We start from the raw sequence: 115343 nt of genomic DNA on the forward strand, positions 1-115343 counted from the left end.
ATTAGGTCACTCTAACGAACGAGCCAGGCTTTCGTTTTAACACCTTTAAATTGATAGCCTTGCTTTGGTTCAAATCCTTCTACCCCTGTTAATCCTTCAAGAAAATCTAAGTGCCACCATCGTCGTCTAAATTCTCCGTCTGTAATCGCTAAATGTCCCGCTTTTTTCTGTTCTTCTACAATGCCTTTTATCTCTTCATCTTCGATCGTTCGAAGTTCGTCATCAGAAATAATGCCATCTGCGTTGTCTTGGCGTGCTTTTTTCAAGCGGTCAGGGCGTAAAAAACTGCCTACATGATCATAACGAAACGGTCCTGTCATAGCTGCTTGTTGTGCGAAAGATTCTTTTGTCATAGTTTAAGTCCACCTTTTTGTCATTTTTAAAATCTTGCTTTCAACAGAGAAAAACAGCCAACAGGGAAGAAGAAAATAATGAGCTTCATAACAGCCACTTTATATTCTGCCAACTAAAAAACCTCTTTCCCGAAGAAAAGAGGTTAACGTTTTAAAAACTTCTCTTATCTTCCAGGATAATTATCCTGCTGGAATTAGCACCTTCCACTTAAATGTGGGGTTGCTGAAGCATCTTCGGGCCAGTCCCTCTGCTTCTCTACATAAGCAATTATTTTAATTTTTTTAAGTTTACCAGACTTAGACAGTTTATGACAAGTATGAATTTTCTAAAAGATCAATTGAGCCGATCAAGTAAAAGTATATCAAATACTCAATTATCCTCTCTGTCAGTAAGGTTATCATCCCCTACACTGCCAGAGAGGGTAATCAACAGAACGCGGTAGGGAAAAACACATCTCCCTATTCACTGTGTCCATTTTCTTGACATAATATCACCTCAAGCTTTACGGGCTCATGGAGGGGGTTATTGTAATTTCTGGCTCTATACTGAATGTTGTGGTGGTGCTTATCATACCAATGGGTGTGAGCCTAGATGGTGATCTGGGATAAAGTTCGTAAATTTGTAACAGTTTTCACATGACATTCTTGGTGAAAGTTAGGTATAATTAAATTGTAAGAAAATTTTGATTAAGAGGTGAAAGGAAATGAGAAAGCGTTTTCACAAGAGCTTCGAAGAGTTAGTTAAAGAAAATAAGCAGGAAATTATGGAAGACCAAAAAGCCATCCTCCAAATCGAGAAAAAAATCGATGAGCGTTATGAAGAGAAGTTGCTCCAAAAGGCTTGAATCACCCTTCAACTTCAAAACTGAGAGATCCTCTCTATAAGAGAATTTTTTGAGACCAACAAAGTGGTCCGTGCGAGAATGATACCCTTATACAAAAAGCTGACCTTCCCGATTAAAAGGATCAGCTTTTTTACGTTGCGCCAGCATCATGACACTTCGCTGTTTACGTATATTTTTTTAACAGACTATGAAACTTGAGGGCATGGGTTAGTTCGCCGTGAACTTTTAACTTGCCATTCATATAAGCCATTGCTGGATTTAGACTGTCAGTGGCGAGCTTTTGAAAGTTAGCCTCGCTTAATTCTAGCGTTAATTTAGGTTCCCACTGCCTATTTGTAGCGTACTCAGCTGTTTGATTGTCTATTTTCAGCTGATAGAGCTGCTCTTCTTCTCCTGTTAACCGAAATTCATAGGTATAGGTAAGTCCTTCTAAATGCTCTGGTTCCTCGTTCATTCTCCTTACAATCGTAGCCAATATTGTATCTACTGACAAAGTCCTCTCCTCCTTCATTGATTGATTATTCATTCATTTTATTATATATGAACCAATGTCATAATACACCTATAAAATGAACTCTCAATCAGTTGGTGTTTTCGCTCTTCTCCGCTGATTGATCGTTGAGTGAATCAGGATATGGTCGTCCGTTATCTCTCTCCTCTCTATTTTTGGGCGGGGAGTTTTACAGACGTTTATCTGTGATAAATGATTAATACGTTGATCTTCCATTTTTAAAAACGGACCCTTTCGCCTCATTAGACTTCAGACATCCCTGCCACTCTCAAAGTCACCGTCCTTCACTGCAACTTCCTTATTTAAAAAGGACATGTGTTATAGACTGTTTATCATGAATGGACTATTCGTACTTAAAATTAAAAACTATCTATCCCCCTACACAGGAGAAGATAGTTCCTCAGTTACATGCTCTTGCTTATCCTCTAAAGCATTCATAATTTGTGTCCGACTCAAATCAGCCAACTGTTGCGCATCAACTGTTTCGTCAGTTTGATGACAACGTATAGGCTCAGTCACGGTTACGACTACGTTTCCGGGAGTCATTAAATTATTATTGGCTTCCATTAACTTATAAGACCCATTAATTGTGACGGGCAGAATTGTAACACCTGATTTTGTCGCCAGTTTGAAGCTGCCTTTTTTAAAAGGGGCTACAGGACCTCCCTTACTACGTGTACCCTCTGGAAAAATCACAAGGTTTTGTCCATATTGAAACGACTCTGCACCTTGTTTGATCGCCTTCACTGCCTGTCGTCTATCCTTGCGATCCATAAAAACACAGCCCATGAATATCATCCATGAACGAATCAATGGGATTTTCTTTACTTCAACTTTAGAAATAAACCCCATATTAATTCCTAAATAACCTAACAAAACGGGAATATCAAAATTTCCTTGATGATTGCTAACGATAAGAAGTGGTTCGTTCTTTGGAATCCGTTCTGCCCCAATAACACTTACTTTTCCACCGGCCAACTTGATTAACCTGCGAGCCCAATTGCCGCTAATCGTTCGTATAAACGTATCCAATTCTTCTTTTTTGCCTTGTTTTTTAAGCATGTGTGCTTTAATTAGCAACGGTGAAACCGCCACTAAGTAGCCAAAAAAATACATATACCATATAAGTGTACGTAACATCTGCAACAGTCCTACCTCTCTATCACTCTACTCTATTATTATAGCAGAATGTGAGGTATTTCGTCTGATAGAATGTGACCATTTTTCTGTTAATGAAGCATGATGTTCAGTTTACCTAATGAGAAAACATCGGTTTATTGTTTCATAGAGGGAGGGGAGTACAATACTGTCCATGAGTAACAGCATGACGCACTCAAATCCATTCTCATAGAAAAAAAGCCCTCCTCATAGGACAGCCTCTCTTCGTTCTACTTATTTTTTACGAGCTGCGGTTCAGCGGGAAACCATCCTCTTGTATTGTTAGCAATCCGTACTAAAAACAGCATAAGTGGCACTTCCACTAGCACCCCCACGACTGTGACGAGTGCGGCACCTGAATTCAATCCGAACAACGCGATCGCTACTGCCACTGCTAGCTCGAAAAAGTTACTCGTCCCGATCATAGCCGCTGGTGCCGCAACACTATGTTCAATGCGCCACGTTTTTGCCCATAAGTAGGCGATAACAAAAATAAATAATGTCTGTATAATTAGAGGCACAGCAATTAATAAGATATGAAGCGGATTATTAATAATCACTTCTCCTTGGAATGAAAATAAAATGATTAACGTTAATAATAAGCCGACTATCGTAAATTTCCCTGCGGCTTTTAAATAGACGTTTTCAAACCAAGCTAAACCTTTGCGTCTAATAAGTACTACCCGTGATACGTATCCTGCCGCTAACGGAATAATAATAAATAAGACAATCGATAAGAAAATCGTATCAAACGGAATGACCACATTATTAATACGAAGTAGGAGCATGACGATCGGTCCGTAAGCAAAGATCATGATGAGGTCATTCACTGATACCTGAACGAGTGTATAACTAGCATTCCCCTTCGTCAAATAGCTCCATACGAATACCATGGCCGTACACGGTGCCGCTCCTAATAACACAGCCCCGGCAATATATTCTGTCGCAAGCGCCTCTGGAATGAACGGGGCAAATACAACTCGGAAAAAGAGCCAAGCGAAGAAAAACATCGTAAACGGTTTGATCAGCCAGTTAACAACTAACGTGACGATAAGTCCTTTTGGTTTACGTCCTGCATTGGCAATACTAGAAAAATCGATTTGCGCCATCATTGGATAGATCATCAGCCAAATTAAAATGGCCACTGGAATGGACACTTGCGCATATTCGAAACGACTAAGCGTATCAGGTATTACCGGAAGGAATTGTCCAACGGCTACGCCCGCCATAATACAAATGATCACCCAGACAGATAAATACCTTTCAAAAAAGCTAATACCTTTCCCTGCTGCATCTTCCACATCTTTACTCATGTTAATTCCCTCCCCTTATAGCTTCTATTGACGGCACACTTAATAAGCCATCCTATACAAGCCTCTAGTCGTTAATACATTTCCCAACGCCAACTTGCTTAAAAGAAAATTGACGCTTATTGTTAAATAGAGCTTCAAGCCTTCTATCTATTTATAAAGTAATAACGATGTTTAACATGATTCCGTGATCCCTGTGAGAACAAGTTCTTCCCCTCCATCTCCCTGTTGCACATCGATCGTTGCTTTTTTCACATCATAATAAATGGCTTTTTCAAAGGCCACTTGAATGGAGTTTATCTCTTCCACAATATCAGCTTCCTCAGGCTTATCAAGCGTTATTCCGATAGCTGGACCACAGCACCCTTCCCCAGTGTCAGTCACCCTAATAGTGTCAGCATGATTTTCCTCTAAGACTTTCATTAAATAATCTTTCGCCTCATTTGTTATAATCACAGTAGTACCTCCTTTTTCACATATAACAATTACATTATATAATCATATACTTATATATTCAATCTCCTATACTAAAAGGAGTGTTAAGATCGTATAACATTGTTTAACTATGTTTTATGATTTGCGGACGGGCATCAAGGGAATACCATTAAAAACACTGCTGTTCGTGAAACGGTATGACGAGGAGGAAAAACGATGCAACGTTATTATGTCATTGTGAGTGGGCATGTTCAAGGAGTTGGCTTTCGCTTCAATACGCAAATGAAAGCCTCAGAATTTGGTGTAAGCGGTTGGGTAAGAAATAATATGGATGGGTCTGTGGAGTTAGAAGTCCAAGGTGAACCGGAGACAGTAGAAGCTTTTTTAGCCTCTTTAAAAAACATAAAATTTCCAGCTAAAGTGAGAAGTTTGAATAAAAAAGAAATTGAAGTAGTTGAAGGCGAAAAAGCCTTTTCAATTCGTTAGTTATTAAAAGGCTTGATTAACAGTCAACTTTACCGGGAAAGGGGCTCCCTCAAAAGCCCCTTATTACAGATCGTAAATTGGCCACATCCATTTCCCCTTCATATTTCCGCAGGCAGACTTCATCTAATAGTCGTTATGAACATCGTGGCTAAACGTTTGAAAAACCGTATGTCGCTGTTCAGGATAAAGAGTTTTACCTGCAATACGATTGATAATTGTCACATTACGTTCAACGGCTAACGCTAAATTTGTAGCCCCTGCCCCATGGCTGTGTTCCAAGTTCGTTAATGTAAAAATATGATGGGATCTTTCTTCTTTAAATTGAAGTTTATAGTCTCGACTAACGGTGAAATGAGCATCATCTTCCCATTCAATTAAGTCTGAGAATTTATGTAACCAATTAGGGATATGCGGCTGATAACCTGTAGCCAATACTACTTTATCCACTGTGATTGTAAAAGACATATCCTCCTGAAGCTGATAGCAAGATACGTGATAACCGTCTTTACCTTTTTCAATACTTTTCAGTTCTACATTGGCCTGGATTAATACAGGCAGTTCCCTTATTTGAGTGGTGTGATGGTAGAGAAGGTCATAAATTTTATGCAACGTTTTCTCTTCTATCCCATTCCGTAGCTGTGTTAAATGAGGTAATTCTCTTTGTCTCGTCTCATAAGATAACTTATGGAAATAGTCAATATAGTCAGGAGAAAAGACTTCCTGTCCTAATTTCCCCGCTTCCAGCTGAAAGAATCCTGGTGATCGGGTCAACCAATATAACATCGGTTTACGTTGTGTTTGTCTCTGTAGCTGATCGAGAAATACTTCTGCGGCACTTTGTCCAGAGCCTGCAATTAATACTTTATCGGCTTCAGTAAAAGTATCAACACAATACTGATAAGCGCTCGTATGAAGAACATCTTCTTGTGGAAAACCTTCAAATTCAGCTGGTATGGAAGGGCTACTTCCAGTCCCGATCACAAGATGTTTTGCTAAGTACGTTTCTAATACTTTTGTCTGTTGATCTTCCACTGTCACTTCATAGTAAGAAGAAGTCGTCACATGATCTGTAACATCGACTACCCGTTTATTAAATCGGCAATTATCCAGTTGGCCTGCAACCCATTGTGCATAGTCGTTGTATTCTCTTCTAGGAATATCAAACCGATTAAAAAAATAAAAGGTGTAAAGCCGATTATGTTTATGTAAATAATTAATAAAGCTGTACTTACTAGTTGGATCAGCAAATGTCACTAAATCTGCTAAAAATGGCACCTGCAAATCTGCCCCTTCAATTAACATACCTGGATGCCAATTAAATGACGAGCTTTCTTCAAAGAAAATGCCTTCTATTTCTTCCTTATTATCTAATAAAGCAGCCATACCTAAATTGAACGGACCGATACCTACCCCTATCATGTCATATACTTTCTTATTTTCCATGCAGTCATTCCTCACTTTTCTTTCCTATATAGAGTTACCTCTCCTCTCTATTTTGAGCAGAGAGGTTGACGAACGCTTCTCTGTGATAAATTGTATTATGTCTATTCCCTGAAGTTCTCATAAATAATCTTCTATATGGCTTTAAAAGATCCATGATAAAACTTATGGGATGTGGCCTCTCCTTTATCAAATGATCAATACACTCGAATGCGTTTTCATATTTAAATATCACCCTTAATGTATCGAGTATTATTACAAATTAATAAAATGTTCGTCATTAACAACGAAGAATTGAAACGCAAGATGGCGACTCCTTTGGAAGGAAGCGACGTCTGAAAAGCCATTCTGACTGAGCTTTGCAAAGGCAGAATGAGTTGAAGACGAGCCCCCGGAAAACGTCCCTCTGTAGTAACAATGAGTCATAACGTTCTAAATAACGATACAACCATGATTTATGAAATCGATTGACTTTCCTATGCACAAAAAAACCCGCATTTTATAAAATACGAGTTTTGCTCAATGCACATTTAAACAAGACAAAAACCAACGGATGACAGGTGCCCCATCCATCATCCGCTGGAAATGACCGTATGTTGAATGACGTTTAACACGCTACCATCAGCTACTCCTCAATAGAAGGTGAATCGTCATAATTTTATATTTTTTTGCTGTAGCAACAGTCTCACTCGCAAGCCGGGTTACGAGGTATTTTAGTAATAGAAATGTCATTGTACATACGTGTACTACGCTTAATGATACATACAAAGTTAACTGTCCAAATGTACGAAGGTATTTCTTGCCCCTCTCCCTCAAACATCATCGCTTCGAACTCATCCCCTACGAGAGCTTCAAAAGTCTCCTGTGTGTAATTTTCTGTGTCTGTTGAAAATGGTATCCACTCACATTCTAGCTTTCGAGTTAATGTCGTCATATCTATCACAACCCCTTTCGTTAAATTTATTTTAACACGTATTCAAAGAAAAAGTTTGTGAAACATTGAACATATTTTGTCTGTTTTTAAACCGCTTACGTTTTCTAAAAGGACGTACTACTCTCACGACAACATTTAGAAGAAAATTGTGACTGATTTTCTCCAACAAAAATTTAGTGTAGCCTCAACAACTATTTGTAGGGATTAAACGTCTCTTTTCATGGCGCTATATAATATGTGATTAACTACCTTTCCTTAACCCGATTATGTGTCACAGTAATCGAGGTGGTCTATTCCACACAATTCCAACACCCCATTTTAATTTATGGCATACTAAGAGCAGACGTCTTGTTTTCTTGTGCCGAGTATTTCCGATATGATGATAGGTGAGGTGATAACACGATGAGTGACATTTATGCCGTATGGCTGAGAAATGATTTAAGGTTTCATGACAACCGTGCTATTCATCAAGCACTTCGCGCTGCATGTGAGACAAATGGCCGTGTCGTTCTATTTTTTCATCTTCACCCAAACTTCGTAACGACCATTGACTTACATCATGATTATTTTTTTCAGTCGGTTCACCATTTTCAGAAAAGGTGTCAACAGCTTAACTTACATCTTCCCATCTTTTTTGGTGATCCTCACGAAGCATTTTCAAAACTGCTCGCATCCTTTAACACGTTAAAAGCTGTTTTCTATCAAAAAGATTATACAAGGTTCGGTAAAGAGAGAGATAAAGAGATCACATCATTTCTGCATAATAAAGGGATTGCCACGTATGGATTTAGTGGTAGCCATATTGTTGAACCAGACGAGCTTACAAAGGCGGATGGCACGCCTTATCACGTTTTCACTCCTTATTTTCGTAAATGGCAGCAACATCTAAAACCTAAAACGGTATCCATTAATCTTGAGGAACTTAAAAACCGCTATGTGTGTCATGATTCCCACAACATTCAAGACGATACACCTTTTTTTAATCACCATGTTTTAGCTCACTGTCACCAGCATTGGACTGACATAGGTGAAGAAAAGGCAACTGAACTACTAGAACAATTTATCGAAGAACGGCTCACAACTTATGCTGAATTGCGAGATCAACCTGCACAATCCGGGACGAGCAATCTTTCCCCCTTTATTAAAACTGGGGCACTATCACCAGCAACCATTTTCCACAGTGTGACGGCCCATATCGATACTGCGGGAAAAGGGGCGGAAACATTTATAAAAGAGCTTGCTTGGCGGGATTTTTATGCAATGATCTATCATGTCTATCCTGAAACAGATACGCAGGAGTATCAACTAAAATATAGAGACTTACCGTGGCGAAGGGACGAGGATGAGCTCTGGCAACGCTGGATCACTGGTACAACAGGTTTCCCAATTGTTGATGCAGGTATGAGACAATTAAACGAAACAGGCTGGATGCATAATCGATTAAGAATGGTCACAGCGTCTTTTTTAACAAAGGATTACTTAATTGATTGGCGTTTAGGCGAAGCTTATTTTGCGAAGAAACTCATTGACTATGATATAGCCTCAAATGTGGGAGGCTGGCAATGGGCCGCTTCTGTTGGCACTGACGCAGTCCCTTACTTTAGAGTGTTTAACCCAACCCGCCAATCTGAGCACTTCGATCCTAAGGGCCTCTTCATTAAACAATATGTACCAGAACTTGCCCAAGTACCGGTAAAGTATATTCATCATCCAGCCACAATGCCACACGCTACTCAACAGGCAAGCACATGTCTTATTGGTCACGATTATCCAGAGCCTTCAGTGGATCATGCCTTACAACGAAAAAAAACCATCGCTATATTTAAGGAGGAGAACTTATCATGATTCGAAAACTTAAACCATCTGAACTAGAAGACAGCATCCGCTTGTCTGAGTTTGCCTTTCAATACGAAATGACTGAAGAGGAACGGCGTGAGCGCCTTTCTTCTCTGGACCCTGATGTCACATGGGTTATGGAAGAGAATGGGGTGATTATGTCTAAAGCGTCTGTCTTACCCTTTCACGTCTACATCGACGGAAAATCTTTTAAAATGGGAGGAGTTGCAGGCGTAGCCACATGGCCTGAGTATCGTCGAAGTGGTCTCGTGTCCCAACTACTCAAACACGCATTAAAGGATATGAAAGAGAACGGTCAATCATTATCGTTCCTTCACCCTTTTTCCATCCCTTTTTACAGGAAATTTGGCTGGGAGCTGTTCAGCGACGAAGCAAAACTAACGCTGTCAAAGGAGCAGTTACCAGGACGCCTTCCGCACAATGGACATGTAAAGCGTATCGAACCAGACTACACAGCTATTGATGACGTTTACCAACAGTGGGCAAAACGTTATAGTGGTACGCTTGTCCGGGATGAAAAATGGTGGAAAGACTCTCTCTTCAAACGCAAAAAGGGGATGCTTGCCGCTTATTATCATGGTGATCAATGTACCGGCTATATGATATACACGGTAAAAGAGATGAAGATGACAATACATGAGCTTATTTGGATCACTCCCGATGCCCGAAACGGGTTGATGAGCTTTATATCTAATCATGATTCCATGATTGAAACAGTCTCAATCACAACGGCGCCGCACGAACGTTTACCATTCCTCCTGCCTGATCCAAAAGTAAAACACGAGGTCACCTCTTACTTTATGGCAAGGATTGTCGACGTCCATTCTTTTTTGAAAGAGTACCCGTTTAAATGGGACTCTGACGCTGGGCCACTTATATTTCATGTAACAGATGAGACATGCGAGTGGAACAACGGCACATACATTATAAAATTTAGTGAAACAAAGGAAAACGAGATTGAATTTTTCCCGTTCTCAGAGAAAACGAAAGAAGGGGTGAGCTGCCAGCATGCCCCTAAAAAAGGGATTCACTTAGATGTGAGAATGCTAACAGCGATTTTATTAGGGAGCCAATCACCACATACTCTGGCAGAGGAAGCATTGATCGAAAGTGATGAGAAAACGTTAGCGGCACTCATCACATGTCTTCCTCCACTGAAACCATTTTTATATGATTTTTTCTAAGTCAATCTATAACTGAAATTGTACTTTGGATTAATAGCAATTTGTCTTGGATATGTTACAGACGGACCCTTTCACCTAAAGTCTAAAGATATCAACTCGTCACGGCCGTGTCTTAGCGGTCCGCCGGCGCCGGGTAGCTGCACAACTAAGACCTTGAATGGCATTTAGCCAATCAAGGTCTTTTTACAAGCTATTTCTTTAATTTCACTACAAAATCCATCAAGTAACCTTGTTCAATAGGAAACTTGTATTTTAAAGTTAAATCATGACTATTTAATACTATAACATTATCCATTTCATCACCGAGCTCAATAATATATAGTTCTTCCTCATCACTATTTTGGTACAAAACATTGTAAGTTTTGCCCTCTTCAGTGAAGCTGTCCTTTAATAACGTAAACTCCGGGTGATCATTTAAAGTAAGGATTCCAAATATCGTACCACTTTCACCTATAACACTATACAGAGCCTTATTTTCATTCAGCATTAAATAGGCATTAGATTCTTCATAAAAGTAATAGTCTTGAAAACTTAGTTCCTCAAAAGGTTTAAATGTCTGGATATTGAAATCTTCATCTAAAGTATACATCTGTCCACTGCTACCTATAATATATGCAAAATCCGTGTTTGCATAAACAGGGAACAGTTCCTCTTTCGTCTCATTAAAGGTTAAATAGTCTATGTTCCCCTCTTCCAAACTACTGATACCGATATTGGGTGCTACATATTCGTCCTCTTCATTATAATAACCACTAGTACCAAAGATGATTCTCTCTTTAAATTGTAATATCGGTGCCCATCTTGGAACAAAACCTAATTCAGTTTCAAAAGATTGTTCAGTTGTTACATTTGTTATAGAAACACTGAAATTACCGTTTTCATCTAAATTCTGGTCGCCCGTTTTATGTGAAACTAGATTTTGTAATAGGACATCCTCACCAAAATGTTTAATATGATCTACACCTACAGGGACATCAAAGTAATCTAATTCAATTTTTTTAAAATGATTATTCCTTATATCATAAGTAAAAAAGTAGTTATCAATGGTTGCTTCTCCAAAAAAAGATAGATATAATTCATTTAAATTATTTGGTTTTTGATGCGTAACGACCCTTCTAAAATCCTCATCTGTAATTTCATATTCTACTAGCGTTTCGCCTTTGTTATTTACCTCTTTTACTAAGGTAACATTCTGTGAAACCCTTATATCTGCTGGATAATACAATAAATAACTTTCTTCAGAATGAGTTCGGCTAGGCTGAAAATTTTCTATCCCTTCAATATGAACCCTATCAGGTTTTGATGACATATTTCTACAAGAAATCATGCTTATCATTACAACAGCTATAATAAATATTAATATAGATATTTTTTTAGTCATTGTTTCCCTATATCCTTCTTATATTTTTCCTGGTGTTGAAGTACCCGATTTTTTAACTAATCTAGTATTAGCATCAGCTGCTATGTCTGCCGGCAAAATCATAATAATGTTTTTGAAGAACTATCAAAATGACGCTCCTTGATAAACTCTTTTAATAATTTTAAACATATCTTCTGCTACTCCATTATCGTAAAGACTTCCTATCATACTTAGCGAACGGTGGATGTTAAATGTCGCTAATGCCTCGTCAATGTACTTGTTCTTAAACTGACTTTCATTGCAAAGTTAAGCCCCTAATTCAAAGGCAGCTGCGGTTTTCCCCGCAGCTGCCTCTTCACCTTATTCCCACATTTTTCTCAATGCGCTCATGGATGTTTGCGATTGTCCGTAACGAACAGGCAGATCAAAGGCCGTCGTTTGTTTAAAGATACTTTTCTCATGGGTAAACGTATCAAAACTATTTTTTCCATGGTAAGCTCCCATTCCACTTTCCCCTACTCCACCAAATGGCAAATACGGTGTGGCTAAGTGCATTATCGTGTCATTGATACATCCTCCCCCAAACGATAAGTTACTTAAAACCATGCGCTCGCTTTCCTTATCTTCAGTAAATAAATACAGAGCTAATGGATTAGGACGTTTTCTTACCGTCTCAATGATTTCATAATCATATTTATAAAACAAAACAGGTAAAATAGGGCCGAAAATCTCTTCTGCCATAACAGCATCGTTCATTGATACATCCATCATAATCGTCGGCTCTACAAATCGTTGATCTCGATCGTAAGCTCCTCCATAGAACACTTTATCGGTATTTTTAAGAAGCCCTGCAAGGCGATCGACGTGTCGCTCGTTAATAATACGGGGATAAGGCTTACGTCGCCTTGCATCCTCATCAAACCATTTCTTCGTATAATGAACGAGAAGTTTAAGGAATTTACGTCTCCGCGATTCATGGACTAATACATAATCAGGGGCTACACATGTTTGACCGGCATTAATGAATTTCCCCCAGACAATTCGTTTAGCAGCTAATTTCAAGTCAGCATCTTCCATCACGATCGCAGGACTTTTCCCGCCAAGCTCCAAGGTTACTGGGGTTAAATGTTTGGCTGCTGCCTCCATCACCTTTTTCCCTACCGATGTGCTCCCTGTAAAGAAAATGTAATCAAACTTTTCATTTAAAAGTGCTTGTGATACCTCAACGTCTCCTTCAACGACTGCCACATACTCTTCTGGGAAAGTGGCCACTATGAGATCTCTAATCACAGTACTCGTATTAGGGGTTAATTCGGAAGGCTTTAGGATAGCCGTATTACCAGCCCCTATCGCCCCAATTAAAGGGCCGAGACATAACTGAAAAGGATAATTCCATGGAGAGATAATTAATGTCACACCATATGGTTCCTTATATATGTAACTTTTTCCTCCCATATGGCTAATCGGGGTCTTAACTTTTCTAGGTTCAGCCCAATAATCCACATTTTTCATCATATCTTTTAGTTCACTATAAAGAAATCCTATCTCAGTGAAAAATACTTCTTGCTGACCTTTATTTAAATCTTTTTTAAGAGCGTCCATAATATCTTGTTCACGCTTCTTTATTGCTTCTTTTAGTTTTGTCAACTGGGCTTTACGAAAAGAAAGACCTTTCGTTTCTCCAGAATAAAAGTATTGTTTTTGTTTCTGAATGAGTGACTGAATGGCTTCTCTCATTATAATATCCCCCCTGTAATATTATATCTATGTTCCATTGTATAATGTTTTCCCTTAAATATCAGTCGCTAAGCATCGTCAAGATGTTACAACAGGACCGCCGTTTAATCGAGCGGTCCTTTTTCTGGTCCATATTTCAGCGCATCATAAAACGCTTTCCCATCACTCGGCTTCCCTTCCCCATATTCAACAGGAAGTAAGGCGAAGCACACATAGTACAAGGAGAAATAAACAAATTGGTAAAAAAATAAATGTGGGGGTAAAACCTCAATATGAATAAGCCCGTTAACTAGTAACACTGTTAGGATATTAAATAATGATCCGCTGAGATACACAATCGCGTGAGTCCAACGGTTATTGACATTTAATTCTTCCAACTGAGTCCACGAATCAAGGAAATACACTCTTCGAATTTCAAAATCTCCGTTTTTATACAGTAGTTTCCCTCTACCGATGATAAACTTCATTTTCCCGCCAAAAAAGTAGGTCATGAGAAAATGCCCGGCCTCGTGAACAAAAGCCACGATAGGAAGTATAATCAGTAATGAAATAACAAGCGTTGGGATATCATCCCATCCAAACATACACATCCCTCCAAGCAAGTTGTCATATGTGACTTGTACCACCGTCACATATGAATCAAACCCCTTAGAAGGTGTTTGATGTGTTTAACCATTACTTAACTGAACGGCAAAGCTACGTTGAATTTTTAGTAAGCGGAAGGCAAGACACGCCGCACATACGGCTAAACCTAAGATTAATCCAACCCAGTAGCCATAAGGTCCGAGAGCGGTATAATTAGCAAGCACCACACCTGTTGGTAAACCAACACCCCAGAAAGCAACAAGGGCCAGTATGAATGGGACATTAACATCTTTGTAGCCACGCAAAATACCTTGTATAGGGGTATTAATTGCATCAGACAGCTGAAAGAAAATCGAGTAAATCAAAAATTGTTGAATGTAAAATGCCACTTCAGAATCCACCGTATAAAGCAGTGAGACTGGTTCACGAAGAACATAAATAATGACACACGCCACTAAGCCCATCGCTACAGACAAACCCATCCCGATCTTCGTATATGATTTAGCATCAACTAGCCTTTTCCCACCAATTTCATACCCGACCGCAATCGTCAATGTAAACGCCATACTCATAGGCAGCATATAAAGCAAACTTGCAAAGTTAATTGCGGCTTGATGGGCGGCAATGATGACAGTGCTAAATTGGCTCATAAGAAGCGTGACTGCGGAAAAAATGCTCGTTTCAAAAAAAATCGTCAGCCCGATTGGCGTGCCAAGCAATAGCAATTCCTTCCAAACAGTAAAATCCAGGCGGTAAAAAGTAGAGAAAATCTTATAGGCTTTAAATGGTCGAACGGTATGAACAAAGTAAATCGTCACGATAAGGATAAACCAATACGTAGCTGCTGACGCATAACCTGCCCCAATGCCCCCTAATTCTGGAAACCCTGCTTTACCGAAAATAAGTAAATAATTAAACAAAAAATTGACAGGGAGCGCTAGTAAAGTAATGATCATCGTGACACGCGTCTGTCCTAGAGAATCTATAAACCCTCGGATCGCATTGTACATAAATAGCGGCACCATACCGACGGCCAGACCAATTAAATAATGTTTAGCAATGTAAGCCACTTCCTCTTCTAATGCCATAAAATTTAGGACTGGCTCAACGGCAATCAGTCCCACTAAAAAAACGAGAAGTGAGATGGCAAGAGATAAATAAATACTTTGAATTACATAAAAGGATACGCCTTCTTTTTTTTCCGCACCCATTAACTGAGAAATAATCGGTGGTAAAGCGAGTAAAATTCCTGATACACCTGTCAGTATTGGAACCCAAAGGCTTGAGCCGATAGCGACACCAGCTAAATCCTCTGCCCCTGCTCGTCCTGACATCGTCGTATCGATAAAATTCATAGCATATAACCCTACTTGTGTCACAAGGATCGGCCCCATGACTAAAAGTAAGAGCTTAATTTTTTCATTCAGTGTATGTGTTTTGTACATTCTCGTTCTCCCCCATGTTTCGTTACGACAATCATCACCTGCTTTTAGCAAGTGGCTAACGTTCCTGTCTTTAATCAACTATGTATTTTAACATATTTTACTGATTAAGTACGCTCTTCTTTCTTTTTGTGAAAAACATTATTTTTGGCGGCGTTACGACCGGATTATTTACAACCATTCAACCATAAAATGACTTGCTCCATCATTTTTTCAATGGTAAACTACACAATGAACTAACTATCGTTCGTTAGTTTTAGTTTATCACGTTTTAAGGAGGTTGGCGATGAAAACGTCAGAACAGCTTTTGCACGTAGCCCTTCAGCATTTTGCTGAACATGGTTACGAAGGAGCAAGCTTAGCACGCATGGCTGACGAGGTGGGGATTAAAAAAGCATCTATTTATAATCACTATCAAAATAAAGATGCGCTGTTTTTTTCTGCCGTAGAGTATGTTTATGAGGCTTATTTAAACTACTTAAAACGTTCATTAGAGACCAATAAATCCTTACCTACAGAAGATCGGCTATACATGATTTTAGAGGATCTTTCACATTATTTAAGTACTGAAACTGAAGGAAAGTTTTATTTCCATTTCATTCTTTTTCCACCCCCAGCTCTTGAGAAAAATGTGCATGCGCAATTTCTACAATTTGAAAAAGAGTGCGATAAGTTGCTTGCCCCCCTTTTTCAAACATTACACAATAAGCACGCGCACCAAACTACTGTACGCGAAAGGCTCGATGCTTTTTATTGCCTTCTCGATGGGTTGGCTACACAAATGTCTTATTATGATAAGGAGACTTGCGATCGAAAAAGGCAGTCATCTTGGAAACACTTCATCGCTGGCTTTATGTAATCGATGAGAAGGGAGTCACCTCATGATAGAACTACTTTGGCAATATATACTCATTTTCATTATGGCCGCCACGCCATGGCTCGAGATACTCATCGTCATTCCAATCGGGATCGGCATGGGACTTCATCCGATAATGGTTGGCATCGTGTCTTATATAGGGAACTTTCTTCCGATTATTTTAATCGTATATACGTTAAGCTTTATTAAAAGAACACGTATTTATCAACAGTGGCAGCTAAAACGCCATAATAAAAAACAACTTAAGATGCAAATGGAAGAGCACTCTGTGAAGAAGCAAGAGGAAAATCGCGTAAAAGAAGAAAAAAGAGCACGTCGACAACAACGGGCTAAAACGATTTTCTATTCGTATGGGCTACCTGGCCTTGCGTTTTTAGGACCATTAGTGACAGGCATTCACTTAGCTACGATTATTGCGCTTACGTTAAAAGCAAACAAAAGGCATACGACCGTATGGATGGGAGTTGGCTTAGGCGTGTGGACGATCTGCATAACAGTGGCTAGTTACTATAGTATCGATTGGATCGTTAACATCGTTTCATAGACATTAGAGGTAAAGATAAAGTAACAGATCTAAAGGGTAGGTGACGACCACCTATTCTTTTTTGGAGTGGTAAGCTTACTACAGCTTTTGAGCTATGACTGTTACCATTCATCATCTCCAACTGTTTCTAGAAACCAGCCTTCATGAAAAGCCCCCCGCCTTTCTGATTTATCTGAGCGAATACTTTCTAATTCGACTTTTGAGTACCCGTGCCGTTCAGCGAGACAATAAATGATTTCTAATAAATCCGCTAACTCTTCAATCGCTTGTTCTGGGTTTTGTGCTTCGAGATATTCTTTCATTTCCTCTTTCAGCTTTTCTTTCGCTTCTTTAATAAAATCCTCTCCAGAAATTCGCCGATACATGACTTTTTGGCCATTCATTTCAATAATTTCTGGAATTTTATCTCTCACCAATTTATGATAAGACGGCATGAGTATCCCCCCTGTTTCTCAATTTAATAAATTCTTCCCCTTCATACTAGCATCCATTTAATAGACAAAATACACTTGCGAAAAACAAATAATATATGAACGTGTACTCCAGACTGCCGCTTTTCCGAGGATGCTTCTTTCACTATTGTCTTACTGTTACTACATTCGACGCTTCGTGAGTGATTCCTTTTTAAATATTTCGACATCTTGATGCATAAGAATAGAGACTTGATTTGCGTCCTTAGTATGACCTTTAATGAAAGGTTAATGGAATTAGTCATCAAAGACACGTTACACCTTGATAGATGTAAACTAACCTAGAATCAATGATTTTTAACGTATGATGTAATGGTTTTGGCATGAATTTGAGCGACTAATTTTTTTATACACATCTAAATACAATGTTTTAATATGCTATCCAAATAATTGATTTTTTTACAAAAACATTGCCCATATGACATTTTTAGTGTATTCTTTTCCATGAATTTATTAGTGAAATTGGACAGGTTACCACACAACTTATCCATTAAAGGGCTTTTTCTTTGCAAAATATGTCTTTATTAAAGATTATGAACCTGCTAGAAATTGATAATTTGATTAAAATTCATGAAAAAGCTGTTCAAACCATTAATCATAAGGTAGAACTTTGGTGCTAAGGTTGATACGAATATTCGGAAATACCAGTAAAAATACATTGTATGAAGAGATTGTATGGGAGTCCAAGTAATTAACTATAATATTCTGAGAACGTTTATGTATTCATTTACAATATTCTAAAAAGTTGGTGTCCATATGATACTTTTTGATGATACCCTACATATGCATGTAGGGTATTACGAAGGTGGTAACGATATAGAAGGTATTTTTTTAAAAGTTTATGAGAAAGATATTTGGTGTTTATTTTACAATGATGATATGTATAAGACAAAAATTTCAAACAAAAGTATTTATCCATTTATAGATCCTTTTGGGCATCTTGTGGGAATCTATACTATCTCCGAAACAGAATTAACACTAGAAAAGGGAAATTACTACTTCAAAAAATTTCTGGATTCCTTATAATTATAGAAGAGGCTGGGATAAAAACCAGCCTCTATTTTATACCAATTTTAAGGGCGTACCTATCAAGGTGAACGTGTCTCATTTCTTATTTTTAGTGAGCATTTTTCGCCACGACGTTGCTAAATAGGGGTCTTCTGATACTTGTTCAATAACCATCTTATCTTTGCAGCGCTTATAGTAAACATCATTTACCATGGCAATAGAAAAGGTCGTATGTCTTTCTTGAAAAATAAGTGGTTCTTTTACTGACACTGTCCCTTCCTTGAGAACCCGTAAATAATAACCTGAAAAACCCGTTTCTATGACGCGCTTTGGTAGATCTGGTACTTCAAATTTCTTAGCAAGCTTATGACACGGCATACGCGGTTGAGACACTTGAACGACAGCCTCACCCCACTTAAACGTATCCCCTATGTGAATCTCTTGTTCAGTTCCTCCAGCAATAGTAAGGTTTTCTCCAAATGCCCCATAAGAGATCGTGTTGTCAAGGTGTTTCTCCCAATAAGGGTAATGGTCGTAAGAATACACACAAACAGCTTTATCAGGCCCTCCATGATGAACTAAATCTGCTTGTCCGTCTCCTGTTAATTGTTCTTGAGATAGATAAATCTCCTCGTCCACTGGCCGTTTGACAATTCCTGAGATCACTGTTTGACCTAAACCAGTGAGCGTCTGTGGTTTCCCGATGTTTAACGCCATAATGCTTAGTCCTTCTTTTACCATCGTTACCGCCTCCTTTATAGGATATGAATTAGTCAAAAGCCCTTCTAGCCAATGCCGCGGTTGTTAAATCATCTGAAGGTGGATTATGCAACCCTGCCCTCACATCACGGTAATACCGTTCAAAATGATGTGCTTTATGCAAGCTATAGCCACCTGCAATTCGCATGCTTAGATCAACTACTTTAACTGCCGCATTCGTACATATCGTTTTCACAGCGGCCAATTCCTCTCCAAGGCCCGGTCGATACTCGGGCATGTTATCCCATACTTCTGCAATATGGTACATAAAATGTCGTGCACTCATAAGTTCCAGATCCATTTCTGCAACTTTACGGCGAACTTCTGGTACTTCACTAATAGGATGCGACAAGCTATTTGGCTGATAAGATTTAGCGAAAGCCACCGCTTCATCCCTCGCTGCTTGGGCAATTCCTAAATAGCATGCTGGAATATGAAGTAGCCATCCTTGAGGACTTTTTCCATGTCCAGCATCTTTCACAGCTACGAGTGCCTGATGATTCACTAATACATTCTTTAAGTGCAAATCATCACTACGGGTACTCCTCATGCCTAATGTCTCCCATGTTTCTTCAATCTCTACTCCAGCTGTTTGCGCCGGTATTAAAAATTCACCGACTCTATCCTCACCTTTCATTGCCGCTGTTACGATAAAATAATCTAACGCTGGTGCGAGAGAGGTATATGTTTTAGAGCCGTTTATTCGCCAGCCCTCTGCTGATTTGGTAGCAGTTGTTTCAGGCATCCCGCCTCGTGCTGGACTTCCGGTCGCCTTCTCTGACGCTGCTGCATTTATCAAGATATGATCGTCTACAGCTTCACGACAAATAGCTTCAAACATTGCTTCTTCCCATTTTCTCGTCTGCCTTAACTGCATGATTAACCCGTTATGCCAACCTAAAGAGAGAGCCGTTGGTCCATCCCCTTTAGCTATTGTTTCTTGTACAATTAACAATTCATAAAGCGAGGCTTCCTTTCCACCCCACTTAGCTGGAACAGTTAACGTCGTTAATTCTGCTTTCTTAAGCTCGGCCATATTCTCAAACGGAAAACAAGCCTCTCGATCATTTTTAATCGCTCTTTCCTTAAATGGCTCACTCACTCGTGACGCCAATTGATAAAACGTACGCTGTCTTTCTCTTTTCAACAATTTTTCAGTCGTTTTAGTTATCATGTTCCAACCTCTCCTTGTTCTTCCACTATAAATAAACGTTTATAAAACGAACCTTCAATCAGTGGGAGTTTTCGTTCTTCTCCCACTGATTGGTAGTTGAGTGAATCAGGACATTAGCGTCCGTTATCTGTGATAAAAGTATAAACAAAAAAACTCTTTGGCGAAACATTACTGCCTAACAATTATATGACAATCTTCACAGTTGTTTGCTATATTTCCCGGGAAATCTCCTCGAATTCCACACATTTTCAACATTTATCTTACTAAAGACCCCTATAAAACGACCATGTATGAAGAATGATTATGTAGTAACACCAAACGTGATACTGGAGGAATGTAGGATGTTTTCAACTATACAAATCGGCATTGATTTAGGAACTGCCAATTTACTTGTTTATACAAAAAATAAAGGGATGATCATTAACGAACCGTCCGTGGTAGCTATCGACACACATACGAATGCAGTGCTTGCTGTAGGAGAAGAAGCGAAACGTATGGTAGGTAAAACACCGGAAAATATCGTGGCTATTCGTCCGTTAAAAGATGGCGTCATTGCTGACTATCAAGTGACCACAGATATGCTTAAGCATATTATGAAAAAAGTATCTAAAAAGCTGGGAACCCCTCTACGAAAACCTAACGTGGTCGTTTGTACGCCTTCAGGCTCCACGTCCGTTGAAAGGAGAGCGATTTCTGACGCTGTTAAACAGTGCGGTGCTAAAGACGTTCAATTAATTGAAGAACCTGTTGCCGCTGCAATAGGTGCTGATCTCCCTGTTGAAGAGCCGATTGCAAACGTGATCGTTGATATAGGCGGTGGCACGACTGAAGTTGCTATCATTTCCTTCGGCGGTGTGGTCTCCTGTCATTCCATTAGAACAGGAGGCGATCAGCTTGATGAGGATATCGTGCAATTCGTCCGAAAAAAATACAATTTGATGATCGGTCCTAGAACGGCAGAGAATATCAAAATGGAAATTGGATTTGCCCTTGTTGAGCATGAGGAGCTTACGATGGCTATTCGAGGACGAGACCTTGTAAGCGGCCTCCCAAAAACAATTGATATCTCCTCATACGAAATACAAGAAGCAATTAAAGAATCACTTTTATCCGTTCTAGAAGCGATTAGAGCGACGTTAGAGGACTGCCCTCCTGAGTTAAGTGGTGATATCGTCGACCGTGGCGTTATTTTAACAGGGGGCGGCGCGTTATTAAATGGTATGGAAGATTGGTTATCTAATGAAATTGTTGTCCCTGTGCATATCGCACCAAGTCCATTAGAATCTGTCGCCATCGGGACAGGGCGTTCTTTAGTCATGATGCAACGCATTCAAACATTAAAACAGCGTTAAAATATTCTTATATGACTTCCTCTAAATCGGTGAGGTCGATTAGGTTAACTCATAAGCGTCAAGTCACGGTTGCACCTTTTTTAACGGCGTAACCGTGAGCCCTTTTTATATCCTTCATAAACTCTTAAAATTGTCTAACAACTAATACAGAGCTTTCTCATAAGAGGTTATTTATGAGAAAGCCCTGTCCACTTTTATCAATTAATTATCATTAATCCATTCTAGCTCGCCTGATTCTAAATGAAATAACATACCTACTACTGGAATTCCCCGCCCTACTTTTTTGTATACAGGATGGTTTTTCAAATCAATGATTTGCTGTTTAACGTTATGTCTTTCAAGATCCTCTAGTGTTGGAGATAAGTTCGTTTTATCAAAGCTATCAATACTTTCTTTGACGTGATCGAGCCAGTTATTCATCGCTTCGTGACGCACTCCTGTGCTTGCAGCGAGGATGCCACCACAGTTTGTATGACCAATAATTAGTATGTACTTTACTTTCAAAACATCAAGAGCAAAATGAAGGCTGGCGCGTAAACCGTCATCTTCTTCCACAACTTGATTAGCAATATTTCGATGGGTAAACATCGTTCCTAATGGCATACCTGTAATGGTGGATGGACATGTTCGAGAATCACAGCAAGACAGAACGAAAAAAGAAGGTTCCTGCCCTTCCCCAAGCTTTTTAAAAAAACCGGGGTCTTCCTGTTTCATTTTAGTCATAAATTGTTGATGGGATGCTTCAATGTGTTGAATATCCATGTTACTCACCTCGTTACTCAAATGATATGAAAACAATCAGCAAAGCGAACAATAGCCTCCTGCTTCATGCAACACTCATTCTGCTGTTCGTTTTAATTAGTCTCTCACAAGACACTCACTTGAGCAAGATAAATGTTCGTAACTTTTTCGCTACATTAAAGATAACTTTAAATGCATTTTCAACATTAATTGATCTGATGAATCACGCTACCACTGTCGTTAATATTTCAGTGAGGTGAACCAACACGATCGTTTGTTCAATGCCAAAAGATAGAGATAGTCCTTCAACTCCTTAAATTCCTTCCGTTATCGCTTCAATCAGACATTAACCGTTGAATAAAAAAGCCCCTAATTATGAGAAAAGGGCTTTTTAAAATTACTATCTTAGCATTCTTGAATGTAATATATAGTTTTCCAAAAAAGGTGCTATCAAATAAGTTCCTTCTTAATATTAAAAATTATTTCAGCACTAAGAAGATAAGGAAAAACTATCTATTTTGATTGACAATTTCTGTTTCTGACATATTTTCATCTTTCCATCCAACAGTCAGTTGACTTCCATTTTTCATATCAACTATTACAGAATAATTAAAAGGAAATGCTCCTGCTTTCATTTTCGAGACTTGTATATTTTCAATATCTTCACAATTTACGGACTCATCCTGTGCAATTGTCAATGTTGCAGAAGCTAAAAGATTTTCTCTAATATTTTGATCACCATTTTTTACATTTGACACAATCTGAAAACCTATCGAAACTAGCAGTATAATTGTAAGAAATCCCCAACTAATTAATATTATTTTGTTTCGTACATTTTTCTTAGTATCTGTCATTTGAATTACCCCACTATTTTAAACATAAATCTTGAGATATTATGTACACAAAGTCAAATTCAATTTAAGCATTTTCATGTTGAAAGTTGAATTTTGAAAATCAAACATTTATTTGTCAATTGTGGGGATAACATAGTTTAAACTATTCTTCTTGATAATTTAAGTAACATTTCCAAGTAAATTTGATATTTAATAGTTATTACGACTGAAATTCAAATGAAGTTTTAAATTCACAAACCAATTGGCTAAAAACCATTAATGATCTTAAAATCATACAAAAACTGTTCATTTACCTTTAAGTTCTTCGTATCAATGTCTATTTCTGATTGCAGCGCCATGTCCAGTAAATTAACGCTTTGTATCGTTGAATCGTCCCCATTTTTGAAAATATATAACGTCTCGTCATCCCATGCTGGAAATATATCATTATATTCATGATAATCAGGTACGGTGGACAACGTTTCAATGAGGTTACCTTCTAGGTTAAATTGATATAACATCCCTGTTCCATCATAAAAATAAATAAAATCATCTGTCATGTGAATACCACTATGGCCTTTGCTTGGTAAATGTTCAGCTATGTCATCATTATTTTTCACTTCTAAAAAAGGTGTCTCTGATTGTTCCATTGTATTTAAATCAACTTTCCCGAGAGCATAATCATAATCTATGTTAACGATATAATAGAGCTGATTGTCTTTAGCTAACATGTCCGTCATAATTAAATAATTGTCTACATCGTCTGCTAGTACAAGAAGCGGCTTATCCTCAATTGTCTGATCTAAGGCTATTTGGCGCAAAATAATCTCATTGTTTTCTTCATCATCCTCTTCAATAACAAAAAGGGACTTCCCATCAGAACCAGCAGTACTAATAAAATAACGCAACTCTGCAAACTGCATGACGCCATCATGCTCCCAATAGAGATGGGAGCCATATGTCGCCTGATCAATATAACCATGATTGTAGAGTTCCACACGTTTCCCATCGATCACAGATAAAAAGATAGTTGTGTGCTCTGTGTCTGCTCGTTTTTCTTTTACAATCTCATCGTTATGAATGAAGTAAGTATCCTTGTTGTCATTAAGGATAAACATTTCATCCTGTTGATAAATCTGACCTAAATCCATTCCGTCCGTTTTTACTAGTTTTTGTACTTCATTCTCGTCATTAATAACGTATAAACTCCCTCTCGTTACGAAATTAGTCGCGGAGGTAGAATAATATAAAAACCCTTTAGCATTCGCCACATCTACTGAGTCATTTCGTCCAATGAATAGGCTAAAAACAACCGCTACAACAATAAAAACTGCCATGAAAAAGATGAGAAGAATATGCTTTTTCTTCATTTATCATGTTCCTCTCTTTATTATTTAATAGTTTTATAAGTCACTGTGTGAGGACTATCTCTTATATCTTTAGGATAACGCCTTTCACTCCATTAGTTTCAATGTCTATTTCTACTGTCATCCTCTCCTCTTGGGTACTATAATTCCTCTTTCATTATACGCCTTTTTTACTAATCATTATAAATATTTGTTAATTTTTTGTGAACATTATAATGATTTCCTTTATAGGTAACACCACACTAATAACTACTAAATTTCAATAATGTAAAATTATACTAATCTTTTTTGTCTCTCTTCTGCTTTCAAGGGGATCAACGTTCATACAAATGCTTAGAGTTGTTGGATCATAGATATAACGAAATCTTTATTTTCGGAATAGCGTGTAATGGTCGGGGGCGATATTTCATGCACAAAATAACTTGGAATAAATAGATTGATTTTTTGGGGCTTTAGCTTCCGTAATTCTTTTTATATTCGTATTTAATAATACAATTATAAAAGGTAACTAGACTTTCTTGATGTTGTAACGTTACTAATACTTTTACCTATATTACTCTTTTTTTAGCTATACCAATGACTCTCAAGAAACGATATGCCAATAAAAATTATTATTATTGAATTAACAATAGGGAATTAGAACGCAATATTAGAGAAGAAATTCCCCCCTTGAATTGTTAATGTTTTAACTGAAAGAGGGGATATTTATGGGAAAACGTTCTATTGGTTTATATGAAGGTATTGCATTGTATATTGCTGCAATACTTGGATCGGGTGTTCTTTTTATTTCATCGGTTACAGCTTCTATTGCAGGCCCTGCATCCATATTGTCTTGGATGATTGTAATTCTTGCTAACCTTCCACTCGCCTACACATTTGCTTGTCTAGCACGTGAATACCCAGATGCAGGTGGGGCAGCAAATTTTGTACGGAAATCATTTGGGTTTCATTGCGGAAATATTGTAGGTTGGTTTTACTTTGTCACTGCTGCAGTTGGACAAACGATTGTATCCTTAACAGGGGCATTTTACATTAGTCAAGCATTTGGATTTTCTGACTTGGCAAGGACTTTTATTGCGTTCATCATTCTAGTTATTGCAGGTATCGTCAATTATAATGGGATTAAGGTTAGTGGCAAAGTTGCGTTAATCATAAGTGGTTGTTTACTATTAATGCTTACACTTACCATTATAATTTCAATACCGAGCATCAATTCGGGAAATTTTACACCCTTTGCCTCTAATGGGTGGTACGCAATTGGAACAGCAATAACAGTAATATTTTGGGCCTTTTTTGGCTGGGAAGCTATATGTAATCTTGCTAATCACTTTAAAGATCCAGATAAAAACATTGTTAGTAGTACTTTTATTAGCGTAATAATTATAGGGGTATTATTTTTAGCATTAAGTTTTGTAACAATCGGCACCGGGACATATGGGAGTATAGAGAGTAATCTTTCACCAATCGGTGTTATAATGGGAGAAACACTAGGGATTGGTGCACAAATTGTAACCGCCATATTGGCATTTTTCATATGTATAGGCACCTCAAATGCATTTGTAGCAAGCCTGACGCAACTCGGATACTCCTTGAGTAGAGACGGGGCGTTTCCAAAGCTATTATCATATATGCATCCAACTAAACAAATCCCAAGATGTATGGTTATTTTTGTCATTAGTTTCGCAGGTATCGGAGTTATTATTACAGAATACTTTACAATGACCTTTAATGATATTTTATTTATTCCGACTTCATTAGGAGTGTTAGTATATATTTTTTCTATGGCTGCTGGTGTTAGACTTTTTAAGAATAAAACCTTACCCTGGTGGTCCTCTCTATTATCTTTAATCTTTTGTATCCTTGTATTACCGTTTTTTCAATTATACATTTTTGTCCCTGTTATCATTATCGCTTTATATGTTAGCTATATGACATTTCAAAAAAGGGTTCTCCTTTTGAAGAAAGCAAGCTAGTCAATGAAAATTTGAGTTGACGTAATGGTATATTGGGGAGAGGTAAAGTCTACCTGGTATTAGCTAAGAGAAACTTTATCAATTGGAGAGAGTTTAATCCATGAAATCAAATAAACTATTTTCACTCAAGGTAAAATGGAAAGCTATAGTTAATTGCGACAAAAGATATGATGGTAAGTTTTTTTATGCCGTAAAGACAACTGGTATTTTTTGTCGACCATCTTGTAAATCTAAAACCCCTAACTATGAAAATGTATGTTTTTTTAAAAATGCTACGGAAGCAATACAACAAGGATTTCGACCATGCAAAAGGTGTCGACCTGAACTTTTTATTGACATATATGATCCTCAACAAGAAATAGTGGCGAAAACAAAATTTTTTTTAGAAAAGAACTATGAAGAAAGAATCACCTTAAACAACCTTGCTGTCAAAATTGGGATAAGCCCCTATCATTTAAGTCGAATCTTCCAAGAAAATTTAGGCAGCACACCACACAAATACCTTGAAAATATAAGAATTCATAAAGCCAAGAGTTTGTTAATGAACACAGATCATAACATCATGGAAATATGCTTTCAGGTAGGGTACCAGAATCTTTCTAGTTTCTACAAACACTTTAAAAAAATATGTGGCTGCTCACCTCACCAATTTAGAATTAACAATAAGAAAATAAATTAAGAATACCTTCTAAAGATTGGGTTTCTCCACAAATCACGTCTCACTCATTAGAATTTCTAAAATATTTAGACAGGTTAAAAATCATTTTTTCATAAGAATTATCATGGCTCACTTTAATAAGCCTTTCTATTTTTTAAATAATATTTCGTGATAACATTGTTTCTGTTAAGGAGGGAAAGTCTTATGGGTGATATAAAACTATTTAGGTTAAATGGGGATAGTGTTGATGAATTAGAAGGCCAATCCGTAGCAGTTGAAAAATCGTTACAACATATTCTTGAAAGGCATTTAGAAACGTTTTTAGGGATACGTTTTTTAGCTTCTGAATATCGTACAGGTAAACGTCACGCAGGACGTATTGATACGTTAGGGATTGATGAAAACAACTCCCCTGTCATTATTGAATATAAGCGATCTATAAACGAAAATGTCATTAATCAAGGCTTATTTTACCTCGATTGGCTGCTAGACCATAAAGCAGAATATGAACTAATGGTTATGCGTAGATACGGGCAACCTGTTTCAGATGCGATTGATTGGAGTAGCCCACGTTTATTATGTATTGCAGGTGGCTTCACTAAGTATGATGAACACGCCGTTCAACAAATAAACCGTCATATAGAGCTTTATCAGTACAAACATTACAGTGACGGACTCCTATTACTAGATTTGGTTAATGCTACAACAGCGCAGACTGAAGATGTGATAAATGCTTCAACAACCACTAAACATGTTAATGTTAAAACGGTGTCTGATTATTTAGAGCAAGCTAATGTAGCATTGACAGATAAATTTGAGATGTTAAAAGCTTATATGATAGCTTTAGGTGATGATGTTCAAGTAAAAATATTAAAACATTACATAGCATTTAAACGTATTAAAAACTTTGCCTGTGTTGAAATACATCCGCAGACAGCGAAGATACTGCTTTATTTAAAAGTTAAGCCCGATAGTATCACGTTGGAACAAGGCTTTACCCGTGATGTCACACATATTGGGCATTATGGTACAGGTGATTTAGAAGTCACCATTTCTAACAGTGACGATATTGAAAAGGCCAAACGGTTGATTAACATGGCTTATGACGTTAGTTAATTGTAGAAACGGGCAAGCCATTACGCAAGCCCGTTTTCCTCATTTTTAGTGCAGAACCTTCACACAAATCCATACTATTATCGGAGTAAAAAGCATGCATACAAACATGTTAAAAACGCCTTACGTCAGCACGTAAAGCGTTGGTATCATTATATCACTGGATAGGTGCGAGCCAACACGCCTATGAAAAAGATTTTAAGCTTCCGGCTACTTCCCCATATTTAAAATGCCATTTTATGTGTGAATAGGTGCTTACACACTTACCTGACCAATTTCACTGATGAAAATCCTTCATCCTCTCCCTCTAATCATTTTCACAATAAACACAATTAAAGCCACGACCAAGATAAGATGAATTAATCCACCTACTAAATCAAGGAAAAGTCCTACGAGCCAAAATAGAATTAAAATGCTGATGATTGTCCAAAGCATTGATAATACCTCCTTAGAAATAACGTATTATTTTCGTTCTTTGTAGCAATAACCGTCTTTATCAATGTTTAAACTAAGTCAAAAGCCTTATCGGTACGTCTGCCAACTTATAGACTGGTGGCATCCGTCATAAAGGTGAACGGTCTGCCTATGCTTATCTCAACCGGTGTCTGCAAATAAACATCGCCATCTGTATCTACTTTTTCTGTTTCAGTTGTTTTAAGGGTGATGGTTTTAGCTGTCTTGGCAATAACAGTCGTTTCATCTGGTAAGGCATCAAAAGCTTTACGCTGAATCCATTCTTTAAAGACAGCTAATCCACCTTCTTTCACTAAAAACACATTTAAATGCCCATCTTGGACGGATAAGTTATGAAAAGGAAGTTCGTATGTCCCGATAAAGCGGCCGTTCACTACAGTGATTAGTACTGCTTCCCCGTTCATCGTTTCGCCATCAATGACTATCTCGTAGTGAAATGACCGAGAATCACTGGCTGTTTTAACAGCGCTGATTAAATAACTGAGTGGTCCTGTCAATGCTTTCGTCTCTTCGTTAATATTTTCGGATGTATCAACGATCAAGCCTGTTCCTGCAAAATTAGTAAACGTGCGATCATTGACACGGCCTGTATCAATTTTTTGTTTCTGCCCATTAATCGCTACAATTGCAGCTTCAGCAACTGTTAAAGGGAGGTTTAATGCTCTGGCAAAATCATTACATGTGCCTGTTGGAATGATCGCTATTAGAGGTGGAGCAGTTAATTCATTTAATCCATTCACACATTCGTGCACCGTGCCATCTCCCCCCATAATGATCAACAGTTCTATCTCGCTATCGAGCTTTCGGCACATCTCCTCTAAGTCCCCTTTTTTCTTACCTTTTCTAATCGTCAGGTCATCTACCTTTTCTGTCAAAATGCCTGCTACTATTCCTATGTTTTTTTGAACATCACCTTGACCTGCTTTATCATTACAAAGGAGCAACGCTTTTTTAAGCATGCTTATGCCTCCATTCCCTTACTCTCGTTATAACGCCTATACCCGTTAATGCACGTGATGAAGCCTTTTAGCATGACTATCGTCTCTCAAAGGTATAACACTTTTATTTTTAGTGAAACATCATGCTAAAATAGCTATATACAAAAAAGTATGATTTAAATCCTTTACATATTATGTGTTCACCATTCTTATCTGCTATGATAATACTTATTGCAGGAGATAGAGTGGCTATACTGGATTGGTATGTGTGACTAACGATTCTTTTCAGAAGACGTTTACCATCCTATTGCATGCTTAATATAACTCATAAACCACACAATATAATGATGTTAAATCGGAGGGCTGACCATGACTAAAAGGCATGCCTGGATATTTGCCAGATTGCTTATGACAGTATTAATTAGTTTATTTTTCTTTTGGCTCCTTGGTTGGCTTTTTAAGATATCGTACCCGTTTTGGATTGCAGCCACTCTCGTATGGATGTTCTATCCTTTAATCCGTCTGCTACGGGATAAAATAAAGCTTCCCAATACCTTATCTGTTATTATTGCTTTATTACTAGGGTTAAGTACCTTAATAGGGGCGATTACCGGCGTTGTCTTTTTAATTATTTTCGGGGTCCGACGCATTTCAGACTTTGTTCCTGAATGGATTCAGACCACCTCTTTACAAATGCAAGAGTTTTTTAATACGACCATTTTGCCGCTGTGGCAATCTGTAAGTGGAGCGCTGTCTTCTTTAACACCTGAGCAACAAGCCACTTTGCAAGACGGGATTGCGACATTTGGCAATCGGCTAGCGGAAACGCTGACCGCTCTTGGACAAGCACTTGCTGATGCGTTAACCCAATTTATTATGGTGGTACCATCTTTTCTTCTAGCTTTCTTAATTGTATTTATTGCTTTTTATTTCATCGGAAAAGACTGGGAAAAACTTTTTAAACAAATTTACTGTTCCACACCAGCTCCCTTAATAAAAAAAGCAAAAGCTTTTAAAACGATGTTTCAATATAGGGTGCTCGGCTTTATACAAGCCCAATTTATTCTCATGTTTATTGCTTCTATCGTTGTTTTAATTGGCTTATCTATATTGCGAGTGGAACATGCTTTAACCATCGCTATGATTGTGGGCATCGCTGAAATCCTTCCCTATCTCGGATCAGGGACCATTTTAATCCCTTGGTTTCTGTATATGTTTTTCACAGGGAATATTAGTATGGGGATTGGACTCGCTATCGTTTACGGGGTGACAGTGGGGATTAGACAATCGATTGAGCCTAAGGTTTTATCTTCAAGTATGAACTTAAACGCTTTGGCCGTCCTTGTTGCCTTGTTTGCTGGCTTTCAAATCTTCGGTGTCGTCGGTGTCTTTTTAGGTCCCCTTATTCTTGTGATCATCGTCATTTTAAAAGATATTGGTGTGCTAGAAGATACCATACTGTTTATTCGGAATGGGTTTAAAGATGATTAATGATAGACCAAATTGAATAGCTTCCTCCTACATACGCTCTTACTGGTGCTGTTAGGCATATTGACAAACGATTTTCACAATTAAGCTTGTAGTGAGAATCGTTTTCATTTATAATTGTAGTTGAGAATGATTATCATTTTTATTTAAAGGAGGAAAAATGAATGTCTGCCCTGCTTCTCATTGGCGGTGATAACCTTGGCTCAATTCCCGGCAAATTAAAAAATATCGGCTTTAACGAAGTCATCCATGTAGATGGGAGAAAAGTAAAAATGGTCAAAAATGAGATTCCAGAGCGCGTTGATCTCATTCTTATTCTCACTGATTTCGTTAACCATAACCTGTCAAATAAAATTAAAAACAAGGCTGGAAAAAAAGATATTCCCATTTGTTATTCTAAGCGGTCTTGGTCTTGTATTTATAAATCACTTACTACATGTGATAACATTTGTGAGCAATGCCCATTTTTAAAGAAATGCTAGTGGCCTTACATGCATTGATAAAACACATAGACTTACTATCCATAACATGTATTTAATCGAGGAGGGAATTTAATGCCTACTACAACGTTGGCTCGGAATTTGCTCATTCAACCGGAAAATGACATTACTAGCTTCCATGACCTTGTGCAACGGATGATGACAAAAATTCTAATAGAACGCACCCCTTCGAAGCAGCAAATGATGACGGTCATGCATGAGGAGTGTCATCATTATTTTTCAACCGTTTTTACATCTTTTGATGACTATATTTTGAAACTCTCTAAAGCTATGGACCATTTACTTAAGCTTTCGTCATACCTTAAACAGTTGAACTTTAAAAATGTTATCCCGTTAACATATAGTTATGTTTTTGAAGTGACTGATTCGAGGGAAGGATGGTGCTTTGTAAGTCATGAGACGTTACATATGTCCTGTCTTTATAATGAACTAACCCAGCATCTAAGAGAAGAAAAAAGCCATAATTTAAATGCAATATGGATTTATCATCTCGAATCAGGAGATATTGATTTAATTACTAAATGATTTAATCTTCAAACAGTGACCTTTCGCTAATGATTAAAAAAAGCCCCTCGCAAAGTGAGGGGCACACTTATTCGCTGGATCCCAGCCTTCAATTTTGTTGTCAAAGTGTGCTTTATCGCACGTAACACTTTTACCTAAATGATTCTACTAAACACTTCTTTACGTTAGCCCTAATCTTACCCTTCATAGGAGCAGTCAAATCATGATTCATTACGTTATCCAAGTTCTGCCTATCTCCACAACATCTGTCCATGGCTATATCTTTAATCCAAAACAGTGATATTTTTTCTCTCCTGTGGAGCTGAGGACCTTTCTGCTTCTGCAATTCGAAATTCCTCAATAAATGTATATAAAATGCGTAGCTCTGTCTCTGATAGATCGTCAATTAAATGAAGGATATCTCGTTTCGTGACATTCATACATGTCCCCTCCTTCTAACCTACCCTTACTACTAAAGTAATACCCTCTTCTGAGTCTTTTCAATCATCATTCCCATAAAGCGAACCTGCAATCAGTGGAAGTTTTCGTTCTTTTCCCACTGATAAGGAACACAAGCTAACGTCTTCGCGTCCTGCGAAAACGCTTGTGTGACCAACATCCTGTTGGCCCCAGTGAATCAGGACATTAGCGTCCCTTAGCTCCCGCTTAAATAGATTATCTCTGCTCTCTATTTTGAGCCAGGAGGTTTACGGACGCTTATCTGTGATAAAAACCTTTCCACTTAATAAACAAATACAAGGCCATTGCCCCTAAAATAATGGCACTTATTAAAGCGGTATAAGCTAAAACAGTGTATTCGTGCCATCTTTCCACGGCAATACCAATAAAGGCCCACGTGAACACGAGTGGATAGACAGCATCTTTCAACGCAGTTGTTAAATAACCAGCTATTATTAGAGCTATGATCAGCCCTAATATCGTCCACATTTCTGCACTTAACCAAAGCCCATCTTCAAATCCTAATGAATTAAAGACAACACCAATATTGACGATAAAAGCAACGGAAATCCATCCCATATAAACTGAAAAAGGCAGCCGCATCCAAATCGTTACGTTCGAGTGTGCCCCATCGATCCGATAATAAATCATAATTAAATTAATTAGTAAACCTGTCATGATCACCATTGACAACATAAAATAGCCATAATGAAAGGCTAAAAGCCAGCTGCCATTTAATAAACCGTTAATGAAAAACGCCAATCCTATTCTCTCATATGCGGCGTAATCAACATCTTGAATAGAAATAAATTGTCTTATGACCCAAATGGCAAGCAGGGCGTATATCACGCTCCAAATACTAAAGACATAACCGGCTGGTGTAAATAACACATTTAACCGATCTGCTAGTTCCCCAGTTGTAATATTATTAAATGGTAAAGTATTAGATAAAGCATTTATAATGATGACAACGATTAATGTCACTAAGTTTATCCATTTAAGCTTCTGCAATTTTCTCTGAGTCATCGATTGGGCTCCTTTCTCGTCTTTAATAAAATTTACCCACTAAGAGCCCATCCTAATCCGATTGCAAAAAACAAGATAACTATATACCTTCAGCACCTGAGACTTTTCATCATATAAGAGACTTTTTAGGTTAGGGAGTACTCGTGCCTGCATACATAATTAGCCGTTTCTTTATTCATACTCATCTTTCACTCATAACGTGAAGCAATTAACTTATACAACATCCACCTGTAAAAACAACTCCTGTAGTGATCTATCGCTAAGAACGTCCCTTTTCAAATGGGGCTCAATGGTGCATAACCCCTGGTCCATCAATAAATTCAGACATTTCTGATCCCTCGGAGTCGTCATTTCCTTGACGCTTTTTTTTAACACGATTGTGTGATAGAGATTGATTAACATTGTTCATGTAGAAAAGTCACTTGTAACATTCTTACAGATGAAAATGTATCACTTATTTCGTCACACTATTTATGCTTATTCGCTTCAATTTCTTCAACGATTAAGGAAAGTTCTGTCCAACGTTCCATTGCCTGCTCTAATTGCGCTTCTACCTCTAATTGTTCATTATATAAATCACGCGCTTTATCAACGTTACTTCCCGATGCTTCAATCTCAGATGCTATTTGTTCAAGTCTTTCTTCTAAATTACTGATTTTGCCTTCAATCGTTTGCCATTCCTGTTGCTCTTTATAAGATAGTTTTTTTGGTTTGTTAGTTGCTTCTTTTTTCGCAGCAACTGATAACGGTGCCGTGTCTTTTGCCTGCTTAACAGCGGCTGTCTTCTCACTTAACCACTCGCTATATGTCCCATAATAAGTGTCTATGACAGCATTCCCTTTAAAAACGAGGAGTTTATCAACCACACGATCAAGAAAATATCGGTCATGGGAAACAGTAATCACGACACCTGGAAATTGGTCAAGATAATCTTCCAGCACGGATAATGTCTGTGTGTCCAAGTCATTTGTAGGCTCATCTAAAAACAGGACGTTCGGTTCTTCCATGAGGATTTTTAACAAATAAAGCCGGCGTCTTTCTCCACCTGAAAGGCGTCTAATGTACGTAAATTGCATCGCCCGTGAGAATAAAAATCGTTCTAGCATTTGCTCAGCAGTAATGGCAACCCCATCAATCGTATATACCACTTCGGCTGTTTCTTTAATATAATCAATCATACGCATATTTTCATCCATTTCTTCGTGCTCTTGCGTATAGTAACCGATTTTAACCGTTTCTCCTGTGGTAATACTCCCTTTATCAGGCTTTTTTCGCCCAGCCATCATGTTGAGTAATGTTGATTTTCCAATACCATTCGGTCCGATAATGCCTAGTCGTTCACCTCGCACGACAAGATAAGATAAGCCGTTAATTAACATTTTATTGTCTATAGATGTCGCCACGTCTTTTAATTCAATGACTTGTTTACCTAGCCGTGTGGATCCAATAGCAAAATCAAGGTCTCCTTGCTTCGCTAGTGGGGTGTCCTGTTGAATGCCTTCGATTCGTTGTTTTCTTGCCTTTTGTTTCGTTGTTCGTGCTTTCGCTCCTCGTTGTAGCCATGCTAGTTCACGACGAAGGAGGTTTTGTCGTTTTACCTCCTGCTGCTCTTCATTTAATTCTCTTTCTGCTTTCTTTTCTAAAAACAATTCGTAGTTTCCGTCATACTGAAATAAGCGGCCTCGATCAAGCTCAAAAATTCTCTTTGTGACCCGATTTAAGAAATATCGATCGTGAGTAATCAGCATTATCGCGCCTTGATAGTTCGCCAAAAAGCCTTCCAGCCATTCAATTGTGACATTGTCTAGATGGTTCGTTGGTTCATCCAATAATAATAAGTCAACCGGTTGAATTAACGCTTTAGCAATCGCTACCCGCTTTTTTTGCCCGCCCGATAAATGAGCTACCTTTTTCGTAAATGTATGAACACCTAATTTTGTAAGGACTGTTTTCGCAAGGGTGTTTGCCTCCCACGCATCCAGTTCATCCATTTTCTCCTGACATGCGGCTAATTTTTTCTGTGCACCACTGTTTGCTGGATCTGTCTCTAGCGCCATCAACGCTTCTTCATACGCTCTCATTGCCTTCATGACCGGGGCATCCCCGTAATACACTTGCTCAAGCACAGTCAATTCCTCTTGTAAGGCTGGTTCTTGAGGTAAATACTCCATTGTGAAATTGTTAGCATGAATTAATTCTCCTGCTTCTCGCCCGTCTAGGCCTGCCAGTACTTTAAGAAGCGACGATTTTCCAGTCCCATTTACCCCGATAAGGCCAATTCGATCTTTTGGCTCCACGACAAAAGACAAGTGATTAAATAATATTTTCTCACCGTATGTTTTATGTAAATTTTCTACACGCAATAAGCTCATTTTCTCATCATCCTTCTTAATAAAAACATTCTTTGTTTATTGTAGCTGAAAATTTTCGTTAAAGACAGATTCGAAACAAATTTCATCTGCGAAACACACCTATAAAACGAACCTTCAATCAGTGAGAGTTTTCGTGCTTCTCCCACTGATGAGTAGTTGACTTAGCTCCCGCCTTAATAGATTTCGCTTTCTTCTCTATTTTGTGGTTGGCGTTTTATGGACGCTTATCTGTTGACTCATACATGGCTCTCGCGCTACAAATGGGTACTTTCATCAAGCACTTCTCTTCTGTTCAATGATCCATCATTGAGTTTTCAGACACCGCTGATCCTCTAGATCTCACCGTCTCACTTCAGTCCTATCGTTTAATTTTAATTGCTCGATTTTTTGGGTTAAAAAATAAATTGTGACATTCACTCATTTAACCGCTGATTCCTATGTTAAGATTAAAATGGTCACAAATATGAAACATTCTCTTATCCCGTACGTAAGAACACATAAGTTATTATTTTTTATATGCTATATTTATGAGGTGAAAAGGTATGTTACAAATGCTAATGATGAGTGTCTTATTATCCATTTTATTTTTGCCGTTCCAACCGATTTGCTGGCGAATGGCTATCTTCCGACGCTGGATCCCTATCCGGTTATTTTTAGGTATCGTGTATGGCGGTTTCTTATTTTATATCGGCTTACTCGACCAGAGTGTTGCTGCTATTATCACAGCTTATTTGCCGATCCTCGGCCTCAGTCTCATGCTCGATAACACACTTATATTTATGTTCGTCAAAACATTTAGGAAAAAACAAGCGACGATGGGGGCAGCAACAGGCCTACTTATCATTGTCGGGTTCGGCTTGTTTTGGCTATTACAGCCATTCTTTCTTGCAGATGCAAAATTTAATATGGCTAACGGTGAAGAAGTGACGGTAGAAGAATTAAATCCAGTAAACGAAGAATATATTCCCGTTGTTTCCCGCAGTTATGCAGAGTATCGCTCAGATGTTTTAATGGGGCAGCTAGATAATCCCGCCTTTTATAACCTTGGTGACACGCGGATTCAGCGGGTGAATGATGCGCTTTATTGGATTACACCTATAGAGTATGATGGCTTTTTCCGCTGGTATCGTAGCAGCCATGCTCCAGGGTACATTATGGTCAGTGCCGAAAACCCGCGTGAAGAACCAGAAATGGTCTTAACTGAGATGACCTATGTCCCTTCAGCGTTTTTCCATGAAAATCTAGAACGACATGTTCGTTCTCAATACCCTGATGTGCTTATGTTAGACACGACGTTTGAAATTGACGGTGAAGGTAATCCTTATTACATTGTCAGCTACGGACATTATACGGAATTCCGCCGTGTAGCCGATGTTGATGGCGTCATCATTGTGGATCCTGCTACTGGCGAAACAGAACAATATGAAAAAGAAGCAGTCCCTGAGTGGGTAAATCGTATCTATCCCCCAAGTATTGCAGAAGAGCGTAATGAGTGGTTTGGTATTTACAAGCAAGGCATGATCAATCGCTTTTTTGGCCGTGAAGGATTAACAGAGCCTACAGCATGGGGAGCAGTGGATTCTGTGACAGGGGTTGTAGATGCAGACCTAAAACTAAACTGGTTCACTGATCATATGCGGCTGCAAAACGAAGATCAGGAAGCATCACGCTCTATGGTCGGCTTCACGATGTTCGATGCCCGCACTGGAGAGCTTCAGTATTTCCGAGATGCTAGCGGCTCACTCAATGGCCGAACTGCCATGGATTTAGCTGAACGAACGTTTCGCCGTGATGATTACGTAGCAGGGACACCCTCTTTATATAATATATATGGTCAATATACATGGATTGTCCCTCTCATGGACAAAAATGACGTCTTGCGACAAATCATGCTCGTAAGCGCACGGGATGAGAACATCTACGGCTATGGTGAAACAAAGCGAGAAGCTTTCGGAGCTTATCAGTTAGAAATATCTTCCCAAAGTGATGAGAAGGTCGTACCAGGTGAATACACAGATATGGTTGAAATAACCGCAGAAATTGACCGTATTTATAAATGGGATAAAGAAGACAATGTCACGATCAGATTTCTTCTAGAAGGGGAAGATCGAATCTTCACGGTTAATGCTTCGTCTTACCCGAGAGCCCTTTTCCTTGAACCCGGTGATGAAGTGACCATCTCATTTATGGATACTGGTGAAGAAGTGCAAGCGATTGAAGATTTGGAACAATAGAGAATGGCTTAACTGACTTAAGAAAAGGGCTTATCTAAAGCTCTTTTCTTTTTATAAAACCTTCAATCAGGACTGAGCATCCGTTATCACCCGCCTAAATAGAGTTACCTCTTCTCTCTATTTTGAGCCGACAGTTTGACGGACGATTAGCTGTGATAAACGAAGCTCTATTTATTAAACGAATGTTAGAACACAAAAATAATAATTGACGGTACAACATATTAGTATAATCAATAGGGAGCTGAATTAGATGAAAACTTATATTTGTCCAATTTGCGGATACGATGGGTTAGATGCCCCACCATATGAGATCCATAGCCATTCAGCCTCTTATGATATTTGCCCTTGTTGTTATTTTGAATATGGATATAGTGAAGATCATGAAGTAGATTTAGGCTATATTGTTACACCTGTTGACATGAGGGAGGCAGCTTTTCAATTATACCGAAAACAGTGGATTGAAAAAGGTGCGGTAGTCGGTTCTCCAGAAAACTACCCAAAAGAATTTCAAGAAGATGGAAAGGTAAAACAAGAGGCAGTCCTGAAACAATTAAATCGCTTGAACCTATCATTAGATAACTTCACATTTCTTGAGGAGTATGATATATAAAATATGTCTATGAAACTCACTAGTCACGCATAAATAATGTCATCATTTTCAGTTTAATCATTCTAGTTGTTCAGAGCTGAAAAAAGGTGATAACTGGTTAAAGGTGGATTTGGAAGGGTTATCGCCTGACTTATCCATTATAAAGGACCTTTTTCTTTGCATAACTTTAATGGACTTTAAAACGAGATAACATGAGTGACAAAAAAGACGTGTGACATCCTGGCTTGTCATTAATAAAAAACCTCGTTTACGTACCTTTTTTATAAACTAAATCACCTCCTCTTTACTTGTGGATAAGAAGTCTTGTCAAAATGAGGTCATTAGCGAAAGTAAAATAAGCGGATATTTTCCGGTTAGATGCAGAAAAGACCTCATATTGGGGTATATAGGGGGAAATTTTCCGATTATGCAAAGCAAAACAAGCCAATTTCAGATTTTCCGAGTCAATAGGCGGAATTTCTCCGTCTATTTAAGCTATTTCCATTGCCAATGACTATTTAAGAGTATTTTCTCCGCCTATTTCTCAGATCGGGTTCTTAACCTGATCCCCCAACCGATAAAAGCGCATTCTCACGATCCCATATGGGGAATCAACATATTATTTTCGACTAGCTGAGAAAACACCTTTTTCACTGTCTAGTTCATCCCTCAGGCCTATCACTTGCTGAACTTCTCTTTAATTTGGTCATGTGAAAAGCGGATCACGGTCCCCCGTCAATCACCAACTATTTTTGACGATTCCAGACGATAGACATAAAACGAACCTTTAAAAGTGGGAGTTTTCGTTCTTCTTCCACTGATTGATAGTTGAGTCAATCAGGATATGAGCGTCCGTTATCCCCGCATATATAGTTAATCTCTCCTCCCTATTTTGAGCCGAGAGTTTTACGGTCGGTTATCTGTGATAAATAAACTCCCCTAAAGCTAGAGAAAGAATCTCGATGTGCCGTAGGGGAGTCTTGATAAGTGAGGACGTCGGATAAAAAGCTCATCCGTTGCTAAACGTTTGTTTCATAGAAAGCTCGTTTATTGGGAAACCTTCCATTCTTCTCTTACTTTCTTCGTAGCTGTCACCATATTTTTCAACGCTGCAATTGTTTGCTCTTCTGTTCGCGTTTTCAATCCACAATCTGGGTTCACCCAAAAGGCTTGTGCTGGTAAAACATTCAATGCTTGTTTAATCACATTTAACATCTTCTCAACATTTGGAATTTGAGGACTATGAATATCGTAAACACCTAAACCGATCCCTTTATCATAGACATTCGTTTTAAATGTCTCAATGAGTTCACCGTGACTGCGGGACGTCTCTATAGAAATAACATCAGCGTCTAATGCTTTAATGGAATCAATGATGTCATGAAACTCACAGTAGCACATATGAGTATGAATTTGTGTCGTTGGTTTTACTTGAGCAGTTGCCAATCTAAACGCTTCAACTGCCCAATCTAAGTATGCTTGTTGCTCATGTTTCTTTAATGGCAATCCTTCTCTCAACGCCGGTTCATCCATTTGAATCATCTCGATCCCTGCTTGTTCAAGGGCCTTCACCTCTTCTACTAAAGCTTTTGCGATTTGCCTTGTGACGTCTCGATTAGGTATATCATTGCGAACGAATGACCAGTTTAAAATGGTGACAGGTCCTGTGAGCATTCCTTTTACCGGCTTTTTCGTCAATGATTGAGCAAATTTCGTCTCTTTCACCGTCATTGGTTTTTCAAAGCTCACATTCCCATAAACCACCGGAGGTTTTACACAACGGGAGCCGTATGATTGCACCCAGCCATTTTGTGTTACGGCAAAGCCATTCAGCTTTTCACCGAAATACTCGACCATATCATTCCGTTCGAATTCACCGTGTACAAACACGTCTAGTCCCACTTCTTCTTGGATCGTAATCCACTTTTCAATTTTCCCCTTAACGAAAGTGTCATATGTGTCATCATCAAGCTCTCCCCGACGCCATTCAGTACGTGTTCGCTTCACATCACGTGTCTGGGGGAAACTCCCAATCGTTGTCGTTGGTAAAAACGGAAGGTGCCATTTCTTTTCTTGTAATTCTTTTCTCTCTTCATACGTATGCGTTCGTTCAGTAGGCAAGTCCGAGTCAGTTGAAATGTCTGTTAGTTTTCTAAATGGGGCATGCTTAAACGTGTCAACTGACTGTTGATACTCTTCAAACGTTTGTTTCGCCGCTTCATCTGTTGGATGATTGCTTATCGTTTTTAACAAGTGTAATTCATACAATTTTTCCTCGGCATACGACAAACCGTTAAGGAGTTCTTGATCTAATTTCGTTTCATATTTTAATGTAACTGGCACATGTAATAAACTCGACGATGGCTGAACAAGTAAGTGTTCAGAGGGAACAACTTCTTGTAGCTCTGTTAAGAGAGACAACGCATCACGTACATCTGTTTTCCAAATATTACGGCCATCAATGATACCAGCGCCTAATAATTTGCCTTCTGGAAACCCATGAGCTTTAATTGCTTGTAAATTCACACCTTTATCATGAATAAAATCTAGTCCAATCCCTTTAACAGGAAGTGAGACAATTTGCTCAAAATGATCAATTGAACCGAAATACGTTTGGAGCAACAAGCTAACTTCTGGAAGTTTCTCAGCTAATTCACGGTAAATTCCTTTCAGCTGCTCAATATCTCCTTCTGATAATGTGGTAACAAGTGATGGCTCATCTAATTGGATAAGTGAAGCGCCAGCTTGATACAGTTCTGATATGACTTGTTCATACAACGGAACTAATTTTTCTGCCAACTGTGGAAATTCATTGTTTGTATAACCCTTTGATAACTTCAAAAATGTAAATGGTCCTATAAGCACAGGCTTGGCTTCAATTCCTAACTCTTTCTTCGCTTCTTCATATGCTTGAAGGGTATAGTTGGTCGTTACTTTAGGTACCCAGCCTCGATGAAATTCCGGCACAATGTAGTGATAATTTGTATCAAACCATTTCGTCATTTCGCATGCTTCCCCATCATCACTACCTCTTGCCATAGCAAAATAAGTATCTAAAGGGTCTGCTGGTGATTTTGCAAACCGCTCTGGAATGACGTTAAACATGAGTGCCGTATCCAGCACATGATCATAAAAGCTAAAATCTCCAACTGGTATATAATCAACATATGCATCACGTTGCTTTTGTAAATGAGATAAACGAATCTGTTTCATTTCCTCGTAAAATCGTTCCTTTGAGCGTTCCCCTTTCCAATAAGCTTCAAGCGTCCGCTTCCATTCTCGTTGTTCCCCTATACGTGGATATCCTAATTGACTTGTTTTTAGTGCCATCTTCATTTCCTCCTTTAAAAGTGAGTTGTTCCTTCCTAAATTAAAAAGGATATTTTTACCATTGAAAAGGTTAAAAATATCCTATTACATGTCTTAGATATTTAACACCTCCCTATTTCCCCGTAGGATAACAGTGTTGTGATAATAGGCAGGTCTCCTGACTCGTCTCTCATCATGAATATGGTCTTCCCAGAATAAGATATTGACTTCCAGTGACTTGGTCATATTCACTCTTGACTTACAGTGGCGGGACCGTTCTGGATTTACACCAGATTCCCTTTTAATCATTCAGCGTATTAAACGCTAAATGAACCTATCTCACGACTATGAAGTTTTTATAAGAAAACAGGCTTAGGACGTCCTCAATAAACGAGAGGTCAGAAGCTAGTTTCTAATCGTACCATTACATTGAGGAACGTTATACCATCGTAAAAAACCCCTTCTCTCACTAATAATTTAGATGAGAAAAGGGGTTGATAGCAGTATTAAATGCAGATCACGTCTCTCTCATCTTTGAAATGCTAAGCATTCCTCTGAAATTGGCACCGTGTACGAACGTACTGGTTGCCGAGGTCTCATAGGGTCAGTCCCTCCACCTCTCTGGATAAGAATCATATGAAGTTTGGTAAGTTATTAACGAGTGTAACATACTCAGATAATAAATCAACAAATAATTAAAATTAATTTTAAAATTCCAATTTTTTTGGCTAATTAGTAAATCACAAAGAGGAGATTGATCACATCGCTGAAACATCGAGACCCCCTAAAACATTTTAAAGATCAAAAAAAGAGTGTGTTAAAAGGACAATCGCCCCTTTAACACACTCTAATAAACACCTTCAAATAAGATGTTACTTTTTCTTTTTGAAAGACAAAGATTTTACTTTTGCATCAGAACCACCAGATCCGCCAGATCCACCAGTTCCACGGCCTTTTCCACCACGGCGTCCACGGTCATTTCTCTGACGTGACCCACCTCGATAACCACCCTGGCTTTTATTTCCGCCTTGTGGTCCTGAGTTACGACGTTTAGAACGAACAGGTGCTTCACCAGTAATATGAACAGGCGTTTGATCCGGTTCCTTCGTCATCGTTTTTAATGCCGCAGCTACGAGTGTTTCAGGGTCATGTTCTTCTAAAAGTGATTTTGCTGCTCCGAGAAGATGTTCAAAATCTCCTTTTCGAAGTGAATTCTGCAAATGATTGACAGATCTATCTTGGCGACCTGCTAATGCTTCCTCATATGTCGGTACCCCTTGTTGCTTCATCGGTTTTTTCGTTGTTTTTTCAATGACTTTTAAGTGATCTCGCTCTTTCGGTGTGACAAAACTAAATGCTATACCACTCTTACCTGCACGTCCTGTACGACCGATACGATGGACATAGCTTTCAGAGTCTTGTGGTAAATCAAAGTTAAACACGTGTGAGACGTTATTCACATCGAGCCCTCTTGCAGCTACATCTGTCGCAACAAGAATTTCGATAGCGCCTCGTTTAAACTTACGGATGACCGCATCACGACGCTCTTGCTTCATATCACCATGGAGGCCTTCAGCCGCAAAACCACGAATCCCTAGTGACTCAGCGACTTCGTCAACTCGTCGCTTCGTACGTCCGAAGACGATTGCCAATTCAGGCGGATCAATATCCAGTAAATGACAGAGCGCATCGAATTTTTGTTTTTCGTTAACCACAACGTAGCGTTGCTCAATATTCTCAACAGTTACTTCTTTTGATTTAACCGTTACGTTAACAGGATCGGTCATAAATGATGCTATGACATTTTTCAGCCTTGCAGGCATCGTTGCTGAAAATAGCATCGTCCGTCTATCTTCAGGGACTTCTTTTAAAATCGTCTCGATATCTTCAATGAATCCCATACTCAGCATTTCATCCGCTTCATCAAGGACAACCGTATTGATATACTCTGGACGAATCGTCTTACGGCGCATATGATCCATAAAACGTCCTGGTGTCCCTACAATGATTTCAGGGCGTTTTTTAAGTCCTCGGATTTGTTTGGAAATCTCCTGACCGCCATAAATAGCAAGAGAACTTACACCTTTCTCGCGACCGAGCTTGTTCAATTCCTCTGATACTTGAATAGCCAATTCTCTCGTCGGAGCTAATACAAGACCTTGTGGATGACGTTGCTGTGGTATGACCGATTCCAGTAAAGGAATCCCAAAAGCTACTGTTTTTCCTGTTCCTGTTTGAGCTTGTCCGATGACATCGCGGCCATCCTTTGCAGCTGGAATAACTTTTTCCTGAATAGGGGTTGCATCAGTAAACCCCATTTTTTCAATGGATTTCAAAATCGTTTCTTCAATGTTTAAATCTTTAAAACGTGCCAAATGCTTTTATCTCCTTTTAATTCATACTTTACCGTCAGAGCGATTGTATTTATTTTAACCTTAAAAATGCAGCTCATACGTTTTTTAAACGGACAAGCTGCATGCGTTATCCTATTTTAACCTACTGAGAAAAGGATGAATCCTTCTGAAATTTTTTCAACTTGTTAAGTTTACCATATATCAACTAAAATAACCATCCCTTTTTAAGATAAACCTAGCAATTCTTCAATATCTTCTTTACCTAGTGATGACATCATTGTTTCTCCAGGCTGAATGACGCGATCAAGTAGATGCCGCTTTTTTTCTTGTAATTGATGAATTTTTTCTTCAATCGTCCCTGTCGTAACCATTTTGGTCACATGTACGACACGCTTTTGTCCAAATCGGTAAACACGATCTGCTGCCTGTTCCTCTACAGCAGGGTTCCACCAAGAGTCAAAAAGAATGACCGTGTCCCCTCCTGTCAAGTTAAGCCCTGTGCCACCAGCTTTTAATGACACGAGAAATAAATCTTTTTCTCCTCGATTAAACCTCTCTGCTAGCTCAACTCGTTCATTAGAAGGCGTTGATCCATCTAAGTAATGATAGTCCCAACCACTTTTATTTAGATGCTTTTTCATAATAGCAAGCATTTGGGTAAACTGGCTAAAAAGCACGATACGTTTCCCGGCATCTCTTGCTTCTTCCAAGTATTCAAGGAGCCGGTCCAGCTTTCCAGATCCGCCGGTATAATCATCTAAAAACATCCCTGGATGACAGCAAATTTGTCTCAGCCGTGTCAAACCTGCCAACAACTTCATCCGATTTTCTTGAAAGGTATTGGTTTGAAAGACTTCACTTGCTTCAGATTTCAATAAATGTAGCTGACCTAGATAGACCGTCTTTTGCTGCTCAGATAAATGGGTATATTCAATGGACTCAATTTTATCAGGAAGCTCTTGGAGAACATCGTTTTTCATCCGCCTTAAAACAAACGGTTTTATTCTACGAGCAATACGATCTTCTTCATAATTTTTAAACGTTTGCTTATTTTTGAAAATCCCCGGTTGCACGATAGAAAAAATGGAATAAAGCTCATCCAGTGAATTTTCAATCGGTGTCCCGCTTAATGCAAAGCTGTTAGTTGATGTAATCATTCGAACAGCCTTCGATGTCAACGTTCCTTGATTTTTCACATACTGGGCTTCATCTAATACGAGCGTTGAAAAATGGTGAGCGTCATAATAATGGATATCTCTACGAATTAAAGGATAAGACGTAATCCAAATGTCCACACCAGCAGCTGACTTTAAAGCGTCCTCCCTTTCATGTTGAGAGCCTGATATCACCACCGTGGATAGTTCAGGAGCAAACTTCTCCAGCTCTTTCTGCCAATTATATACCACGCTAGACGGACAAATTATCATCGCTGGTGCCGATTCTTTATCAGCATTTTTCACTGAGCTTAAGTAAGCAATTGTTTGAAGTGTTTTACCCAGGCCCATGTCATCGGCAAGTATCCCACCAAAACCATAGTGTGCAAGAGACATTAGCCATTGATAGCCGCGTTTTTGATAATCACGTAACACGTTGTCGAGATGCTCAGGAACAGGAAAATCTAATTCCTCAGGTTCAGTCAAACGTTCTACTAGCTTTTTAAAAGCCCGATCCTTTTTTATTTGCACCTCTGTCTCTTCAGATAACTGAAACGCGCGATAAAGCGGCAAAGAGGTATGAGGTGAAACATCTTTCGCCGACATATCTAAGTCTTCAATGACACGCTTCATGTGTTTAAAGGCGTCAGAGTCTAAATGAAGGTAAGCACCTGACTCTAACTGATAGTATTTTTTTTGGTCTAGAAGGCTTTTTAATACACCATTCAGCTCCTCATCACTTATCCCATCAACTTCAAAAGAAACATCGAGAAGGCTTAATGATTCATTCGTTTCCACTTTGATCGACGGTGCCTCTACTGGCTGATGGACGATATTTTTGACGCTAGCAGATATATATAAGTGAAAGGATTTAGAAAGTTGTGGGACATCTTCAGCTACAAATGCAAGAATTTCAGCTTGGTCATCTAAAAACAAGTCACTTCCGTTAAATTTAAAAGGGATGTTTTCAATAATTGATAAGAGAAAATATTCCTGTTCCACATCACGAACGATGACATGTGAGCTATCGGTTGCTTCACGATGAAAAGGAGATAATTTCGTTTCACCATATTGGAAAAACACTTCTGCAGTGAGACGTTCATCAACATAATCCACATATAATAGCGGTTGTAAGGGTGCCATTTTAATATTTTCGTTTAGGGATTTCGTTAAAGAAACATGCCCCAATTCTTTAAGCCTCGGCAAAACAAGGGAGGCGAATGTTTCAAGCTGACTTTCGTCTAAAAACAACTCTGCTGGCGCCTCTGTGACCAGTTGAAAAAATAACGTATCAAAGGCTTCGAGGGCATCCCCCTTCAAGTGATGAAAGGTCCCATCTATATAGAGAAAACCATATTTTTTCCCGAAATAATGGGCGTAATTAGACCCTTCCCATGACAGGCGGTACGCTCCTGTCCACTCATCGTTGGCTTCTGTCAAATGAAATGCCAGTTCAGGCTTTTCATTAGTGACCTTTATGTCATGATGCACCTCAAGCCCATCATCTAACACAACTTGACGGGTCTGAAGCAAGGTAAGAATCTCCCCCGCATAAGTAGGCGGTATCACAAATTCTCGCTTTTTCTCAGCCATAGACTTGAAGTAACCGTAACTAGCCGTCTCTTTTTCATCTTCACGTAACTGCGTAATTTTCGCCATTACGCTAAAAATACTCATATCTTCTTTCGAAAAAAAGTAATCTGCTGGGTGATATGTAAACAATTTAGAGAACTTAACTGCTTCATTTTCCTCAGCTGCTTTTAATAATTCAGGAATATCCTTTACCACATACAAACGTTTAGGTCCGATTTTCAATTCCAGCGACATCATGCCTAAAAAGCGGGGGGAATAAGCCGACTGAAGGTGCAAAGTATACTCCACATTAAGTGGTTCCCGTTCTTGAAACGCTTCTTGTTTTTTCATGTAAATTTGCTCAAAAGAATCCATTAAGCGTTTCGCACGTCGCTGACTTGCTGATGGCATATGGGGCTTATCGGCAGGCTTCATCAACGAGCTAGAAGTTAGCTTCGTTCTCTCCAATTCTTGACACTCGTTTTTTATCTTCAGCATGACAGCCACAAGATGCTTGCACATTCCTTCATACTCATGAAAGGCAGCACACGTACAGCCCATGCTTTCCACTTCAAACGTTTTGAGGTCATACTCTACGGCAACATGATAACTATCACCAAACGAGGAGGCAGCCACTTCTCCTTCATAAACCCCTGTGGTTGCATTTTTCATAAGCTCGATAATTTTATTTTCCGAAAAATACGTCAACCCTTTTTCAAATGTGGTAGGCAGTGCACATTCATGACGTATATCGTCATGAGATAATGTTTCCAGGTTCATTTTTTTCACCTGCTTTTAAATTATTTATAAAATGACTGTACTAAGAATTATCTGTTTTATGAGAGCATTTGAAGACTCATCACATAAGTATCGTATGTTTAACTGAAAGCTAAACACTCATTTTTTCATTTTACCAAATAACCAATGCTAAATCGAAAATCATTCGGTTCAATTTTTATGACAACTCACGATTGTCCTATTTTAAAATATAGATCAAAAGACCTTATTAACCAATACATACCGTTAACAACCATAAGTCAGCTTTACGAGTATGGTAAACTAAAATTGACTTCATACTTTGGACCAACGTTATCGTACAAAACACACCTCTAAAAAAACACCTATAGTGATCATTCTCTACAGGCAGACATCCCGCATAGGATGTCCAGAGTTGGCTGGGCCTCTGGGAGTCATCCCCTTTCCATACAGTGCTTTTAAAAAGGATATGTGATACTATTTATTTTTCATTATGCGATTGTTACGTCGAAAATTAATTGTTACTACTTATGGAACTTTTTAACGATGTGGACGTAACTATTTAACACATGATATATTTTTACTTCTTTGGAGGAATGACAATGAAATCTTACGTAACATTATCTTTAATCGGAACTAGCTTACTCCTATTCGCCGGGTGCAGTGATTCAACTGCTTCTATAGAATTTGAGGATGCCGCATTGGAAGAAGCCGTATTAGAAGCAGTGGATAGTGAAGAAGAAACTGTAACGACAGAAGAAGCTGCTAGTGTAAAAATCCTTGATGCGAGTGACGCAGGGATTGAAAAGATTGCTGGTATTGAGCAGTTAGAAAATTTAACTGATTTAAACCTTGCTGGGAATGCTATTTCTGATTTTTCTCCGCTGGACGAGTTAGAACATCTAGAAGTGCTTCACGCAGGTGACGTATTTATTACAGAAACGATGGATGACAGTCAATGGGAATTGTTAGAACAACTCGAGGAAGACGGCATGGAGGTGAACGCGAGAGTGCGCCTCTCGGTGGAAGATCCCGAGGATGAACCGTCAAAGGGGATCTTTTTAACTGTTTCGGAAGGAAATCAAATAGTTTATTTACTTGGATCAATCCATGTAGGTGATGAAAATCTATACCCTCTACATAACGAAATTGAAGAAGCATTTGACGAAGCTGATCACTTAGCAGTAGAAATTGATATGGCGGACATTGATGAAATGGAAATCACGAGCTATATGATGCAAGAAGGTATGTATACAGATGGCACTGCATTATCCGACGTGTTAGATGAAGATGTGTACGAAGAAGCCGTCTCACACCTTTCAGAATTTGGGATGACAAGTAGCCTAGTTGATTCTTACAAACCATGGTTTGTCTCAATGCTCCTTACAGATGTCGCGTTAATGGAAACAGACTTCAGTGGTGAGCATGGCATTGATAATTATTTTATGGAGCGTGCGCATAATGATGGTCTCCCTGTGATTAGCCTTGAATCAATTGAAAGTCAGCTAGAGACTATTAGCGGTGCCCCAGAAGAGGAACAGATTGAAAGCCTTGAAGCCACTGTTGAAGGTTACGACGTGTATGAGGAAGATACTCGACAATTAATTAATCTTTGGCGCAGCGGGAACAGTGAGCTGTTAACATACTTACGAGAGATGGATAATGAAACTGATCAGCTTGCTCTTGATGAAAGAGATGTGGCAATGACTGATCAAATTGAAGAATTTCTTCAAGGAGATAATGGAGATACCTATTTTGTTGTCGTAGGGGCCATGCATCTCGTAGGTGATAATAGCATTGCAGGCCTTTTAGAACAGCGTGGCTATGATGTTGAGACGCCAGAGGGATTTTAAAAGTGGCCTGACCCTATATCAATGTTAGTGATTTAATCAAAACCACCCGTGTTGGTGGTTTTGATTTTCTATTTAAGACCCATGCCTCTTTGACAGGGGCAGTTCATTATTTCTCGAGCTTATTATTAACTAATGATATCTCCCTAGCATTGCATAAAAATGTCATCATTTTCTGTTTAGAGCCAAAGGCCCGATTAAAGGTGGATTTTGCCGGGTTACCATCTGACTTATCCATTATAAATTTTCTTTGTACAACATAACTTTAATGAACAAAAAAGACACGTGACATCCTAATAGGGAAGGGGTGTCCTTAATAAAAACCTCGTTTTACGCCCCTTTTTTATCACAGATAACCGTCTAACAATCAATAGGATAAGAGCGAAAACGCCCACTGAATTGAAGGTTCGTTTTATAAACTTGTTCCCCTCTTTATTTAGATTAAGAAGCTTGTCAATAATCGAGTCATTAGTGAGAGTAAAATAAGCGGATATTTTCCGGTTAAATGCAGAAGAGAGCTCATCTTTAGGAATATAGGGGAAAATTTTCCGATTATGCAAAGCAAAACGAGCCATTTTCTGATTTTCCGAGGCAATAGGCGGAATATCTCCATCTATTTAAGCTATTGTCAATGCTAAATGACTCATTAAGAGAAATTTCTCCTTCTATTTCTCAGATCGGACTCTTAACCTGATACCTCAGCCGATACGAGTGAATCGGCACGATCCCAGATACGGAAATCAGCCTCTTTTAAAGCACTTTTTTCACCGTTTTGTCACTTAGCTTTAAATGCTTCTGGCGTTCTATAAGGGATATGATTTCTCCTTTTCGAATGGCTAGCCGCTGCACTTCCTTTTCTACTAAAGATAGACTGGTGTGGTCACATTCATCTCCCAACCATCAAGCAATCGGCCAATCACTTGCTGAATTTCTCTTAAACTTTGTCCTATAAAAAGCGGATCACGATCCATCCGTCAATCACAAACTGGCCGTTACAGACTGTCAGGAACCCCCCATCTTATATATAGTCTTTAAAGGAACTAGATGTATTTTTAAAGTGAATATGTATGATTTAAAGTGGCTATGTTGAAAGCGTAGGTCAATTAGTTGTTAATATATAGAACAAAAGACTAGCACATAACGGCTAGTCTCGACATTTTTTTCGGGCGGAGTGAACTCGTTTCAGTAAGCTGAAACATCGAGGACTCAGATTGTGTCTCGACGCCACCTGTTTGAACGCTCCCACTTACGCTACCGTTGTAGTGGCGGTCTATAACCCTTAAAACGAGGATTAAAGTCATATAGATCATTAGAAGCCACTTTACCCGTTCGCTTTTATGCTATTATTTAAAATAGCTGTTAATTAGGGTCGATCTATTTCAAAAATAGCTCCGAGAGAGGCGTATTGCTTACCTCCTAAACGTGAAACAGGCTTTAGTTTAGCTGTGTCTACCGTGTTATCATCAGTAAGAATCTCATCATCCACATCATAACCAACAATCTCTCCAATGATCACATCCGTTACTGCCTCTTGCCCTTCGAAAGTAAGGTGTTTCTCTAAACGGCATTCGAGCCGAATCCGACTTTCTTTTAGCGACGGCACAGCTACACGACGGCTGTTTACCTCCGTTAAACCTGTCTTTAATACTTCGCTCTCATTTGCCGGTAGGTTAGCCGCTGTTTCATTGGCAACACCTACATTGTCTTCATCAATCACATGAACGACAAATTCACCTGTTTCAGTAATATTCCTCGCTGTATCTTTTAATTTTCCTTCTCTTCTTCCAATAGACACTGACAGTAATGGCGGATCTGCTGAGATCATGTTAAAATAACTAAACGGAGCTGCATTTAAAACACGCTGTGACGATTGCGACGTAATCCATGCGATCGGGCGTGGTGTAACAGCAGATGTCAAGAAATGATAATTCTCTTTCTTGGACCACTGAGCGGGATCAATATAAGCCATAAGCTGTTATTCTCCTTTAATGGCGTGATCATACCATGCTTTTGCTTCTGTTATCTCATCTCTCGTGAGCTGGTGCCCTTGATTTGCCCAATATAAATTAACAGAGGCACCTGCCTTTTCAAGGTTGTCGTAAAGCTCCTTCGTTTCTTCCGGTGGACAAATAGGATCATTCGCCCCTGCCCCAATAAAAACAGGTAGTTTCGTCATGCTAGGTAAGTCAATCCCCCGTCTCGGCACCATTGGATGCAAAAGAACAGCGCCCTGAAGCGGTTTGTCATAATGATAGAGTAAACTTCCGGCAATGTTAGCCCCGTTTGAATAGCCAACAGCAATCATTTGTTTTTTGTCGACGTTATAATCCGTCGCTGCTTTATCGATAAAGTCATACAATTCCTTCGTCCTGAAAACTAAATCCTCTTCATCAAACACACCTTCACGTAATCTGCGAAAAAAGCGATTCATCCCATTCTCGTCAACATTACCTCGAACACTCAACACAGACGCATCCGGATCAATCATATCAGCTATCGGAACTAAATCGTGCTCATCTCCACCAGTCCCATGTAATAAAAGTAACGTTCGCTCACTCGTCCCTTTATTGAAAATATGCTTCATTTTTAAACACGCTCCCTTTAATATGCTTTCAAAATTTTATTATGACCTACTGATAGCTTTCTATTTCACCAAACCTATAAGCCACTCTAACTAACTATAATAAAGTAATTTACTTCATTATAGTAGTTTCCCTATCACTTATCAAATGAATCACTTTTTTTTCTAACATATGGGATCGTATTTTCAAAGTATAAAAACCCGATAATTTCATGTACACTATTAAAAGACATGATCACTTTAATAGACAATCATTTAATGGCAAATAGTATTTAATCACCTATTTGTCTTACTCATAATGTCAGGAAAATGACTTGTTTTGGAGGAATGACAATGCTGCTAGAAGCACAACAGCGTTTAAAAGAACATTTCGGCTACGATCATTTTAGATCGGGCCAAAAACACATACTTGAAAATATTTTTGCCGGCAACAACACGATGGGAGTCATGCCTACCGGAGGCGGAAAATCAATCTGTTATCAAATACCTTCACTTCTGTTTAAAGGAGTCACACTCGTCATTTCACCCCTCATCTCACTAATGAAAGATCAGGTAGACGAGCTCCAGGAGGTCGGAATTGAAGCGACCTATATTAATAGTTCTTTGCAATACGAAGACGTTAACGAGCGAATTAACGGGATACGCCAAGGGAAATACAAGCTTGTGTATATCGCCCCTGAACGATTAGAGTCAGGCCAATTTTTAGCTATGCTGCGCACATTACCTGTCTCCTTATTAGCGATTGATGAAGCCCACTGCTTATCACAATGGGGTCATGATTTTAGACCGAGCTATCTAAAAATCCCTGAACTAATTCATCAATTAAACGGTACACCAACTGTACTCGCATTGACAGCAACCGCTACGCCTGAAGTCACAAAGGACATTTCAACTTCACTTCATGTGGCTGATCATCATGTCGTCCAGACCGGATTTGCTAGAGAAAATTTATCCTTCCATGTCATTAAAGGCATAGACAAAGATAGCTATATTAAAGACTATATCCAACAAAACAAAACGAGTGCAGGTATTATTTACGCTGCCACCCGTAAAGAAGTTGACAAGCTTCATCAACAGCTCAGCCGCGCAGGTGTTGCTGTCGGAAAATATCACGGTGGGATGTCTGCCGAAGAACGCCAGCACATGCAAGAAGCATTCGTTTATGACAACACCCGGGTGATGGTTGCGACGAATGCCTTTGGAATGGGAATTAACAAATCCAATGTTCGTTTCGTCATACACGCACAAATGCCAAGGAACATTGAAAGCTACTATCAAGAGGCAGGACGCGCTGGTCGAGATGGGGAACCAAGTGAGTGTCTCCTTTTGTTCAGTCCGCAGGATATTCGTATTCAACAATTTCTCATTGATCAATCTTTAATGGAAGACGAACGGAAGGAACAGGAATACGGAAAGCTACAAGCAATGGTTAATTATTGCCACACGGAAAATTGTTTACAATCATATATCCTTCATTATTTTGGTGATAGCGATGCCGCTCCTTGTGGTCAATGCTCCGAATGTGTGGATAACCGTGAAACCGTCGATGTAACGCGAGAGGCTCAAATGGTGTTTTCTTGCATCAAGCGTATGAATGAACGATTTGGTAAAACGATGGTTGCCCAAGTTCTCGTAGGATCAGCTAACAAAAAAGTAAAAGACTTCTCGCTACACACATTATCAACATACGGGCTCATGAAGGACCGGACACAAAAAGATGTGAGCCAATTCATTGATTATTTAACAGCGTCTCAGTTTTTAAAAATGAGTGGTGGCGCTTATCCTGTTCTTCAATTGACTGAGCATGCCGTTCCAGTGTTAAAAGGAGAAACACCTGTGACTAAAAAAGAAATACGGCAGCCTGTGTCAGTGGATACGAAAACACATCCGCTCTTCCATACATTGCGCGAACTGCGGCTTGCACTGGCAAAAGAGCACAATGTTGCACCGTATATGATTTTCTCCGATAAAACGCTCAACGATATGTGCGCTCAGCTCCCTGAAACTGCAGCCCAACTGCTTGACGTTAAAGGCGTTGGGAAGATGAAAGTAGACAGTTACGGTGAGCCTTTTCTTCAAGCTATTCAAGACTATGTGGCAGCCCACCCTGACGAAAAAGAAAACACTTTTAGTGGAAGTGGGGACGGGGTTGGTACGATTAAAGATAAGACACCGAGTTTTGAAAAAACAATCAGCCTTTTTAAAAACGGTCATACAGTTGAGGAGATTGCCGAATTACGTCATATAAAAGAAACAACTGCAAAAAGTCACCTTTTACAAGCTGCTGAAGAAGGCTACGATGTAGATTTTTCTTCTCTCGTAGAAACGGAACATCTCCAATTGATCGAAGAGGCTGTAGATCGCATCGGCCTTGAAGATGGCCTAAAGCCTCTAAAAGAAGCTCTTCCAGAAGAAATCGATTATTTTACATTAAAAGTATATATTCAAGAGTATCTCATCCACTCTTAAGATAGAAGCATAGATTATGTCATTATCAAATCCAATCGGCGACTAAGTTAATGCCGATTGGATTTTTGTATAAACAGCTATTTTAGACAGCCATCTTCCTGAAAAAGCGGCTCTTGATAGTGAAAATTAGGTGATACAAGCTCGTCTTTGTAGTCTTGATGAAAAATATGGGTCGTAGCTGGAGATAGAGGTGGTATGAGCCAGCTCCATGTTCCTGTAAGGGGTCTACCGCTCGCTTTCTCACGCTTTTCAAATTGCTTGAACTGCTCAGCAGCCGTGTGATGATCGACGATACTGACACCTTTTTTTTGAAAGGAATGCAGCACGGCACGATTTAACTCTACTAATGCTTTGTCTTTCCATAACGATGAAGCCTTTGTCATATCAAACTCTAATTTCTCAGCCACGATAGGTAATAAATTATATCTTTGTTCATCAGCAAAGTTCCTCGCGCCGATTTCAGTCCCCATATACCAGCCGTTGAATGGCACTGTTGGATATTCGATCCCACCAATTTCAACCATCATGTCAGTAATAGCTGGCACGGCGTACCATTCTAACTGTAAGTCATTTAATTTATCTGTATCCGGGTGACTAATCGGCACTCGAAGTACCTCGTCCTCAGACAAATCACGCCATCTCACACTGCCATCACCCAATTTAATCACCAGTGGCAGAACATCAAAAGCTGATCCCTCTCCACGCCATCCTAGTGATTCGCATAAAGCTGTGAATGACTGCGACGCTGGATCACCTATTATATGTGGTCCGGCCTCATAACCTGCATAACGAACAAGCTGATGGTTGAGTATTCTCACAGGCTCTTCACCGTGTTTTCTTGGTGCAAAAAAGGTCATCATTGGTTTGATTTTACCACCGTTAGTTGCTAAGTGTAGATGTGTCGTTAATTCGTTAAAAACCGCTTCTTCGTCAGTACACAAACGGGCATCACGTACAGTAAGTGTATGCCAAAACAGACGACCGATACACTTATTAGCGTTTCGCCACGCCATTTTAGCCCCATGCTCTAGCTCTGTAAACGTATGTTCATAAAAATTCGTCTCTTGAATGTCTTGTTTTATCGTCATAAGACGCTCTTCTATTTTGTCCTCCATTCCTAACTCTTGATAGCATGTCCGAACAAACGCTTCCGCTTTTTTGAATAAATTTGTCATGATTGCCCTCACTTTTGTTATACTTTCTCAATTTTTTTGTTCCTCTAATTATTATTATGATAGTATAGAGATGATAGAAAAAACAATAGTTTAACCACTAGGGGTGCCTTCGGGCTGAGATAAGCGATTGCTTAATCCCTTTGAACCTGATCTGGAACAGCATGCCAGCGTAGGAAAGTGGAACGACTCTTTTCACCTTTCGTTCTGCGCGAACGGTTTTTTATGTTTCATTTTACTTCTAAAAGATGTAAAATAAGGAAAGGGGTTAGAAGATGTTACCTGTTAATGAATTACGAAACATTATTCAAGAAAAATCTCCGCTTATCCACAACATTACAAATGTGGTGGTAACAAATTTCACAGCAAATGGCCTTTATGCCCTCGGTGCCAGTCCTGTTATGGCATATGCTGAAGAAGAAGTAGCCGATATGGCCAGTGTGTCACAAGCGTTAGTCATTAATATTGGCACGTTAACTAAACCGGTTGTTAATGCCATGCTACTTGCTGGTAAAGCAGCAAATAAAGCGGGCGTTCCTATTATCCTTGATCCAGTAGGTGCTGGGGCGACACCTTATCGAACAGAAACGGTCCAACGATTATTAAACGAGCTTGATATTACGCTTATACGGGGTAATGCTAGCGAAATTGCTAACCTTTCAGACGAGAATGTCAAAATGAAAGGCGTCGATTCTACTGCTGAAGTAACTGATGCGGCTGAGATTGCAAAAAATGTTGCATTAAAATGGAAAACCGTGACGGCACTTACCGGAAAAACAGATGTCATTACCGATGGTCACATAACGTACACCGTTGAAAATGGTCATGCTCTTCAATCCAAAATTACGGGAGCTGGTTGTTTATTAAGTGCTGTCACAGGTGCTTTTATCGCTGTCCATGATAATGTCGTCGAAGCTGCCGCCGCTGCCATTGGCTTTTATGGGGTAGCCGCTGAACATGCTGCAACACGTCGTGACAATATGGGGCCTGGCCATTTTCAAATGCACTTTCTCGACGCCCTTTATGACTTAAAACCAGAAGATATTGAGCAACTCATCTCGATTCATTCTTAGGAGGACAACATAATGTTACCTAAAGCTCTTACGATTGCCGGCTCTGATAGCGGAGGCGGAGCGGGTATTCAAGCGGACCTTAAAACCTTTCAGGAACTTGACGTGTTTGGTATGAGTGCGATTACTGCCATTACCGCACAAAACAGTCAAGGTGTCAGCGGGGTGTATCCTGTCCCACCCGAAGGTATCTCGCAACAGATTACAGCTGTGGCGGATGATATTGGTGCTGATGCGGTTAAAACCGGCATGTTATTTGACGAACCGACGATTAAAATCGTTGCTGAAAAAGCCGCTAATTATAATTGGACAAATTTAGTTATTGATCCTGTCATGGTATCTACATCAGGAGCGAAACTTCTCCAAGACGATGCCATTGAGGCACTTAAAACACAACTATTTCCGTTAGCAACAATTATTACGCCAAACATTCCTGAAGCTTCAGAAATTACTGGTCGCTCCTTAACCACTTTGGAACAACGAAAAGAAGCAGCCAGAATGATGTACGAGATGGGAGCTCGTGCCGTATTAATTAAAGGCGGTCATCATCTTGATGAAACTAAAATTGTTGACCTCTTGTATGATGGAACGACTTATGTTTACTTATCAGTTCCACGACTCAACACCCGTCATACCCACGGGACTGGCTGTACATATGCCGCCGCAATTACAGCTCATTTAGCTAAAGGTCTCCCTTTAATAGACGCTGTTAAAGAAGCGAAGACATTTATCCATGTAGCGATTAAACATGGTTTTGCTGTTGGCAAAGGGCCTGGCCCGACGAATCACGCTGCCCCACGTTTCTACAATGAACCATTACATGAATTGGAGGTGATCACTGAATGAGCGTGTACACACAAGATGACGTCAATTCTCGCTTACGTCTTTATTTCATTTGCGGTAGCACGAATGTGAATCGTCCACTTCCAACAATTTTACGAGAAGCGATTTCAGGTGGTATTACAATGTTTCAATTTCGCGAAAAAGGTACAAACAGTCTGACTGGGGACAAAAAACTGGCATTAGCCTGTGAATTACAAGCGATTTGCCAAGAACATCACATCCCCTTTATTATTAATGACGATGTAGCATTGGCTATTAAGCTTAATGCAGATGGCATCCATGTGGGACAAGGTGATGAAAGCGCCGCTTCCGTTCGAGAGAAAATTGGGAGAGACAAGATTCTTGGTGTATCTGCCAACACGTTAGCCGATGCAAAACAAGCCATAAAAGACGGGGCAACCTATATTGGGACTGGTCCTATGTATGAGACCTCTTCAAAAGATGATGCAGATGACGTATGTGGACCTGAGAGAATTAAAGAATTCCGGCAAAGAGGGTTGACTATTCCTATCGTTGCCATAGGTGGCATCACAGCTGATAACACTCCTCCTATACTAGCAGCAGGTGCCAACGGCGTGTCTGTCATTTCGGCCATAGCCGGGGCATCCTCACCAGCTGAAGCTGCCGCTAGATTCAACAAAGCAATTGTTAACAAATTTTAATACTACCAAAAGTTTCGTGTGAAAACATATCATTAAACAACGTTAGGAGGGGATTTTATTGGATATTGGCAAAAGAATTAGGTTTTATCGGCAATTAAAGGGACTTACACAGACAGATTTGTGTAAAGGCATCGTCTCACCTTCTCATTATAGTAATATAGAAAGTGGACGATATGACGCCTCCTACGATATACTAAGGTTGCTAGCGTTGCGTTTAAAAGTTCCTACCGATTACTTCACCCATCATGATCATTACTCTATGCGAGTGGAAAAATTATTAGGTGCTTACCAACTTTCGTTAGAGAGCTCTTTAGCTGATGCAGAAGCTTTTCACACTAAACATGAACAAGATTTTGCATTTATTCCGTCGTTAGAGCAAGAATTACAATACCTTTTAATCCAATGTAACCACGCTTTAAGAAGATTTGATCTAGAAGAAGCAGATAGCATTTACAAACATATTTCTTTTTACATGGAAGATTTTGATGAAAAGAATCTATCAAAATCAACGCGTTTTCATTACCATTTTATTAATGGGCTTAAGTATTATTTAAGCGGGGACTACTCTAAAAGCTATTATTATTATTTAAATGCTTTAAAACATGTTTCTCGTGATATGGATACAGCTAAAACGAAATTCAACTGTGCTCAACTTTTTTATGTAATGAATGATTATTATCGTGCTTTATTTTATATCAATGAAGCGAAGGAAATTTTTGAGAATGTCAATCAGATTTCTAAAACAATCGATTGCCACACGGTAAAAGGACAGATTTTGATAGAATTGAAAGAATATGATCAAGCACATCATGCGCTAAATAAAGGATTGTCGATTGCCCGTGATCACAATTATGTGAGAGAAGAAGCGGATTTACTACATACACTCGGCATGCTTCAGGTGGATGAAAAAGATTATCTTTCTAGTATTGCATCTTTTAAACAAAGTCTTGCTATAAGAGAACGAGAGATTAAGAAGAACAATGGCAATTTCGTGCCTAACCATAGCTACTATTCATATCACTGGTTAGTTCAAACACATTTATTAGCGGGGAAATATCATGAGATGCGCGAATATTTAAATAAAGCTGATGACTACTGCTTCTCTGAACACCATTATTACCAATTACTCGTTTATGAAGCAAAGTTAGACTACGCACTCGGTAATGAAAAAGCTTATGAAGAAAAAACTGACAAAGCTTTAAGTTACCTTTACAATAATAAACTTTGGCGATTTGTTGAAGATGCCGTTACTGACTTTAGTCAGTATTATTCTAAAAAAAGGCAGTATAAAAAAGCAAATGAATATTTGCGCATGGAAGTCGATGTTTACAAAAAATCTTATGTGAGGAGAGATTAACATGAAAAAGAAATTAGCTGTATTATTAACTGTTGTGGTTCTTGTTGGAGGTGCCCTTTCTCTAACGGCACAAACTGAACAATTTGATTCCACACATACAAGACAAGCTCCAATCGTAGCTTAATAGAAAAAGGCACCCGACATCCGGGTGCTTTTTCTATTTGTGTTACTTGCTTCAGCGCCCAGTGAAGTATCTTCTTTAGCCGATACTTCAGTCAGTGCGTTTAAATCTCTATCCTAATTTGTTAATGGTTTAATTAGCTCGCTAATTTACCACAGATAACAACCGTCCGTAAAGCTCCCGGCTCATAATAGAGTGGAGAGCTAACTCTATTTAGCCGGGAGAGAAAGGTGCTAATGACCTGATTAACTCGGGCCAACAGGATGTTGGTCACACAAGCGTTTTCGCAGGACGCGAAGACGTTAGCTTGTGTTCCTTATCAGTGGAAGAAGAACGAAAATTCCCACTGATTGAAGGTTCGTATTATTTGAAAAAACGGCCTTTTCTTATACTCATCATCACTTTTCGACTGCAATGTTTAAGTGGGTACCTAATGTGCAATCAAAGTAGCCCATGTCTGTCAATTTCAATTGAGGAATAACAGGTAGACACATGAATGATAAGGCAGAGAACGGATTAAAATTCCCTATAAAGCCTAGCTCTACTAAAGCTTCATCTACGCCTTTCATTTTGGCTAATGTCTCTTCTATCGCACTTGCCGACATAAGACCTGCAATTGTTAATGGTAATGAAGCAATCGGTTCCCCGTGCTTGACAATGACCATACCGCCCTTCATTTTTTCAACTTCGTTAATCGCTTTTAACATATCTTTGTCATCGGCTCCCGCTACGACAAGGTTATGTGAATCGTGAGCAACTGTTAAGGCTATGGCACCTTCTTTAAGCCCTAACCCCTGAATAAAGCCCAACCCAATATTCCCTGTTTGATGATGGCGTTCAATAACTGCCAATTTTAGCAGACCATCCGCAGGCGAGCTAATAAAGCTCCCATTATACTGAGGCGGCTCCACAATTATTTTTTCCGTTACGAGGCTGTTTGGCTGTAGTTTAATGGCATATGCCTGACCTAAACTGGATGCAGGAATCGCTAGTTTTTCTAAGGTAACCTCGGGCGTGTTAACAGTATGAGTTAAATTTTCTGGCAGATGACGTTCCTCCACATCCTCCGGTAATGTCTTACCATCTTCAGCTACCAATTCTCCATTTTTGAAGACATGTGAAATTGTGAATGAGTCTAGATCATTAACTAATAAGAGATCAGCTAAATAACCTGGTGCTACTGCCCCCTTCGTTTTTAAACCGTAACATTCTGCAGCGTTTAACGTAGCAAGCTGGATAGCGAGAAGTGGATCGAGACCATGTTTTACTGCTAAACGGATATTCGCATCAATGCTCCCTTCTGCCATCAACTCATCAAGGTGCTTGTCATCGGTGCAAAATAAGAAACGGCGAGCGTTAGTAACGTTCACTTGCGGTATAAGCGCTTGTAAATCCTTTGCAGCAGATCCTTCTCTTATAAGGACATAAAGGCCTTTTTTTATCCGCTCAGCTGCTTCCTCAGCTGTCGTACATTCATGATCCGTTGTAATTCTAGCTGTCCCATATACATTCATAGCTTCAGCATCGAGTCCTGCTCCATGTCCATCAATAAGCTTTTCCTTACTTAGGGCGTCATGAAGCTTTGCCATCATGTCTGGGACTCCAGCGGCTGTCGAGGGATAATCCATGACTTCCGCTAATCCTAACACACGCTCATGATCATAAAATGGGGCTAAATCTTCTGCTGTAAGTGTGGCTCCTGAATGTTCAAACGGTGTTGCTGGCACACATGAAGGTAACATAAACAAAACGTCTAAAGGCACCCCTTCTGAGTCTTCAAGCATAAATTGTATACCATCAGTTCCTGTAACATTTGCAATCTCATGGGGATCAGTAATGACCGTTGTCACACCATGTGGGATCACAATATCGGAAAATTTATGGGGAGGAACCATAGAAGATTCAATGTGGACATGCCCATCTATTAATCCAGGTACAACATACTTTCCTTTTGCATCAATTTCTTTTTTTCCTTCATAGTTCCCTATTCCGACAATCATCCCGTTGTATATGGCTACGTCGCCTTCTTCAATTTCCAATGTGAAAACATTAACGATTTTACCATTTTTTATAACTAAGTCTGCTGGTGCTACTTTATTTGCTACGTGTATGCGATTAATTAAGTCTTTTTTTTCTGCCATTTCTAACGCCCCTTTTTAATGAAACGTCTCTGGCCTGTTGCCAAAGACGTTCGTCATCATCAATCTTCAACGTATATTCATGCCTTCACCGGAGATGACTCTCTTGAATGACATATTTTCTGAGTATCATGTCGCAAGCTTTGTAAGTAAAGCTATGGTTGTATAAATTGATTAGTACTATTATAACGAAATAGTCGTCAGACATCTACGTCCACTGTTAAAATTGTCAAGTTATTTCACAGTGATCATTACCCCACTCTTTTCAGCCCATTTATGTGAAGATCGGCATTACATTTTAAGCTAAACATGTCCCGTGGTCTTCTTATTCAATAAATGTTCCTTGTTTCAGTCTCCTTCACAAATGCAGCGTTTCTACGAGCCTTTAATTAATAACAGAAGGAAACACTATACGCTCAAGATATGATCACTTGCAGCTGATCATCAACAAAAACAGCGTGTGAAGAAGGAATCTACCATATTCAACACGTTAACAACTTCCATAGTCGCTTATAAACTTGGATGGCGCATTTTCAAGGAGTAGCAACTAATAAATACTTGGATAACTACCTAAATTGAGTTCGTTGACTTGAATTGAGCAAACAAATAGCATTTGAGGAACGAATCAAACAAATGCTTGTCTCTGCTTGCCGAAAATCAAATCACTTACAATAGACATGTTAAGGCGTTCTAAAAGGTTAATTATTGGATTCATATTTGTTACTTCCAGGGAGTTTCTTGATTTTATTCCATGCTTCTATCGCTTCTTCACGACTTTTCCCTTGATTTTTAGGGTCTGCAAAAAAATCACGAATGAATTGGTTATATTCGAATTGAGGTGCAATTTTTTTCTTGTAAGAAGGGGCTTTTTTGCGTTCTTCTTCCTCATACCAAGCGTCTACAACGTCACGATAAGTCCGTCCAATGTTGTTTTTAAAATAGTTTTGAATATAGGTCGAAAAGTGAAATTTCGGGATTACTGTCTTAAAAAACGCCCTTACATCTTGACTACAACGATGATTTTCTGTAATGACTGTATCCAGACTTAAATCTGTTTGTGGCTCTATTTTTTTATTTACTCTTGAATTTCTGATAGGCTTCTTTATCTCTCCCGTCAGAAGAAATGTTTCTATTTCTATCGGAAATATCTATTTTAGAACCAGAAGCACTTATTTCATTTTCCCTACAAAATGATTGTAATTCTTCTTTTAACCAATAGTAATCTCTAAAACTATCTATACTAATATCTTTTGTTAGATTAGGTCTCATAAAACACACCTCCATTACAACTCAACCATTATAGAACAACCGTTCCTATTAATCAAATTTAATTTAATTAAAACAATAAGTTTACGAAAAGAAAAGAACGCTAGTTAAAAGCGGCATGATGCATTTTTTCAATGGTAATGTATGCAAAAACTGATGAGATCGTATTCTCATCAGTTTAAAAGCATCACTTATTATTTTCTCCAAGCTTCCATAATCGGGCGATGTTTTCTGCTGTTTGTTCAAGATATTCATGTGATACGCCCTTTAAATCGTCAAAAGTGACGATATTGGATAGTGAGCTGAAAACAGCGTCAATGCCTTCATGATAGACAGATTCATAACCTTCACCAATGCTTCCACATATGGCGATAACAGGAAGATGATATTTTTTGGCAATACGTGCCACGTGAACAGGGGTTTTCCCATGTTGGGTCTGGTGATTAATACCGCCTTCTCCCGTTATGACGAGGTCAGCGTGTTCAATATAGGCTTCAAGACCTGTCACATCAGACACAATTTCTCCCCCTTTTTCTAAGGATGCTGGAAAGAAGGCAAGGAAGGCTGCCCCGAGACCGCCAGCGGCTCCAGCACCTTGGACCTCATCCACGTGATGACCGAGGTCTCTTTCAATCACTTGCGCATAATGGTGAAGCGCTGCATCAAGCTTCTTTATGTCATCAGCTGTTGCTCCCTTTTGTGGACCATAAATTGCTGAGGCGCCATTTGGTCCTGTTAGTGGGTTATCCACATCGCAGGCTACGCGTATTGTTACATCGTTAAGCCGCGGATCTAAGCCACTCATATTAATTGCCGCTAATTGTTGCAAGTTGATTCCGCCTTGCTTCAACTCGTTTCCATCAATATCCATTAAAGAGCCACCAAGAGCTTGAAACATACCTGCTCCACCATCATTTGTTGCACTGCCACCGATACCGATAATAAGCTTTTTGATGCCAAGGTCAAGGGCTCCTTGAATGAGCTGACCAGTCCCATAAGAGCTCGTTATTTTTGGGTCCTTTAATGCATTTGGCACGTGATGAATGCCAGATGCTGATGCCATTTCGATGACGGCTGTTTGATGATCACCGAGAATACCGAAACTAGCTTCGACCTTCCGTCCTAATGGATCCTCAACTATTTTCGTCACTAATCGTCCACCTGTAGCATCTATTAAGGATTGGACAGTTCCTTCTCCACCGTCTGCCATCGGACACGTCACGATATTCGCATCATGCCAAATTTTTTGCAGTCCAGTCTTTATCGCATTGGCCACTTGCTGGGCTGTTAGCGTTTCTTTAAATGAATCGGGCGCCACGATAATTTTCATTTTAAATTCCTCCCTCTTTAAAATAGTTGGAATACGCCGAAAAGTAATGTCGATATAAGGGCAAGCGTCAAACCAACGAGTGACTCGTAAGGAATAAGCTTTAGGCGTTCTTGAATGCCCATGAGGACACTGCCTGCTGTAGCGTGGAAGAAGCTGCCGTGCGGCATATGGTCAAGCACTGTTGCTCCCGCATGTATCATTGCAGCACCAGCGAGTCCGGCTACACCCAATTCTAATAACGTGCCACTAAATACTTCACTTGCTACAACTGCTCCAGCTGTAGTCGAAGCTGTGGCACCCGACATGAAAATACCTGAAGCAGGTGCCAGTGCATAGCTTGGCAAACCTACAAATTCAATAGCATCGATTAAGACATATTGTAATCCTGAGTTAGAAATAATTCCGGCTAACGTTCCAGTCCCTAGCAATAAAACAGCTACCGCTGACATTTTTCCTAAACCTGTAATGACGAATGCATTTAATTGCTTTATTTTCCCCATTGCGAGAGCGCCTGCAATTCCGCCTACAGGCAAGGCTATCATCGGATCGACTTCGATGCCAGCTGTTGGTCTAAGTACGAGTAAGAGAATAGCTGTAAGCGGTGCCACAATAGCTGCTAATAATGGTGGATGATCCTTTTCTGAAGATTGTTCAATGTCTTCTGCTTTGATCATTGTCCCTTTAGCAACTAATCGTTTCGCTAAAATATAAGTAACAGCCACTCCGAAAATAGCTGGAATGATTCCCGCCGCCATAACAGAGGTCAACGGTACATTAAAGGATTCTGAAATAGCGATTGTATTAGGGTTAGGAGACATAATATTACCTGCTTTCCCCCCACCAACCATAGCTAATAAAATGGCAGTTCGAGATAATCCTGCCGTATAAGCAATCGCTAAGGCAATCGGCGCCACGGTAATGACGGCTACATCCACAAATACACCTACAGCAGTTAGCAACATCGTCGCCAATACTAAGGCGAGTAACGCTTTCTTTTCACCGAGTTTTGTAACGACTCCCTTGGCGATGGATGCCGCTGCCCCAGATTCAATGAGTACACCGGCTAATATTCCGGCAGCCAAAATTCTAAGGACTGCTGGAATAATTCCTTGCGCCCCTCCCATCATAAGATCAACCGTTTCTGTTAAACCCGCTCCACCTGCGAGCCCACCAATTAAGGCTCCTGCAACGAGTGCATAAACAGGGGGGACTTTTCGTAAAATAAGAATAATAGATATGACTAACGCAATAATAGCTCCTAATGCACTGACTGGCATGATCTCACTCCTCCGTTTAGTATTAATGTCATTGTAAGCGTTTTAATCGACAGTTTCATTGTGCATATGCTCAAATGTAAACGGATTCTCTTCATTTTTTTTGTGCATTAACGTCTATGAAAAGGTGTTTTTTAACACACAGCTCACATAAAGATAGAAGAGATCTACGAGTCGCTGCGGATGCTTTCCTGTCAGTTCATATATTTTATCTAAGCGATAATGGAGCGTGTTTCGATGAATAAACAATGCTTTTGCAGTGTGGGTAATGGATCCGTCATGCTTAATAAACGTTTCCAAAGTTACTAATAGATCCGCATGCTGATCTTGTGTCAATAGTGGTTTATCTACAGGCAAACGTTTAATAGATTCATGGGTTAAAAGGTGATAGAACAAGACATCCACTGTCTTCGTTTTGTAAGCGATAACGTTCTCATCACTTCTCATGAGTAAGCTCATTTCCATTGTTTTTACTGCTTGTTCATAAGAGTAAGCGATGTGCGAATAGCTGTCATAAATAAGCCCTGTTGTAAGCCTAAGCGGCTGGCCACTAAAATAGTCAGCCCACCCTTTAGCTGTATTTAACAGATCACGATCTGTTTTCGCCGTTTTAACGACTACAATCGTATCCTTTATGAGACTGAGCAAATCTTGTTTGTGCAGTAATGGCTTTAGCGCTTTTTCGAGCTTGTCTAGTTCATGCCGTTTGTTTTCATATGTCCCCCCATTGTGCGAGATTAAAATGATGCCACGGGTTTTGACTAAATCAATTGAAAGCATATCCGCTTTTTCTATGAAATTGTTATCTAAAATACCTTCTCCTGACACCCACTGATTAACAAACTCTCGCGTCAATCGCTCATCATATTGCATCTGTTTTAGTAAAAATGCCTGTTCAATAATCATTTCAGCTGTCATTTTCACAAGCTCTCCATAACCTTTTACCTCATTTGGCGGACCAGTAATCCCCACGGTCCCGACAATATCTCCCCGAAAATAAACAGGCAAATTAATCCCTTGTTTTACTCCGTGCCACTTTTGTTCATCAGTCACTGTAATTTCAATGCTTTCTTTTTTAAATTGAATATGCTTCGCCACCTCATGAACCGTACCAATCCGCTCTGTTTCTCCTGAACCGATGATAACACCATGCTCGTCCATCACGTTAATGTTGTAATCTAAAATGTCCATCGTGCGCCTGACAATATTTTGAGCTACTTCAGCTGATAACATAGATGCCTCCAATTAAGCAAATCTGTAATAAATTAAAAGAATCGTCGCCAGAACAAATAAGAAGTTTAGAAAGACAAAAATAATTTTTTCGAGTGAAGTATTGTGCATATCCACCGGCGGCCGATAAAAGGATACCCCTTCAATTATAAAGGTAACTAAAATAATATGTATCATAAAGTGCCCAATAATTTCTGTCAGGCCGAACAGGAAGGTCGTACTAATGAAAATGAGGGTGAGCACGAGAGCAAGAAGTCGGTTAAGTAAACCGACCACAAGCAAGTACCCGACCACAAACTCAATAAAAGCTGTGAGGACGACGAATGTTACTGGTGAAAAACCGAATGTAGGGACCCCATGATTGAGGATGACATCCGTTGCCATCGCAGGATACACCCATTTTTCAGCCGCTACCCAGCATAAAGATAACCCTGTGGCAAGATAAAGGAGGGGAAATCCCCATTTTTGCCATGCTGTTTTGTGAAAAAATAAGATGAAGATGACAGCTAAGTAAAAGGCATAGTCAAGCATATGAAACAGGCCATACTCCCAAGCAGTCAAGCTAAATAAAACTAACAATATGCCCGCAGCTACTCGTGTTGTCCAAAGACTTGGAATGACTAGTAGGACAACCGCTGCCCATGGTAACACGGCCCACACATCGCTTGGAGCCAATAACTCGGGAGCAAATAATCCCCCAGTTATCACTTGAATAAAGACGGCTAAAGCTGCCCCGTATTTAATAAGATAGTAGGTATAAGAGCGGAAATTCCCCAAAAAGTCTTCAGTATGCTTAAATAAAGGGACTGTCAACATAACTGGGACGATTCGCGGCAAAACCGCCACAATGATGGCGGTGAGAAAGGCCAATGTGATAAAATGTGGTGTGATGATCGTTTCGATTGCAGCCCGTTTTGGCTCAGCTTCTGTAAACCATTTCACATGAGCAAACACCTCTGATACAGGTAGTAAACATAAACTTATTAATAAGATCGTCAATCGCTTCGTCACTGATGACACTCCTCTAAATCATTAGTTGCCACCTCTGGCCTTTCTCATTTAGACAGTTATAACCTTATTTTTGAAAAGGGGAAATAATGGGTGGCCTATTTATCTTTTAACCTTTCCAATTTTAAGATAAATAACTCTTAAAGGGCAGATGGGAAAATTAATCAGCAACACATACGGAGGAGAGAGCGATAGATGAAGGTTGATATTTTCCTTTTATGAATTCCAACTATTTTACTATGATGAGGGCTTAACTGAGGGGGAAAAGATGGTATTACATTATAAAGAATATGGACAGCAGCAATCACCATTAATAGTATTTCTTCACGGAGGTGGGCTGAGCGGGTGGATGTGGGACGAGCAAGTCACTTATTTTTCTCCAAACTTTCACTGTTTAGTTCCAGATATACCGGGGCAAGGCCGTAGCATTAATGAATCACCGTTTACGATAGCAGGCGCTGCGGAACAAATCAATGACTTAATTGAACAGAAGCGGCAACACGATACAGTCGCCGTCGTAGGTTTTTCATTAGGTGCACAAGTATTAGTGGCCATGCTCGGTCAACGTCCCCATTCCATCGACTTCGCCATGATTAACAGTGCCCTCGTAAAATCGATTCCATTCGCTAAAACATTAACTAAAACAATGGGTTTAGCTTATCCGCTTATGAAAAGTAGATCATTTTCTAAGATACAGGCAAAATCGATGTACATAAAAGAAGACTATTGGAACACGTATTATGATGAGAGCTGTCGTATTAAAAAGGAGACGTTCACTCAACTAATGAACGAAAATATGTCATTCTCTCTGCCCTCTAATTTTGATAAAGTCAGCAGTAACTTATTAGTTACTGTTGGGGCGAAGGAGAAGCGGATCATGAGAGATTCAATGAAAAACATCGTTAACAGCAATGCCAATTGCCGAGGTGTAATTATCCCTAAAATTGGCCATGGATGTTCGTTAGCCAACCCGCTTTTATTTAATCAAATGCTGGAACAATGGATTGAGCACGATAGAGTGATTAGCGGGATGATTGAATATAGATAAAGGGCTTTGAAACATAATGGAGAAATCGTTGTAAAGGGGAAAAAAAGAGATTTATAATGTAAGCTTGTTTTATTATTAAAATACGATTATTATCTTAATTAATGAAAGAGATGATGTGTTTGATTGTTAAAGAACGGAAAAAATCTTTGGAACTTGAGTATTATCAGTTGTTAAAACCTCGACTCCCAAGTAAGAAAGTAGATGAAAATCAGCTTAACTATTTATCGAAAGGTTTTGAAGGAGAAAGATTGTTCGACAAGCAACTAGCCAAATTAACGGCTGAGTCACTTACGATTGCTGATTTACAGTTAACTGCGGGACAATCATTCATCCAACTGGACACAGTCTTGATCATCAATGAAACCATCTATCTATTCGAAGTTAAGAATTATTCAGGTGAATATGTGATAGAAGCTGAAGGCACCTGGCTCCACGCTAACGGCCGAGAAATAAAATCCCCAATTGTGCAATTGCAGCGCACAGAAGGCATTTTCCGCCAATTACTCCAATCGTTACATCTGCCCAGATATATTGTGAAATCCTTTGTAGTTTTCCCTAATAAGGAATTCACACTCTTTAATCTCCCTCCAGACCTTCCAATTTTACTCTCTAGTCAAATCCCAGCATTTTTGCGAAAGATTAATTCAAACTCTGGTCCCTTAACCACATTTTCTCGCACGTTAGCTGACAAACTGCTGGAACAACACCAAGCGCTCCCTCTACGCTTTTTGCGCGTACCAGATTACACTTTTGACGAATTAATGAAAGGAATTTTTTGTCCTGATTGCCTCCACTTAATGCATAAAATATCGCAACGAATGATAAAATGCCATGGATGTGGACAAGTTGAGAAAAACAGTAGCGCATTAGTAAGGGAAATAAGGAACTTTCAAATGTTATTTCCCAACAGAAAATTACAGGCTAATGATGTCTATGAATGGTGTGGCAGAACATTTGCAACACGTACAATCAATAGAATCTTAAAAAAATTGACTGATTAGGGAGGCAAATGTTCAGATACCCTATTATATGGGCTAGCTGATTATTAAAAAGACAAGTGACTTGGTAAAACTTTTTCCTCTCTGAGTGGCGGCGGTTTACTCCGGTTGCGTCACTCAGCTCGATTTTCCTCTCTGAGTTGCCTCAGTTTGCTCGGATTGCGTCTCTCAGCTCGACTTTCTTCTCTGAGTGGCGTGGGTTTACTCGGATTGCGTCTCTCAGCTCGACTTTCTTCTCTGAGTGACGTCGGTTTACTCCGGTTGCGTCACTCAGCTCAACTTTCCTCTCTGAGTGGCGGCAATTTACTCGGATTGCGTCACTCAGCTCGACTTTTCTTTCTGAGTGGCCTCAGTTTGCTCCAGTTACGCCACTCAGCTCGACTTTCCTCTCTGAGTGGCGGCAGTTTACTCCAGTTACGCCACTCAGCTCGACTTTCCTCTCTGAGTGGCGGCGGTTTACTCCAGTTACGCCACTCAGCTCAACTTTCCTCTCTAAGTGGCGTGAGTTTACTCAAGTTACGCCACTCAGCTCAACTTTCCTCTCTGAGTGGCGGCGGTTTCTCCAGTTGCGTCACTCAGCTCAACTTTCCTCTCTGAGTGGCCTCAGTTTACTCGGATTGCGTCACTTAGCTCAACTTTCCTCTCTGAGTGGCCTCAGTTTACTCCGGTTGCGTCACTCAGCCCGACTTTCCTCTCTGAGTGGCGGCGGTTTACTCAAGTTACGCCACTCAGCCCGACTTTCCTCTCTGAGTGGCCTCAGTTTACTCCGGTTGCGTCACTCAGCCCGACTTTCCTCTCTGAGTGGCCTCAGTTTACTCCGGTTGCGTCACTCAGCCCGACTTTCCTCTCTGAGTTGCCTGCTCTATGTATATGCTTGTCTATTCTTATTTTATCTTTTTCTCAAGCCCGTGCCACACGTACGTGACGTCGGCGGCTAGTGTTGCCGCGTCCTGCTGCAGCCAACCGCATACATCACGTAAAGATCGATCAGCTTCCGCAATAGGAACAATCCCCCGTCCCATTTCAAGCATGATCACAACCGCGTGTTCATTTCGGCGGTTTTCCTCTGAACACACAGCTTCAAGCGTATGACGATAGCCCTCTCGAATGACGTCTAATTGACACCTTCCACCCTCTATTTCATCCCTTAACCACACTTCCCACCCTTCAAGGACGAGAAGCGTCTTTTCTTCCCACATGTTTTGCCAATGACCTAACTGTATCCCTTCATATGCCGACACCCAACTTATTTTTTTCGAAGGATATAGTTTTCTCACTGCTTGTCGTTTTCCTGAGTAGGCACCACCGATAATGAGTTGCATTGCCATTCCCCCCTGTCATAAATGCAAGATAATTTAACTGCTTCACCATGAGAGATACGCCATCGCCAAAAGGCGTCTTTATCCTTTGTTAAAACTTGAATTAAATATCGAATCACACCGCCATGCGTGACGATCACACACGATTTCGTACCAGTCCTCCAGTTCTCGTCAACAACTAACTTGGGTAGGTCTTCCATTAACCATTCACTCACTCGGCGGGAGAATGCTTGACCAGATTCCCCTCCTGGGACACTTTCTTTTTCCCAGTTATCAATCCACTGTCTATAAGCAGTGACATCCTTCAAATCGTTATACGTTTTTCCTTCCCAGTCACCGAAATTAAATTCTCTTAGCCGTGGCTCCACGATATAGTGATGATGAGGCAACAGATAAGCCACCGTCTCCTGACACCGCCTCAAATCACTTGATATTAGTAACGGTGCTTCTAACCTCGCAACAAACGCTCTCAATTTCTGAAGGTTTTCAAGCGAGTCATGGAGAAGCGGTTCATCACTGTGTCCTAAATAACGCTTTTCCACATTCCACTGCGTCACCCCATGACGAATGAGGTAAAGATCCAGATTAACAGTAGTCCCCATAATTCGCTCCCTTCAATGGCTGCACCTGTTAGATCGCCATTAACACCTTTAAAGGTACGCATGAGCCAGAAACCGTACAGCCCTGTCATGAGTAAAAATAAGATGACAAACCAAATAAGATGAGGAAAAAAGCCGATCACTAACACGATAGGTATCCCCGCCCAAACACTATCGAGCCAGTTTAAATTCTTTTTCCAATGCCAAGCAAGACCTTCTTTTTTTGCTGCGGGTAAAAAAATGAGCAAGCCTACTGCACTTAAACGGGCTGAAGCAACGCTTAACATAAATGGAATAATGACGTGCCAATCTGCTTGAGTAAGAAGTAAATAAATGAGCATCGTTTTCCATCCAAGTAAGAAAACCAATGTCATGATACCGAAGCTTCCCACATGGGGGTCTTTCATAATCGTCCATTTTTTCTCTAATGGGGCATTTGAACCGACAGCATCTGCCACATCCATTACCCCGTCAAGGTGCAAGCCGCCTGTCAACCACACCCAAAGTGACACAAGGACAAGCGCCAGCAGGCCAGCAGGTAGGATTGGCGCAAGAATCGAGCCAACCGCCACTAACACCGCTCCCATTACGAGGCCTACGATTGGATAAAATCGAATCGCCCACCGGCTCGTCTTAATTGTCCACGGACATTCAATCGGCACTGGAATACGGGTTAAAAATTGCATCGCCAGCAAAAAACCATATAGCACATTTTTCATGTACCTTCCCCCTTCCACTGAATAGGAATGCCTGCTACCACTTGATAAACGTGATCTGCTTGGCTCACAACAAAGCGATGAACACGTTCTAATGTTGCTATGTAAGATGTGACAAGCTCATTATCAACAGGAATACCTTCATTCACATCATTTGACACGAAGATGAGCTGCAATTTTTTCATATCTGCTTGTGACATGATCTCACTTAATTCATGCAACAGGGCATTCTCACCGTTCCAATTGCTATCAAATAAGCGGTTATTTAGCCACACGGTCAAGCAATCCATAAGTATCACATCCCCGTCCCCCGCCGTCATCACAGTAGCTAATAAATCTAGCGGCTCCTCTACTGTCTGCCATGCCTCTTCTCGTTCATGCCTGTGACGGTTGATTCGTTCAGTCATTTCAAGATCTGTATGACGAGCTGTGGCCACATAAATTAATTTCCCACCGCTTCCCTGCCGCCGGCTTTCGTCATAACAGTCACACGTCATCGCTTCAGCAAACCGACTTTTTCCTGATCGAGCGCCACCGGAAATAAAGACGATCATACGTGATGCCTCCAAGCTGCCAAGCACGCCAACAGCTTGTCATTATCCTCTGCTGACTTGACGGCAAAGCGCAAATATTGGCCGTTAAGCCCTTTAAAATTGTGGGTATGACGGGCAATGATACTATTTTTTGCTAAAAATGCGAATAACTCTTCCGTCTTATCTGGCGCCTCCAAATCATATAAAAGAAAGAAATTCACTTGTGACGGCGATACATAAAAACGTAGCTCCGTTAGCCTCTCTCTCACTCTCACTAACTCTTCCTTAACGAATGTCCGTGCCTCCCTGACAAATGGGTCATCTGTAGGAAGAGCTTTCACCACTTCTCCAGCAATCCCGTTCACACTCCACGGCACCTGCCAACATCTTAATTTTGCTGTTATGGTCGATGAAGCTAACAGATAGCCAATACGAAGTCCAGGAATACTATACATTTTCGTCAGCGATCGTAATAAAATGAGCGAATTAAACTGTGAAAGCATCCGAGTTAAAGTGGCGTCTGTTCCTGGCACAAAGTCAGCGAACGCCTCATCCACTACTAGGAATGTCTTTGTCTCTTCACAACGTGCCAATAAAACGCGGATGTCTCGCTCTAAAATGACTGTCCCAGAAGGATTATTTGGCCGACATATATATACCACATCAGCCCATGCCATCTGACTCTCTAGTTCCTTCAATGGAACACGAAAGCCATTGTCATAAAACACATCCCTCGTCTCCACTCGATAATGAAGACATGCCTGCTCATACTCCCCAAACGTCGGCTGAACGATGAGCGCTCGCTTCCCCTCAAACAACTTGGCTGTCATAAAAATCGCTTCTGCCCCGCCATTTGTCACGAGTACTTGTTCGGGTGACACGTCATTTAATTCTGCTAATCGTCTACTTGCTTCTTCATACTCTGGATCTGGATAAACTGAAATAGCGGCCATACTATCGGCCACTATCGCTTTAATCCAATTCGGCGGCCCGAACGGGTGAATATTCGCACTGAAATCAATCCAATCGCTCCTATTCGTTTCTTTACTGTTAAACTGACGCCCAACCTTTGCCGGCTGTCCACCATGCTTTGGCCAATTCATATTGTTTCGTCCTTTCGTTTAAAAATGAAGGAGTAGCCATATCCCTGACATTAACAGCGTAAAAATAACCCAACCACCACGCATGCAACGTAAAGCTAATAAGATGTGGTGACAATGAAGTTGTTCAAAAGGTACACCCATCCTTGCCCTGTCCGATACTTGTCCGCTGTAAGTATTCCGTCCACCTAACTGAACACCTAGTAATGCAGCCATCATCGCTTCTGTCCAGCCGCTATTTGGACTTGGATGTTTAGGGGCATCCCGACGTGTCAGCTGCCATGCATGACGCAGGCGTATACCTTTTACAAAAAAACCACCAAGCCATAACGTGAGAGCTGTTATTCGGGCAGGCAACCAATTAACCACATCATCAAGTCTAGCAGAAGACCTGCCAAAATCTTTGTATGTATTATTTTTGTAGCCAACCATTGAGTCTAATGTATTTATCGCCCGATAAGTCATAGCGAGCGGTGCACCGCCAATAAATGCCCAAAAAATTGGAGCTGTAATCGCATCAGTCGTGTTTTCCGCAACTGTTTCCACCGTCCCCCTGACGATCTCTTCCTCATTAAGGTCGGCTGTATCTCTCCCTACGATCGTACTTAACTTTAGACGCGCCTCACTTAAGTCACCTGTGGTCAATGGTTTCACAATATCGCGCGCCGCTTGTCTCAGCCCTTTAATGGCGATTGTCGTAGAGATCATGTATAGTTGCCCGAGTGTACCTGCTACAGGATGAAGTTTATAAAGACTAACTGTAACAGCTGATGTTATTAAAAATACGATTAAAACGATGACTAATGTCAAGAAAACGCCGTTTCGCTTTTTTATGTGTACTGGGCCTCGATTCCACCGTTTATCGAAAAAACGAATAAGACGCCCGATACCTATGACTGGATGGGGGAGCCACCTAGGATCGCCCAGCATGAGGTCGAGCACGATAGCCCCTATCACTATAAGGATGATAAGAGGAACAACCATATCCATTATACGTGTTCACCTTTGTCTAAATAATAAGCTAACGCTTTTGTCGTCGCCTCATATACAACGGAACCGATCGCTTTTCCTTCTGGTGTCCCAGAACCAGCATATGGTGTTTGCTCACCCCGTTGTGTCGTAGCAATGAGTAAACTGTCCGTTGACGTTCCTGTGGCAATTGTACCTGTATAAGCATCCTTCACATTGGCATCATAAAGGGCTTTTGTTTTAGCTTCTGTAGCTGATAAACATGCATTAACAAGTGCGCCATCAGTAAAATGTCGATTTAGAAAAACCATCGTATTAATCGTGCCAATTTGACTGATTTTATCATCACGTTCGTGGGAAACAATATCCACAGCATTACTCACACCTGCTGTGACCATCACGCGAATAGCGATACCTTCATAAACTTTATTTATCCAAACAGCGTCTTTCAAGCGAACAGCTGTCATCATTCCGACAGCATTTTCATAAGAGATGTGTCGTTCAGTCATCCAGCGCTTAACATCGTCCGCTGGCGTACTGCAATGATAATTTTTTTCCACATGAAAATTACAAAAGTCCGTTGCCCAGCGAATTCCTTCACCGACTACGCCATTAGAAATGGTTCGTAGCGGCTGCTCAACCTGAATATGAATCGCTTTGTCGTCTTTTGCTACCTTCATCATCGTTTCAAGAGGATTTACGTCATGTCCTTCTTTTTTGCTGGCTGGTGTCATTAATAATTGTGGTTTCGCTAGTGTGGGATGGGCTTGTGCCTTTACCTCCACGTTATAAACTGCTCGCAACTCGTCTTCTTGCTTTAAAATATCAACACTTCCTACTTTACGTAGACGTCCTTCATGAAGAAGACCCACTCTATCTGCATAGAGGGCCGCCACATTTAAATCGTGAAGAATAGCAAAGACAGTTAAACCATGGGTGAGCTGCCGCTCTTTTAATAAATTAAGCATATGAAAAGAGTGTTTAACATCAAGATGGTTCGTTGGCTCGTCCAGAAGGAGAATATCTGGCTGTTGCGCTAACGCTTTTGCTAGTAAAACCCGCTGCTTCTCTCCTCCACTAATGGTTCTGAATTGTTTATGACGATAACGCGCCACATCAGTGAGCATCATGACGTCATCAATTACGGCCTGATCTTTCTTAGATAAATTTTTAAACAATCCTTGTTGGAACGCATAACGGCCAAGACTGACAATTTCCTCGACAGTAAAGTCAAATGAGATATGGGCTTCTTGTGTTAAAACCGCCACATGACGAGCCTTTTCAAGCTTAGACAAAGAGGTCAATGGTTGCCCTTTAAGACAAATATTTCCTTGCTTAGTCGGAAGTGTACCGGTTACCAGTTTAAATAACGTCGTTTTTCCACTGCCATTTGGCCCCAGGAGGGTAAAAAATTCACCTTTTTCAATCGTTAAACTAACATCTTTAATGATAGGTTCGTTGTCATACCCTCCTGACACCTTTGTAAGCTCTATCATGCCGTCTTCCTCCTTCCTAAACGATTTCTAATAAGCAGCAACGAAAATACGGGGGCACCTACTAACGCCGTTATGACCCCGATTGGCATTTCCTTTGGTGCAATAATCGTTCGAGATACGAGATCAGTTAAAATAAGAAAGCCTCCACCTGTCAATAACGAAAGTGGCAAAACATGTCGATGGTTTGGGCCTGTCACAAGCCTGACGAGATGAGGAATAACAAGCCCGACAAAACCAATCGTCCCTGAGACAGCCACAGCTGATCCTGTCAGCAACGATGCTCCAATTAAGAGAAAAATCTTCCCTCTCCTCACATCGACGCCGATATGTTCTGCCGCTTCTTCACCAAGAGCGAGAGCATTCAGTTCACGATAATGATACAGTAAAATTAATGAACCAACGATCATAAACGGCAAAATAAGCTGGACATGGCTCCAACCTCGCAAACTGACACTTCCATAAAGCCAGTAAATAATTTGCGTCATTTCGTTTTGGTCGCCGAGTGCAATGATTAAGGACACGATAGCCCCCATAAAAGAACTTATAATAATACCGGCTAAAATAATCGTCTCGATGGCCATGCTTCTGCTTGTCATTTTCACAAGACCGAACACGAGCATTAATGTTAGAAAACCAAAAATAATCGCGATAATAGGTTGGGTAAAAACGCCTAAGATAGGAAGTGAGATTTGAAAAAAAATCACGATTACCGCGCCCAATGCAGCCCCTGAGGAGACACCGATCGTATAAGGATCTGCTAACGGATTTCGCAGCAGTCCTTGGAAAGCTGCCCCAGCTAACGCCAGTGATGCCCCTACACAAAATGCTAAAATGACTCTAGGTAAACGAATGTTCCAAATGATTGGCACTTCATTTGCCGGTACATCTGTCAGCCAAACATGCCCTGTGGTCCGTTCAATAATAATATGAATAATATGAGGAATAGGGACTGTGACACTGCTCCAAAAGAGAGCAAGGAGGATTGTACCGAGTACAAATCCTCCTGCCAGTATATATATCCACGCAACACGATTATTCAAAAACATCCGGATAAACGAGTTTTGCAAGAGTTTCCACTCCTTCGATTAGACGAGGACCAGGACGGGTAACTGTGTCATTATCCACATCATACACTCTTTCGTTCTGAACCGCCGGCACTTCTGACCAACCGTCACGAGCTAACACGTCAGCTTCAGGATTGTCGATATAATAGCCATACGTCGTAACAATCACGTCTGGCTCTAGTGTGACAATCTCTTCTTCAGTGAATTGAACCCAACCGGACTCTTCTTCAGCAGCGTTTGTAGCATTAATAGCTTCAAGCATTTCGTGCATGAACGTGCCTTGTCCAGTTGTGAAAATATCAGGTGATGGGCCAACTTCTACCCATACCGTTTGGCGATCTTCTTCTGGAATCGTTTCTGCCTGCTCACGGATTTCTTCTAATCGCTCTTCCATACTTGTAACAATCTGATTTGCTTCGTCACTCGTCCCTGTCGCTTCACCAATCATATGAATGGTGTCATACGTTTCTTCAAAAGATTCAGCACTACCCATAACGAGGACATCAATGCCTGCTTCTTCATATTCGTTTAAAACATCCTCATGATTTTGATAATGATACTCTTGCACTAATAGCAGATCAGGACTCAAAGAAAGGATTAATTCTGCATCCATATCCTGTGCGCCAATGATTTGAATATCAGCCGTTTCTTCTGGGAAATTACAATATTCTGATACACCGATCATGCGGTCCCCAGCACCTAGTTCAAACACGATCTCCGTGCTGCTCGGAAGTAATGATGCAATCGTTTCAGGTGTTTCTTCAATCGTCACTTCTTGTCCAACACCATCAGTCACTGTAACAGGGAAGTCCCCTTCCACAGTTTCATTGGCATTATTATCGTTATTAACGTTTACAGTATTATCATTATTTTCTTCCGCTGCACCACAAGCAGTCAGAATCAGTGCTAACACTGTGATCGTACTCATTTGTTTCCATTTACTTAATAATTGTTTCATCAATCTTATCCCCCTCTATTTTGTGCCGCTTCATGTCTTAACGTCTGCTATTCAACGATATAGGTTTAACCTCGATAAATCTTAAGTCATGTTAGACTGACAGTTATCATGTCTAGCCTATCAGTCAATTATGATTTTTTCGCTACGAAAAAAAACGCAGCCCGTAGAGGACTAGCGTAAGATGATTAAGCCGTATCAAGCATGCCTGTCCAATTCGACCAGTATGCATGGACCTGTTCATAGCAGGGAACAGGCTACAGACACTAAACATCCTTTTCCTCGAAGGAGCTTAACTAACACGGGTAGGCAGGTCTCCTGACTTACAGAGTAACGGTATACCGCTCCTTCCCATGCAGGTGACTCTACACAGTGGTAATACGCGGTTACCTTTCTGTTTACAGTGGCGGGACCGCGCTGGATTCACACCAGCTTCCCTATTATCCTAATATTAGGACCTATCCGCAATGTCATTCATTACATGTCATAATTGGGTAACGAAGCAGAAAAAAATATTTTTTCTGCTGCATACCTTACCTAACTCAGTATAAATGAGTTCGTGCTCGTTGTAAATTTGAATTTAGCTTTCCTTTTTTTCTTTAGACACATTTGCTTCCTCAAAGCTTGCCATCTCAGTTAAAATGGCGACTGACGCTTCTACCAGTGAAAAAGCAAGTGCTGCACCTGTTCCTTCTCCGAGCCGCAAATTCAAATCTAGTAATGGGCTTTCTGCCAATCTCTCTAATGCTACACGATGGCCCTGTTCCTGTGATAAGTGGCCAAAAATAAGGTAATCCTTCACGTTTGGCGCGAGCATAACGGCCACATTTGCAGCGACAGTGGAAATAAATCCGTCTACGAGGATAGGTACGCGATGAGCAGCCCCACCGAGCATCGCACCAGCCATGCCAGCAATTTCTAATCCACCTACTTTCGCCAACATATCAATGGCATCATACTGATTAGGATTATGGAATAGAAGTGCTTGTTTAATAACTGCCTCTTTATGACGCAATATGTCATCACTAACCCCTGTCCCTCTGCCAACAATCTCACTCACTTCTTTATCCGTGATGCAAGCTAACAGGGCACTGCTTGCAGTTGTATTACCGATCCCCATCTCTCCTAATATAAGAGAACGGGCCCCTTTTTCTATCATCTGTTCAGCAACATTAATCCCTACTTTAATAGCAGCTTCCGCTTCCTCTCGTGACATGGCTTTTTCCTTCAAAAAATTCCCTGTTCCGTAACGTATTTTTTGATTAATAAAGCCTGTCCCTTCAAGATCAGCATTCACGCCTATATCCACAAGGGTAAAACTAGCACCGCTCTTTTTCGCTAACACATTAATGGCGGCTCCCCCATTAAGAAAGTTATAGACCATTTGAGCTGTTACTTCTGAAGGATAAGCCGAGACGCCTTCAGCTGCTATACCGTGATCTGCCGCAAATACGAGTGCTGCCGGCGGTGATACAACAGGATATGTGGCCCCCGTGATTTCACCTAATTGAACAGCTAGTTGTTCAAGTTTCCCTAAGCTGCCAATTGGTTTTGTTAAGTTGTCTAAACGGTGCTGGACGTCCTTACCGACTTTTTTATCTACTGTTGTTATTCGACTTATTGTCTCTTTCATGCCATCACCTTGCTCTCCTGTAAGATATGTTTTACCCGTTTAACCAATTTTTATGAGTCACACTCGAACTCTCGGAAAGCACCCATTTGTAACGAAAGGGGCTAAATCTATTTAGGCAGAAGATAACGGATGCTAATGCCCTGACTTACTCAACTAACAATCAGTGAGAGAAGAACGAAATCCCCTTGATTGTTTTATCATCCACCTATTAAGTACAATTTATTGCATATTAGTTGTGTTATTGCTTTAAAAACACCATTATGAAATCGATTTAGAAGTTAAATGTTAAATTCATCATTGCTTTGAAAATGCGTCCATCTTCTGCTCAATTAACGCCATATTAAGATGGCTCTCCACCACATCCGCTAATGTGCTCAAAGACTTTTCTCTCACAGATTGATATAAACAGCGGTCGTATGTAACAGGCACTCCCTTCTTTTCACATAATTTGTTTAATAAAGTATGTCTAAATTCGTCATTTGCAAAAATCCCGTGTAAATATGTGCCAATAATCCTTTCATCTTCACTAATAAAGCCGTCTTTCTCGCCGTCAGATAAATGGATAAAATGACTCCCATAACTGTTACTATCTCTATTCGTTCGTCCCATATGAATTTCATAACCGTCTACCGGCAAGATGTGACCACTAAGTTGAACCTGCCCAGATACTAACACCGTCCGTTTATGAGCTGTTAACGTTGTGGTCATATGTTTTATAAGGTTAAATCCCTCCATGCGCCGATGTGCCGATTCTATATGTGATGGATCCATAACAGATGTCCCTAGCATTTGGTAGCCACCGCATATTCCAACTATTCGTGTCCCCTCTTTTTCCACTAGCTCAATAACCGCTTCGGTTATGCCGTTATCCCGTAAATACTGAAGGTCTTCTAACGTATTTTTGCTGCCTGGCAATACAATCATATCCGGTGTCCCTAGCTCGCTTCTTTTTTTGACGAAACGAACGTGGCAATCGTGTTCTAGAACGAGTGGATCAATATCAGTGAAATTAGCGATCCGTGGGTAATGAAGAACAGCAATATCTAACGCTTTCGCTAAGTTAGGTCCAGACTCATAATTGGCTAATGCAAGTGAATCTTCTGCATCAATCGTTAGATCCTCAATAAACGGTATCACACCGAGTACAGGAAGTGACGTATAATCTTCGAACCAGTCAAGCCCAGGCTGAAGAAGTGCTAGGTCACCACGAAATTTATTAATTACAACACCGATAATCCGTTGTCTATCATCGGGGTCTAACAATTGCAGAGTTCCTACTAAACTGGCAAACACACCGCCTTTGTCTATATCCCCTACAAGAATAACTGGAGCTTTTGCCATAGCAGCTACACTCATATTAACCAGTTCTCGCTCATTTAAGTTAATTTCAGCTGGACTTCCTGCCCCTTCAATCACAATCCGTTCATAGTCTGTGGCCAGCTTAGAAAAGCTTTCTTGTATAAGTTGCTTTCCATATTCATAAAAGTCTTCTCTATACTCTCCGGCTTGCATCGTCCGTAGTGGCTTGCCGTGAACGACGATTTGTGAGCGATTCTCCCCTTCTGGTTTTATTAAGATCGGGTTCATATACGTTGTAGCCTGGATTCGAGCCGCCTCCGCCTGAACACCTTGGGCCCTGCCAATCTCTTTACCATCTATCGTTATGTAAGAGTTCAACGCCATGTTTTGTGATTTAAAAGGGGCGGTTCGTAGCCCTTTATTAGCAAAAATTCGGCATAAAGCTGTTACTAATAAACTTTTTCCTGCATCAGAATGTGTCCCTTGCACCATAATTGGTAAACAGTTAGTCATGCACTTTCCACTCCTCGCATTGCTTCACAAAATGTTCCGCTGCTTTAGGGCATGAACCAAAATGCAAATGTGTATATCCAGCGATAAGATTTTTCCTAACAATACCTTCATCAGCTCCCCCATATGAGCTTTTCACTGAAAAAGCAGGTGACTGTTCTCTCTCGCTTTTAAAAGAGGAATAATGAAATTCATGCCCTCTCAATGTCTCACCTTTAGTTAATAAAAAGTTTCCTGGCTGTGCTGTGACTTGCCGATAGCCGATCGCTTGAAGCGTGTGTGACATGGTCACTTTCCCTTTAATTATACCCACCATGGGATAGTGCTGTCCGTCTGTCGTCTCAAGAGCTTCACATAAATACATAAAACCGCCGCACTCTGCAAGTGTCGGCATACCACTCTCTATCGCTTCGTTAATTGACCGTTTCACATCGGTTAATGCCGCCAACTCCGCCGCAAATTCTTCCGGAAAGCCGCCGCCAAGATAAAGACCGTCTACATCAGTTGGTAAAGCCTCACCTGCTAAAGGGGAAAAGAAAACCAGCTCCGCTCCCGCCCTTTCTAATAGCTCAAAGTTTTCAATATAATAAAAGTTAAAGGCTTTATCTTTAGCTATCGCCAATTTCACTTTAGGTACAGGTGACCTCTGTAACGAGGAGTAGACCGCTGTTTCTATTAAAGAGGGGGCTTTTGCAAGGTCATAGAGCTGAGTTAAATCCACTGTTTCACTTGTGAACTGAGCTAATTCAGTTATAAACTCGTTTAAATGGCCTTTTTCTAACGCCGGAAGCAGGCCAAGGTGACGCTCAGGCAGATTGAGCGTTTTTTCCTGTGGCAAATAACCGACCACAGGGATCTCACACATCTGCTCAACAGCTGCCTCAACAAGCTCGTAGTGGCCTTGACTAGCAACACGATTAGCAATAACCCCAACGAGGTTAACCGACCGATTAAAATTCTGGAAACCTTTGACGATAGCAGCAGCACTTCTTGCTAACGCTGAACAATCGACCACTAATATAACAGGTGCTCGTGTTATAAGACTTATATGAGCAGTACTCCCTTTATCTGATAAGGGATCTTTGCCGTCATAAAGACCCATCACTCCTTCAATGAGAGATATATCTGCCCCATCCGCCCCAGACTGCAAAACGTGATTGAGCATAGATTCATCGAGCATCCAACTATCAAGGTTACGAGACGTTCTCCCAGTTACCGCTGTATGGTACGCTGGATCTATATAATCTGGCCCACACTTAAAACCTTGAACGTTAAGCCCTTTAGCCTTTAACGCGGCCATAAGCCCGATTGTCACCGTTGTCTTTCCAACGCCACTAGATGCTCCTGCAATAACAAGCCGTCTGTCACTCATAAAGGTCCTCCCTTCCTTTCTATTTTTTAGTGTAAAAGAAGGCATAAGGCTTTTTAGTTAAAACTCAATTCCTTCGATTGCCTGGATGCCTTCATCATAATAATGCTTCTCTGGCTCTATGACAGAGACAAGATCTGCCACCTCTTTAATAGCTGGATGAGCAGACCTCCCAGTGAGAACTAGGTGAACATGTTTTGGCTTTGTCTTAATGACATGAAGAACATCTTGTAATGGTAACACATCATCAATTGGAAACGTTTCAATCGCTAAAGCGTTATTGATTTCATCTAAAATAACGAGGTCATAATGCCCTTGCATAATTGCCTCTTTCGCAATGGGCCAGCCTGTTTTCAAAGCCTCTCTATGTTCCTCAGGTGTTTTCGTCCATGTAAAACCCCGTCCAAGCTGGACCATATCTACTCCTATTTTTTCCAACACCTTTTGCTCACCATATGACCGTTCAGGCGACTTAATAAATTGAAATATTTTCACCGATTTATTATGTCCTACCGCTCTAACAGCTAGTCCAATAGCTGACGTGGTTTTCCCTTTACCATCACCAGTATAAACGAATGTCAAACCTCTTTGTTCATTTGTTTTCACAGATATGTTCCCCCTTATAAATAATAGGCTCTCTTAATAATGACTCTTTCACCCATCGAATGTCCACTAAAACAGAGGAATTGGGAAGGTGTCAATCACCACATTTTAGAACATTTCTTTTATAGTGCAAACGAATGTCCTTTTAACTTATAACTCTCTCTTGTTAACCCAACTAATAACTATAAGTTTATTAAATTCATAATTGTATTTCCTCGGTAAATCAGCTATGATTAAATCAGCAACAATGAAAACGTTTGCGCAAAATTTGCAGTTAATTTAATGAGGTGATTTTGTATGGGGAAAGTTTGGTGGAAGGAAGGCGTAGGCTATCAAGTCTACCCTCGTAGTTTTCAAGATAGTAACGGTGACGGTTTCGGTGACCTACAAGGGATCGTTCAGCGACTTGATTATTTGAAAGATTTAGGTATCGATTTTATTTGGCTCAGTCCAATGTATAAATCACCGTTAGATGATAACGGTTATGATATTTCAGATTATCAAGAAATATTAGAGGAATTCGGAACGATGGGTGATTTCGATGCCCTTCTCAACGAAGTCCATGCACGCGGTATGCGACTTATTATTGATTTAGTGCTTAATCATACGAGTGATGAGCACCCGTGGTTTATTGAATCTCGTCAATCAAAAGAGAATGATAAACGTGACTGGTATATTTGGCGTGATGGGCGTGATGGCAAAGAACCTAATAATTGGGAAAGTATCTTCGGAGGCTCTGCCTGGGAATTTAATGAGCAAACGAATGACTACTTTTTACATGTATTTTCTAAGAAACAGCCTGATTTAAATTGGGAAAACCCAGAAGTAAGAGAGACACTTTACGACACCGTCAATTGGTGGCTTAAAAAGGGGATTGACGGCTTTCGTATCGACGCTATCAGTCACATTAAAAAACGACCAGGGCTACCTGATATGCCTCATGAAGAGGATAAAAAATATGTTCCTTCCTTTGATATGCATATGAATCAAGAGGGAATTATGACGTTTTTGCAAGAGTTCAGGGATAAAACTTACGGGCAATATCCTAACGCGATGACAGTTGGAGAAGCGAATGGTGTCACAGTAGAGGAAGCACCGCAGTGGGCTGGGGATGCCGGTGTTATGGACATGGTTTTTCAGTTCGAGCATTTAGATTTATGGGATCAAGAAGGCAAGAAAGGGTTAGATGTGGTAGCAGTCAAAAAAGCGCTCACAAGATGGCAAAAGGCGCTTGAACATGATGGCTGGAATGCTCTGTTTATTGAAAATCATGATAAAGCTCGAGTTGTGTCTACGTGGGGGAACGATACCGATTATTGGCGTGAAAGTGCAACATCTTTGGCTGCCATGTACTTCCTCATGAAGGGGACCCCATATATTTATCAAGGGCAAGAAATCGGGATGACAAATGGTTATTTCACTGACATTGAGGATTATGATGATGTAGCAGCAAAAAATTTGTACAGAGAGCAAACAGCTGCTGGCATGCCAGCAAAAGACGTATTGAAACTTCTTGCTCGCACGTCACGAGATAACAGTCGTACACCTATGCAATGGTCCGCTGATCCGAATGCTGGCTTTACTGAGGGAACACCTTGGCTAAAAGTGAACCCCAATTTTAAAAAGGTGAATGTGGCAAATCAATTAGAGGATGAGCAATCAATCTTACACTTTTATAAAAAATTAATCCAGCTTAAAAAGAATTATGCATTATTTCCTTATGGAAGCTATGATTTACTACTGGAAGACGATGAGCAAATTATTGCATACAAACGGCAATTAAACGACAAAATAGCGATCATCATATCTAATTTGTCCCCTTCTGAGGCTGAATGGAGAAGTGAGGATAATAACTTAACATTAACAAGTGAGGAACTCGTTCTTGCTAATTATGATGTGACGCCCCATGGTTCTCTCACCTCTTTTAAGCTAAAACCTTATGAAGCTAGAGTCTATATTTTTTAACGCATTGATTTGAACTGCTTTTCGATAACCATAAGTTTAAACGACTCGCTTTATGAGACTCTTCGTTTTAGCGATAAACTATAAGTCAGTCGCTTTTTAGAATTTATCAGAAGTACAGTTTTACAGGGGACTGAACTAACGTTATATTGAGATTAGAGTGACTAAATACAAAATCCCGTAACACTTATAGCGTGATACGGGATTGTTTTTACCTTCTTAATTATTAAAACGTGATTAATAAGCGTTTGTCATACCACCGTCGACTACAAACATTTGACCTGTGACATATGTGTTAAGGTCTGATCCTAAAAATAAAATGGTCTTAGCAAATTCTTCAGGATCTCCGTAGCGCCCTAATGGAATGGACGCTTCTACCGTTTCTTTAATTTGTTCTACCGGTTCCCCTGTTTTTTCAGCTCGTGCTTCATCTAAAGCTTTTAATCTATCCGTGTTAATTCTCCCTGGACCGACAGTATTAATCAGCACCCCATACGGTGCAAACTCCTTTGCTAACGTCTTTGATAATCCTACAATCCCCATCCGATACACATTTGATAACAACAAGCCGTCAATCGGCTCTTTCATAGAGGCTGATGTAATCGTGATAATTTTCCCTTTAGATTGCTTTAGGTAAGGTAAGGCATGTTTAATCGCTCTCACAGTACTCATTAACGTTAAGTCATACCCTTTCGCCCACTCTTCCTCAGTGACGCTTTCAAATGTTCCCGGTGGTGGACCACCCGCATTATTTACGAGGACATCAATTCCTCCTAGACGTGCTGCTGTTTCTTCCACTAACCTTTTTACATCTTCTTTAAGTGTCACATCGCAAGGGAGATAATCGATTTTCCCTTCGGCAGTCTTAGCTAATTCCTCAGCTGCTGTTTTTGCGTTTGTGACATTCCGGCTCGTGATCATGACGTTGGCACCTGAATCTGCATAAGCTTTAGCAACGGCTTTTCCAAGCCCTTTGCTTGATGCGAGAACGAGAACATTTTTCCCTTGTAGACCTAAATCCATTATCATCACTCCTCAATTAAAGCAGTTTTTTCTTCACTCTCTGTAAAACTATGAGTCTAACATCTCGACTATTAAAAGCGGCAATATTGGTTTTAGTTTATCATCATTTCCGAATTTTCTCACTATATGAGCTATTCCGTGATTAATTATCTTGCCTTTTCACAGATAAGCCTCCGTAAACCTCCCGAGTCACAATAGAGAGGACAGCGACAGCAATTTAGGCGTGAGCTAACGGGCTAATGTCCTGATTCACGCAACTAACAATCAGTGGGAGAAGAACGAAACGCCTGATTGAAAGTTCGTTTTATAAATACTTATTTATTTACTTAGTTGGATGATGACCCGAATACGTTCCCATCAATAAGCAGATGGTGTTACAGTAAAGCATCATTAGTTGCGGTAAATAATATAAATGAGATAACTGATGTAACTTATCATGAGAATAAGCCCCTCAAGTTTACTAATCACCCATTTCGTTCTGGAGAAGACGAGAAGTACGAGTGACAGTAGAATCATGAAGGAAACGTCTAAAAAGATTTTATTTTCTATGTTTAAGGGGTAAATGATTGAAGCCGCTCCAAGGACAAAGAGGTTGTTGAATATACAGCTCCCGACAATGTTACCTAAAGCGAGGTCACTATATTTTTTCAATGCGGCTGTGATTGAGGTGACAAACTCAGGTAGCGAAGACCCAATCGACACAACTGTTAGACCTACGAGCGTTTCACTCATGCCAAAGTAGAGGGCAATGTCTGTACTTGATTCCACAACCCAATAACCACCAAGGATGACCGCCCCAAGCCCAATCCCGGTATATAACGTGCTTTTTTTCCAGTTGTGAGTTGTCTCTGTTTCTTTTTCAGCAACGGGTACCTGCGTATCACGATTGTTCATAGCCAGTTCAAACACATAATACATAAAGATAGCAAAGAAAAGGAGTAAAATAATACCGTCTCCGCGCGATAGCATATTCGATATTTCATGATCGACACTTGTATCTCCTACTAACACTAATATAGCCACACTAGATAAGACAGTAAATGGAATTTCTTTTCTAACTGTCTGACTTTCTGCTTTAAGAGGGAAAATGATAGCAGTAATACCGACAACTCCTGCAATATTAATGATGTTACTGCCGATAACATTCCCGATAGTGACCCCTGGGTTTCCTTCAAGTGCGGCTATTATACTCACAGTTGCTTCTGGAGCCCCTGTTCCAAATGCCACGATCGTTAATCCTACAAGCATGGGTGAGACGTTGAAAAAGGCAGCCAGATCGGATGCTCCTGTTACAAACCAGTCCGCCCCTTTGATTAACAAAACGAATCCTAGCAGCAGTAAAACATAAACCATCTCTGCCCCTCCTTTATCACAGATGAGCGTCCGTAAACCTCCCTGCTCAAAATAGAGAGCAGAGCTATAGCTATTTAGGCGAGAGATAACGGATGCTAATGTTCTGATTAACGCAACTAACAATCAGTGGGAAAAGAACAAAAAACGCCACTGATTGAAGGTTCGTTTTATCATAAGACGGTTGTATTATGCATAGGTTATACGTTATTTATACGTCGGTCTATACACAGCAAAGTGATTAGATTCTTTTTTAAACGTAAAGGAGTCAGTTTAACGGTTCAAACCTACGTTAAACTGACTCACTCTTCTTTCATTACTATTAAATTCAAATCACAGAACAAACACAAGTAATTGAGCAGCTATTGCCACGAAGATTAAGGCGAAAGGATAAGCAGCTGAATAAGCGATGGCCGGTTCGTCTTCATCCGTCAGCTGGTTAACAGCGCCTAAACCAGGTGTACTAGTCATCCCACCACAAAGAGCACCTAATGAGTGGAGAATACTTAAATGAAATAGTTTTTTTGCAACTAAAAAGCCACCGACAATAGGGAAAAAGGTAATTAACGAACCCCCAAAAACGAGCCTTATTCCTTCGGTCATCACGACATCCACTAATCCTTCTCCAGCTGTCGTACCAGCGCCTGCTAAAAACAAGACTAGACCGATATCCCGGATAACTTGATTTGATGGCTGTAAGAAACGAGCTCTAATGGGGCCAAGCTTACCAAAATGGCCGATAATTAAAGCAACGAATAAGGGGCCTCCCGCTACCCCTAATGTCATGATGCCAAGCCCTGGAAGGTGAATAGGGATCATACCCACGAATATCCCGACTAATAAAATTAAACTTAGCGAAAAAATATGGACGTTTGTAACTGTTAATTGTTTTCTCGCAAATAAACGGTCCACGTCATTTAACCGGTCTTCACTACTCACCACGGTTAGCACGTCACCTCGTTCCAATCGCCAGCTCGGCTTCTGATTAAATTCAAAGCCGCCTCGTTCCATCCGAGTTACCGTCACACCATAGTTACTTCTAAGTCGAAGCTCTGCAATACTTTTCCCGATCATCTCTTCTGAATCAACTGTGATTTTCCGCAAATTAACGTTATCTTTATTTTCAACATCTGTCTCGACTTGTCTGCCAACAAGCTTCACTAGCTCTTCTAAGTCGCGCGGAATGCCTACCGCTACGAGCTTATCACCTAGAAGAATGACCGTATCACTCAAACTTATAATATTACGACTCCCTCTAATAACCCGACTAATAACGACTGAACTATCTGAAGATAAATGTAGCTCTTTTAATGTTTTTTTATTCATCTCCGTATTCGTCACTTCAATTGTCATGGCTTCTGGAGACTCTTTATGCCTCACAGGTCCCCTTTTTCGATTCATCTCCGTTTTCAAGTCTAGTCTAATAAATTTCGGTAATAATTGGACAAAAAAGACAACAGCTAATACACCAAACGGATAAGCAATCCCATAACCTACAGATGCCAATGGATCATTTGTAGCTTGAATTGCAGCTGCTAGCCCTGGTGTACTCGTTAAGGCACCTGTCATAAGACCGATACTTAGAGCCGGTGATAGTCCAAACAGTTTAGATACAATAATGGTCGTAAAAACGGCAATAAGCACGACGATAAGTCCAATAATCCCAAAAATAAGGCCAGATGTTTTCATCATGCGAAAGAAACGCGGTCCTGCTTGTAAGCCAACTGCTACTATAAACAAACTCAACCCTAAATTTTGCACGACTGGGGAGATTTGATATCCAAAGTGTCCAAATATCATTGCCACTAGTAAGACACCAGAAGCGCCAAGGCTCAATCCCCTTATTTTAATTTGGCCAAGGAATGATCCGAGAAATAAAATGACAAATAAAAGTACGAGAGGTTCATTTAATAATTCCACGAGTGTGTTCATTTCTATTTCCCTCCACCTATCCTAACATCATCCCTTTTATTATAATCTGATAAAAAATGAATGAAAGGACTTACAGGCTATTTTTAATGATATTCTCTCCGTTTTATCGTAAAATTCATACAGTTGTCAATGATAACGTTTTCAAAAAAATCTAAGTGTGACCTTTCGTATTTTCGGGTACAGAACTTTTAAATAAACATAAGGAGTGTCTCATAAATGGAACGATATAAAGTCATTTTTGAATTTAATAATGGACAAGAAGAAAGCTCATATTACACTGAAAATCCTTCTTCCCGGGTCAATGACTGGCTTGAGAGAGAAAGAAGTCATTGGGTCAGACTTGAAAACGCCCTCGTCAATTTGAAAAACGTCAATGTAATCCGTGTAGGATTGGTCAGAGTAAACGGTGAATCAGAGGAATTTATTGAGTGGGTTTAGGGGGAAAAAGGGGTTCCAGCATTAAAGTCTAATATTTCAGCATTACTGACGGTTTTTTCAGCATTAACCTTAAGTTTCTCAGCACTACTGGCGCCTCTTTCAGCAATCTCCATAGGTTTTTCAGCATTAAACATGAGATAAGTAAATTCTATATTAGCTAAAAACCTCCCGCATGGCGCATACCATACGGGAGGTTGTCATTATAACGTGATATCAACTGAACTGCCTAGATGTGGCTGCACTGACATTTCCATATTCTTTACAGATGCCCCATCTAACATTTTATCAATAAACTCTGTTTTCTGTCCTGACGTATCCATTACTTTTTTCAAGAGAGATACATCAACTTGCTGTTGCACTTTCATTTGACTCATACCGATTGATAATGCTGCAATATCCATAAAAACACCTCCAAACTAATCGTGGCGTCCTAATTACTTAGCTCTATTAAGCTTATCATAATTATTTTCCACTAAGAGGTCTCTCAGATAATCATGTTAGAAAGTCACAGACAAGTGTTCAATTGAAGTAGTAGTTATAAGATCAAAAATTTGTTAGTTGAAGTCGACTTCATCATGATGTTTTTAAAGATATAACACGATTATTATGCAGTAGATGCGGATGAGAATATGAACCAATCAGTGACGTTTTCGATCTTTTCCCCACTGATTGATAGTTAAGTTAATCAGGACATTAGCTCCCACCTAAATAGATGTCACTCTCCCCTCTATTTTAAGGAGTTTTTTACGAACGGCTTATCATGTGGTAAAAAGCGCCTGACACGTGAGACGACGACTCCCTGAGGATGAAGTGCAATCTGAAGAGCGACGGTTTACTTAGCAAAAGTTAGCTGAAGACAAGTCCTCGGGGAAAGCGTCCGCCTGAAATGCAGGTCACAGTCATTACTCGAATGTTGGTATTTTATTTCAAATAATCACATTCATTTAATTACCTCGTTTATTTTTCCGTGTCAAATATTCGTATTCAAATCCTGCCTCTTCTACAGGGGAATTTTTAAATTGGCTTAGTCGTCCAGGACGATGTTCACCATTATTTGCATTCTCTTTAAATTGGTTATCTGGTTTTTTATCTTTTTTGCTCATGTACTCCTGCCTCCTATTAGTCGTTTTTTTTAGTTTGTGAAAAGGCAAGAGGAGCTATTCACCACACTCTTATAATGTATCTCCATTTGTTTGAATAACACGTTGGTACCAATAGAAACTATCCTTTTTCAGTCGCTTCAAATCATGTTTTCCTTCTTCATGCTGATTGACGTAAACAAATCCGTATCTTTTTTGAAATCCATTTAACCAACTTAATAAGTCAGTGAATGACCATGTGCAATACCCTATTACATCTACCCCGTCACTCAAAGCTTCTTGAATGGCGATAATATGGGAGCGTAGATAGTCAATTCGGTAGGTATCTTGAATACGTCCATCTTCATCAACTTTATCAAATTCACCTAAACCATTTTCACTTATTAAGACTGGTAAACCATAGCGGTTATGAATTCGCCGTAAACCAATGCGAAGTCCTAATGGATCTATTTCCCAATCCCAATTTGTCGTCTCTAAATGAGGGTTAAAGGCGGTTTTAAAAACACCTGGCGTTCCAGTCGCTTCCGACGTCCCCTTTTTACCTGATGTGTTAAATTTACCTGATGTGACACCGTCCAACGGGTTTTTTTCTACAGTGGATGTTTGGTAATAGTTGACACCCATAAAATCAGGTATCCCACTTTTTAAGATCGCTAAATCTTCTTCGGTGACTTCAGGAGCGACGCCTTGTTTCTCTAAATACGACCAGGCCCATTTTGGATATTTCCCCCATGCATAGACGTCCATCCACCAATGGTTGCTCAATTCCTCAGCATTTTCTGCAGCTAAAATATCTTCTGGCTTACACGTGTATGGGTACACTGGCCCGTATGCAAAGCTCGGTCCGATTTTGCCGTGTGGGACGAGCTTACGGAACGAAGCGATTGCCTTAGCATTTGCTACACTTGCATGATGATTGACTTGATAAAACTGCTTTTCATCTATTCTTCCTGGGGGATGCATCGCTTGTCGATAACCAAGGCCAGTAAAAATGTTTTGCTCATTCAAGGTCACCCAATAAGTCACTCGGTCTCCAAATGCTTTGAACAACGTTTCAGCATAGTGAGTAAAATCATCAATAATACGCCGTGATTCCCAACCGCCGTACTCATCTTGTAATGCTTGCGGTAAGTCCCAATGATAAATAGTTACGATCGGTTCTATCTGATGCTTAAGCAGCTCGTTAATAAGTTCATCATAAAAAGCAAGACCTTTCGGATTAACTTCCCCCTTACCTTCGGGAAAAAGACGCGTCCATGCTATTGAAAAGCGATAAGCTTTCAACCCCATTTCCGCCATTAGAGCCACATCTTCTTTCCAGCGATGATAGTGGTCCACTGCCACATCGCCTGTCGTACCTTTAAACGTTTTACCTGGTATTCTCACGAACGTATCCCATATAGAAGCACCTTTCCCATCTTCATTCCAGGCACCTTCAATTTGGTAGGCAGCTGATGCTGAACCCCATAAAAATGTGTTTGGAAACGCCGTTAATTGGTTATGAATCATGTTTTTTCCTCCTCATATACTTATAATCCTTATGTCATACTGTCATTCATCATCATTAAATAAACAGAGTCTCATTGTTTGAAGAGTTCACTGTTTTCTGTACGTAAGCGGTAGTTTGCTACAGCACCGATTAAGCCAGCATCATTTTTGAAATAACAAATATCTGTGGGAACAGGGAAACCAATGAATTCTGTCAACTTTTCATTTAATTCATCTAGAAATGTAGGACGTCGGGTAATGCCACCTCCAATTAGTATTTTTTGTGGGTCTATAACAGAAGCAACATTAATCACACAGTTCGCTAACTGTGTATAGAAGTGATCAACTACATGTAGAGCTCGTTCGTCTCCTTCATCATAAGCAGAAAAAACATCTTCTCCAGTCACCTTATCAACCGGCTGTTTCGTTAAATGGGCATAGTCCATTCTCAAGCCTTTAACTGAGGCTTGACGGCTCATTGAATTCTTCAACGATAATCCATCTTCCTTATTTCCTGAGATCATGAAGCCAAATTCTCCAGAACGAAAGGAACGTCCATGATAGAGCTGATTATTTAGAAATAAGGCACCACCAATACCTGTACCTACTGTTAAACAAGCAAAATCAGTCAACTCATTGGCTTTTCCAAGCCATTTTTCTGCTAATGCCACACAATTAACATCGTTTTCAACTGTTACTGGTAATGATGTTCTCTGCTCTATTAGGGCTTTTAAATGTGTGTCATTAAAGCCTATCACCGCACCTCCCATTTGGATGTAGCCGGTATCAGGATTAATGAATCCCGGTGCACTAATAGCGATTGCCGTGATTTGCTCACGATAAGTTGCAGCTAGCGAGTCAATCGATGATAGAATTGTATCTGCGTCTCCGTTATTTGACGAGATAAGTTCTTTCTTTATAATCGTGCCTTGCTTATTGATAAGGCCCCATTTCATCATTGTGCCCCCGATATCAATAGCTAAATACATGTTTTCCATGAGTGTATGACTCCTTTTTAAGTTAACTTTTATTAGCGTCTCAGATAATATTTTTAAACCCACTTCATCATACAAACACACACCAGAATATAACGAATCTTCCATCAGTGGGCGTTTTCACTTCTCCCACTAATTGGTAATTGAGTTAGTCAGAAAATGAGTGGCCGTTTACTCCCACCTGAATACATTTACCTCTCCTCTCTATTTTTCATGCGGGAGTTTTACGGACGGTTATCTGTGATACAACGACTCATCCAGGGACGATTACCCTAGGTTTCTTTAACAAACTTCGTATCATTTCAGCTTCAGATGTGGCGATCTTCCTTTTCCCGCAGCTCTTTTTTACAAACGCAGCTGATGTCGCTTAGTTATCATTTGTCGATTTTGCTCGATGTGAATTTTTTCACTTAAATATTTTAAAGATGATAGCTCCCCCTATCTCAACACGTCATGTAGATGGGAACTTTTACTTAGGTAGCGTGGAGATGCTATCTGATTTCTCAATGTTTCAGCTTGCGGAAACGAGACGAGTTCGCTGTGACAGGCATTCATTTTTAAAAAAAGCCAATGGTCAGCGATAGTGTTATTAGACGCCCCAAGAAAATCCCCCTTAATCCCTCGTTATATCGTCCATCACCTTCCTTTAAGTTGCTTGAATCGTTGAGACAAAACGTACGATCTCTCGTAAAGCAATAAATAATTATCCGTCATCAACATTAATGTCCTAGCAAAGCCTACCCTCATACAAGTCACTCACTCTGATACAAGTTCATCATCGATTTTTATCGCAGCCTTTGCTATTAGGCACAGCTACTTATGCATTGACGAATCCGCAAAATAACGAATTCATTTATAAGGCTAGATAAAATAACCTTATAAATGATTTAACAACCCCAAGTTAAACAAATAAAATACTGAAGAATCACCAGTTTAGCGCTTTCATTTCACTTTTAATAGCAACAGAGAGATGACGTTCTCTCTGCTAAATAATTTACTAAACCGCTTTCGCTTCACTTATTAGTCTATTGGATGAGAAATTAAACTGTCAACTATTAATTTTTTTTATGCGTGATGACGACCTGATGACTAGCTCCGGAGCTACTTTAACCGCTCCCGGTTTTCCATGGTCCTTGATCATATCTTTAAGCATCATAGCCGCCATATGTCCAATTTTTTCTTTATCCTGCTTCACAGTTGTTAACGGAGGATCTGAATAACGGGCAGCTAAAATATCATCACAGCCTACAATAGCAAAGTCGTTTATATTGTAACCATGGTCTCTGATCGCTTTTATTGCGCCAAGTGCCATTAAATCAGAAACGGCGAAAATGGCTTTCGGTATGTCCTTCTCTTGTAAGAGTTCTGTCATCTTCTCATAGCCACTCTGCTCAAAAAAATCACCATGCTTCATCCATTCTGGTCTTATTGTCAGACCACATGCCGTCATCCCACGTTCAAATGCGTCCGCTCTCATTTCAGAAATAGGAGAAGACGGCAAGCCGCCGATGAATGCTACTTCTCGGTGCCCTTCTAAATACAAATAGTCAACGACAAGGGTTGAAATTTGTTCATTATCAGTCATGATGTAGGCGGAATGCTCTCCTGTCAGCTCTAAATCAACGCCGATACATGGAATATCACTTTCATCCAATTTCTTAATAGACGGTTCTATCTCACCGCCTGCAATAATAAGACACCCATCCACATTGTAGTGTCGACACCTTGCTAAATAATCTTCGCCATTTGGGTTAAAACGTTCATTCGAAAAAAATAATAGATCAAAACCTTCCACCCCAATCACTTTCTTGAAAGCGTTTAAAACCTCAATGAAGAATGGATGATTTAAATTAGAGTTAATCTTCCCTGCATAAATAACACCGATAACATTAGACACTTTTTTAGCCAATGATTGTGCTGAGTATGTAGGACGATACCCATACTCTTCCATAATCTTCAATACTTTCCCTCTTGTTTCTGCCCCTATATCGTCATAGTTATTAATAATTTTTGAGACGGTAGATTTAGAAACACCTGCTAATTTTGCAATTTCTGTAATCGTTAACTTCAATCGCTTCACCTACTTGTCTTTGATGATAAGCTTTTTAATAATGAGTAACAGTTAATTTCGATAAACTATTATACCATGTTTTGTCGTATCATTTTTTAACATGGAAGATTATCCTTGTTGATTTGGCAACTTACTTTCATTCTTTAAAATAAATGTCACAAATTAACGTCCATCACGAACAATAATAAAACGTTCGTACTTCTCCCACTGATTGATCGTTGAGTTGATCAGGACATTAACGGCCGTTTGCACCGGCCTAAATACATTTACCTCTCCTCACTATTTTAAATCGGGAGGTTTACGGACAGCTATAGATAGTAAGGTGCCCCATATCATTACCGTTTCTTAGCGTTTTAAAATCCACAAACACTAAAAAATACCGTACATTTTAAACGTACGGCAATCAGAAAGCAACTAAACTTTTATCTCGTCTTCCGGTGATATCACTAGCTTAACCGTTATGGCCCGTGTATACCTTTTAATAACACGTTCATAATGTCTTTTTCTTCTTTACACTTTAAACATTCCTGCACAAGCGCTGGACTTTCAACTATCTTTGTTAAGAGTGCATACAAGCATTCTAAATCTTCAGTACTCTCTTTTTTCACATTTAATAAACATACGAGTTGGACTGGTTTGTCTCCCCACATAACGGGCTTTTCCAATGTACAAACCGCTACGAAAGTTTCTTCCCACATCGGGGTAATTGGATGAGGGATCGCTACTAAATTTCCGTATGAGGTGGGAGCAATTTTTTCACGGCTGTAGAGACCTTCTATAAAGCTATTGTCCACAAAACCTCGGTTTTGCAAATGAGCAGCTAACAGTGAAAGAACCTCGTCTTTTGTCTCGCATGGCTGATTAACTAAAATTAAATCGCGATAAAGGTAGTGGCCAACGGTCATATGACGATCTGATATAAAATGATCGACTTTGGAAAAATCATTATCTGTCAAAATGGTATTCACATACACAATCGGGACGGGGAGTTCTTCTTGAATTGGCAATGAGCTGATAATAACATCGATGTCCGCTAATGAGCACTGGCTTAGTTTATAATACTCGGTCGTTTTCACAACCTCAATCTTATCGGCAAAGCGGGATTTCAATTTATATTTAATCATCTGGGCACTACCTACACCAGAAGCACACACGATAATCGCTCGCTTCGGCTTATCAACTCTCAAATTTCGCCTTTCTATGGCAGCTCCAATATGAAGTGCCAAGTAGCCAATTTCATTCTCATCAATGGTGACGTTCGTTAACTCCTCCAATGCGATCCCTGCAATGATCCCTGCTTCAAAAGCCATTGGATATGTTTTTTTAATATCTTGTAGCAATGGATTTCTAATATTCATACCATAGCGGTATCTGTTAATAGCAGGCTTTAAATGAAGACTCATCGCCATAATCAGTTCTTCATCCTCTGCAATGTCTAACTTTAGTTTCTTCTCAATGTCGCCTAGTAATTTTTTTGTCAATTGAAGGTAATCATCATCAATAATGGGCGTTAAATCTTCCACTTTCATATGATGGTTCGCTACTATTTTCGTACCGAGTAAATGCAATGTAATGTAAGCTACCTCTGAATCTGGGAAGGTAACCTGTAGCTTTTTTTCCGTATCTCTAATAATGTCACATGCTACACTATATTCCTTTTGACCTTTCATTTCTTGATTGTCATCATTGAATAGAGACACATGATGGCCAGATATCACACGTTTATAGGCGATGACTAAATGAATAAATAAATTATTAATAGCAATATCAGATAATGTCATCCCGTTTTGTTTAATCCGTTCAAGAATGATCGTCCAAATTGCTTGATATTTCTCCGCCTCAATTAAATCAGATAGCTGATTCGTCAAAATTGTTGTGGCTGTTTCTTTTGTTCTATCAAACAAATATTCTGCTAAACAGAAACGTAATTTCATTTCACTTCCTGTTACCTTTAAGCCATGATTCGGCCTTTTCGCCAATGTTAAACCATAATTAGTAAAAATACGTTTAACTTCCTTTAGGTCGTTCTGTAGTGTCGATTTACTCACATGCATGGCATCCGCTAAATCATCAATTTTCACGTATCCTTCTGCCAAAAGTAATGTCTTCATGACAAAAACGATGCGCTCTTCAGGGGTATCAGGCACCGTATCATTGTTTTCTTGTTTTGTCTCGACAATTGTTTGTAAATATTTCCTGAATTGTTCATGATCATAAATGACAAGATGATATCCCTTACCCCGAATAGACACAATTGTAGCATCATGAGATTTCAGTTGCTTATTGAGTAATTTAATATCAGCTCGTATTGTCCGTGGTGAGACGTGATTCACATTCGCTAAATAATCACTCGTTATAGGGGCATCTGCTGCGATCAGTTCTCTCAATGTTTTGGTAAAGCGGGGATTTATCATATTAGCTCCTCTCCTTCTATGCGACGTCGGTATGAGATAAATTCTCCAGTTACTTATCTATCATACTGTTAAATGACAAGGTGGTAGTACTTACAAGACATCTTAACGTCCATATGCCATTTTGTAACTGCTCTCGTACGCGTCCAGGTATGAAGGAAACGAGAAGACTTTGACTTACCGTTAGGAGCTTTAAGGTTAATGCCATCGCCTTCTCATTGTTTTCATTTTAAAGATATGTTCTTAAAATCCGTTATTCTCAGCTACTTCTTTAAACCAATAGGCACTTTTCTTTGCCGTTCGCTCTTGCGTTTCAAGATTCACAGAATAGAAGCCGTAACGATTTTTATAAGCATTCATCCACGACCAGTTATCCATAAACGTCCATAAATGATAGCCTTTCGTATGACATCCTTCCTCAATGGCTTTATGAAGCCATGTGAGGTGACCTTTAATAAAGTTTATTCGATAGTCGTCCTCAATACGACCATCTTTTAGAAAACGATGTTCGTCTTGGACACCCATGCCGTTTTCGGAAATAAATGACGGGATATTTCCGTAGTTATTTTTTAAATTTATCATAATATCGTAGATGCCTTTTTCATAAATTTCCCAACCTCTGTAAGGGTTCATTTTCCTCCCTGGCATCTCATAGTTGTCAAAAAACCAATCTGGCATAAACGGGGACTCTGGGTTCGGCACGTGATCTTTCGCTTTAACTCGTCGCGGCTGATAGTAATTGACTCCAAGTATATCGACGGTGTTCTCTTTAATCACAGTTAAATCTTCTTTCTTATAGGCGGGAAGATGCTCATATTCATTTAACAATTCGATGAGTTCAGTTGGGAATTCTCCTAAAACAGCAGGATCTAAGAAACTCCTATTAAAAAAGAGATCTGCTCTGTGAGCCGCCTTCAAATCATCAGGATGTTGACTTCTAGGATAAGACGGCGTCAAATTTAATATAATCCCGATTTGTCCCTTTGTATCCAATTTGCGAAAATGACTAATAGCAAGAGCACTCGCAAGCATTGTATGGTAAGCTACTTGAAATGCTTTCTGTGCATCCACAATGTTTGGATAATGGAAATCATAGAGATAACCGCCTTCAACAGGGACAATCGGTTCATTAAACGTGAACCACATTTTTACCCGATCTCCGAATAAGTCGAAGCACTGTTTCGCGTAATCAGCAAACAAAGCTACCACGTCACGATTTTCAAACCCGCCTTTATCTTGCAGCTCTTTCGGCATATCGAAGTGGTACAAGTTAACAAACGGTTCAATATCGTGTTGTAATAGTTCATCAATCACATGGTTGTAAAAGTTAACGGCTTCCTTATTAACCTCACCTTCTCCTCCAGGTATAAGCCGTGCCCAAGAAATTGAGAAGCGAAAGGAATTATGACCAATCTCCTTCATTCGTTGAATGTCTTCTTTATATTGATAATAAAAATCAGAGGTCATTTCAGGCCCTACACCGTCAAAAAAGCGATTCGGCTCTATTTTATACCAATGATCCCAAATATTCTCACCTTTACCTCCTTCGTGTGCTGCTCCTTCCATTTGTGTAGCTGAGGCGGCACTCCCCCACCAAAAGTTATCTGGAAATTTATATTGTACTGTCATTGATCATCACTCCCTATGTCTATTCCTTTAGTCGATATATTTCAATAATTTCTACAGCTAAATCACGTACAGTCATAGATGTCATTAAATGATCTTGAGAGTGAATTAATAACACGTTAACTGGATTTTCTTCGCCAGCTGCTTCCTTCTGTATGAGCTTTGTTTGAAATTCATGGGCTTTCGTTAATTCTGCTCCTGCCTCTTTTACTAGCTCGTCAGCTTTTGCAAAATTCCCCACTTTCGCTTCTTGAATTGCCTCCATTGCACTCCCTTTACCGTTCCCTGCATAAAGTATAATTTGAAAGGCTGTCTCTGTTAAATCAATCGGTTGTTCCATGTCACATTCCACCTTTGAACTGTTTGTTAGTGTTTTCTTTCTGTCTCATAAAATTGCTTATCCATGATGCGTAAGAAAGGCCACCATATAATTAAGACGATGAATAGATTAATAGCTTGAAGAACACCGCCTTGCCAAGAATTTGTAGCTAGTGCACCATTTAATATCATCGGTGTCGTCCATGGGACAATAACCCCTGTTGGTGCTGGAACAATACCTGCTGCCATTGTAAAATAGGTGAATATTGCTACGACTACCGGTGCCAAAAGCCACGGAATAAGAACGAGTGGGTTCATAATGATTGGCAATCCAAATATGATCGGTTCGTTAACATTAAAAATACCAGCTGGAGCACCTAGTTTTCCCAGTTCTTTCATTTGACGGCTTTTTCCGATAATAAATATACCGATAATAACAGCTAACGTCATACCTGAGCCGCCCATTCCAACGATGAAAGAATCTATAAACTGTTTACTGACGATATGAGGTAATGCTTCTCCATCTTGAAACGCTAGCAAATTCTCATTGGCTAGTGCGTACCAGATCGGATCAAAAACTGAATTCACAATAATTTGCCCATGAAGTCCAAAAAACCAGAATAATTGTATTAAAAGGACGGCAACGATTGTTGCAGGCAATCCTGCCCCTAAGGCTGTCAATGGCGCTTGAACGACGGTATATATGAAGTCCTGAACACTTTCAAAACGCGTCATATCAAAAATAATTCTTACAACTAAAAACGTTGTGAGCGTAAAGGTCATAGGAATTAATGCACTGAAAGATCTGGCCACCGCTGAAGGAACGCCTTCTGGCATTTTGATCGTAAAGCCTTTTCTCGTAAAATATTGATATAACTCTGCTGCTAAGAAAGCCGTGAATATACCAACAAACATGCCTTGAGCACCAAGACTCGTTGTCGGTATGACACCTTCTACGCCTTCAAGTACTTGTGGTGTCAAAATTAAAAAGGCTGCAAGTGCCGCTACACCACCATAAATAGCTTCGCCTTCATAGCTTTGCGTCAGTTTGTATCCTATTCCAATAATGACGAACAACCCCATAATGGTTAATGTCGCATTAGAAGCAGAGCTTAACGCCCCTTGATATGTCCCAAACGCCTCCTCACCTATAAGACGATCGAGAAACGGTAAATTAGCAATAACAACAAAGATCGAGCCAAAAATAATTAACGGTAGCGCTACCATAAAACCGTCTCGAAGTGCTGTCAAATAGCGGTTATTGTTCAACTTGTCTGCCACCGGCATTAAAAACTTTTCTAACATTTCCATAAATTTATTCATTATTTATTTCCCTCCCTATAAGCAGGATACTTAGTTTAAACCAGCCAACTCTAAAGCCTTTGTCAATACAGCCTCTCCGTTAACTCTCCCGTAAGCCACTGGATCAATTACATCTACAGGTACATTCAACTCTTCTGCTTTCGCCTCATATTTCTTCTTCATGAATCTCATTTGTGGCCCGATTAATAAGACATCGACCTTTGGCAGCTCTGGAATTACTTTGTCTTGAGCAACTGCCCAAATTTCCGCCTCTATCCCTTTCTCTTCAGCTACTTTCTCCATTTTTGACACAAGTAGACTTGTAGACATACCTGCAGAGCATGCCAGCATAATTTTTAACATTAGAATCCCTCCCATAAATTATTATTGATGTGTAATGCCATTATATTTTAGAAGCGCTTTCAACTAAACTCACTCTTTTGCCGTTAGTTAACGGCAATGATTATAACCAAAAATTTACTAAGATAATATTTCTAAATAAAACATCTTTTCTTAAGCTGGTAAGGCGTCTTATCTTATATGGAAGAGTAGAGACAATAGCACAAAAGAAAGTAACCTCCACTCATCATTAATTAATGGTACCTTCACTAAATAAAAAGTGCGTATTGATGGTAATCATCAATACGCACTCATATCGTCCAATAGCAATGTTTGTGTATATTTTAAGTGACACTTCAATGCCAAACATGTTTTTAATAAATCCGCTTTTAAGTGGCTGTTAGTTAGGCGTTGCCATGCTTTATCTTTAGTTTGCTAAGTGGATAAGACAACATGTAGCATAGATGAGACATGTGTAAAGTTTATACTAGAACAAATCCATTAACCTACTCCAAAAACCTGGTTCCTCCTCTTCTTCTTCTGTCGCAGATTCTTCCTCTTCCTTTGTAATGCTTTCTGTTTTAATGACAAACTGCACAGAATCAATGTTCTCGTTTTCATCTGCTACAAATGAAATCGCATCGAAGTCACCAATTTCGTATTCTGCAAGCATGTCATCAATTTCATCTTGCATTTGATCTGGTAAATCACTTGTGGTCTCGTACAACTCATTTGTTCCTTCTTCAAGCTCAGCGGTGCCGCTTTCTAACTCTGACGTACCGCCCTTTACTTCCCCGATGCCATCATGTAAAGCATTATAGGAGCTCGTAAGTTCCGAAACACCACCTGTGTAATCGACTAATCCGTTATGAAAATCGCCGTAATGGGATGACAAGTCACTTAACGCATCTTCTAATTGGTTAAAAGAAGCTGCTATATCCATATTCTCTATAGAATGTGACAACTCACGCGACATCGTTTTTAAACCACTTGCCATGTCGTCTAAAGCAGTGCTGACATCATTAAGGGTAGGTTCAACCGCGGCGAATGCCTCATTAACAGCATCATACGTCCCTTTTGTTGTAAGAGCAGCTGAATAGGTTTCAACTAATTTATCAATGACGTCCGCATCAGCGCCACTCAAGTACAAGCTTTGTATCTCTTCTTCCGACAGTTTATACTCAGGGATCGCAGATATAGCGTCATCTAAACTAGCATAAGCAAGCCCATAATTTTCTTCAAGAAGTGAAAGCCCTTCTCCCGCTTCTTGAAGACCTTCAGCTAATTCCGCAAGAATGTCTGGTAGCTCCTGTAAATCTCCGAGGTTCATGTCATCAGGGTCACCGTCTAGCGATTGACTTATTGTACTTAATGCGTCATCAATTTGATTAGAAGCGCTCAATAAATCAGATGAACTACCATCTAGCTCTTTCATCCCGTGATGATAATCAGCTGAGCCACTGTGTAAAGCACCTACGCCTTCATTAAGCTCACCAATACCTGAATGGAGCTCCGATACGCCCTTATTAACGTCACTAATCGCATCAGCTAATAGTTCCATATCACCTGTCATATCGTCAATTTCAGGAGCATCAATCGCCATCGCATAAGGAAGTGCTGCTATATCAATTCCTTCCATTTCAAAATCAGTGATATCTGCTTCTACTGTAAAATCTCCCTCTTCATCAGGCATGATAGAAAACGTGATTTGTTCATTTTTTCCTACATTCGCAATGGTTCCATCCTCTGCACGAATCCGCCTCGCTTTTTCACCATTTAGTTCAATGGAAATTTGGACTAAATAATGCTCGTAAAAAACAGGATCAAATGTTTCGTTTGCTTCAGTCGTTACATGAATGGCTAAATGGCCATCGGCCCCTGCTAATTCGTCGGGTGCCACTTCTTTACCATTTAAATCGTAAGTGAACGTTATATCCCAAGGAAGGACGGCATTTTCCATATTGCCCTGATAGTAAAAACGTCCTTCAGGCGCTACGAGCTCAATCTCTTCACCCGATTGGTTTATAGGGGATAAATCTGTTAAATTTTCCACGTTTGAATAAGTGCCATAATCTTTAATCACACCAGGATGTATGACATCAAATATGTTCACCACATAAATATCATTCATTTCTCCTGCGGCGCTAAGTGTGGCATACACCACTTCATCTTTTGCAGCAACTTCGCCCTCATTTAAAGAAGTAGGTTCATCAGCCGCTATCGTCTGGGAACCTGTTTGATTCGCATGTACAGGCAAGGAAGGGATTAATAGCAAGAAAGCCAATCCACTCAATAGTAGATGTTGTTTTTTTATCATCATCATTTCTCCTTAAAATAATTTGCTTTCCACGTTGTTTTTTCAATTAACTTATCGAAAATAACTAACGTAGCTGGAAGGAAGAACAAGACCATTAAAAAAGCTAGAAGCGCGCCTCTACCTAACAATAATCCGATAGAAGAAACGATTTGATTAGAAGACGTCAGCCATAAAATAAAGCCAACACTGGATAAAATTGAAGCAGAGACAGCAATAGAGAACGTTTTTTCGTCTAACGTGTGCTTAATCGCTTTGAACGCTGACATTTCCTTCCGCTTCTCTTTGTAATGTTCAGTGAACAGTATGGCGTAGTCCACTGTAGCAGCTAACTGTACCGTACTGACAATTAAATAACCGACAAAGTCTAATGGCGTATTCGTAAAATATGGGATGGATAAGTTTAGCCACACAGCTACTTGAATAGTCAGTAAAAGAACGACTGGAAAGGAAAGTGATCGGAATGTAATAATGAGAACAATGGCAATAGTCACCACAGTTAACACGTTAACGAGTGTGTTATCTTTCGTTACAATTGTTTTCATATCATAGAGTGTGACACTTTCGCCAAGTAAATGGGCATCCTCTGCATAGTATGATCGCGCCACCTCCTCAACCTTTTCCACTAATGCAAATGGTCGCTCCCCCTCTGCTGCTAAATCTGTATTTATTACTATTCTGCTGTAGTTTTCTGACAAGAATTGTTCTGTTAACGATTCTTCTAAATAGTCTGCTGGAATGACAGGACTTATGGCGGTTGCGTATGAGATCACACTTGTGACGTTAGGCAGTTGCTCCAAGTCAGTCCCAAGCTCTGCTTCTCTCGCTGTATCTCCTTTTGGCACTAGGAGAACAATAGGCGTGAGCTCTCCAAATGTATCTTCAACAGCAATGAAATCACTGCCTGCACGTGTTGTTTCAGGTTGCTCACCTAACCCATACGTAAAGGTTGTATGACTTTGTGCTAAAAAGCTTGGCACCATAACGATCGCTACGATAAAAAGACTCACATATCTCATTTTAACGACACCTTTTCCGATGCCTTTAAATGCTGGTATAAATTGTTTGTGTTGTGTTTTATCAATCCATTTATAAAAATATAATGTAAGAGCTGGTAGAAATACCATGACACTAATAAAACTGAAAAGTATCCCTTTCACGAGATTCAACCCTAGATCTGAGCCTATCTCGAAATTCATAAACGTCAATGCCATAAACCCAAAGAATGTGGTGGCAGCACTTGCGGTAATAGCGGGAAATGACCGCTTCATCGCCAGGTGCATCGCCTCTTCTGGTGAATCGCTTTCCTTTCGAGAATCTGAGAAACTGTGAAGCAAGAAAATAGCATAATCCAACGAAACAGCCAACTGCAAAATAGGGCTGACCGATTGGGTAACGAACGATACCTCTCCAATAAAAATATTTGTTCCTAGATTAATTAGAATCGACACACCAATTGCCACAAGAAAGAAGACGGGCTCCATCCAAGATGTGGTCGATAAAATTAAAATAATGATAATAATCGGTATAAGTAAAGCCGCGGCATACATCGTTTCTGTACCAGCCATTTTTTGAGAAATCGCGGTGTCTAATGCCTCTCCAGTCAACGCATTATCTTCTCCAATAACCTCATAGATCGCTTCTGTCACTTCCACCTCATCACCGCTGCTTACAGTAAACGAGTAGAGAGCATGTCGGTCTTTATAATAAGATTCGACTGTATCGTCATCCGCCATTTCTAACGGTATCTTCAAATCCATGACATCATCAAGCCATGTCACATCGCTTACCCCTTCAATACTTTCAAGCTGCTCCTTATAGACAAGCGCTTCTTGAAGTGACACGTCTTTGACCATCACTCTTGTATTAGGAACGGACGCCTCAAATTCCTCTTCCATAATATCTAGCGCTTTTGTTGAAGACGCATCATCAGGCAAATATTCCACCATGTTATAGTTAACAGAAACAAAAAATTGCAAACCGGACCCTGCAATAGCGAGAATCATAAATAGAATGACGACAAGCTTTTTATGTTTAATAATTCGTGCTGCTATATCAATCTTAATCCACTCCTTTTTCTACACACCCACTACTTTTTAAATATAAACAGAATAGTATTTCTTCACTATGTACAACAACCTTTTATAAACAAGCCTTCATACAATAGATTTCCCGCTCTCCTCCCACTGATTGCTCGTGAGTGAAATCTGGACATGGCCACCGTTACCTCCTGCCTATATAGAGTTAGCTCTCCGCTCTCTATTTTGAACAAGGAGGTTTACGGACGGTTATCTGTGATATAACGAACCTTCAATCAGTGGGGGGTTTGTTCTTCTCCCACTGATTGGTAGTTGAGTCAATCAGGACATTACCGGCCGTTACCTCCCCCTAAATAGATGGCTCTCTCCTCTTTATTTTGAGCAGGGAGGTTTACGGACGGTTATCTGTGATATAACGAACCTTCAATCAGTGGGGGTTTTGTTCTTTTCCCACTGATTGGTAGTTGAGTGAATCAGGACATTACCGGCCGTTACCTCCCCCTAAATAGATGGCTCTCTCCTCTCTATTTTGAGCAGGGAGGTTTACGGACGGTTATCTGTGATATAACGAACCTTCAATCAGTGGGGGGTTTGTTCTTCTCCCACTGATTGGTAGTTGAGTCAATCAGGACATTACCGGCCGTTACCTCCCCCTAAATAGATGGCTCTCTCCTCTCTATTTTGAGCAGGGAGGTTTACGGACGGTTATCTGTGATATAACGAACCTTCAATCAGTGGGGGGTTTGTTCTTCTCCCACTGATTGGTAGTTGAGTCAATCAGGACATTACCGGCCGTTACCTCCCCCTAAATAGATGGCTCTCTCCTCTCTATTTTGAGCAGGGAGGTTTACGGACGGTTATCTGTGATATAACGAACCTTCAATCAGTGGGGGTTTTGTTCTTCTCCCACTGATTGGTAGTTGAGTCAATCAGGACATTACCGGCCGTTACCTCCCCCCCTAAATAGATGGCTCTCTCCTCTCTATTTTGAGCAGGGAGGTTTACGGACGGTTATCTGTGATAAATGTTATAATAGATAAATGTAACACCTGTTACATTGTTAAATTATATAAAGTGTAATTGTTAAAATCAACGGTGTAAGCGCTCACTGTAACAAAAAAGGAGGTTTTGATACATGGAAAAACGACGACATGCTTCCAATGTGTTTGCAAAGGAATGTATTTCCACCGCTTTATTACAACTGATGGAATCCAACAAATACGAGGACATCACGATTACAGACATCACTAAAAAAGCCGGTGTATCACGTGTGACCTATTACCGTAATTTTGCCAATAAAGAAGCCATTATTATCAGTTATTTAGACGACTTATTTTATCAGTATCAGCAAGAGACACAGCACCTTCCAGAAGAGGACGATTACCAATTTCTTCTTTATGCGTTTTATTTTTTTGAAAAATATAGTGATATTATGTCGAGACTGTATGAAGCCAATTTAGCTACTTTAGTGTTAGACTGTTTCAATAAATATGTGTTGTGGTGCATAGACGAAAGTGAAGAACGCCTGCTAAAATATGCGCCTCATTACCAGTCAGGTGCTATTTTCAATGTATTTATCGAGTGGATCAAAAGTGGTAAAAAAGAAAGTGTGGAAGACATGGCTGCATTAGTTCAACAGCTAAACAATATGTCATTTAAGAAAACGTCTATTACTATCCCTAACACAACACATTTATGATGTTAAACGAGTTAATGTACTATGTAGCTCGAAAGGTGTGTATGACAGAAACTGTCATGGCGCTTCTATATATTCGATCGATGAAGAGGCACCTCTTATTATATGAAATTTTTATTCCTATGAACCAATTTCATAAAGCTAAGCTTCAATCAGTGGTGTTTTACTGCCCCTTAAGAATGGGATAAACGAATATTTGCTATAAAATAATTAGTCTTGTTTTAGCTTTTTCGTGTTGACATTCTTTCCCTATCTGAAATATTTTAAGGTAACTTGCTATCAGGTAGAAAAAAACAGGCGACATAGATCGCCTGTTTCCACTATCCTTCGTATTAGACACGCATGTCACATTTTTCGATCATCCTGTTCGCAAGTATCCTCCTATACTTCTTAAGGGGGGTCATAGCTTTTCTCCGTTTGATTCGATGACCTGCTTATACCAGTTGAACGATTTTTTCTTATAACGCTCATTTGTGCCACGACCTTCATTGTCTCGATCAACGTAGATGAAACCATAACGTTTCTTCATTTCTCCACTGCCAGCGCTCACTAAATCAATACATCCCCAAGACGTGTAACCCATTAACTCTACGCCATCTTCTACCGCTTCTATCATTTGTTCTAAATGGTCACGCATATACTCAATACGATAATCATCTTCTACCGTATTATTTTCATTTAGTTCGTCTACTGCTCCCATCCCATTCTCTACGATAAATAATGGTTTCTGATACCGGTCCCATAATTGGTTCATCGTCACACGTAAACCAATGGGATCGATTTGCCACCCCCAATCGGTTGCATCCAGATGCGGGTTGCGCAATGTCATAATGGCATTCCCACTTTTTTGTGCATTGTTCACTTCTGGATCAGCACTCGTTAAGCGCGATGAATAGTAAGAAAATGAAATGAAATCAACCGTATACTTTTTTAAAATATCTCGATCTTCCTCTTCCATCTCAAGAGAGACTCCTAATTCTTTAAAGAGACGCTCCGCATAAGATGGGTAATACCCTCGAGACTGAACATCAATAAAGAAATATTGATTTTGATTTTCTTTCACCGCTTTTAACATATCATTAGGATGACACGTGTATGGATAGATTTCCCCTGCCGCTAACATGCACCCTATTTGAATTTGAGGATCAACTTCTTTTGCAATCTTAGTTGCTAAACTACTGGCTACTAGTTGATAATGAGCCGCTTGATATTTCACTTGATCATGATTTTCGCCATCTTCTAATATGAGTCCCGCTCCGAAAAAGGGGATATGAAGAATCATATTAATTTCATTGAAAGTAAGCCAATATTTCACTTTACCTTTATAACGGTGTAAAACAGTTTCAGCGAATTTGACATAGAAATCAATCAATTTCCGGTTGCGCCAACCACCGTAATCTTTAACTAATCCAAGGGGAGTGTCAAAATGATTGATGGTGACTAACGGCTCAATGCCATACTTAGCACACTCATCGAATACGTTATCATAAAATGCGAGCCCTTGTTCATTCGGCTCTGTTTCATCTCCATTTGGAAAAATCCTCGGCCATGAAATCGACAAGCGAAACACTTTAAACCCCATTTCGGCAAATAATTTAATATCTTCTTTATAACGGTGATAAAAATCAATGGATTCATGACTCGGGTAATGTGAGTACGTCGTCGTTAACGCTTTTTGCGGCTCCATCAATGCTTCCCATCGTTCTTTTCCTGCCGGTAAAAGATCGACTAACGATAATCCTTTTCCATCTTCTAAATAAGCACCTTCACATTGGTTAGCAGCTACTGCGCCACCCCATAAGAAATCTTTTTTTAATGGCATAAATCATTCTCCTTTTTAATTTAATGACATGAAGCTACGTTTAAAAGTCATATGTAACTTTGACTATCTCCTTTATTTAAGTCCACATTGGACTAACAGAGAAGATAAGATTAGGATAAACGCTTTCAAGCAGTAATATCATAATTGAATCACATACACCATACATAACAAACCTTAAAAAATGAATCATCTCACCTTCAGCTAAATAAGACGATAAATCTTTTTACATCAGAAAGCTCAGACGTTGCTGATCCTCCAAAGCCAACACCTTTCCCTACAAACCCTTCTATAAAAAGGGCCATGGGTTAGAGTTACCATTTAGTTATTATCGTTCTTTTTTCTTGTGGGAAATTTAATTTTGGCACTTCTTTAATGACATATAGTGGAGACAAAAATCATATTAATTCTCCCACAAATTTTTTTGATGGCCTTTGGTTCGCCCTCTTAAGTAGTAGACAAACACCCTCCTTTTCCGATGATACCAGTGCTCCTATTAATTTGCTAGCCTCATCATTTAAAAGAAAAGCGAGCACAAAACCTTCACCCTCAGTTTTAGTTTAATCGTTCTTCTGCCATATTTACACGTAACGTTTTTCCTTCCCTAAGCGGAAACAAATTACTAGGTGTATCGTGGGTGTTCGAGTCCCCAAAAATTAAAGACATCGTAGTCAGTCCTTTTTGCTTTTAAAGATCAAGAGTCATACGTCAACATGTGACGATTTTGATAATAGAGATACACGATTTGGATGGTTTGATTAGAAGTCTTTAGGTTATTTACGCGAATACAGAAAAGGAAATAGAGGAAATCCCTTCTTTCATCACTTAAATCACGTCAAGGATGACACCTACTCAAGGCGTCATCCTCAACATGTTTTTTATAAAAAATAATCATTAGCCCAAACTTTTTTCTTCTTCCACTTTAGTTAAATACATAGCAAACTCATTCGCAGGTGCTGGTTTTAGGTAATGATAACCTTGTCCATAATGACAACCGTCTTGTAAAAGCTCTTCCGCCTGAGTCTCATGTTCAATCCCTTCGGCAATAATTTTCAGCCCTAGATTCCGACCAATTTGGATAATTGATTTGACGACAGAGTGTCCTTTATTATTTGTCATATCGTCCACAAAAGCTTTGTCAATTTTAATTGTATTTATAGGTAATTCTTTTAAAAGATATAATGACGAGTAGCCAGTGCCAAAATCATCGATGGCCGTCTTGACACCTAAATGTTGCAGATCATTTAAAACTTTCGTCGATCGGCTTGGATCTTGCATGATGCTTTCTGTGATTTCCAATTCAAGTTTTCCCACAGATAGCCCTGTTTTCTGTAATGTCGTCTGCACTAAATGAACGAAAGACTCTTGTTGAATTTGACGAGCTGACACATTAACAGACACATATAAATACGCGTACCCTTCATCATGCCAACGTTTCGCTTGTTCACATGCCTTGCGTAACACCCACTCTCCGACACAGACGATTTGCCCTGTTTCTTCAGCAATAGGGATAAACTCTGCTGGGGACACAAATCCAAGTTCAGGGTGCACCCAACGCAAAAGGGCTTCCATACCGATAGGTCTCCCAGTTTCTAATTCCACGATCGGTTGATATACAAGAAATAACTGTTCTGTTTCAACTGCTTTTCTTAGTTCATTTTCCACCCTTATCTTGCGTTCATGAGCTAATGCCAACTCAGCATTATACACACAATATTGATTACTCCCATTCGCTTTTGCTAAATACATGGCAGCATCTGCATTTTTAAGTAATGATGCGCTATCGTTTCCATTCTCGGGATACGTACTAATACCGATGCTAGGGGTGACACTCATTTCATGGCCCTTCACATGAAATGGAACGGTAAACAAATGAATCACTTTTTCTGCTAATTGAATGTACTTCTCTTGATCAACACCAGAAAGAATGAAGACAAACTCATCGCCGCCAAGCCGATAAACACGATGAGCATTTAATCCTGTGTTCAACCTGTTTCCAGCTCTGATGAGTACTTCATCGCCAATATGGTGACCGAGAGTATCATTTATTGCTTTAAAACGGTCCAAATCAATAAGCATTAGAACGGTACTCGTATGATGCCGTTCACTATGTGCCAAATAACGTTCAATTTCCTCTTGAAAGCTTACTCTGTTTTTTAACCCTGTCAATGGATCATGATAGGCCAAGTGCTTGTACTCTTTCATTAACTGCTCATTTCGCCTTATGACTAAGAACTGCCGACCCATAATTGCCAAGAATACGATCGTCGCCCCCACACTTAACAAATTAAAAGACCAATCATAGCTTTGAGCGCTTAACACAATTAGGACAACACTACTTAGATATGGAAAAAGTGTCTCTTGACTTTGTATCTCATCGTTTATTTCTAATACAGGAGATGTGGCATTATGCTGAGCCTTTAAGCCCGCCAAGCCAATTACCATGAGGGAAGTTAACCAAACCGGATCTATAACCCCACCTGGAGTATATTCACCATGGGTTAACGTCGTATAAGCGTAACCCCAGTCGGCACAAGCTTGGAGAGAAAAGCTTATTACCACATATAATACCGTTTCCTTTTCGTTCGTTTGCTTAGACAAATAGTATAGGTAAGTCATTGCAAAAATAATGCCTAAAGAAGCTACTGGGTAAATCAAGCTAATAATCGTTAAGCCTACTGAATTATCAGTAGCAACGAGCACAGGTCTAATTAAGTAATGACTGCTTATAGAGGTAGCCACAATCATGAACGTCACGATGTTAAACACGTAAGGCTTATGGGAGACTGTAAGACTTAAAAGCTTCACTTTATAAATTAAACCGATAAAAAAGAAGAGATAAGTAAAAAGCCAAAATAAATATGAGCTATCAGGAAACACATGATCTCCTGTCATCATAAAATTCATAACCCAAAAAACATTTGATATAAGATAGAAAATCAACCCTATAGAAATGAATAACCAAAAATATTTTTCTCTCCCTCTGATCATACGGTAAGCATTAAATGTCCATAGAAAACTTAAAGTTCCCCATAAAATTGGAAAGACACTCACTCCTATCGTACGCATGGCGGGATTATCTCTAAATAAATACAGCCATCCGCACACAAAAGTGAGCGACATAACGAGATAAATTATTATTGAACGTTTCGTCTGCATGACTAATTCAACTCACAATCGTTGCTTAAAATTAGGCGATTCTTTTCTCTTAAGTGTCTTTATATCCCAGACATTCTGTAAATTGATTATACCATCCTACGTATAAAAAGCGTTGGCGAATTCTTTAGATAACACTCACGTCATAACACTTTTTTATCGACGCTATTTGTTGGTATCCTGTACGTGTAACAAACTCTTAGCTTTCACGATAAGAAGATAAAACGCCTAAATCATTAACTAGATAGTAAGCTTTAACATTTGATTTCTTCCGTATAGGTGAGTGGGCAATAAGTCAGCCAGAATCTCTTTTTAATAGACACCTTTCTGTTATATCGGGTTCTGATGACATGATATTAATGACGAGATAGTGTAAAGAGACACAAAAAAGCCGCTGGAGGTCCAGCGGCTGACTAACATTATGATAAGTTAAATTACGCTTCTTTTAAGGCTTTTTCAGCCAATAGTAAGGAGCCGACAATGCCAGCATCTCCTTTTAGTGCAGGTGTCACAATGTACTCTGATAGATCAGGTGTGGCGACGTATCCATTTAATAGACGACTGAATTCTTCCCGTAAACTGGCTAGCAAATGATCCTGCATCATAACCCCACCGCCAAGAATGATTTTCTCAGGACGTAACGTTAACGTGTAGCTCATCAGGGCCTGTGCCATATAATACGCTTCAATTTTCCAGAATTTATCGTCCTGAGGGATCGTATTGCCTTTTCTACCAAAGCGCTTTTCAATAGCAGATCCCGATGCTAATCCTTCTAAACAGTTTTTGTGGAATGGACACCCTCCCTCAAATGGATCTTCTGCATGAGGCTGGACAAGTATATGGCCCATTTCTGGATGACTGAACCCTTCAAGAATGTTCTCTCCATAAATGACACCACCGCCGACACCAGTTCCAACCGTCAAATAAAGACAACTTGCATTATTGACAGCACTCCCCTTCATCTTCTCACCGTAAGCAGCAGCATTAACATCTGTCGTCCAGAAGACGGGAACATCATACTTCTCCTTTAACGTGCCAACGAAATCAAAATGGCTCCAAAATGGCTTCGGGGTATCTGTAATAAATCCATATGATGGTGACTGCTCATTGACATCAATTGGACCAAATGACCCGATACCTAAAGCTT

The 115343-nt window shown here is 39.9% G+C and carries 92 protein-coding genes, 3 pseudogenes and 5 riboswitches (1 of these 100 only partly in view); of the genes and pseudogenes, 29 read left to right on the forward strand and 66 right to left on the reverse strand.

Annotated features, from left to right (window positions below; genetic code table 11):
- Positions 1-11 precede the first annotated feature (11 nt).
- Entirely contained in the window at positions 12-353 is a 342-nt protein-coding gene (locus BK581_RS07560) for a uroporphyrinogen decarboxylase/cobalamine-independent methonine synthase family protein (protein WP_078577594.1), read from the reverse strand.
- A gap of 161 nt (positions 354-514) precedes the next feature.
- A riboswitch (SAM riboswitch) is annotated at positions 515-620 on the reverse strand.
- 437 nt (positions 621-1057) lie between these two features.
- On the opposite strand from BK581_RS07560, the gene BK581_RS07565 reads away from it, so the two are divergent.
- A complete protein-coding gene (locus BK581_RS07565) occupies positions 1058-1198 on the forward strand; it encodes an FbpB family small basic protein (protein WP_078577595.1) in 141 nt (46 codons plus the stop codon).
- Positions 1199-1361: 163 nt separating this feature from the next.
- Here the strand turns inward: BK581_RS07565 and BK581_RS07570 are convergent, their stop codons facing one another.
- The 4 genes from BK581_RS07570 to BK581_RS07585 form a co-directional block, all read right to left on the reverse strand.
- Positions 1362-1691 carry an SCP2 sterol-binding domain-containing protein gene (locus BK581_RS07570; protein WP_169837603.1) on the reverse strand — a complete coding sequence of 110 codons (330 nt, stop codon included), beginning with the start codon at positions 1689-1691 and terminating at the stop codon, positions 1362-1364.
- Positions 1692-2087: 396 nt separating this feature from the next.
- Positions 2088-2849 (reverse strand): lysophospholipid acyltransferase family protein, encoded by a 762-nt coding sequence (locus tag BK581_RS07575; protein ID WP_078579888.1) that lies wholly within the window; start codon positions 2847-2849, stop codon positions 2088-2090.
- 248 nt (positions 2850-3097) lie between these two features.
- The gene (gene arsB, locus BK581_RS07580) at positions 3098-4180 is read right to left on the reverse strand and encodes an ACR3 family arsenite efflux transporter (RefSeq protein ID WP_078577597.1); all 1083 of its coding nucleotides are present in this window, start codon (positions 4178-4180) and stop codon (positions 3098-3100) included.
- Between the two features lie 171 nt (positions 4181-4351).
- Positions 4352-4633: a hypothetical protein gene (locus BK581_RS07585; protein WP_078577598.1), complete on the reverse strand. Its 282-nt coding sequence runs from the start codon at positions 4631-4633 to the stop codon at positions 4352-4354.
- Between the two features lie 195 nt (positions 4634-4828).
- Between BK581_RS07585 and BK581_RS07590 the strand changes: the two genes are divergently transcribed.
- Positions 4829-5098 (forward strand): acylphosphatase, encoded by a 270-nt coding sequence (locus tag BK581_RS07590; protein WP_078577599.1) that lies wholly within the window; start codon positions 4829-4831, stop codon positions 5096-5098.
- 123 nt (positions 5099-5221) lie between these two features.
- Here BK581_RS07590 and BK581_RS07595 read toward each other — a convergent pair whose 3' ends face one another.
- Positions 5222-6541: a lysine N(6)-hydroxylase/L-ornithine N(5)-oxygenase family protein gene (locus tag BK581_RS07595; protein ID WP_078577600.1), complete on the reverse strand. Its 1320-nt coding sequence runs from the start codon at positions 6539-6541 to the stop codon at positions 5222-5224.
- A 682-nt stretch (positions 6542-7223) separates the two neighbouring features.
- Complete coding sequence (locus BK581_RS07600) at positions 7224-7472, reverse strand: hypothetical protein (RefSeq protein WP_078577601.1); 249 nt, start codon at positions 7470-7472, stop codon at positions 7224-7226.
- 402 nt (positions 7473-7874) lie between these two features.
- Between BK581_RS07600 and BK581_RS07605 the strand changes: the two genes are divergently transcribed.
- Entirely contained in the window at positions 7875-9317 is a 1443-nt protein-coding gene (locus BK581_RS07605; protein ID WP_078577602.1) for a cryptochrome/photolyase family protein, read from the forward strand.
- On the forward strand, positions 9314-10513 hold the full coding sequence (locus BK581_RS07610; protein ID WP_078577603.1) for a GNAT family N-acetyltransferase: 1200 nt from the start codon (positions 9314-9316) through the stop codon (positions 10511-10513). The genes BK581_RS07605 and BK581_RS07610 overlap by 4 nt, the downstream gene beginning before the upstream one ends.
- A 190-nt stretch (positions 10514-10703) precedes the next feature.
- Here the strand turns inward: BK581_RS07610 and BK581_RS07615 are convergent, their stop codons facing one another.
- The 5 genes and pseudogenes from BK581_RS07615 to BK581_RS07630 all read right to left on the reverse strand — a co-directional run bounded on the left by BK581_RS07615 (position 10704) and on the right by BK581_RS07630 (position 15640).
- Positions 10704-11894 (reverse strand): hypothetical protein, encoded by a 1191-nt coding sequence (locus tag BK581_RS07615; RefSeq protein WP_078577604.1) that lies wholly within the window; start codon positions 11892-11894, stop codon positions 10704-10706.
- Positions 11895-12020: 126 nt separating this feature from the next.
- A pseudogene (locus tag BK581_RS20270) lies at positions 12021-12167 on the reverse strand (IS3-like element IS655 family transposase); the annotation flags it as partial.
- A 66-nt stretch (positions 12168-12233) separates the two neighbouring features.
- Complete coding sequence (locus tag BK581_RS07620) at positions 12234-13610, reverse strand: aldehyde dehydrogenase (protein WP_078577605.1); 1377 nt, start codon at positions 13608-13610, stop codon at positions 12234-12236.
- 104 nt (positions 13611-13714) lie between these two features.
- The gene (locus BK581_RS07625) at positions 13715-14194 is read right to left on the reverse strand and encodes a site-2 protease family protein (RefSeq protein ID WP_078577606.1); all 480 of its coding nucleotides are present in this window, start codon (positions 14192-14194) and stop codon (positions 13715-13717) included.
- An 84-nt stretch (positions 14195-14278) separates the two neighbouring features.
- A complete protein-coding gene (locus tag BK581_RS07630) occupies positions 14279-15640 on the reverse strand; it encodes an MATE family efflux transporter (protein WP_078577607.1) in 1362 nt (453 codons plus the stop codon).
- Positions 15641-15923: 283 nt separating this feature from the next.
- On the opposite strand from BK581_RS07630, the gene BK581_RS07635 reads away from it, so the two are divergent.
- Together BK581_RS07635 and BK581_RS07640 are read left to right on the forward strand one after the other, a co-directional pair.
- Positions 15924-16496, forward strand: coding sequence for a TetR/AcrR family transcriptional regulator (locus BK581_RS07635; protein WP_078577608.1), 573 nt, complete (start codon positions 15924-15926; stop codon positions 16494-16496).
- Positions 16497-16518: 22 nt separating this feature from the next.
- Positions 16519-17058, forward strand: coding sequence for a small multi-drug export protein (locus tag BK581_RS07640; protein WP_078577609.1), 540 nt, complete (start codon positions 16519-16521; stop codon positions 17056-17058).
- Positions 17059-17159: 101 nt separating this feature from the next.
- Here the strand turns inward: BK581_RS07640 and BK581_RS07645 are convergent, their stop codons facing one another.
- Positions 17160-17492, reverse strand: a complete 333-nt coding sequence (locus BK581_RS07645) for a nucleoside triphosphate pyrophosphohydrolase (RefSeq protein WP_078577610.1) — start codon at positions 17490-17492, stop codon at positions 17160-17162.
- A 792-nt stretch (positions 17493-18284) separates the two neighbouring features.
- Here BK581_RS07645 and BK581_RS07650 point away from each other — a divergent pair.
- Complete coding sequence (locus tag BK581_RS07650) at positions 18285-18554, forward strand: DUF3986 family protein (protein WP_078577611.1); 270 nt, start codon at positions 18285-18287, stop codon at positions 18552-18554.
- A 78-nt stretch (positions 18555-18632) separates the two neighbouring features.
- Here BK581_RS07650 and BK581_RS07655 read toward each other — a convergent pair whose 3' ends face one another.
- A complete protein-coding gene (locus tag BK581_RS07655; RefSeq protein WP_078577612.1) occupies positions 18633-19277 on the reverse strand; it encodes an MOSC domain-containing protein in 645 nt (214 codons plus the stop codon).
- A 28-nt stretch (positions 19278-19305) separates the two neighbouring features.
- Entirely contained in the window at positions 19306-20466 is a 1161-nt protein-coding gene (locus tag BK581_RS07660) for an acyl-CoA dehydrogenase family protein (RefSeq protein WP_407690349.1), read from the reverse strand.
- 344 nt (positions 20467-20810) lie between these two features.
- On the opposite strand from BK581_RS07660, the gene mreBH reads away from it, so the two are divergent.
- Positions 20811-21821 carry a rod-share determining protein MreBH gene (gene mreBH / locus BK581_RS07665; protein WP_078577614.1) on the forward strand — a complete coding sequence of 337 codons (1011 nt, stop codon included), beginning with the start codon at positions 20811-20813 and terminating at the stop codon, positions 21819-21821.
- A 201-nt stretch (positions 21822-22022) separates the two neighbouring features.
- Here mreBH and BK581_RS07670 read toward each other — a convergent pair whose 3' ends face one another.
- From BK581_RS07670 to BK581_RS07680, 3 genes are all read right to left on the reverse strand, one after another.
- Positions 22023-22583: a carbonic anhydrase gene (locus BK581_RS07670; protein ID WP_078577615.1), complete on the reverse strand. Its 561-nt coding sequence runs from the start codon at positions 22581-22583 to the stop codon at positions 22023-22025.
- Between the two features lie 488 nt (positions 22584-23071).
- On the reverse strand, positions 23072-23416 hold the full coding sequence (locus tag BK581_RS07675) for a hypothetical protein (RefSeq protein WP_078577616.1): 345 nt from the start codon (positions 23414-23416) through the stop codon (positions 23072-23074).
- A gap of 245 nt (positions 23417-23661) precedes the next feature.
- Entirely contained in the window at positions 23662-24765 is a 1104-nt protein-coding gene (locus tag BK581_RS07680) for a hypothetical protein (RefSeq protein ID WP_078577617.1), read from the reverse strand.
- Positions 24766-25469: 704 nt separating this feature from the next.
- Here BK581_RS07680 and BK581_RS07685 point away from each other — a divergent pair.
- From BK581_RS07685 to BK581_RS07695, 3 genes are all read left to right on the forward strand, one after another.
- A complete protein-coding gene (locus tag BK581_RS07685) occupies positions 25470-26735 on the forward strand; it encodes an APC family permease (protein ID WP_078577618.1) in 1266 nt (421 codons plus the stop codon).
- Positions 26736-26835: 100 nt separating this feature from the next.
- Positions 26836-27414, forward strand: a complete 579-nt coding sequence (locus tag BK581_RS07690; protein WP_078577619.1) for a bifunctional transcriptional activator/DNA repair enzyme AdaA — start codon at positions 26836-26838, stop codon at positions 27412-27414.
- Positions 27415-27597: 183 nt separating this feature from the next.
- The gene (locus BK581_RS07695; protein ID WP_078577620.1) at positions 27598-28509 is read left to right on the forward strand and encodes a DUF5655 domain-containing protein; all 912 of its coding nucleotides are present in this window, start codon (positions 27598-27600) and stop codon (positions 28507-28509) included.
- A 291-nt stretch (positions 28510-28800) separates the two neighbouring features.
- On the opposite strand, the gene BK581_RS19900 is transcribed toward BK581_RS07695, so the two are convergent.
- Both BK581_RS19900 and BK581_RS07700 read right to left on the reverse strand, forming a co-directional pair.
- Positions 28801-28941, reverse strand: coding sequence for a lmo0937 family membrane protein (locus BK581_RS19900; RefSeq protein ID WP_143709643.1), 141 nt, complete (start codon positions 28939-28941; stop codon positions 28801-28803).
- A gap of 107 nt (positions 28942-29048) precedes the next feature.
- The gene (locus BK581_RS07700) at positions 29049-29939 is read right to left on the reverse strand and encodes a diacylglycerol/lipid kinase family protein (RefSeq protein WP_078577621.1); all 891 of its coding nucleotides are present in this window, start codon (positions 29937-29939) and stop codon (positions 29049-29051) included.
- Positions 29940-30287: 348 nt separating this feature from the next.
- Here BK581_RS07700 and ytvI point away from each other — a divergent pair, with 348 nt between their 5' ends.
- The 3 genes from ytvI to BK581_RS07715 all read left to right on the forward strand — a co-directional run bounded on the left by ytvI (position 30288) and on the right by BK581_RS07715 (position 32431).
- On the forward strand, positions 30288-31409 hold the full coding sequence (gene ytvI, locus BK581_RS07705) for a sporulation integral membrane protein YtvI (RefSeq protein WP_078577622.1): 1122 nt from the start codon (positions 30288-30290) through the stop codon (positions 31407-31409).
- Positions 31410-31570: 161 nt separating this feature from the next.
- Positions 31571-31888: a DUF2325 domain-containing protein gene (locus BK581_RS07710; RefSeq protein ID WP_078577623.1), complete on the forward strand. Its 318-nt coding sequence runs from the start codon at positions 31571-31573 to the stop codon at positions 31886-31888.
- 72 nt (positions 31889-31960) lie between these two features.
- Positions 31961-32431: a hypothetical protein gene (locus tag BK581_RS07715; protein ID WP_078577624.1), complete on the forward strand. Its 471-nt coding sequence runs from the start codon at positions 31961-31963 to the stop codon at positions 32429-32431.
- A 263-nt stretch (positions 32432-32694) separates the two neighbouring features.
- Here the strand turns inward: BK581_RS07715 and BK581_RS20100 are convergent, their stop codons facing one another.
- The 3 genes from BK581_RS20100 to BK581_RS07725 form a co-directional block, all read right to left on the reverse strand.
- Positions 32695-32850 carry a hypothetical protein gene (locus BK581_RS20100; protein WP_169837605.1) on the reverse strand — a complete coding sequence of 52 codons (156 nt, stop codon included), beginning with the start codon at positions 32848-32850 and terminating at the stop codon, positions 32695-32697.
- A gap of 277 nt (positions 32851-33127) precedes the next feature.
- On the reverse strand, positions 33128-33895 hold the full coding sequence (locus BK581_RS07720) for a TspO/MBR family protein (protein ID WP_078577625.1): 768 nt from the start codon (positions 33893-33895) through the stop codon (positions 33128-33130).
- Between the two features lie 467 nt (positions 33896-34362).
- On the reverse strand, positions 34363-36267 hold the full coding sequence (locus BK581_RS07725) for an ABC-F family ATP-binding cassette domain-containing protein (RefSeq protein ID WP_078577626.1): 1905 nt from the start codon (positions 36265-36267) through the stop codon (positions 34363-34365).
- A 542-nt stretch (positions 36268-36809) separates the two neighbouring features.
- Between BK581_RS07725 and BK581_RS07730 the strand changes: the two genes are divergently transcribed.
- Both BK581_RS07730 and BK581_RS07735 read left to right on the forward strand, forming a co-directional pair.
- A complete protein-coding gene (locus BK581_RS07730; RefSeq protein ID WP_078577627.1) occupies positions 36810-38501 on the forward strand; it encodes a hypothetical protein in 1692 nt (563 codons plus the stop codon).
- A 250-nt stretch (positions 38502-38751) separates the two neighbouring features.
- Positions 38752-39111, forward strand: a complete 360-nt coding sequence (locus BK581_RS07735; RefSeq protein WP_078577628.1) for a hypothetical protein — start codon at positions 38752-38754, stop codon at positions 39109-39111.
- 1026 nt (positions 39112-40137) lie between these two features.
- Here the strand turns inward: BK581_RS07735 and metE are convergent.
- The 3 genes from metE to BK581_RS07750 all read right to left on the reverse strand — a co-directional run bounded on the left by metE (position 40138) and on the right by BK581_RS07750 (position 48259).
- Positions 40138-42426: a 5-methyltetrahydropteroyltriglutamate--homocysteine S-methyltransferase gene (gene metE / locus BK581_RS07740; RefSeq protein ID WP_078577629.1), complete on the reverse strand. Its 2289-nt coding sequence runs from the start codon at positions 42424-42426 to the stop codon at positions 40138-40140.
- Between the two features lie 124 nt (positions 42427-42550).
- Positions 42551-42752, reverse strand: a riboswitch (cobalamin riboswitch).
- 172 nt (positions 42753-42924) lie between these two features.
- Positions 42925-43031, reverse strand: a riboswitch (SAM riboswitch).
- 240 nt (positions 43032-43271) lie between these two features.
- Positions 43272-44774 (reverse strand): DEAD/DEAH box helicase, encoded by a 1503-nt coding sequence (locus BK581_RS07745; RefSeq protein ID WP_078577630.1) that lies wholly within the window; start codon positions 44772-44774, stop codon positions 43272-43274.
- A gap of 203 nt (positions 44775-44977) precedes the next feature.
- Positions 44978-48259 carry a DEAD/DEAH box helicase gene (locus BK581_RS07750; protein ID WP_078577631.1) on the reverse strand — a complete coding sequence of 1094 codons (3282 nt, stop codon included), beginning with the start codon at positions 48257-48259 and terminating at the stop codon, positions 44978-44980.
- 578 nt (positions 48260-48837) lie between these two features.
- Between BK581_RS07750 and BK581_RS07755 the strand changes: the two genes are divergently transcribed.
- On the forward strand, positions 48838-50088 hold the full coding sequence (locus BK581_RS07755) for a TraB/GumN family protein (RefSeq protein WP_169837607.1): 1251 nt from the start codon (positions 48838-48840) through the stop codon (positions 50086-50088).
- A 1360-nt stretch (positions 50089-51448) separates the two neighbouring features.
- Here the strand turns inward: BK581_RS07755 and BK581_RS07770 are convergent.
- A complete protein-coding gene (locus BK581_RS07770) occupies positions 51449-52054 on the reverse strand; it encodes a flavin reductase family protein (RefSeq protein ID WP_078577634.1) in 606 nt (201 codons plus the stop codon).
- Between the two features lie 6 nt (positions 52055-52060).
- Positions 52061-52669, reverse strand: a complete 609-nt coding sequence (locus tag BK581_RS07775) for an alpha/beta hydrolase (protein WP_078577635.1) — start codon at positions 52667-52669, stop codon at positions 52061-52063.
- Between the two features lie 330 nt (positions 52670-52999).
- Here BK581_RS07775 and recQ point away from each other — a divergent pair, with 330 nt between their 5' ends.
- Positions 53000-55135, forward strand: a complete 2136-nt coding sequence (gene recQ, locus BK581_RS07780) for a DNA helicase RecQ (protein WP_095995538.1) — start codon at positions 53000-53002, stop codon at positions 55133-55135.
- Positions 55136-55212: 77 nt separating this feature from the next.
- On the opposite strand, the gene BK581_RS07785 is transcribed toward recQ, so the two are convergent.
- Positions 55213-56310 carry a nitric oxide synthase oxygenase gene (locus BK581_RS07785; protein WP_078577637.1) on the reverse strand — a complete coding sequence of 366 codons (1098 nt, stop codon included), beginning with the start codon at positions 56308-56310 and terminating at the stop codon, positions 55213-55215.
- A gap of 89 nt (positions 56311-56399) precedes the next feature.
- Positions 56400-56503, forward strand: a riboswitch (TPP riboswitch).
- Positions 56504-56582: 79 nt separating this feature from the next.
- Here BK581_RS07785 and thiM point away from each other — a divergent pair.
- From thiM to BK581_RS20435, 5 genes are read left to right on the forward strand one after another with little or no spacing between them, the layout of a single operon-like run.
- Positions 56583-57380 (forward strand): hydroxyethylthiazole kinase, encoded by a 798-nt coding sequence (gene thiM, locus BK581_RS07790; RefSeq protein ID WP_078577638.1) that lies wholly within the window; start codon positions 56583-56585, stop codon positions 57378-57380.
- Between the two features lie 12 nt (positions 57381-57392).
- Positions 57393-58223: a bifunctional hydroxymethylpyrimidine kinase/phosphomethylpyrimidine kinase gene (gene thiD / locus BK581_RS07795; RefSeq protein ID WP_078577639.1), complete on the forward strand. Its 831-nt coding sequence runs from the start codon at positions 57393-57395 to the stop codon at positions 58221-58223.
- A complete protein-coding gene (gene thiE, locus BK581_RS07800) occupies positions 58220-58882 on the forward strand; it encodes a thiamine phosphate synthase (RefSeq protein WP_078577640.1) in 663 nt (220 codons plus the stop codon). The genes thiD and thiE overlap by 4 nt, the downstream gene beginning before the upstream one ends.
- Before the next feature lie 58 nt (positions 58883-58940).
- Entirely contained in the window at positions 58941-60239 is a 1299-nt protein-coding gene (locus tag BK581_RS07805; protein WP_143709645.1) for a helix-turn-helix domain-containing protein, read from the forward strand.
- A 1-nt stretch (position 60240) separates the two neighbouring features.
- A complete protein-coding gene (locus BK581_RS20435; protein ID WP_257821793.1) occupies positions 60241-60363 on the forward strand; it encodes a hypothetical protein in 123 nt (40 codons plus the stop codon).
- A gap of 395 nt (positions 60364-60758) precedes the next feature.
- On the opposite strand, the gene ade is transcribed toward BK581_RS20435, so the two are convergent.
- Positions 60759-62501, reverse strand: a complete 1743-nt coding sequence (gene ade, locus BK581_RS07810) for an adenine deaminase (protein WP_078577642.1) — start codon at positions 62499-62501, stop codon at positions 60759-60761.
- A 436-nt stretch (positions 62502-62937) separates the two neighbouring features.
- Between ade and BK581_RS19905 the strand changes: the two are divergent.
- Positions 62938-63164, forward strand: a pseudogene (locus BK581_RS19905) (IS1595 family transposase); the annotation flags it as partial.
- 32 nt (positions 63165-63196) lie between these two features.
- Here the strand turns inward: BK581_RS19905 and BK581_RS07815 are convergent.
- The 5 genes and pseudogenes from BK581_RS07815 to BK581_RS07835 all read right to left on the reverse strand — a co-directional run bounded on the left by BK581_RS07815 (position 63197) and on the right by BK581_RS07835 (position 68609).
- Positions 63197-63767: pseudogene (locus tag BK581_RS07815) on the reverse strand (DUF6434 domain-containing protein).
- A gap of 184 nt (positions 63768-63951) precedes the next feature.
- Entirely contained in the window at positions 63952-65094 is a 1143-nt protein-coding gene (locus BK581_RS07820) for a glycerate kinase (RefSeq protein WP_078577643.1), read from the reverse strand.
- A gap of 17 nt (positions 65095-65111) precedes the next feature.
- Positions 65112-66371 (reverse strand): GntP family permease, encoded by a 1260-nt coding sequence (locus BK581_RS07825; protein ID WP_078577644.1) that lies wholly within the window; start codon positions 66369-66371, stop codon positions 65112-65114.
- A gap of 114 nt (positions 66372-66485) precedes the next feature.
- Positions 66486-67601, reverse strand: a complete 1116-nt coding sequence (locus BK581_RS07830) for a CdaR family transcriptional regulator (protein WP_078577645.1) — start codon at positions 67599-67601, stop codon at positions 66486-66488.
- 12 nt (positions 67602-67613) lie between these two features.
- Positions 67614-68609, reverse strand: coding sequence for a DoxX family membrane protein (locus BK581_RS07835; protein ID WP_245828940.1), 996 nt, complete (start codon positions 68607-68609; stop codon positions 67614-67616).
- 265 nt (positions 68610-68874) lie between these two features.
- Here BK581_RS07835 and BK581_RS07840 point away from each other — a divergent pair, with 265 nt between their 5' ends.
- The gene (locus BK581_RS07840; protein WP_078577647.1) at positions 68875-69654 is read left to right on the forward strand and encodes an alpha/beta fold hydrolase; all 780 of its coding nucleotides are present in this window, start codon (positions 68875-68877) and stop codon (positions 69652-69654) included.
- 119 nt (positions 69655-69773) lie between these two features.
- Positions 69774-70655 (forward strand): nuclease-related domain-containing protein, encoded by an 882-nt coding sequence (locus tag BK581_RS07845; RefSeq protein ID WP_169837609.1) that lies wholly within the window; start codon positions 69774-69776, stop codon positions 70653-70655.
- An 881-nt stretch (positions 70656-71536) separates the two neighbouring features.
- Here BK581_RS07845 and BK581_RS07850 read toward each other — a convergent pair.
- The 13 genes from BK581_RS07850 to BK581_RS07910 all read right to left on the reverse strand — a co-directional run bounded on the left by BK581_RS07850 (position 71537) and on the right by BK581_RS07910 (position 84820).
- On the reverse strand, positions 71537-71974 hold the full coding sequence (locus tag BK581_RS07850) for a bifunctional adenosylcobinamide kinase/adenosylcobinamide-phosphate guanylyltransferase (protein WP_078577649.1): 438 nt from the start codon (positions 71972-71974) through the stop codon (positions 71537-71539).
- Entirely contained in the window at positions 71926-72573 is a 648-nt protein-coding gene (locus tag BK581_RS07855) for a histidine phosphatase family protein (protein WP_078577650.1), read from the reverse strand. Before BK581_RS07855 ends, BK581_RS07850 begins: the two co-directional genes overlap by 49 nt.
- Positions 72525-73289 (reverse strand): adenosylcobinamide-GDP ribazoletransferase, encoded by a 765-nt coding sequence (gene cobS, locus BK581_RS07860; protein ID WP_078577651.1) that lies wholly within the window; start codon positions 73287-73289, stop codon positions 72525-72527. The genes BK581_RS07855 and cobS overlap by 49 nt, the downstream gene beginning before the upstream one ends.
- On the reverse strand, positions 73286-73840 hold the full coding sequence (locus BK581_RS07865) for a bifunctional adenosylcobinamide kinase/adenosylcobinamide-phosphate guanylyltransferase (RefSeq protein WP_078577652.1): 555 nt from the start codon (positions 73838-73840) through the stop codon (positions 73286-73288). The genes cobS and BK581_RS07865 overlap by 4 nt, the downstream gene beginning before the upstream one ends.
- Positions 73837-74922, reverse strand: a complete 1086-nt coding sequence (gene cobD, locus BK581_RS07870) for a threonine-phosphate decarboxylase CobD (protein WP_078577653.1) — start codon at positions 74920-74922, stop codon at positions 73837-73839. Before cobD ends, BK581_RS07865 begins: the two co-directional genes overlap by 4 nt.
- A gap of 18 nt (positions 74923-74940) precedes the next feature.
- The gene (cbiB, locus tag BK581_RS07875) at positions 74941-75909 is read right to left on the reverse strand and encodes an adenosylcobinamide-phosphate synthase CbiB (RefSeq protein WP_095995539.1); all 969 of its coding nucleotides are present in this window, start codon (positions 75907-75909) and stop codon (positions 74941-74943) included.
- Positions 75909-77384, reverse strand: coding sequence for an adenosylcobinamide amidohydrolase (locus BK581_RS07880; protein ID WP_078577654.1), 1476 nt, complete (start codon positions 77382-77384; stop codon positions 75909-75911). Before BK581_RS07880 ends, cbiB begins: the two co-directional genes overlap by 1 nt.
- On the reverse strand, positions 77381-78451 hold the full coding sequence (locus BK581_RS07885) for a FecCD family ABC transporter permease (protein WP_245828943.1): 1071 nt from the start codon (positions 78449-78451) through the stop codon (positions 77381-77383). The genes BK581_RS07880 and BK581_RS07885 overlap by 4 nt, the downstream gene beginning before the upstream one ends.
- Positions 78417-79406, reverse strand: a complete 990-nt coding sequence (locus tag BK581_RS07890) for an ABC transporter substrate-binding protein (RefSeq protein WP_078577656.1) — start codon at positions 79404-79406, stop codon at positions 78417-78419. The genes BK581_RS07885 and BK581_RS07890 overlap by 35 nt, the downstream gene beginning before the upstream one ends.
- 288 nt (positions 79407-79694) lie before the next feature.
- A riboswitch (cobalamin riboswitch) is annotated at positions 79695-79880 on the reverse strand.
- Between the two features lie 103 nt (positions 79881-79983).
- Positions 79984-81036 carry a nicotinate-nucleotide--dimethylbenzimidazole phosphoribosyltransferase gene (gene cobT / locus BK581_RS07895; protein WP_078577657.1) on the reverse strand — a complete coding sequence of 351 codons (1053 nt, stop codon included), beginning with the start codon at positions 81034-81036 and terminating at the stop codon, positions 79984-79986.
- A gap of 294 nt (positions 81037-81330) precedes the next feature.
- Positions 81331-82848, reverse strand: coding sequence for a cobyric acid synthase (locus BK581_RS07900; protein ID WP_078577658.1), 1518 nt, complete (start codon positions 82846-82848; stop codon positions 81331-81333).
- Complete coding sequence (locus tag BK581_RS07905) at positions 82841-84217, reverse strand: cobyrinate a,c-diamide synthase (RefSeq protein WP_078577659.1); 1377 nt, start codon at positions 84215-84217, stop codon at positions 82841-82843. The genes BK581_RS07900 and BK581_RS07905 overlap by 8 nt, the downstream gene beginning before the upstream one ends.
- A gap of 57 nt (positions 84218-84274) precedes the next feature.
- The gene (locus tag BK581_RS07910; protein WP_245828946.1) at positions 84275-84820 is read right to left on the reverse strand and encodes a cob(I)yrinic acid a,c-diamide adenosyltransferase; all 546 of its coding nucleotides are present in this window, start codon (positions 84818-84820) and stop codon (positions 84275-84277) included.
- A gap of 294 nt (positions 84821-85114) precedes the next feature.
- Here BK581_RS07910 and BK581_RS07915 point away from each other — a divergent pair, with 294 nt between their 5' ends.
- A complete protein-coding gene (locus BK581_RS07915; RefSeq protein ID WP_078577661.1) occupies positions 85115-86782 on the forward strand; it encodes a glycoside hydrolase family 13 protein in 1668 nt (555 codons plus the stop codon).
- A 234-nt stretch (positions 86783-87016) separates the two neighbouring features.
- Here the strand turns inward: BK581_RS07915 and BK581_RS07920 are convergent, their stop codons facing one another.
- From BK581_RS07920 to BK581_RS07930, 3 genes are all read right to left on the reverse strand, one after another.
- Positions 87017-87802 (reverse strand): SDR family oxidoreductase, encoded by a 786-nt coding sequence (locus tag BK581_RS07920; protein ID WP_078577662.1) that lies wholly within the window; start codon positions 87800-87802, stop codon positions 87017-87019.
- A gap of 390 nt (positions 87803-88192) precedes the next feature.
- Positions 88193-89155 (reverse strand): calcium/sodium antiporter, encoded by a 963-nt coding sequence (locus BK581_RS07925; RefSeq protein ID WP_078577663.1) that lies wholly within the window; start codon positions 89153-89155, stop codon positions 88193-88195.
- 330 nt (positions 89156-89485) lie between these two features.
- Entirely contained in the window at positions 89486-91084 is a 1599-nt protein-coding gene (locus BK581_RS07930) for an aspartate:alanine exchanger family transporter (protein WP_078577664.1), read from the reverse strand.
- Positions 91085-91300: 216 nt separating this feature from the next.
- Between BK581_RS07930 and BK581_RS07935 the strand changes: the two genes are divergently transcribed.
- Positions 91301-91522, forward strand: coding sequence for a hypothetical protein (locus BK581_RS07935; protein WP_078577665.1), 222 nt, complete (start codon positions 91301-91303; stop codon positions 91520-91522).
- A 200-nt stretch (positions 91523-91722) separates the two neighbouring features.
- On the opposite strand, the gene BK581_RS07940 is transcribed toward BK581_RS07935, so the two are convergent.
- From BK581_RS07940 to BK581_RS07990, 12 genes are all read right to left on the reverse strand, one after another.
- Positions 91723-91923 (reverse strand): YjfB family protein, encoded by a 201-nt coding sequence (locus tag BK581_RS07940; RefSeq protein ID WP_078577666.1) that lies wholly within the window; start codon positions 91921-91923, stop codon positions 91723-91725.
- Between the two features lie 543 nt (positions 91924-92466).
- On the reverse strand, positions 92467-92625 hold the full coding sequence (locus BK581_RS20105; RefSeq protein ID WP_169837611.1) for a hypothetical protein: 159 nt from the start codon (positions 92623-92625) through the stop codon (positions 92467-92469).
- 69 nt (positions 92626-92694) lie between these two features.
- On the reverse strand, positions 92695-94131 hold the full coding sequence (locus tag BK581_RS07945) for a glycoside hydrolase family 1 protein (protein WP_078577667.1): 1437 nt from the start codon (positions 94129-94131) through the stop codon (positions 92695-92697).
- Between the two features lie 71 nt (positions 94132-94202).
- On the reverse strand, positions 94203-95108 hold the full coding sequence (locus BK581_RS07950; protein WP_169837613.1) for an ROK family protein: 906 nt from the start codon (positions 95106-95108) through the stop codon (positions 94203-94205).
- 1045 nt (positions 95109-96153) lie between these two features.
- Entirely contained in the window at positions 96154-97176 is a 1023-nt protein-coding gene (locus BK581_RS07955) for a LacI family DNA-binding transcriptional regulator (RefSeq protein ID WP_078577669.1), read from the reverse strand.
- A gap of 458 nt (positions 97177-97634) precedes the next feature.
- Positions 97635-99590: a BglG family transcription antiterminator gene (locus BK581_RS07960; protein ID WP_078577670.1), complete on the reverse strand. Its 1956-nt coding sequence runs from the start codon at positions 99588-99590 to the stop codon at positions 97635-97637.
- A 240-nt stretch (positions 99591-99830) separates the two neighbouring features.
- Complete coding sequence (locus BK581_RS07965; protein ID WP_078577671.1) at positions 99831-101216, reverse strand: glycoside hydrolase family 1 protein; 1386 nt, start codon at positions 101214-101216, stop codon at positions 99831-99833.
- A 19-nt stretch (positions 101217-101235) separates the two neighbouring features.
- Positions 101236-101553: a PTS lactose/cellobiose transporter subunit IIA gene (locus BK581_RS07970; RefSeq protein ID WP_078577672.1), complete on the reverse strand. Its 318-nt coding sequence runs from the start codon at positions 101551-101553 to the stop codon at positions 101236-101238.
- A gap of 26 nt (positions 101554-101579) precedes the next feature.
- Complete coding sequence (celB, locus tag BK581_RS07975) at positions 101580-102854, reverse strand: PTS cellobiose transporter subunit IIC (protein WP_078577673.1); 1275 nt, start codon at positions 102852-102854, stop codon at positions 101580-101582.
- Positions 102855-102884: 30 nt separating this feature from the next.
- Complete coding sequence (locus tag BK581_RS07980) at positions 102885-103196, reverse strand: PTS sugar transporter subunit IIB (RefSeq protein ID WP_078577674.1); 312 nt, start codon at positions 103194-103196, stop codon at positions 102885-102887.
- Positions 103197-103659: 463 nt separating this feature from the next.
- Positions 103660-105489: a coiled-coil domain-containing protein gene (locus tag BK581_RS07985; protein WP_245828948.1), complete on the reverse strand. Its 1830-nt coding sequence runs from the start codon at positions 105487-105489 to the stop codon at positions 103660-103662.
- 2 nt (positions 105490-105491) lie between these two features.
- Positions 105492-107492 carry an efflux RND transporter permease subunit gene (locus tag BK581_RS07990; protein ID WP_078577676.1) on the reverse strand — a complete coding sequence of 667 codons (2001 nt, stop codon included), beginning with the start codon at positions 107490-107492 and terminating at the stop codon, positions 105492-105494.
- A gap of 1168 nt (positions 107493-108660) precedes the next feature.
- On the opposite strand from BK581_RS07990, the gene BK581_RS07995 reads away from it, so the two are divergent.
- The gene (locus tag BK581_RS07995; protein WP_078577677.1) at positions 108661-109224 is read left to right on the forward strand and encodes a TetR/AcrR family transcriptional regulator; all 564 of its coding nucleotides are present in this window, start codon (positions 108661-108663) and stop codon (positions 109222-109224) included.
- 397 nt (positions 109225-109621) lie between these two features.
- Here BK581_RS07995 and BK581_RS08000 read toward each other — a convergent pair whose 3' ends face one another.
- The 3 genes from BK581_RS08000 to BK581_RS08010 form a co-directional block, all read right to left on the reverse strand.
- Complete coding sequence (locus tag BK581_RS08000; protein WP_078577678.1) at positions 109622-111043, reverse strand: 6-phospho-beta-glucosidase; 1422 nt, start codon at positions 111041-111043, stop codon at positions 109622-109624.
- An 891-nt stretch (positions 111044-111934) separates the two neighbouring features.
- A complete protein-coding gene (locus BK581_RS08005) occupies positions 111935-114199 on the reverse strand; it encodes a putative bifunctional diguanylate cyclase/phosphodiesterase (protein WP_078577679.1) in 2265 nt (754 codons plus the stop codon).
- Between the two features lie 431 nt (positions 114200-114630).
- On the reverse strand, positions 114631-115343 hold the 3' portion of the coding sequence (locus BK581_RS08010) for an ROK family protein (protein ID WP_169837614.1). 151 nt of this gene lie beyond the right edge of the window; the window shows 713 of its 864 coding nt (coding positions 152-864); its start codon lies beyond the right edge, outside the window — the gene reads right to left on this strand; the stop codon is at positions 114631-114633.

The sequence above is a fragment of the Salipaludibacillus agaradhaerens genome, assembly GCF_002019735.1.
GTDB lineage: Bacteria > Bacillota > Bacilli > Bacillales > Salisediminibacteriaceae > Salipaludibacillus > Salipaludibacillus agaradhaerens.

Bases quoted from the DNA above. Each gene is read 5' to 3' on its own strand.
- ytvI (WP_078577622.1), top strand. From the start codon at position 30,288: ATGACTAAAAGGCATGCCTGGATATTTGCCAGATTGCTTATGACAGTA.
- cobT (WP_078577657.1), bottom strand. From the start codon at position 81,036: ATGAAAGAGACAATAAGTCGAATAACAACAGTAGATAAAAAAGTCGGT.
- BK581_RS07600 (WP_078577601.1), bottom strand. From the start codon at position 7,472: ATGACGACATTAACTCGAAAGCTAGAATGTGAGTGGATACCATTTTCA.
- thiE (WP_078577640.1), top strand. From the start codon at position 58,220: ATGAGCGTGTACACACAAGATGACGTCAATTCTCGCTTACGTCTTTAT.
- BK581_RS07735 (WP_078577628.1), top strand. From the start codon at position 38,752: ATGAAAACTTATATTTGTCCAATTTGCGGATACGATGGGTTAGATGCC.
- BK581_RS07750 (WP_078577631.1), bottom strand. From the start codon at position 48,259: ATGAACCTGGAAACATTATCTCATGACGATATACGTCATGAATGTGCA.
- BK581_RS07640 (WP_078577609.1), top strand. From the start codon at position 16,519: ATGATAGAACTACTTTGGCAATATATACTCATTTTCATTATGGCCGCC.
- BK581_RS07985 (WP_245828948.1), bottom strand. From the start codon at position 105,489: ATGATAAAAAAACAACATCTACTATTGAGTGGATTGGCTTTCTTGCTA.
- BK581_RS07730 (WP_078577627.1), top strand. From the start codon at position 36,810: ATGTTACAAATGCTAATGATGAGTGTCTTATTATCCATTTTATTTTTG.
- cobS (WP_078577651.1), bottom strand. From the start codon at position 73,289: ATGAAAAATGTGCTATATGGTTTTTTGCTGGCGATGCAATTTTTAACC.
- BK581_RS07610 (WP_078577603.1), top strand. From the start codon at position 9,314: ATGATTCGAAAACTTAAACCATCTGAACTAGAAGACAGCATCCGCTTG.
- thiD (WP_078577639.1), top strand. From the start codon at position 57,393: ATGTTACCTAAAGCTCTTACGATTGCCGGCTCTGATAGCGGAGGCGGA.
- BK581_RS07695 (WP_078577620.1), top strand. From the start codon at position 27,598: ATGGGTGATATAAAACTATTTAGGTTAAATGGGGATAGTGTTGATGAA.
- BK581_RS07710 (WP_078577623.1), top strand. From the start codon at position 31,571: ATGTCTGCCCTGCTTCTCATTGGCGGTGATAACCTTGGCTCAATTCCC.
- BK581_RS07900 (WP_078577658.1), bottom strand. From the start codon at position 82,848: ATGACTAACTGTTTACCAATTATGGTGCAAGGGACACATTCTGATGCA.
- BK581_RS07785 (WP_078577637.1), bottom strand. From the start codon at position 56,310: ATGACAAATTTATTCAAAAAAGCGGAAGCGTTTGTTCGGACATGCTAT.
- BK581_RS07970 (WP_078577672.1), bottom strand. From the start codon at position 101,553: ATGGAACAACCGATTGATTTAACAGAGACAGCCTTTCAAATTATACTT.
- BK581_RS07775 (WP_078577635.1), bottom strand. From the start codon at position 52,669: ATGAAGCATATTTTCAATAAAGGGACGAGTGAGCGAACGTTACTTTTA.
- cobD (WP_078577653.1), bottom strand. From the start codon at position 74,922: ATGAATTGGCCAAAGCATGGTGGACAGCCGGCAAAGGTTGGGCGTCAG.
- BK581_RS07925 (WP_078577663.1), bottom strand. From the start codon at position 89,155: ATGGTTTATGTTTTACTGCTGCTAGGATTCGTTTTGTTAATCAAAGGG.
- BK581_RS20105 (WP_169837611.1), bottom strand. From the start codon at position 92,625: ATGAGCAAAAAAGATAAAAAACCAGATAACCAATTTAAAGAGAATGCA.
- BK581_RS07560 (WP_078577594.1), bottom strand. From the start codon at position 353: ATGACAAAAGAATCTTTCGCACAACAAGCAGCTATGACAGGACCGTTT.
- cbiB (WP_095995539.1), bottom strand. From the start codon at position 75,909: ATGGATATGGTTGTTCCTCTTATCATCCTTATAGTGATAGGGGCTATC.
- BK581_RS19900 (WP_143709643.1), bottom strand. From the start codon at position 28,941: ATGCTTTGGACAATCATCAGCATTTTAATTCTATTTTGGCTCGTAGGA.
- BK581_RS07725 (WP_078577626.1), bottom strand. From the start codon at position 36,267: ATGAGCTTATTGCGTGTAGAAAATTTACATAAAACATACGGTGAGAAA.
- BK581_RS07905 (WP_078577659.1), bottom strand. From the start codon at position 84,217: ATGAGTGACAGACGGCTTGTTATTGCAGGAGCATCTAGTGGCGTTGGA.
- BK581_RS07945 (WP_078577667.1), bottom strand. From the start codon at position 94,131: ATGATTCATAACCAATTAACGGCGTTTCCAAACACATTTTTATGGGGT.
- BK581_RS07995 (WP_078577677.1), top strand. From the start codon at position 108,661: ATGGAAAAACGACGACATGCTTCCAATGTGTTTGCAAAGGAATGTATT.
- BK581_RS07675 (WP_078577616.1), bottom strand. From the start codon at position 23,416: ATGACAGATACTAAGAAAAATGTACGAAACAAAATAATATTAATTAGT.
- BK581_RS07940 (WP_078577666.1), bottom strand. From the start codon at position 91,923: ATGGATATTGCAGCATTATCAATCGGTATGAGTCAAATGAAAGTGCAA.
- BK581_RS07680 (WP_078577617.1), bottom strand. From the start codon at position 24,765: ATGAAGAAAAAGCATATTCTTCTCATCTTTTTCATGGCAGTTTTTATT.
- BK581_RS07920 (WP_078577662.1), bottom strand. From the start codon at position 87,802: ATGGATTTAGGTCTACAAGGGAAAAATGTTCTCGTTCTCGCATCAAGC.
- BK581_RS07820 (WP_078577643.1), bottom strand. From the start codon at position 65,094: ATGAAAATTATCGTGGCGCCCGATTCATTTAAAGAAACGCTAACAGCC.
- BK581_RS07645 (WP_078577610.1), bottom strand. From the start codon at position 17,492: ATGCCGTCTTATCATAAATTGGTGAGAGATAAAATTCCAGAAATTATT.
- BK581_RS07915 (WP_078577661.1), top strand. From the start codon at position 85,115: ATGGGGAAAGTTTGGTGGAAGGAAGGCGTAGGCTATCAAGTCTACCCT.
- BK581_RS07620 (WP_078577605.1), bottom strand. From the start codon at position 13,610: ATGAGAGAAGCCATTCAGTCACTCATTCAGAAACAAAAACAATACTTT.
- BK581_RS08005 (WP_078577679.1), bottom strand. From the start codon at position 114,199: ATGCAGACGAAACGTTCAATAATAATTTATCTCGTTATGTCGCTCACT.
- BK581_RS20100 (WP_169837605.1), bottom strand. From the start codon at position 32,850: ATGAATGTCACGAAACGAGATATCCTTCATTTAATTGACGATCTATCA.
- BK581_RS07825 (WP_078577644.1), bottom strand. From the start codon at position 66,371: ATGCCAGTCAGTGCATTAGGAGCTATTATTGCGTTAGTCATATCTATT.
- BK581_RS07630 (WP_078577607.1), bottom strand. From the start codon at position 15,640: ATGTACAAAACACATACACTGAATGAAAAAATTAAGCTCTTACTTTTA.
- BK581_RS07850 (WP_078577649.1), bottom strand. From the start codon at position 71,974: ATGCAACTCATTATCGGTGGTGCCTACTCAGGAAAACGACAAGCAGTG.
- BK581_RS07565 (WP_078577595.1), top strand. From the start codon at position 1,058: ATGAGAAAGCGTTTTCACAAGAGCTTCGAAGAGTTAGTTAAAGAAAAT.
- BK581_RS07770 (WP_078577634.1), bottom strand. From the start codon at position 52,054: ATGGCTTATATTGATCCCGCTCAGTGGTCCAAGAAAGAGAATTATCAT.
- BK581_RS07670 (WP_078577615.1), bottom strand. From the start codon at position 22,583: ATGGATATTCAACACATTGAAGCATCCCATCAACAATTTATGACTAAA.
- BK581_RS07935 (WP_078577665.1), top strand. From the start codon at position 91,301: ATGGAACGATATAAAGTCATTTTTGAATTTAATAATGGACAAGAAGAA.
- BK581_RS07655 (WP_078577612.1), bottom strand. From the start codon at position 19,277: ATGGTAAAAGAAGGACTAAGCATTATGGCGTTAAACATCGGGAAACCA.
- BK581_RS07950 (WP_169837613.1), bottom strand. From the start codon at position 95,108: ATGGAAAACATGTATTTAGCTATTGATATCGGGGGCACAATGATGAAA.
- BK581_RS07690 (WP_078577619.1), top strand. From the start codon at position 26,836: ATGAAATCAAATAAACTATTTTCACTCAAGGTAAAATGGAAAGCTATA.
- BK581_RS07635 (WP_078577608.1), top strand. From the start codon at position 15,924: ATGAAAACGTCAGAACAGCTTTTGCACGTAGCCCTTCAGCATTTTGCT.
- arsB (WP_078577597.1), bottom strand. From the start codon at position 4,180: ATGAGTAAAGATGTGGAAGATGCAGCAGGGAAAGGTATTAGCTTTTTT.
- BK581_RS07575 (WP_078579888.1), bottom strand. From the start codon at position 2,849: ATGTTACGTACACTTATATGGTATATGTATTTTTTTGGCTACTTAGTG.
- celB (WP_078577673.1), bottom strand. From the start codon at position 102,854: ATGAATAAATTTATGGAAATGTTAGAAAAGTTTTTAATGCCGGTGGCA.
- BK581_RS20435 (WP_257821793.1), top strand. From the start codon at position 60,241: ATGAAAAAGAAATTAGCTGTATTATTAACTGTTGTGGTTCTTGTTGGA.
- BK581_RS07625 (WP_078577606.1), bottom strand. From the start codon at position 14,194: ATGTTTGGATGGGATGATATCCCAACGCTTGTTATTTCATTACTGATT.
- BK581_RS08000 (WP_078577678.1), bottom strand. From the start codon at position 111,043: ATGCCATTAAAAAAAGATTTCTTATGGGGTGGCGCAGTAGCTGCTAAC.
- BK581_RS07590 (WP_078577599.1), top strand. From the start codon at position 4,829: ATGCAACGTTATTATGTCATTGTGAGTGGGCATGTTCAAGGAGTTGGC.
- BK581_RS07720 (WP_078577625.1), bottom strand. From the start codon at position 33,895: ATGACTCAGAGAAAATTGCAGAAGCTTAAATGGATAAACTTAGTGACA.
- BK581_RS07855 (WP_078577650.1), bottom strand. From the start codon at position 72,573: ATGGGGACTACTGTTAATCTGGATCTTTACCTCATTCGTCATGGGGTG.
- BK581_RS07830 (WP_078577645.1), bottom strand. From the start codon at position 67,601: ATGTTATCAGCTGAAGTAGCTCAAAATATTGTCAGGCGCACGATGGAC.
- BK581_RS07615 (WP_078577604.1), bottom strand. From the start codon at position 11,894: ATGACTAAAAAAATATCTATATTAATATTTATTATAGCTGTTGTAATG.
- BK581_RS07700 (WP_078577621.1), bottom strand. From the start codon at position 29,939: ATGCTTAAAAAAGCGTTGCTCCTTTGTAATGATAAAGCAGGTCAAGGT.
- BK581_RS07755 (WP_169837607.1), top strand. From the start codon at position 48,838: ATGAAATCTTACGTAACATTATCTTTAATCGGAACTAGCTTACTCCTA.
- BK581_RS07990 (WP_078577676.1), bottom strand. From the start codon at position 107,492: ATGATTCTCGCTATTGCAGGGTCCGGTTTGCAATTTTTTGTTTCTGTT.
- BK581_RS07890 (WP_078577656.1), bottom strand. From the start codon at position 79,406: ATGAAACAATTATTAAGTAAATGGAAACAAATGAGTACGATCACAGTG.
- ade (WP_078577642.1), bottom strand. From the start codon at position 62,501: ATGGCAGAAAAAAAAGACTTAATTAATCGCATACACGTAGCAAATAAA.
- metE (WP_078577629.1), bottom strand. From the start codon at position 42,426: ATGAAGATGGCACTAAAAACAAGTCAATTAGGATATCCACGTATAGGG.
- BK581_RS07865 (WP_078577652.1), bottom strand. From the start codon at position 73,840: ATGATCGTCTTTATTTCCGGTGGCGCTCGATCAGGAAAAAGTCGGTTT.
- recQ (WP_095995538.1), top strand. From the start codon at position 53,000: ATGCTGCTAGAAGCACAACAGCGTTTAAAAGAACATTTCGGCTACGAT.
- mreBH (WP_078577614.1), top strand. From the start codon at position 20,811: ATGTTTTCAACTATACAAATCGGCATTGATTTAGGAACTGCCAATTTA.
- BK581_RS07965 (WP_078577671.1), bottom strand. From the start codon at position 101,216: ATGACAGTACAATATAAATTTCCAGATAACTTTTGGTGGGGGAGTGCC.
- BK581_RS07930 (WP_078577664.1), bottom strand. From the start codon at position 91,084: ATGAACACACTCGTGGAATTATTAAATGAACCTCTCGTACTTTTATTT.
- BK581_RS07650 (WP_078577611.1), top strand. From the start codon at position 18,285: ATGATACTTTTTGATGATACCCTACATATGCATGTAGGGTATTACGAA.
- BK581_RS07605 (WP_078577602.1), top strand. From the start codon at position 7,875: ATGAGTGACATTTATGCCGTATGGCTGAGAAATGATTTAAGGTTTCAT.
- BK581_RS07980 (WP_078577674.1), bottom strand. From the start codon at position 103,196: ATGTTAAAAATTATGCTGGCATGCTCTGCAGGTATGTCTACAAGTCTA.
- thiM (WP_078577638.1), top strand. From the start codon at position 56,583: ATGTTACCTGTTAATGAATTACGAAACATTATTCAAGAAAAATCTCCG.
- BK581_RS07595 (WP_078577600.1), bottom strand. From the start codon at position 6,541: ATGGAAAATAAGAAAGTATATGACATGATAGGGGTAGGTATCGGTCCG.
- BK581_RS07960 (WP_078577670.1), bottom strand. From the start codon at position 99,590: ATGATAAATCCCCGCTTTACCAAAACATTGAGAGAACTGATCGCAGCA.
- BK581_RS07685 (WP_078577618.1), top strand. From the start codon at position 25,470: ATGGGAAAACGTTCTATTGGTTTATATGAAGGTATTGCATTGTATATT.
- BK581_RS07715 (WP_078577624.1), top strand. From the start codon at position 31,961: ATGCCTACTACAACGTTGGCTCGGAATTTGCTCATTCAACCGGAAAAT.
- BK581_RS07880 (WP_078577654.1), bottom strand. From the start codon at position 77,384: ATGATAGAGCTTACAAAGGTGTCAGGAGGGTATGACAACGAACCTATC.
- BK581_RS07840 (WP_078577647.1), top strand. From the start codon at position 68,875: ATGGTATTACATTATAAAGAATATGGACAGCAGCAATCACCATTAATA.